This is a genomic window from Myxococcus guangdongensis, assembly GCF_024198255.1.
GTDB classification, from domain to species: Bacteria; Myxococcota; Myxococcia; order Myxococcales; family Myxococcaceae; genus Myxococcus; species Myxococcus guangdongensis.
In genome coordinates this window covers 56,064-171,406 of record NZ_JAJVKW010000010.1, presented here as the reverse complement: position 1 = coordinate 171,406, position 115,343 = coordinate 56,064, and the positions used below count along the sequence as shown (strand labels likewise).

Genomic DNA, 115,343 nt, shown 5'->3' with positions numbered 1-115,343 from the left:
AAGCCGTTGTCGAGCTTGTAGTACTCCACCGGCACCTGGAGCTTCGGCGCCTGGGCGGAGGCCTCCACCTTCGCCGGCTCGGGCGCAGGCGGCGGGGGCGTGGGCTGGGCTGCTTCACGTGAAGCCGCGCACCCGAGGAACGCGGCGGCGGTAACCGCTCCGAGGACTCTTCTCATCGACCCTCCCTGAAACCTGGCCGTACGTCGAAACGACGAGGCCACTACGAGCCCGCGCGGGACGCCATTGCCCCGACAGGTGAAACGATTCGTCACGCCACCAGGAAGGTGGTCTGACAGTAGGCACACTCCAGCTTGTCCCCTGGCAGCACGCTCATGGCGCCCACCGGCGCGTCACACGTGGGGCAGTTGCGAGCCACACCATGCGCCCGGACCAGGACGACCCGGTGCACGTACTCGCGCGTCGCCCAGAGGAAGACGAGGTCCGCCTCGTGCCGAGCGACGATGGTCGCGAGCAGCTCCCGCGCCTCGGGCTCCGACACCTTGAGCAGCTCGGCCACGTCGCTCGTGGGGATGCGTGACTGTGCACGGATGAGTCCAAACAGCAGCTCCCTGCGCCGCGCTTCGCGGAACGGCGCCATGCCCTTCTTCCACAAGAAGCGCCCCACCCCGATGAACACCCCCGCCAGCAACAGAATCAACACGCCATCCGAGGCCTTCTTCCCCTCGTCCGGCGAAAAAATCTTCACCACGCCCACCATCAACCCCAACAGCCCGAACACGATGAGCGGCGACCCCGCCACCACCCCCAGCACCCCCAAGAGCTTCTTCAGCCCACCCGCGGCGCCCTCGGGACGGGGGACCACCCGCGGTACGAAGGGCTTGGGGGCGGGGGCCGGCGGGACATCGGACTCGAGTGGAGCGGTCATGGCGTCTCGGAGCGCCGGAGGACCCGGCGCCCACATCCTAGAGGCCCCGCCGCCTCCCCTGGCGCACGGAAAATCCACGCCCACGCGGGCCGCTCGCCCAGGCGCTTTCCGCCACCTCCGCATTCAATGACAGACGTGCAACCGCGTTGCGCGTGGCGTCACGCGCCATGCGCTCGGCCCGCACAGACGGAAAGTATCAATCCGCCCCGGGGTCCACGCTCACCCCGTCATTTTTCCGGGCGGTTTCAGCCTCGGAGGGGTGACACATCCAGCAGCCCATGGTAACCCGAACCTCCACCTCGTTGGTGGTCAAAAGGCACGTCTGACCATCGACTCACCTCTCATCCCAGGGCCGCTTCCGTGGAGCCGCGCGGAGGGCCCTGTCATGCAAAGCGAGGAACCGCGTGAGCGCTTCATCCAACGCGGTGCGGTCTCTGTCCGTGGGACAGCGGTACCGTGCCTTCACCCACAGAAACCTGGACGAGTTGACGACCCGAGCGGGGCTCTCCGCGGAGGAGCGGCTGGCCGTCCAAGCGGTGGCCCAGGTGCTGCCCTTCCGGGTCAACAGCTACGTCGTCGAGGAACTCATCGATTGGTCGGCCGCGCCGGACGACCCCATCTACAAGCTGGTGTTCCCGCAGGCGGACATGCTGCCGGCCCAGGACGTGTCACGCCTGGTCGACCTGATGCGCGAGGGCACGGCCAGCCTGGAGCTGGCGGCGTACGTGCGTGAGGTGCGCGCGCGCCTCAATCCGCATCCCGCCGGGCAGATGGAGCTGAACGTGCCCCGGCAGGCGAACGAGGAGGCGATACCGGGGCTCCAGCACAAGTACCAGGAGACGGTGCTGTTCTTCCCCAAGCAGGGGCAGACGTGTCACGCCTACTGCACGTACTGCTTCCGCTGGGCGCAGTTCGTGGGGGACGCGGACTTGAAGTTCGCGTCGAAGGACATCGCGCCCATGGTGGACTACGTGCGCGAGCACGAGGAGGTCACCAACGTGCTCTTCACCGGGGGCGACCCCATGGTGATGGGCGAGGCGGTGCTGTCGCGCTACATCGAGCCGCTCCTGGACATCGAGCACCTGGAGGCCATCCGCATCGGCACCAAGTCGCTGGCGTACTGGCCGCAGCGCTTCGTGACGGACCCGGACGCGGACGACACGCTGCGCCTGTTCGAGAAGGTGGTGGCGTCCGGCAAGAGCCTGGCCTTCATGGCGCACTTCTCCCATCCCCGGGAGATGGAGTCGGACATCGTGCAGGAGGCGGTGCGCCGCATCCGCTCCACGGGCGCGGTCATCCGCACCCAGGCGCCGCTCATCCGCGGCATCAACGACGACGCGGCCACGTGGGAGCGCATGTGGCGCACGCACCTGCGCCACGGCATGGTGCCGTATTACATGTTCGTCGAGCGCGACACCGGGCCGCAGGACTACTTCGCCGTGCCGCTCGCGTCCGCGTACGACATCTTCCAGCAGGCGTACCGGCGAGTGTCGGGGCTGGCGCGCACGGTGCGCGGGCCCTCCATGTCCGCCACGCCAGGCAAGGTGTGCGTGGACGGCGTGCTCGAGCTGGGCGGCGAGAAGGTCTTCATGCTGCACTTCATCCAGGCGCGCGACGCCCAGCTCGTGGGCAAGCCCTTCTTCGCGCGCTACGACGAGCACGCCACGTGGCTGCACGACTTGAAGCCCGCGCTGGGCGCCTCGCGCTTCCCGTGGGAAGCGGACCTCTCCCTCGGAGAGGCGGCTAACCTCCCAGGATGAGGATGGCCATGCCCAGGATGAGCACGGCGATCATCCCGGACTTCAGCGCGAGGTTGGCCTCGCGGAAGAAGAGCGCCGACAGCACGAAGCCCACGATGAGGCTCGTCCTGCGCAGCACGGACAGGTGGGTCACCAAGGCCTGGGGCTCGGAGATGGCGACGAAGTAGATGAGCTCCGCCGCCACCCACGAGCCCCCCACCAGGGGGATGCCCCAGCTCCAGGTGAGCCCCAGGCCCCACGCGCCCCGTCGCCACATGTACGGGACGAAGACGAGCGCGGACAGCAGGCAGCGCTGGAACGCGGAGCTGGCTTGCAGCTCCAGCACCGGCAGCGCCAGACGCGCGACGAGGAACTTGTCGTAGACGGTGGTCGCCGCCGACAGCGCGGTGGCGGCGAGCATCCACCAGAAGGAGCGGCTCTTCGACAGCGAGAGCCCTTCCTTGCGGCCCACGATGGACAGCACGTAGTACGAGCAGACGGTGAGCATCAGCCCCAGGAACTGGAGGGGCGTGAGCAGCTCGCGGAACATCAGGAACCCGCCCGCGAGCGTCCACAGCGGGCCCGAGGCTCGCACCGCGCCGGCGATGGAGATGGGCAGCTCGCGCACCGCGTAGTACGCGAGGATCCACGAGGCCGTCATCGCCACGCCCTTGGGGAGCAGCCACGCCTGCTCGCGCCATGTGAGGCCGAAGGGGTCGATGGCGATGGGCAGCGCGCCTGGAATCAACGCCGGCACCCAGCACAGCGCGCCGAAGAGGGAGGACCACATGACGACGGGGATGACGCTGTTGCCCGTCATCGCCTTCTTCGTCCACACGTCATACAGGCCGAGCATCACGCCCGCGCCCAGGCCATACGCAATCCACATGGTGGGGCTCTCCGAGACAAGAGGGGGCCCGCCCGGTCGACGCAGAGCCCGGCTGGGCGCTCGTGTCGCCGGGTCGGATGCTGGCGAGTCCTTCCGGCCGCCAGCGAGATTCGTCAGCGCTGGAGCAAGCGGAAGACAGCGTGGGTTTCGAGCAGGTGCTTCGCGGACTTGGTGCCCGTGAGCACGTAGCCGCAGAAGCGCTGGGCCAGGATGTGCTGGAGCGACTCCCGCGCGCTCCGTGAGGGGTTCCTCCCCTCCTCCTGGACGAGCTGCCCCATGGCGAAGGGCCGGTTGACCAGGACCTGCAACCCGTGGCGCGAGGCCAGGTCGAACGCGGGCGCGAGCGTGGTGTTCAACACGTTGAACGGGAACTGGAGGAACGAGTAGATGCCCACGTCACACGCGGCCTCGGCCGCGGCCACATCGCTCACGCTGACGCCCACGTGACGCACCCCGAGCGCCCCCGCGGACTCGAGCACCCGCAACACGTCGGGCGAGCCCACGTTGGCCGCCGTCGCCTTGTGCACCTGGAGCAGGTCGATGCGCCCGAGCCGCCGCGCGCTCTCGTCCAGACTCCTCCGGAGCGCGTCGTACGAATGGTCCGTGAACGACGTCTGCGTCCCTGCGTCCCAGTGCTCCCCCAGCTTGGTGGCGACGAAGACGGAGCTCCGCTCGGCGCCGAGCCGCGACAGGAAGGCGCCGAAGCGCTGCTCGCTCGAGCCATACGCGGGCGCGGTGTCGTAGCAGCGCACGCCCAGCTCGAACGCGGTGTCGAGCAGGTGCTGTCCATCGGCCTCGGTCGGAGGCGGCTCGGAGCGATAGCCCCACGTGCGCCCGAGTGATAGCAACCCCAACCCCAACTCCACCGCGCTCATGACTTCACCTTCGGGTGATAGAAGGCCTGGGGCTTCACGTCCTCGGCGCGGAACACGCCGTTGCCCAGGATGACCTGCCCCACCTCGAGCACCAGTCCCCGCGCCGTCCCCGAGCCCTTGAGCACCGCGGCGCGCGCGTCCGAGTCCGCGTCACTGAAGGGTGCGCCCGCCGCCAGCCGGCAGCTGTCCACCGTGATGGCCCCGAGCAACTGCGTGCCCGAGCCGAGCGAGCACTCACCGAACACCGACGCCCCGCCGAGATAGCGGCCCCCATCGCCGATGGAGATGCGCGCGCCGGGACGATTGGCCTTGGCGGTGAAGCCCCCCTCGCCGAACTGGTTGCCATCGCCCACGAGGATGGCGCCCGTCTCCGCGGCCAGCAGCGTGCCGGTGTGCAACACATTGCGACTCCCCAACCGCAGCTCCGCCGTGGGCGCGCAGGTGAGCGTGACACACGGGTAGATGACGTTGCCCTCGCCCAGCGTCAGGTGCCGCGAGATGAGGACGGAGAACGGGTCGTAGATGACGTTGCCGGTGTCCGCGAGCGCGAGCACCTCCGTCACCGTCAACAACCCCGCCGAGCGCCGGGGCGCGTCCAGGGCCGCGAGCAGCTCAAGCCGCATGGTGGGCCTCCCGCGTGACGGCGGCGAGGCTGGCGTGGAGCACGTCACACGGCCGCTTCGCGATGAGCCCGTCCTCCAGTCGCTCGTAGAGCCGCGCCGTGAGCACGTCGGTGAGGAACGGCGCCTCGGTCATCTTCCCCGGCAGGATGCAGATGTGGCCCGGCACCGGCTCGTGGATGGCGATGTTGAGCGAGCGCGCGGACGTGGCATCCGGCGCGAAGTCCACCTTGGTGCACGCGACGTCGCTGTACGTGCCCGCGCTCCTCCAGCCCGGCACCAGGCGCCCCAGCGCGCGGTGGAGGTTGTCGGCGCGCTCGGGCACCACGAGATAGTCGGGGTTCGCGCACAGGAGCGCGTCCTCATTGAGCCCCACGACGCTGTAGTCCCCGTGGTGCATCATCGCCGCCTCGTGCGGGTCCACGTAGAACAGCCCGTGGCCGCCCAGCCGAGGCACCACCACCAGGTGGCTCTTCCAGTAGCGGATGGGCAGCTCCAGCTCGAAGAACTGGCGGAACAAGTCCCTCGCGCCGAAGCCCGTCGAGTAGACGAACAGCCGCGACTCCAGCTGGAGCGTCGAGCCGTCCGCGGTGACGACGGTGGCCTCCGAGCCGCGCACGTGCTCCAGTCGCGCGCCGGTGAGCACCTCGGCGCCGCCCTGCTGCGCGGAGGTGAGCAGCTTGCGGTACAGCATCCGCGTGTTGATGCTCACGTCCGCCACCTCGAACACCGCCGAGGCCCGCGCCAGGTCCGCCGACGGGAAGCGCGCGGAGGCCTGCGCCTTCGTCAGCGGCCGGTGGAACACCCCCGCCTCTTCCCAACGCGACACCAGCTCCTGGAGCCGGTCCGCGTCCCGCACCAGCACCAGCGGCGGACGGTCCGCGTCCTCCACCGCCTCCGGCGCGAACGCGCGAATCTGCTCGTGGCCGTAGATGCAGCGCCGCGCCACCTGCACCGCCGCCTGCCGGTCCTTCACCGAGCCCGCGTGGTAGCTGCCCCGGTGCAGCCAGCCCTCGTTGCGCGTGGACGGCCCGCTCGCCAACGTCGGCTGCTTCTCCAACAACAACAACCGCAGGCCGAGCCGCGCCAGCTTGTGGCTCGCCATCAATCCCGTCACCCCGCCCCCCACCAACACCACGTCATACCGCTGCAGGTCTCGCGTCACGGAAGGTCTCCTCAAAGGCACGCAGCCCCCGCCACACAGTGTTCATGACGGAGAGTTTTCAGAATCGTGACTTGCTCGATTAACTTGATTTGCCACTATTGACGGTTCGCGTCTGGATTCGGAAGGACGCGCCGGGTGCGGCGTCTGGCCCCATGTCAGACACCGTCCGGAGTCGGAGGCGCGAGGCGGCCTGGGGACGACGGGCCGTCACGCTCCGCGCGCCGGCGTCGCGGGCAATCGCCACCTGGTGGCCCTCTCGTATCGCCGTGGCGCACGCCCTCCGTCACGGGAGGGGCACACCCGCGTCCGTGGGAACGCCAAGCAACGGCGCTCGGAACTTCCGCGGCCAGCGCGGCGCGCACGCGGCGCTTGTCCACAAGTCCCCCACAAGCCCTGGCGGGAGCGCGCGCGTGGCCCACCGCGCGCGCCCGCGCGGACCGAAGCAAAACCACCGGATGCGTTCACCCTGAAATTCTTCAGGAGGCGTGAGCGCGTGCGAGGTCTGTTCAAGTGGGCTGGCTGTGCGGCGATGTTGGTGGCGTGTGGCGGTCCGGAGACGGACGAGGCCGGTGAGGACCTGGGTACGCGGTTGGCGAGCGTGACGCTCCCCGAGGGTCAATCCATCTCGTTCCACGAGGTGCCCGACTACGGCATCGTCACCGTGGTGAAGGGCCCGCGCGGCACGCCCATGCCGGACGCGGCGGCGTTCGACGGCATGCCCATCACGGAGGTCTACCGCAAGCTGTCCGGCGGGCAGGAGCCGCCCGCGAAGCTGGTGGAGGCCGCCAGCCGCGCGCCGTCCATGCTGCACCTGACGCCCACCCGAGAGGCCCTGGCGCCCGAGGGGCCCGCCCGGAGCTCCGCCGACGTGGGGCCCGGCGTCGTCAGTCAGCAGGCCCTGCCGGACACGGCGTGGTGGTCATCGAGCTTCTGCCAGGGGCTCAACCGGGAGTACGACGCCATCTGGTGCCCGACGAACGTGTACAGCTGGGCGCACTCCGGCTGGGGTCCGGTGCAGAAGTACTACCAGGCCTGCGCCACCACGGGTGAGGCCACCGGCACGCTGTGGCTGGAGCGCTGGGGCAGCGGCGCGTGGCAGCGCCTGCAGACGGCCAGCCTGCCCAAGTGGTGGTGGACGTGCACGTGGGCGGTGGGCGCGGCCCAGTACCGCTCCGGCATCGACGCCACCGCGAACGCGCTGTTCATGGAGCGCTACCGCTACGCCATCCCCAACATCGTCGCCAACCTGCCGGACTTCCCGAGCGACCGCAGCTACACGGGCTTCTCCGACAACCTCCAGGGCCTCACCCACGACGCCTACTACTGGTACCAGACGCGCAACGCGACCAACTTCTGGAAGGACGAGTCCACCGAGGGGCTCATCGCCTGGTGGCCGATGTCGGGGCTGAACAACAACCCCGGTGGCACCTACCGCATGCCCTCGCCCTGGTACAACGCGGGCTTCCGGCACTACGGCGACCTGGTGCACGTCAACGGCTACCTCTACATCGCCATGGACGGTCCGGGGCGCAGCGGCGCGGTGGGCGTGTTCAACACGAGCATGCAGTACATCGGCTACGCGTCCCTGCCGCAGTGGGAGGGTGGCGTGGCCTTCATCGCGCACAACCCGCGTGACGGCCTGTTCTACGCGGCGACGAACCACCCGGGCTACACGGTGCTGCGCGGCTATCAAATCACGCTGTCCGGCACGACGGTGTCCATCACGCACCAGCGCACGCTGTCCTTCTCGAGCAACATCCCCCAGGGCACGTGGATTCAGGGCGGCAAGATCTCCGCGCGCGGCAACCTCTACGTGAGCGTGGGCGGCGGAGGCCAGACGTCCGGCATCTACATGGTGGACGTCGTCAACGGCTACGTGCAGGGCTACTACTACGTCCCCTACGGCTCCACCGACGAGTTCGAGGGCCTGGACCTCTGGGATTTGGACGCCGACCCGCGCATGGGCGCGCGCGGCCAGATTCACATGCAGAAGATCAACATCGACCTGCCCGGCTTCGATGACGACTACTGGCTGGGCCACTACCGCGTGGACGACCCGAGCCGGCTGTAGGCTTTCAGGGGCCAAACCCTCCCAAGGGGGACACATTCATACCGTGGCACCGGAAACGCATCTCAGAACGACCCAACGCCAGAGTTCGTGACGTATCCGAGGGCCCTTTCCAAGGGCCCTCCATGAACCAACCCGGCCCCCAGAACTCCCATCGGTTGCGAGGATGGCTCACCGCCCTCCTCGCAACCCTGCTGACCACCCTCCCTCTTCCAGCCCTCGCGCAGTACCAGTGCTTTTCCCAGCCCGGCACGCCGGGCTGCTTCTTCGACTGTGGCCCGGGCGGAATCAACTACCCGAACGGCGCCATCCACATGTGCACCTGTGACGGCTCGTCCCAGTCACCTCCGCCCCAGTACGGCTCGAACATGGGGCCGTCCTGCTACAACATCGGCAACCACTGCGCGTCGTGGGAGACCTACCCCTCCTCGACGACCCATTGCAACCAGTGGGCGTGCACTCCGGGGCAGAGCTGCACCACTGGGAATGGGTGCCCCGGGAGCTGTTCCTACACACCGCCCGACTCGAGCGGTGGCTCGACCTCGGTGGCCTGCGTCCAGAGCCCATCCGCGCCCTTGTGTGGCAACCAGTGCTGCGCGGCCGATGAGACGTGCGTCAGCGGCACCTGCGTCCCTCTCACCTGCGGGACGACCTCCTACAATCCCGCCACCCAGTGCTGCGTCAACGAGACGGTCCGCCCCAAGTTCGTCATCACCAACCTGGCCGACTGCCCCAATCGCGCGCCCCGCCCAGGCTGGGACCCCAACGTCCCCAATCCCAATGATGCGTGTGGCTCGGAGACCTCCATGTTCCCTGTACCTGACTCGTACGTCAGCACCAAGGGGACCGCGAGCTTCGTGAGCCCTTGCCGTGCGCACGATGCCTGCTACGGCACCTGCAACAGCAACAAGGTCCTCTGCGACACGATGCTCACCACCAACATGCTCACGGTCTGCCGGAACACCTTCAACCCAGCGACAGCGAGCACCCAGCTCGGCCGTTGCATCAACATCGCCGCGACCTATGGCATCGCGCTCCTCACCCACAGCGCGGGCCGGAACGCCTACGACAGCGCGCAGAAGGAGGCCTGCATTTGCTGCCCCTGACTCAGGAGTCTCGCTCTGCCTCCCGCCGCGCCAAGGGTCCTCGCATGCACTTGAATCGCCACGCCCTTCTCGCTCCATTGCTGCTGGTCCTCATGGCTACCGGCTGCTCGGAGCGACCTCGGTCGACACCGTCCGCCTCCTCGACCACGGCGCCCCTCACGGGCAGCCTGACAGGCACCTGGGTCGGCACCATGAGCAAGACCGGAGAGACCCCCGCGTCGGTCCGCTACGAAATCACGGACAACAATGGACAGCTCTCCGGGAATGCCTTCGACCTGGAGCCTGGACGCAATCAGTACATCAAGACCGGCACCCTGACAGGCACCCGGACGGGCACCTCCGCCCAGTGGTCCACCACCGGTGGCGATGCCATCACGGGCACCCTCAGCGGAACCATCTTCACGGGCACCCTGGTCGTCACGGACAACACCTACGACCAGGCCCTCACGGCACAACTGAGCCTTCAGCTCTCATCCTGTGTCCCTGAGTCGGACGTGGCCTTCTGCTCACGGCTCGGCGCGGCCTGTGGCCAGTTCCTGGGGACGGACAACTGTGGCGTTCGGCGTGTGGTCGCCAGTTGTGGAACCTGTAGCGGTGGAGCGCTCGCGTGCAACCAGAACCAGTGTCCCCCGCCAGAGTGCGCGGGCACGACCTCTGGCACGTGTACCGCCGAGTCCGGCTGCGCTTGGGTGACCGGGTGCTGCGGTGGCATGTGCCTCGCGCCTGGCGAGACCTGCCCCATCACCTGTCCGCCGCCCGAGGGATGAGCCGCCCCGCATCCCACCCTCGCTCACAACCACACAGTCCTGACGACGTCATTGAAGTCGCCCGGAAATGACATGATTGGACAGACACTCCATGCGGGCCCCAGGCCCGTGCCGTCGGAGTGTCTGTCCATGCTGTCCCGCCAAGCAGCATCCACGCCGTCCCACAGGAGCCTGCAATGACTCTCCCCGGTCGAGCGCTGTTCCTCGCATGTGCCGCCGTCGCCACGCTGCTCACGGGCTGTTCCGGGCCCGACGAGGCCACCGCCAGCGGAGACACCGCGTCGGAGGCGACGTCCTCCGAGTCCGCCCTGGCCTCGTGCACCAGCACCACCCAGGCCACGTGCCGGCTGGAGGCCGGGTGCTCGTGGAACCCCGGCTGCTGCGGCGGCCTGTGCCTGCCCACCAGCCAGACCTGCCCCATCACCTGCCCGCCGCCCGAGTCCTGAGCCGCGCGCGCCGCGCCCAAAAAACAACCGCGCGGTCGACTGTCGCCTCGCAACTCCGAAGCAACAGCCGCCGCGCGGTAGAGGACTCGGAACGCCCCCCTTCCCGCTCAGGAGCCGCTGAGGCTCCTGGAGCGTCCCGAATCACAGGGCCCGACGGGCGAAGGCCACCCCGTCACGTCGGGCCTCCCGGGCACCTTCTGCGTGCCCGGGTCCTGCAAGCACGACGTGGGAGCTAGTTCACGCCGACGGCGGTCCAGCTCTCCTTCACCTTCGTCACCTCGGCCGAGTCCGCGCCGTACAGGTCCGTGGCCGCCTTGATGGTGGCCGTGCGCGCCTGGGCGAACGTGGTGCTGGGCGTCATGTAGTGGGCCAGGGCGCGGTAGTAGATCTTCAGGCCCTTATCCATCCCGATGCCGTCCTTGACCTCAATCTTGGACGTGCGGTTCGTGCCACCGTTGGCCAGCAGGTAGAACGCGTTGTTCGCGATGCCGCTGGAGCCGTGGACTTCCGTCTGCTTCGGGTAGTCCTTGTAGTTGTCGATGGAGTAATTGTCCTTCTTCGGGTCGTCCATGTACCGCAGGCCGTCCGTGTCATCGCCGTTGGTCGGCGTCCACGCCGTCTCGCCGATGGTCCAGTTGAACTTCACGGCCGGGTTCTGCGTGGACGCGTACCACTCCACGCCCGCGCCCATGATGTCGCTGAACGCCTCGTTCAGGCCGCCCGACTCGCCGCGGTAGATGAGGCCGGCGGTGCGCTCGGTGAGGCCGTGGGCGATTTCGTGGCCCGCGATGTCCAGCGCGGTGAGCGGACCGGAGTCCACGCCGTCGCCGTCGCCGTAGCTCATCTTCTCGCCGTCCCAGTACGCGTTGACGAAGTTCTCGCTGACGTGGACGTAGGAGACCAGCTTCTCACCCTTGCCGTCGATGGAGTCGCGGCCGAGGACGTTCTTCAGGAAGTCGTACGTCATCGCCGCGCCGTAGTGCGCGTCGACCGCGGCGCGGTTGCGCTCCGGGTCCGTGGCCTCGCCCCAGATGTTGTTGTCGTCCTTGATCTGCGTCTGGCCGCTGGCCTCTTCCTGGTTGCGCGCGTCGTACGTGGCCACGCCCTTGCCGCGGGTGCCGTCCTCGAGCGTGTACGTGCCGTCCGCCTGCTTCTTGGTCTCCAGCGCGACCTTGCCGCTGTAGATGGACGTGTCGTCCGCGGCGCCCGGCGCGGGCGGCTCGGTGGGCGGCTGCTGGGTCGTCTTGGGGGTGATGGACAGGCCCCACTTGACCAGCTTGCCCTTGTCGCCCGCGGCGTGGTCGCTCACCTTCAGCGTCCACTCGCCCTTGGCGGACTCGCCCGCGAAGGCGGTCAGGTCGAAGTCCTGCTTGATGTTGTCCGCGCTGCCGCCCGTGCGGTTGTGCACGTCGAACGTCTTGCCGGAGGGGCTGGTCAGCGTGACCTTCAGGTCACCCTTGTACGTGTGGGTGATGTCCAGGGACAGCTTGAGCTTGTCGACCGTGACGTCGTCGGCGACCGTCACCTTGGAGGTGACCGAGCCCTTGTCCTTGATCTGCGCGTTGGGCGACGTGGAGACCTTCACGTCCGCGGGGGCCGCGGCGGCGCCCTTCGTCCCGGCCGCGCCCTTGGTGGCGGCGGCGTCACCCGTGCCGTGCGTGGCGCAGGGGCAGTTCTTGAAGCCGTCGATGGTGTTGAACTTCTCGTAGACCTTCCCGCTGTTCGCGTCGATGAAGTAGTTCATCTTGCGCGGGTTCTCGGTGGCCGTGGTGTCGGCGACCTCGACGCGGTACGCGGAGCGGTACTGGCCCGACGGGTCCTTGTAGATGATGCGCTCGGAGTGCGGCTGGCGGTCCGGCGTGCCGTTGAACTCCTTCAGCGCGATGTCCAGCACCTGGGCGTTGGACAGCGCGGGCTTCTGCGTGCCGATGCCGGCCGGAATCTGGGTCTGGTCACCCGTGACGCTGTCGACCTTGCCGTCCTTGGCCAGGTGCGCGACGACCTGCTCACCGTAGACCTTCACGCCCTCGTGGCTGCGGTCCAGGCGCACGTGCGTCATGCCCAGCTCGTCCCGCTCCACGTTCTTGGGGACGAAGGAGGGGTACTGGATGCCGCCGCGCAGGCCCTGCGACGGGAGCTTGGTGCCCACGTCCAGGTGCTGCAGCGCGGTCTGGATGGCGCTCTGCGCCTCCTTGCTGTCCAGCGACAGGCGGCCGACGGGGGGAGGCAGCGGCTTGAGCGTGTTCTCCGCGCGGGCCAGGTCGGACGTCTTCGCGGCCGGGCCGAACCCGTCCTTGATGACGTTCGCGGCCGTCGGGGTCTTCGCGGCGCTCTTGGGCCGAGCCTCGGAGGAGATGGTGGGGAGAACCGACGGCTTCGAACCTTCAGTGCGGCGAATGCTCATGGGGGTCTCAGGACTCCATACGAGGTGGCTGAAGAGTTATCGCGAGAATGTATCAAGAAGTTGCGCTCATCTCGAAACGAAGGCCCGCGCGCTCCAGGACGCGCCCGTGCACGCGAGCCTTCTTGCTTTTCGAGAAGCCTCCCGAGGCCCGTTTCAGCTCACAGGAAGTTGAAGGGCGTGGAGACGGAGAGTGTGTGGATGAGCTGGTCCGTCTCGGCGGTGGGGCGGCGGGTGAAGACGTTGAGGTAGCCGACCTCCACGGAGGAGTGGTCCCCCAACTTCCAGCCCACGCCCACGAAGGCGCGGTTCATGTCGAAGCCCTGGCGGGGCCCGTTGTCCACGGAGTTGAGGTGGACGAAGGCCTCGTCCCAGACGATGAGCGACAGCCGGCCCTCGGCGGCCACCGGCAGCCCACCCCGCAGCATCACCCGGGCGCGGTGGGATACCGCCGTGGTGCCCGGAAGGAAGCGCTGCTCCAGGCGCGCGCGGACTGTCGTACGCACCTCGCCCAGCCTCGGAGTGAACAGGAATTGCTGGAACAGGCGGCTCTCGTTCTGGCGGAGCGCGGGGTCTCCATCCCAGACCCAGACGGGAATCCAGCCGTAGCCCAGCCACAGGGAGAGGTCCTGGGTGACGCGGGAGCCGCCCGCGGCGCGGAAGATGGCGCGGCCGTCGTCCTTGCCGAAGCGGGGCTGGGCCTCCAGGTAATACAGGAACGGCTCGGAGATCGGACCCTGGGCGCTGACGGTGTACCAGAACTGCGCCTCGGAGCTGATCGGCCGGGCGACGGCGGCGGGGGCAGCAGCCACGGAGCACAGCAGGAGGGCGAGGAGGCGGGGGAGGTGCGAACGCATGGTGTGTGTGCCTAGAGCATGAACAGCACCCGCTCAATCCATCCGTGCCAGCGAACGTGGCCCGGACAACGAAGGGCGGACGCGGGGGTGTCAGGTCTCTCAAAGAGGCCGGGGCTCGGGCGAAAGCAACTCCATGCGTGCGAGGACTGGACGCGCGCGGCGCATGGCTTGACCCGAGGGCGCGGGGGCGTGCGACGCTTCAGGTGCTCGCGTCGTCCCCTCACGCGCGTCTGGCCCGTCCCCCTCCTGGAGCATCCCCCTCTCATGGCCACGAGTGCTTTCGCATCCCTCATGAACGTCTCGCAGCTCTTGTTGGACAAGGGCTTCGAGCCCAGCAACGTCACACTCGCGCTCGGGCAGGTGGGCGCGGCGTTGGATGTGGACCGGGTCTACATCTTCGAGAACAGCACCGCGCCCGACGGGAGGCTGCTGGCCAGTCAGCGCTACGAGTGGACCGCGGCGAGCGCCTCCGCGCAGCAGGACAACCCCGACCTGCAGAACGTGCCCTACGACGCGGTGATGCCGTCGTGGGTGGAGCCCCTGTCCTCGGGGCGCGTGCTCAAGGGCGGGCCGCGCGACTTCCCTTCACCCGCGAGGGAGCTGTTGGAGCGACAGGACATCCGCTCGCTGCTCGTGTGTCCCATCGTGCTGTGCAGCGAGTGGTGGGGCTTCGTGGGCTTCGACGACTGTCGCACCGAGCGCACCTGGCCGGGCGAGGAGAGCCATGTGCTCCAGGCCCTGTCCAACGCGCTGGCGGGCTCGCTGCGCCACGCGCGCCTGCGCAACACGCTCAACAGCGTGCAGACGCAGCTGCGCACCATCATCGAGCGCCGCGGCACCACCCCCTCCTCCTGAAACCCCGTCGAAGGCCGCCGGCGGCGTGAGCAGCACCCCGGCGATGCGCCACGGGTAGGGGCCCTTCCGGGCCCTGCCCGGCATGGAGACACATCAGCAACTCCATGGCATCCACATCTCCGTTGAGGGGCGCCACCAGCAGGTTGAGGGGGACTGTCCCCCTCGTGAAGCGCCTCGTGCGGCACTCGAGGGACACCCTGCCCTCTTGAAGAGTCGTGCGACTGGGATGGTCCATCAATTGCTTCGCATCACCGGCGATGGTCGATTGCCACGCATTGCGCGGCCCTCTGCGACAATCCCTCTCACCCGGTGCGCCTGTGTGCCTTCGACCTCGAGAAGCGAGAAACCTCGCTGGGGATAAAAGTCCGGTGACTCAGGACGGATGTCTCTCGTGAGCCCCCTGTCGTGCCTGGACAACGAGGAGCGTGCAAAGTGAAGACTGGCCCGAAGCAAGGCGTATCCCGGTGGGCGGTGACGCTGGCGTGTCTCTCCGTGGTGGGTTGTGGCGATGGCGCCGAGGAGCCTCCCACTCCGCCCCTCCCCGAGGCGGCGGCGAGGCTCGCCCCGGAAGGTTGGGAGACCATCGCCCAGCAATATCAGAGCTTCACGCTGAGCCAGCCGGCCACGGTGCGGTTCGGCGTCGGGGACAAGTGGGTCACCCGCGAGCTGGCCGCGGGCAGCGTGTATTGCTTCTTCTACCCGGACCCGGCGCCCGGCATCTTCAAGACGTGTCAGCGCGCCACCCAACCTCCCGCGCCCACGTCGGGGCTCAGCCCCGCGTGCGCGAGCTTCTATCCGACGGGCTTCACCCTCTCCAGCACGCGCGCGGCCCAGCCCATCCCCACGCTGGCGAAACCCGCCAAGGGCGTGGCCGTCACCGAGCCCACCTTCAACACGTGCGTGGTCCGCGCCACGGACCACGCCGCGGATGGAGTCTCCACGTTCGCGCGCAACGACTACTCGCGCCGGCAGGCCTTCAACACGAACAACACGAAGCAGGTGGTGTACTCGTACGACAGCACCTGGCACCTGTACGACGCCAACACCCGCGCGCGGCTCCGTCAGCTCTCCGGCCCGGGCAGCGACGCAGAGCCCCAGTGGCACCCCACGAACCCGGACCTGCTCTACTACCTGCCCACCAACGGCGTGGGCATGCAGCTGCGCGAGGAGAACGTGACGACGGGGACCACCCGCGTGGTGGCGGACTTCGGCGCGCGGCTGCGAGCACGGTGGCCGACGGCGAACGCGGCGTGGACCCGCTCGGAGGGCTCGCCCTCCGCGGATGGACGCTACTGGTGCTTCATGGTCGACGACGCCAACTGGGGCACGCTGGGCGTGTTCAGCTGGGACCGTGACACCGACACCATCCTGGGCTGGTACAACACCCAGGGAGACCGCCCGGACCACGTGAGCATGTCCCCCAGCGGGAACCACTGCGTGGTGTCCGGCGACGGCCCGCGCGGCACCGTGGCCTTCTCGCGCGACTTCTCGAGCCAGCGCCAGCTGCTGCACAAGTCCGAGCACTCGGACCTGGCGCGCGATGCCAACGGCGACGACGTCTACGTGGCCGTGGACTACCGGTCGAGCACGGGCGAGGTGTTCATGTTGAACCTGCGCACGGGCGTGCGCACGGCGCTGTTCAGCACGTACGTGAGCGGCACGGCGACGGCGCTGCACATCTCCGGCAAGGCGTACGCCAGGCCCGGCTGGGTGCTCGTCAGCACCTACGCGGACTACGGCGGCGGCCTGCAGTGGCTGCACCGCAAGCTGATGGCCGTGCCGCTCCAGGCGAACCCGAACATCTACACGCTGGCGCACCACCGCACCGCGTCCAACGGCTACTGGACGGAGCCGCTCGCCAGCGTCAACCGTGACTTCACGCGCGTCGTGTGGAACTCCAACTGGGGCAGCGGCAGCGACACGGACGTGGACGCGTACACGGTCGAGATTCCCTCGAGCGCGCTGCCGTAGCACGGGGTGACGGGCCCGGCGGGGCTGTTCGCCGCCGGGTCCTCGTCACGGACTACCACTGGGCGGGGTCGGCGTCGGCGAAGGTGGTTCCGACGCCAATCTCGTCGAACCAGACGCTGCGGTTGGGCTGGCTGCCCTGCATGTAACCATCGTCGTGCCAGCCATTGGCGTACAGGCCGACGCGGAACTGGAAGAAGCGGTCGTCGGCGATGGTGGTGTTGAGGTTGTACTGCTCGAGCACCTTCACGCCGTCGAACCACAGCTTGTAGAAGCCCGTCCCGTCGCTCGCCCACTTCGCCTGGATGACAATCTTGTGCCACACCCCGGCCGACACCGTGGCCAGGTTGCCGAACGTCACCGTCTTCTGGTTGCAGATGGTGCCCTGCTTCACCCGCGTGAAGAGCTGGTTGCCGGAGAGCCACACCATGCTGGACGGCATGTAGTCGTCACAGCCGGTGTCGGAGAAGTCCGCGATGAACTGCGCGATGTTGTAGGACTGGGGCTGGAACTGCCAGTCCTGCTGCAGCCGGAAGGCGAAGCCGTAGAAGCCGGTGTCGCCCCGGCGGTACACGTTGGAGCGCATCACCTCCGAGTGGTACCGCCCGCCGTACGACGCGTCGTGAATCTGCGTCATCTTGAGCGCGGTGCCTCCTTCGTAGGTGACGTTCGTCACCTCGTTCACCGAGCCCTGGTGCTCCCGGCTCACCGCGTTCCACCCGGCCAGTGTCCCCGTGTTGCGGAACAGGGGTGCGGCGTGGGCGACCAGCGCGAACGACACCAGCGATGCACCTGCGATGACTCCCAGCGTTCTCGTCTTCATGGCTCTCGGAGGGTGAGGGGTGGGGCCTGCAAGGCCTGTGGACCTCATATCCAGAAATAACTGACTAAACAGACTTGACTGTCCGAGGCGTCGACTATCGAGCGAAGGGTGGTTACCGAGGACGGAGGGGCTGTGGGGCACTAAGGTGGTGGGCGATGAGTGACTCGGGCGGACAGGCGTCGGCGAAGCTGGTCATCGAGGTGAAGGACCTGCACAAGACCTTCGGGGACAACGCCGCGCTGAGGGGCGTGAACCTGGAGGTCCCCGAGGGCACCACGTGCGTGCTGATGGGGGTCTCTGGCTCCGGCAAGTCGGTGCTGATGAAGCACATCATGGGGCTGATGCGGCCGGACCGGGGCTTCGTGAAGGTGTACGGGGACGAGGTCGCGAAGATGGACGAGGCGACGCTGAACCAGATGCGTCGTCAGCAGGGGGTCCTCTTCCAGGCGAATGCCCTGTTCGACTCGCTGAACGTCTACGACAACGTGGCGTTCCCGCTGCGGGAGCGCACGAAGATGTCGGAGGACGAGATTCGCCAGACGGTGGACAAGACATTGGCGATGGTGGGGTTGTCGCATGCCACCACGCGGTTCCCGGGTGAGTTGTCGGGAGGCATGCAGAAGCGCGTGGGCTTCGCGCGCGCGGCCATCCTGCAGCCGAAGATCCTGCTCTACGACGACCCCACCGCCGGTCTGGACCCGCTGACGACGGCGTCGGTGAACGAAATCATCTTCACGGGCAAGCAGCAGTTGGGTGCCACGTCGGTGGTGATTACGCCAGACGTGGCCTCGGCGTTCGGCATGGCGGACCACCTGGCGCTGATGCACGAGGGGAAAATCGTCGAGTACGGGCCGCCGGACGCCTTCCGTGAATCCCAGCACCCCGCCGTGCAGGCGTTCCTCAAGAACTACCTGCGGCGACGCGCGCAGCGGGGGCGGACGACGTAGGGACGGGGTTCAGGCTTCGTCGTCGGGGAGGAGCTGGCGGAGGAGCTGGTCGTCGGGGCCGAGTGGGCGCCAACCCGCTGATGGGGGATGGGCGAGGAGCGCACTGCTGGCCCGCTCTACGCGCTCTTGATGGGTTTCCGGCGTGTAGCCGCTCCATCGGCCGAGGGCGATGACGACGTCCATCCGGGTTTCGTCGTCCATCACCGCCGGCCAGCCGTTAGCGAAATCGTCGGACAGCTCGCGAACGAGCACATCCCGAACAAGACGCGTGACCCGCCGGCGCTGTTCTGCCTCGGCGAGAAGCCCGCTGAATACCTGCACCGCGGCGACATCCTCTGCCCCCAGCTCGTCGGCGAGAGCATGCAGCGGGACGGCAGGGCGGGCTTCAGCAAAGGCGGAGAGCGAATCGTAACCCCGCTCTCAGACCCTCTCATACAAACGGGCCCGCACGTCACCCTCCCACGGATGCCGGGCGGTCATCGGCCCCTCCAAGAGGTGAAGCTCATTGGAATCTTATAGTCCTTCATTTGCTTGGTGACGACCTTGGGGACGGCATCCCGCGTCAACATCCGGCCAGCTCGCGCATCAGTAATCGGCTCCACTCACCGGGCCACGTGCGCCCCATGCGCCAGTCACCACCCCACAGATGGAAGGGAATGGGTGCGCCCAGGGTTGGGGAGACGACCACCACAGCGACAGCGCGACCAGCCAGCTTCGCGTCCTGTGCGTGGCCCGAGCGGTCACGGCGTGCAGTAGCGGACCGCGTCCAGGGAGCTGCCCTCCACCGTGGACGTCATGTAGAGCGCGCCCACCTGACGAGGCGCGAGCTTCTCCATCAGGACCCACTGGGCATGGGCATGCAGCGGCAGGAGGTCCGGAGTGGGAGAGCGATCCGCTGACGCATGCCCCTCGTCCTGAGTCCAGAGACGCCCTTCCCAGCCCAGAAAGGAATCACCACCAGGAGGTGGAGCCCCGTAGTCCTTGTGCTTGGAGAGCCACGCCAACCGCAGCACGCCTTCGTCCGCGAGCGCGCCGTACCAGGCGACCTGGGGCGTGGGCACTTCGCTCCAGGTCTCCCCCACGCCTCCACTGAAGAGGTTCTGGACGACCTGGACCTGGGTGACCCACGGCGGTCCGACTCTCGAGCGCATCAGCAACACCGGCGACTCCAGCGGTCCCCCACGCGTGGCCCCCAGCTCCACCAATCGGGGCGCCGCGCCGTAGGCAAGCTCGAAGGAGCGCTCGTCGCCCACCGGGTCCAGGTGGGTGTTGAAGCGGCGCAGCCGCACGGTATCGCCCCCCAGCGCGGGGGATTCATCGTTCACTGCCACCAGGACCTCTTCGTTGCGCAGCACGAGGACGTCACTGGGCCATGGCTGCTTTCTCTCGGGGCTCGTGAAGAGCACCTTCGGCGCGACGAGCACTTGTCCCCGGAGGTCCGTCACCGCTCCCATCACCTGAAACGGAGGTGTCTGCTCGGTCCCCGTGCGCCAGACCACCACCACCCGGTCTCCCTGGGGAGACGTCGCCATCCGAGGCGCTCGCCCATCTCCCTGCCAGTCGACGAGAGGGAACTCCAGCAGGTCACCCTCGGGCCCAGTCTTCGGCAAGCCCTGGGCATCCAACGGGACGAGATACGCGTGGAATGGGGGCCCGAGGCTCGGGCCATGCGTGGCGTAGACCAACGCGAGCCCGTCCTGAGTTCGCAGGAGCTTCGCCGCATAGCTCACTCCCACCGGCGCGTCCTTGCGCGTCCAGGGCATCGACACTGTCCCGGTTCCCTGCAGCACCAGGTCCGTGTTCAACCGCAGGATGCGAACCCCATTGCCGCTCATGGACACGAAGACGCCCTGGTCCGTCCGGAGGATGGAGAGGCCGTCCACATAAGGCATATCCAGGTTCGTGACGCGTGACGCGAACGACGGGTCCGTCACGCCGTCACAGTCGTTGTCGAGCCCATCACAGCGCGTCTCCGCGCTCTCGTAGTCCGCGCCATAGGAGAGCGCCGTGCACTCCGGCTCGTACGCTCCATCCACCATCGCGCGCCTGGCTCCCGCGCAGACGCCGTGCTGCTTCTCGCAGGCCAGCGGGTCCGTGCCTGCATCACCGGGCCCTGCGTCCTCCGGCGTTCCGCCATCCTCCCGAGCACCACCGTCCTCCACCACCGTGCCCGCGTCCCCCTTCCCCTCCGAGGAATCACACCCCGTCACCACCCACAACAGGACCAGGACGACCCGCCAATACCTTGCAGTCATTCCTCGAAGCCTTGCACGTCGATGCGCGTTGGGACCAGTCATGGTTGCGTCATGACCAGGAGCCCCGCGAACGCCTGACATGGCGTCCGCGGGGCTCGCGCTTCACGGCGTGCAGTAGCGGACTGCGTCCAGGACCTGCCCCTCTGCCGTGGTCGCCGTGTACATCGTCGCCATGCGGCGGGGCGCCACCTTCTCCATCAACACCCACATCGCATGCTCGTTCAGGGACATCAGCTCCAGTCCCGGCGTCCGCTCCACCGGTGCGACACCTGGGTCCTGCGTCCACAGCCGGCCCCAATAGAGCGGCGTGTTGTTCTCGCCTGGCGCATAGAACCTCGACAGCCAGGACAGTCGAAGCTCGCCCTCGTCGACGAACGCTCCGAACCAGGGGATATCGCCAGGGGTGTCCTCCAGCCAGGTCACCGGCTGGCCACCGTCGAACAGGTGGCCCGCCACGCGAATCCAGCGGAGGGACTCCGGCGCCTCTCGGCTTCGCCACACCAACACCGGAGAAGCAAGCGGAGCTCCCGCCGCCTCCCCCAGGTCGACCAACTGCGGGGCCGGCCACTCGGACGTCGTGAAGGCTCGCTCCTCACCCACTTGAGCCAACGCCGCGTCGAGTCGGCGAACCCGGACAGTGCCCTGCCCCGACCCCGACTCCTCCGTCAGCGCCACCAGGAGCTCACCATTGCGCAGCCACAACGCACTCTCCGGAGCGGGCGTCCATCCCGACGTGCTCTCGAAGAGCGCTTTGGGCGCCACGAGCACCTGCCCCTTCGAATCCACCACGGTGCCCATCACCTGGATGGGAGGAGTCAGGGGCCCACCCGTCGTCCAGAGCACCACCACCCGGTCCTCCGTGGTCGACGCAGCCACCACCGTACGCCCCTCATCCAGCGGCCGATCGAGCAACTGATGTTCCACCACCTCACCGTCCGGCCCTCTCTTCGGTGCCCCATTCTCATCGAGCGGGACGAGGTAGGCCTTGAGCGGACGCACCAGGAAGTTCGCGGTGGAGTAGAACAGCGCGAGCCCTTCCGAGGTCCGCAACAGCTTCGAGGAGCGCACGTACTGCCGAGCCGTTCCCGTGCGCACCCAGGCCATCGGCACGCTCGACGTCTCCTGAACCTTCAGGTCGTCGTCCAGCCGGAGGACACGCGCGGATTCAGCTCCGTCGAATACCGCCACCAACACCCCGGCCTCTGTCCTGAGGCTGGAGATCTGTCCCAACGCGTACCCACCAGGGAGTGCCGTGATGCGGGACTCAATCGACGGGTCCGTCACGCCGTCACAGTCGTTGTCGAGCCCGTCACAGCGTGTCTCCGAGCTCTCGTAGTCCGCGCCATAGGAGAGCGCCGTGCACTCCGGCTCGTACGCTCCATCCACCATCGCGCGCCTGGCTCCCGCGCAGACACCGTGCTGCTTCTCGCAGGCCAGCGGGTCCGTGCCTGCATCACCAGGCCCCGCGTCTCCCGGACCTCCGTCGACTGAAGTGCCACTGTCGTCCTCCACCACCACGCCCGCGTCACCCTTCCCGCCTGACGACTCGCACCCCGCCATCGCCAGACACGATAGGACCACCCCGGACCACCAGAACCGAGCATTCATTCCCCGAAGCCTCGCACGGCATCCTGTGCACGAGCCAATCATCGCTGCGGTACGACATCCAACCCACGCACCTGGAGGAATCGCAACCGGGCTGTTCGAGCTCCATCGTCTTGTACCGTCAGCCCGCTGGCGCTATCTCGGTGTGCTGTGAATTCCCACCGTGCCCCCATCAACTCAGCAGGCATTCTCGCCCTGCTGCTCACGACAGCCTGCGGCTCCGCCACCGTGGGTGGCGTCGGTAGTGGCCCGGCCACAGCGAAATGGGTGGGCCCGTCCGTTCCCCTCCCCGGAGGGAGGAATGGTGCAGACGGTCATCTACTACGGCCCGTGGCAATGCAACGCCACGTACATGGCCCAGTGCGAGAGCCGCTGTGCCATGGAGGGGCATGCGCTACTGGGCTGCATCTGGCTTGCCGACATCAAGGGAGACTGGACGGGCCGATTCCTCGGTCTCCCCGCCAAGGCAGGCACTCGCTACGCCGTGAAGCACTGCTGCTGCAGCTATCCTGAAGTGAGCAGCGCGGAGGAGCTGCGCAGGTTCTGGGACAATGCGCGCAGGACGTTCCGTCGCGGTTGGGCTGAGGAGTTCGGGGCATGGCCCCAGACAGGTGGCAGGAACTGGCCCGGCCACCACATCCACGACCTGCTGCACGGGGGCGCTCCCGTCGCGAGGTCCAACGTCCTGCCTGTTCCAGAGGACGTGCACAAGCTCCTCAATGACGCGTACCCTGCCTGCTACTCCAGAGACCCGCGGTGGCTCTCCATCGGCCCCGTGAAACCCTACGTGGACTGACGATGACGCTGGATGAACTCCTCGCCGAAATCTCTCGAGCCCATCACCCACACCCGCCAGCCACCCGCGAGGCGATTGCCGACTTCGAAGCACGCGTCGGATGGAAGCTCGACGACGAACTGCGCGCCTTCTATCTGCACAGCAACGGCGCCGAACTCTTCGAGCCCTTGCCCGAGGCGCGCTACAGCATCCTGTCCCTCGCGGAAATCCGCCGTGCACGCGTCGCGATTCGCGGAAGGGACGAGGACTCGGCCGGCCCTCCCAGCTGGTGGACACTCGTCGATGTCCAGGACGGCGACTACGCCCTCGTGGACATCGATTCCGCGCCCTCGCGCTACCCGCTCCTGGATGGCTGGCACGAGAGCTACCCACAGCGCTGTCGGCGGATTGCCTCCTCGTTCCGTGAGTTCCTGGAGCGCGCACTCACGGGAGGAGACCGCATCTACTGGCTCAACGAGTAGGGCCCGCGCCTCACGACCTCACTGCGTGCAGTAGCGGACCGCGTCCAGGAACAGCCCCTCGTCCGTGGACACCATGTACATCGCCGCCATGCGCCGGGGCGCCACCTTCTCCATCAACACCCACTGCGCCTCCGCCGTCAGCCGCATCGGCTCCAGCGCTGGCGTCCGCTCCACGGCCGCAACGCCCGGCTCCTGCGCCCACAGCCGCCCCCAGAACCGCGCCGCGCCGCCCTCTTCCTGGTCGTACACCTTCGACAACCAGGACAGCCGAACCACCCCGTCGCCACCGTACGCGCCGTACCACGGCACGAACCCCTCGGGCTCCTCCGTCCAGGTCGTAGGCATCCCTCCCTCGAACAGGCTGCCCGTCACCTGAATGCGATTGCGGAAGTCCGGCGCCTCCCGCCCCCGCAGCACCAACACCGGCGACACCAACGGCGCTCCCGCCGCCTCGCCCCGCTCCACCAACAACGGCATCGGTGACTCCGAGGCCGTGAACACCCGCTCCTCCCCCACCTGCTCCAACGACTCGTCGAGCCGGCGCACCCGCACCACCTCCTGCGCCACCCCCGACTGCGCCTCCCCCATCGCCACCAACACCTCGCCGTTGCGCAGCCACAGCACACTCGCTGGATACGGCGTCCCGCCCGACGCGCTCTCGAAAAGCACCTTCGGCGCCACGAGCACCTGCCCCCGCGCATCCGTCACCTTCCCCATCACCTGCCGCGGCGGCGCCTGCTCGGAACCCGCACGCCACAACACCACCACGCGCTCCCCCGTCGGCGACGCCGCCACGAACGACGCCGAGCTGTCGAGCTCCCGGTCCAACACCGGATACTCCACCAGCGCGCCCCCACCGTCCGTCCTCGGCGCACCCTCCCCATCCAGCGGAACCAGATACGCCCGGAGCGGCGGCAAAGCCCCCTCCGTCGTCGCGTAGTACAGCGCGGGCCCCTCCTGCGTGCGCACCAGCCTCGCGCTCCGCGGCAGCGCCGCCGCCCCTCCCGTGCGCGTCCACGGATACGGCACCCCCGAGCTCCCCTGGAGCACCAGGTTCGAATCCAATCGCAGGATGCGCGCCTCGCTCGCCGAATCCAGCACCGCCACCCACACCCCCGTCTCCGTCCGGAGGCTCGACACCAACCCACCGTGCACCGAGAAGCCCAGCGCCGCCACCCGAGACGTGCTCGACGGGTCCGTCACCCCATCACAGTCATTGTCCAACCCGTCACACCGCGTCTCCGCCCCCTCGTAGTCCGCGCCATAGGAGAGCGCCGTGCACACCGACTCGTACGCGCCATCCACCCTCGCGCGCTTCGCGCCCGCGCAGACCCCGTGCGTCTTCTCACACGGCGGCCCCGCCTCCACCACGCCCCCATCCGCGCCCGCGTCCACGGGCCCCGCGTCCGGCGCCCCCGCATCCGGCGTTCCCGCATCCGGCCCCTCGGAGACACCCGCGTCGTCGTCGACCACCGGCCCCGGCCCACCCTTCGACTCCGATGAACCACAGGCCGTCATCACACACATCAACAACAACCCCATCCCCACCTGAATACACTTGGCTTGCATGCGACCCAGGTTGCACGCGACCCACCTCGAAAGCCACGACAACCCGAGTCTCGCGAAACATTGTCTGCTCGGGATGCACCCCCACGACAATCCAACCACTGACACGGAAACACCGTGCACCCCGACTGCAGACATGAACTCCGACTGATACAAACACGAACGCCCGCGAGGGCACGTGGCTCCTCGCGGGCGTCCGAAGTGTCGACTTTTCAGCGATTGAGGCCGATGCGCGGACCCGAGCCCGGCGGCACGCAGGTGTAGGTCACCTCCTGGCCCGCCGTCTTCGCGTAGTTGCGCAGCGCCGCGTCCGACACGCTCGCCGTGGTGCCGTCATCCGGGATGAAGCCGTTGCCCGACGGGCTGAAGAGGAACCCCTTCACCCGCCCCCCCAACGCCACCTTCGCGATGAGGTCACACTCCGTCACGCCCGTGCCCAGAATCTTCGAGGCGAACGGCGTGCGCGCACGCTGCAGCAACAAATCGATGCGCGGCCCCACCGCCGACGCATTCGTGCTGCTCAGCGTCACCTGCTGCCCGACGATGGGCGCCAGGTCCGTGTCGAACGCGAGCAACAGCTGCTCCACGTCCCGCCGCGTGGCATCCGGGTTGTTCAGCGGGAAGCCCACGCCGAGGCTCGGGATGAACACGATGGCCGACAGGAAGCGCGCCACCGTGTCCACCGCGCCGTCGTGCACGAAGCCGAACCCGCGCACCTGGTCCCCCTGCCAGCCGCTGTCCGGCGCCAGGAAGAACGGCGTCGTCGGGTTCCCGAACATGCCGACCTTCTGGTACAGGTTGCGCAGGTGCGGAATCTTCACGATCTGCGGGATGTTCTCGAAGCTCGCCATGCCATCCGTGCCGTAGAAGCCCTGCGCCGGGCTCAGCCGGTGGCACCCCTCACACGTGAAGCCCAATCCCTCCCCGAACGGGATGCCGTCCGAGCGGCGTGAGCCCGCGTAGAAGTCCAACCCCCGCTGCTGCGCCGCCGTCAGCGAGTTGTCCAGGTTGCGCACCGGGTTGGGCGGCAGCTGCACCTGCAGCTGGAAGTCGGTGAAGCGCTGCATCTCCGTCTGCGTGGGCGCGGTGGAGCGGCCCAGGAGCCCCTCGAACGCGACGATGAAGTTCATGAACGACAGGTTGGGGTCCGTCCCCGACGTGCCGAAGAAGCCCGTGGAGCGGTCGCCACGCCAGTGCATCGGCCCCGACACCACCATGCCGCGCAACGTCTGCGTCGTCATGGGGCCCTTCATCGGGTGGAAGTCCTCCACGTTGCCCGAGCCGTTGATGTGCGGCTTGAGCAACTCCGCCGCGCCCAGCAGGCGCCCCGGAATCGGGTTCTTCGTCACGTCGTCATCCGGGTTGCCCAAGTCCCACGCCAGGTCATCCATGTCACCGAAGATGTGGCAGCTGGCGCACGACGCCTCGCCGTTCGCCGAGAACGTCGCCGCGTCGTAGAGGATGGGGCGGCCCTGCACCACGGCGGCGGGCTCCGGGTTGGGCAGCACCTGCTTGCCCAGCTCCGCGCGCGTGGCCAGGTCGATGACCTTCACCGCGTTGTCGAAGCGGGTCAGCACGTAGAGGCGACCTCGCGCCTCGTCCAGGATGAGGCCGCTGGGGCCGCCGCCGCTGATGGGGATGTAGGCCGCGCTGTTGAGCCGAGGGTTGAAGCTGTCCGCCTCCAAGGCCTGCGTGTCGAACACGCCCACCTTGCTGGAGCTGTACGCGGCCACGTACAGCGTGCGCCCGTCCGAGCTCACCGCCATGTCCACCGGCGTGGCCAGGCTGTGGTTCTTCGCCGTCCGGTCGAAGGCCGGGTCCGTGGCCAGCTTCGTGTAGTCCAGGTGCTTGTTGAGGTGACGGGGCAGCACGCTGCCGCCGAGGATGGCGGTGATGCGCGTCTCCGCCAGGTGGCCCTGCACCGTGGTGCCGCCGTAGTTGCCGGGGCCCTCGAAGCGCACGTGGTTGAAGGCCTCCGTGTTGGACACGTACACCGTGCCCGTCACCGGGTTGGTCACCATGTTGAACAGCGTGGTGCCCACCTGCGAGTACGCCGCCTTCTGCCCCAGCGAGTTCGCGTCCACCGCGAAGACGTCCTGGTCCGGCAGCCGGAAGCGCACCGCGTTGTTCCAGTTGCGCCCCAGCTCGTCCTGCCACCGGCTCGTCTGGTTGTTGTACTTCACGATGAGCGCCACCTCGGGCGCGCGGATGCCCTCGTGGTTGGTGCCCGGGCCGGGGCTTCCACCCGGATAGATGGAGCCGTTCACCAGACAGGGCAGATAGGGATTGAAGCCCTCACAGACGGTCTCCTCCAGGATGGAGGTCGTCTGGTTGCCCGACTTGAACACGGCCGCGTACACCGTCTGCTTGTCCGGGCTCACCGTCAGCGCGCGCGGGGTGTCTCCGAAGAAGTTGAGGATGCGCACGGGCGTGCCGCCCAGCGTGGCGCCCAGGTTGGCCGGGTCGAACACCCAGACGTCCGCGCGGCCCACACCCGGCGTGGTCAGCTTCGGGTCTCCGGCGCCCGGCACCGCCGCGATGGACGCGTGCGTGCGGTGCTGGCCTCGGTGCGCCGTGGTGATGAAGGCCCGGCCCCCCGTGCCCGCGAAGACGATGTCGCGCGGCTCGTCCCCCACCAGCAGCGTGCGAACCACGCGCGGCGTGCCCGTGAGCGACACCACGCTCACGCTGTCCGACAGGTGGTTGACCACCCAGACTTCATTGTCGTTGCGCGCGGCGACAGCCACGGGCTCCAGGCCCACCTGCACGCGCGATTGCAGCGTCAGGCCATTGGCGCCCACGGTAAAGATGGACAGGCTGTTGTCCGGCGTGTTCACCGCGAACAGCCGCGTGCGGTCCGGCGACAACGCCAGCGGGCGCACCTGACCGCTCTCGAAGGCGATGAACGACGGCGGCGCCGCGCGCGCGGGAGTGAAGCCCGGCGACATGACGGCGAGCAGCGCCGCCGCCGCCAGCAAGGACTTCTGGATACCTCTGAGTCTCGTGGGAGTCATGGGGATGCCAGACCTCTGGGGATGACAGGGGGACGACCACGGCGAGAGCCCATCCCACGCCGCGAACCGCGAGACCCCACGCACACGCCGGCCCCACGCGGCGGGGACCTACGCCGACGGCAATGGGCTGCAGGAATGTGAGCGGGGTGGAAAAGCGTGGAGCCCTTGAACGGCTACGCTCGGACCGGTCTACAGACAGACATGATGCAATGCGTTACCGAGAGGACACACTGATGCGGGATTGAGCATCCTCACCTCCGACATGGCAGGATTCCGAGGAAGCCAAGGTATCGCTGAGCGGCCCTGGACCGCTTGCCCCATTGCGCCAATTCCCTTGGCCGAAGGCGACAACATGAGCTCTCCGGCGACCCTGTTGACGAGCTGGGCCCTCGCGCTCCATCGCACGCTGGAGCTGCGTGGCCTGGACTCCCACGGGCTGTTCGTGAAGGCCGGGTTGAATCCGGGGCTCCTGGGTGACGCCAACGCGCGCTATCCGCAGGAGGGGCTGACGCGGCTGTGGCGGCTGGCGGTGGAGAGCTCGGGGGACCCGGCGATTGGGCTGGAGATGGCGCGGCAGGTGAGCCCGACGACGTTCCACGCGGTGGGCTACCGGCTCAACGCGTCCAGCACGCTGCGCGAGGCCTTCGAGCGGCTGGTGCACGCGGTGGCGCTGGTGTCGGACGCGCTGCGGCCGGCCTTCACGCGGGATGGGGACTGCTATCAGGTGCTGCTCTTCGACGGCGGCGACGGGCCGCACCTGTGCGAGGAGGAGACGGACGCGGTGGCGTACCTGCTCGTGCGCTTCTGCCGGGTCGTCTACACGCGGGAGCTGTCCCCGCGCGAGGTGCTGCTGCGCCGGCAGGCGCCCTCGGACTTGAGGCCGTACGAGAAGCTGTTCCGGTGCAAGGTGACCTTCGGGGCCAACGCGGACGTGCTGGTGTACGAGCGGGCGCCGTTCGAGGTGACGCTGCCGGGGGCGAACCCGGAGCTGGCGCGCATCAACGACGAGCTCATCACCCGGCACCTGGCGAGGCACGCGGGGCAGGACCTGGTGACGCGGGTGCGCGCGATGCTGCTGGAGCTGATGCCCCAGGGCGAGCCGTCGCAGGAGAAGGTGGCGGAGCGGCTGCACATGAGCTCGCGCAGCCTGCAGCGCAAGCTGGTGGACTCGGGCTCGGGCTTCCGCGAGCTGCTCGCGGAGACCCGCCGCACGCTGGCGCTGTCCTATCTCTCCGAGCCCGGGCGCTCGGTGAGCGAAATCGCGTACCTGCTCGGCTTCTCCGACGTGAGCACCTTCACCCGCGCCTTCCGTCGGTGGACGGGACAGCCGCCCAGCCGCTTCGGCGCGCGCTCGGGCTCGTGAGCGTCACGTCCGCGCCATCACTGGGAAGCGGTCCGGCCCCGTGGGCAAGGACAGCCCGCGCACGAACAGGTCCGCCTCCGCGTCCTCCTCGAGCACCCGCGCATCCGGCCACCAGCGCTCCGGCGTGAAGCCGAACTGGAGCTGCTTCACGGGCTCGGTCACCAGTCGGCCCAGGTACGGGCGCAGGTCGAACACCTCGGTCGCGAAGACGTCGTCGATGTGGAGCACGCCGTCCTCCACGCTCGCGAAGACCCACGCGTCCTCGCGCAGCTGGCGCAGCGGGCGCGCGAAGTTCGCCGCCGCGTACCAGCTCGCGATGCGCGCGTGGAGCCGCGCGCCGAAGCGCTCCGTCACCGGCGTGCCCGTGCTCGCGAGCGTCAGCAATCCCTGACGGATGGCGGGGTCGGCCAGCTCCAGCGTCGGCGCGGGGTCGGCCGACGGCGTCACCTCGTGGTCCACGCCGAACAGGCACTGCGCTCGCGGCGCGAAGCCGAAGCGTGGATAGAAATCGAGCACCGTCTTGTTCGCGAACAGAATCACGGGCGCGTCGCCGAGGGCCTCCATCGCCGCCTCCATCGCCACCCGCGCGAGGCCGTGTCCTCGGCGCTCGGGGACACAGCCCACCGCGCCCAGTTGGTAGCCGATGACGTCGCGCCCCTCCACGCGCAGGCACATGCGCATCACCGACGCGTTCGCCACCACGCGCCCGTCCTCGATGACGCCGAACGCGCGGTAGTCGTCGGTCCACTCGCCCCACTCGCGCCAGCGCTTGAAGTCCACGGTGCGGAAGACCCGGGGCACGTAGTCGCAGAAGGCGGATTGCAGCGCGGGAGCATGGTGGTCGATGACCACGACTCGGGAGTTCGACATGGCGGGCACCACAGCACGAACGCCCATGTGTCCGAAACTTCCCGTTCACGCGGCATCGCGTCCGGGTCGGGCGTGCGCGTCTCCCGCTCGAACGCGGCGCGCGGGTGACTCACGTGCAGTAGCCGACACGCGGACCTGGAGCGCGACCGGGGCGCGATTTCACCCGCGCGGATTCGCTGACAGGAGCGTGCGTGGCGCGAGCGGTGCACAGGGGCCGCCCGCGTCACCCCCTGTTTCCCCCACCTCACGCAAGGAGCCTGGCATGTGCACCGACTTCCTCGTCGTCGCCTCGGATAAGAGCGTGGTCAATGGACGCAGCATGGAGTTCGGCGTCGACCTCAACTCCAAGCTGCTCGTCAGGGCCCCTGGCTCGAAGTTCGCCTCGCCCTCGCCCTCGGGACTCACCAATGGCCTGGCGTGGAGCTCCAAGTACGGCTACGTGGGCCTCACCGGGAAGGGTGACCTGCCCATCATCGTCGATGGCCTGAACACGGAGGGGCTGTCCACCGGCTGCCTGTGGCTGCCGGACTCGCGCTACCCGAAGGTCACCGAGAACTCGAAGGCGCTGGCGCTGGCGTACTTCGCCGGCTGGGTGCTGGGGAACTTCGCCACCGTCGCGGAGGTGCGCGGGGCGCTCGAGAAGGGCGAGGCGCAGGTCTGGGAGGCGGACTGGCTGGCGCAGTACCTGCCGCTGCACTTCCCCATCCATGACGCCCAGGGCAACAGCCTGGTGGTGGAGTTCCTCGACGGCGTGATGCACCTGCACGACAACCCCGTCGCCGTGCTCACCAACGCGCCGCCCTTCCCGTTCCAGCTGAAGAACCTGCGCGAGTACGTGGGCCTGTCCCCGTGGGACGCGAAGAAGGTGGAGCTGGGCAGCGAGAGCTTCGCGCAGCCCGGCCACGGCAGCGGCCTGCGCGGGTTGCCCGGAGACCCGATGCCTCCGTCCCGCTTCGTGCGCGCCACGTACCTCAAGAACTTCGCGCGCCCCGTCGCCAACGCCTCCGAGGCCACCACCCTCGCCTTCCACCTCCTCAACACGGTGGACATCCCGCGAGGCACCGTGCGCGCACTCAACGAGAACACCCAGAAGGAAGAGGACGACTACACGCAGTGGACCGTGGTGAAGGACCTCACCCACAACGTCCTCAACGTGCGGTTCTACGAGGACCCGCTCATCTACTCGGTGGACCTCGAGTCGCTCGACTTCCAGGCCGCCAACGGGAAGACCTTCGCCGTGCCCTCGAGCCCCGGGTCCATCGACATCACGGACAAGCTGACGCGCTGAGGCGCTCCGTGGGACGGAGCGGGCCCCGCTTCACGTTCGAGGAAGCGGGGCCCGTCGTGTCGAAGTCGTGTCAGTGGATGCGCAGCGCCAGCTTGCCCAGGTGGTGCTTGCCCACGGCCTCGTGCGCGTTGCGGGCCTCGTCCAGGCGGAAGACCTGGGAGACCTCGACGTGGAAGGGGCCGGACTCGATGAGGCCGTTTAGCCGCGCGAGCACCTTGGAGTTGGCCTCGCCGTTGTAGCTGGAGACCTTGACGCCATCGTTGCCCTTGGGCGCGGGCTCGACGCCGTTGGGGAAGGCGATGTGGCCGCCGGACTTCACGCACGAGAGCGCCTGGTTCGTCTTGTCGCCGCCGGCGAGCACCAGGGCCGCGTCCAGGCCGTCCGGCGCGAACTCACGCGCGGCCTTCACCACGTCATCCGCGCGGCCGTCCACGACCTTGTCCGCGCCGAGCTTCTTCAAGAGCTCCACGCCGTCGGAGCCGGAGGCCACCGCGAGCACACGCGCGCCGAGCCGCTTCGCGAGTTGTACCGCGAGATGCCCCACGCCGCCGCTGGCGCCGTAGACGAGGAGCGTGGTGCCCTTGCCGACCTTCAGCGTGTCCTCCACGCCTTGCAGGGCGGTGATGCCATCCGCCGCCAGGACGCCCGCCTGCTCCGCGCTCAGGCCCTTGGGGATGGGCGCGGTGTCGTTGGCCTTCACCGCGGTGTATTCGGCGTAGAAGCCGCCCTTGTCGTTGAGGAAGCCGAAGGCGTAGACCTTGTCGCCGACCTTCAGGTTCTTCACGCCGTCGCCCACGGCGGCGACGGTGCCGCAGCCATCCGTGCCGAGGACGTGGGGGAAGGACGTCTTGCCCGGCTTGTAGCCCTCCATCTCGCCCGCGCGCTCGGAGGGGTCCCACTGGCCGATGCCCGCGGTCTCGACCTTGATGAGCACTTCACCGGGACCTACTTGGGGGACGGGGACGGTGCGCGTGTCGAGCACCTCGGGACCGCCGAAGCGGTCGATGGCGGCGGCCTTCATCTGGGAAGGAATGGAGGGGTTCATGGGGTGTCTCCGGAAGATGGGGTGTCTTCCGCAGGCTGGGCACGGCCACGGGGGATTGCAGAGCTGGCGACACGGCGACGGGCCAGGGCATGTCCACACGGCCGCCGACCGGGCACGAGAGGGGGCGGGCTGGCGTACAGTTCCCGGACACCCTGTCGTGAGGCTTGGAGGCCGGGAATGTCGTCACGGACGAAGCTGCGCTCGTGGTTGCTGGGGGGCGCCCTGTTGATGTCATCCACGGCTGGGAGCGCGGGCGCGCCGGCGGTGGCGATCGAGGGAGTCGAGCTTCGTGTGTTCGACCGCGCGAAGGGGGCCATCGTCGCGGTGGACGAGGCCTCGGACCCGTATGGGATGAACGTGGACGCGGTGCTCTTGGTGAAGGTGAAGGGCACGTACGAGGGCGACAAGCCGCTGCGGCTGAAGCTCACGGCGAGCGCCCCGAAGGAGGAGTCGGAGGCGGGTTCGCGCCGCGCGTGGAAGACGGCGCAGACGCGTGAGCTTCACGTGCTCGCGGAGGGCGGCGTCACGGTGGTCCCGTTCCTGATGACATACCAGTGCGCGGCCACCGTGAAGGTGGTGGCCACGCTGACGGGCCCCGGGGTGCAGGGGACTCGCACGCTGGACACCGCGTTCCCCTGCGCGGAGTGAGGAGTTGTCGACCTCACCACCCGAGCGCTTCGGGAGCGAGGGTGAACGGGAGTAGCAGCTCGGGAAGACGCTCATGCTGACGCTTCATCTCAATCCACACCGAGGGGTGCTGCCTCGTTCGGACCTGCCGTGCCAGCATGTCGAGGTGCTCCTGGGGCATTCCCTGTGACTTCGCCCGGAGGTAGCCGTTCAAGTGCGCCATATAATCCCAATAGGCGGCACGACGCGCATGCGGGAGCACCTCCCTCAGGTTCAATTGCAGGACATCAATCGTGTACTCCGCGCGGTGATACGCCTCCGTCTTCGGGGTTGCCCTGGGACGAAAGAAGAAGGTGTCGCGGAGGTCGAGCTCAAGGAAGTCCGTGGGCTCCTCGACACGAGGGTCGATGAACACGGGCCTGCCAGGAATGGGCGGCGTCACGGGCGCCAGCCGGGGCCGGGCCACTTTCGTCAACACGTTCGAGGCTTCGTCGAAGACAGCAAAGTGGTCATTCTTGCGCACGTTGCAGGAGCCGCACGCATAGAGATAGTTCATCCACGCGAAGGCGACCTCTGGGTAGAGCGTCTTGGGGCGGATGTGCTCCACCTCGTCCGCGACCGAGTCCTCGCAATAGGCGCAGCGCCGCGCGCCCGAGCACATCTGCGTCAGCGTCGACTTGACGTGGTCGAAGGTCGGATTGCCAATCTTGTTGAGCGAAGAGAAGCGCTTCTTCGCCAGCGCCACTCGCCCCGCGTAGTCAGGCAGGGCGTCGATGGACTGTTGATATCCCTCGAGCCCTTGGCGAGCGGCTTCTGGCAACTGCCCTTGCGGCAGACGAATCACTTGAGCAGGTCCTCCACGGCAGGAGAGGGAAGCGCGCTCGCGGCCGTCGGGGTCTGTGCCCTCAAGCGTTCCTGCTCCTGTCGCTCCTTGTCATTGAGCCCTTCGGAGAGTTCCTTCTGGTTGAGCATCGCCAGGCGCTCGAGCTGCGCGATGGCCTCGACCGAACGCGTGGGCACGTCTCCGAAGACCCCTGTCCCATAAGCATCCAGGACGTTGCCGTACAGCAACCTGTCCCTCGCGATGCCAGTGACCATTCCACCCGACTCCTCACTTCCGGGGCGGGGCAACCGGAAGATGCTGCCCACTGTCGCGGCCTGACAGATGAGCGGGCTGTGCGTGGTGACGATGAACTGGATGTGAGGAAAGTGCTTCCGGAACCAGTGCCCGACACGGCGCTGCCAGGTGGGGTGGAGGTGGACATCGATTTCGTCGATGAGGACGACCCCCGGCACCTGGACCGTCGTCGCATCACCCGAGGCAAAGAGGTGCTCCGCGCCATAGGTCTTCACGAGCTGGCGGATGAGCTCGAACGTCATGCTGAGGACGGAGCGATAGCCGTCACTCAGGTTCTCGACAGGAATCTCGCAGCCATTGCCGTCGACGAAGCGCACGCCATCCGAGCTGATGGAGTGGAGCCTGGCCTCGTGCGGGAGAAAGTCGGGCTGGTTGATGAACTGCTTGAGCGCCTCGAGCAGCTTGCCCTCCTTTCCTTTCCCATCCGTTTCCAGGTTCTTGAACTGGAGCAGCTTGAGCCACTCCAGACACTCCGTCAGCGCGACGGATTCACCGAACACCGAGAGATGCCGCGCGAGCTTGGGATTGGAGAAGAACAGTTTCTCCTGGTCCTTGTCTCCCCCCGTGAACCTTCGGAAGGGCCCATACGAGGCGCAGAACCAACCGTAGCCATCTCCCCAGATGTTCCGGTTAGGGTCGGTTGTGACAGCTTCCCCCGAGAGCTGAACCGCCCCCGCCTCAGCGCGCTGGAACCTCAATCGGGCCTGGAGGTCGACGTTCTTCGGTGCCCTTCCTCCTCCCGCGAAGTGGTCCCATTCCGATTCCCAATCCAGGGTCAGGTGAATCGAACCGGACTGGGTTCGCCATCGCAGCCACTCGTTCCAATCCTGACGCAAGGCAATAGCCTCGCTGGGGCCCACCATCGCAAGAGCCATCGCGCGAAGGACGGAGCTCTTGCCAGCACCGTTGTCCCCGATGATGACGTGCCATCCCGCGAGCGTCGGAGCCGATGACGGCGCCCACTCCAACGCATCGATGGAGCGAACGTTCTCGAGGGTCACTTTCTTCAGGTACATGGGGCGTAGCACGCCCGAAACCCTCAAGGGGGTCAACTGCTACGTCGCCACCCTGGAGGCGTTTCCTCCAGGGTCGGTTTTCCCGCCACTATCGAGACAACCTGACGGAGCGTGGCGTGTCAGACCGGGCCGGTAGCTTTCACGCATGCCGGACATCCGACTGCCCGCCGAAGCGAAGTTCAGGAGTGAGCTGGAAGCCCTCGCCGCCCACGACGACAAGCCTCGCCCTCCCGGGTGGGCCCTGTCGCCGCGCGCCGTGGAGGCCTACATCCTCGGGAGCCCCAAGCCCGTGGGCGGCGTCACCATCACGCCCAAGTACGTGGGCGACCGGGGCCTCATCCAGGTCTGCATCGCCACGCTCGCGTCCGACCGCGCGCTGATGCTCGTCGGCGAGCCCGGCACCGCGAAGAGCTGGCTGTCCGAACACCTCTCCGCCGCCATCAGCGGCACCTCCGCCCTCATCGTGCAGGGCACCGCCGGTACCAGCGAGGACCACCTCAAGTACTCGTGGAACTACGCCCTGCTGCTCGCGCAGGGCCCCACCCCCGAGGCCCTGGTCCCCTCCCCCGTCCTGCGCGCCATGCGCACCGGCAAGTTCGCCCGCTTCGAGGAGGTGACGCGCACCTCCCCCGAGATTCAGGACGCCCTCATCTCCCTCCTCTCCGAGAAGCAGGTCTCCATCCCGGAGCTCGGCGAAGTCGTCAGCGCCCAGCGCGGCTTCAACCTCATCGCCACCGCCAACACGCGCGACCGCGGCGTCAACGAGATGAGCGCCGCCCTCAAGCGCCGCTTCAACTTCGTCACCGTCCCCATCGTCGATGACCTGGAACAGGAAATCCAAATCGTCACCAGGCGCGAGGCCGAGCTGCGCAATGACTATCAGGTCGGCGTCCCGCCCACCGAGGAGCTGTCGCGCATGCTGCTCACGCTCTTCCAGGAACTGCGCGAGGGCGTGACGAAGGATGGCAAGACGAAGGTCCGCACGCCGGGCGCGGTGCTCTCCACCGCGGAGGCCATCAGCGTCTTGTTCAACAGCTCCATCCTCGCGCAGCAGTTCGGCGGCGGGAAGGTCACCGCGCAGGAGCTGGCCGCCTCGCTCGTGGGCGCGGTGGTGAAGGAGCAGGCCGACGACGTGAAGGCCCTGCGCGAATACATGGAGACCGTGGCCAAGGGCCGCCCCGGCGCGTGGAAGGAGCTGTACTCCGCCAGCAAGAAGCTCCTGAGGGGCTGATGGACCTGGACCTGCTCCTGGGCGCCCACCTGTTCCCGGTGCGCCACCACTCGCCTCGCACCACCGCCGTGCTCACGCGCTGGCTCGAGCACGTGAAGCCCGAGGTCATCCTCATCGAGGGCCCCTGTGACGCCTCGGAGCTGGTGGATGTGCTGTGTGACGCGGAGACGAAGCCGCCCATCGCCCTGCTCGGCTACCGCACCGACGACACCCCAGGGTCCGCGCTGTGGCCCTTCGCGGACTACTCGCCCGAGTACGCCGCCCTGCGCTGGGCGAAGGCCCATGGCGCCCACGCCCGCTTCATCGACATCCCCGTCGGCGTCAGCCTGGGCGTGGACCGTCACCTGGAGGCCGTGGCGCTCGAGGGCGAACCCTCCTCCGAGGCGGACGCCGAGGACTCCGCGTGCGCCCGCCTGGAGGAGCCGCTCACCGCGCGCTTCGCCCGCGAGCGCGGCTACCGTTCCTTCGAGGAGCTGTGGGAGGCGATGTTCGAGGCCCCCGACTGGACGCCCGAGGGCTTCCGGCCCGTGCTGCTCGCCTGGGCGGACGTGCTCAACGCGGGCCCTCGGCCGGACTACCACCGCTGGCGCGATGCCTTCATGGCGCGTCAGGTGTTGGAGGTCATCGCGAGCGGCGTGCCTCCGGAGCGCATCGCCGTGGTGGCGGGCGCGGCCCATGTGGCGGCGTTCCTGGCCCGGGACGTGGACCCGACGCTGGAGGCGAAGCTCCCGACCGCCGTGCCCTGCGCGGTGACGGTGATTCCGTACAGCTTCCCTCGACTGTCCGAGCAGCTCGGCTACGGCGCCGGCAACCGCGCGCCGCACTTCTACCAGAAGGCCCACGAGGCCCAGTGCGACTTCCGGCGCGCCACGCTGGAGGTGCTCATCGACTTCGCGGGACACCTGCGCATGCGTGGCTTCACCGCGTCGCTGTCCGACGTGCTGGAGGCGTACCGGCTCGCGGTGACGCTCGCGGACCTTCGCGAGAAGAGCGCACCTGGATTGGACGAGCTGCGCGAGGCCACCGTGGCCACGCTGTGCCGCGGGGATGCAACGCACGTCGACGACTTCCTGTGGAAGAGCGTCGTGGGGCACCAGGTGGGGCGGGTCGCGAGCCGCATCGGCCGCAACTCGCTGCAGGCGGAGTTCTGGCGCGAGGTCGAGTCACGCCGACTGCCGAGCACCGACAGCGCGGAGACCTTCACCCTGCGGTTGAACAACCCCGTGGAGGTGGGCTCCTCCGTCTTCCTGCACCGCCTGCGCGTGGTGGGCATTCCCTACGCGGGCCTCGCCGCCACTGGCCAGCAGAAGGCCACGGCGCAGGAGGCGGGAGGACAGGCCGCGCTGACGCGCGTGCGGGAGGCCTGGCAGGCGCAGTGGACGCCATCCACCGACGTGGCGCTGGTGGAGAAGATCGTCCTCGGGGACTCGCTCGAGGCGGTGACGACGCGCGTCCTCCAGGAGCAACTGAGCCTCGCCAAGTCCACGGGCACGGCGGCGGCGGTGCTGCTGGAGTCCGTCATCACCGGCTGTCCCCAGACGATGGCCTCGGCCCTGCGCGCCTGTGATGGCCATGCGGCCACCGACGCGGACCTGCCTTCGCTCGCCTCGGCCTCGCGGGCGCTGTCGGGGCTCGTGGCCTATGGCACCTCGCGAACCCATACGGCGCTGGGCGACGAGGCCGTGGCGGCGCTGTGCCAGAAGACCTTCGCTCGCGCGCTGCTGCGCGTGTCCGATTCGTGCGCCTGCGCCCAGGACGCCGTGCCCTCGATGATGGCGGCGCTGAGGACGTTGCACGAGGTGGCCCTCGCACAGCCGCTGGCGGACAAGGCCGGCTGGCTCGTCGAGGCGCGCGGGTTGATGTCGAGCACCGTCGTGCACCCGGCGACGTCGGGACTGGCCACGGGGCTGCTGTACCTGGCCGAGGAGCTGAGTGAGTCGGAGGTGGCTCGCGAGGTGGGGCTGCGGCTGTCGCTGGCGGTGGAGCCCGAGGCGGGCGCGTCGTGGCTGGAGGGCTTCCTGCGCGTCAACGCGCTGGTGCTGGTGAAGAACCGCGAGGTGGTGCGGGCCCTGGATGCATTCCTGTCGAGCGTGGACCCGGAGCGCTTCCGTCAGACCCTCCCGGTATTGAGGAGGGCACTGGGCGTGCTCGGTCCCACCGAGCGGCGATACCTCCTGGAGAACGTCGTCGCGGTGCGCCAGCTCGGAGACAAGGGCCGGGCCGTGAAGACGATTCTCGCGGAGAAGGACACCGAGAAGCTCAAGGACATGAGCGCCGAGTTGGGCAAGGCGCTCGCCGACCTGGATGACCTGCTATGAGCGTGGACCCCAAGGAGCTGGCACCGGAGGACCGCGAGGCGCTCTTGCGCTGGCGGCTCGCGCTGGGCCCCGCCGCGGAGAAGACGGGCAGCTGTCCGTCGCTGCACGCGCTGGGCGCCGGTGCGAGCGCGGTGGGCGTGGGCCAGACGGAGCTGGAGGCGCTGGATGACGCGCTGTCCTTCGTCTACGGCGAGAAGAGCGCGGGGTCCTCCGGCTCACGGCCGTACATCCCCGAGTGGCTCGGCGCGCTGCGCGGCTTCTTCCGCGACGACGTGATTGCCCTCGTCCAGAAGGACGCCATCGAGAAGAAGGGCCTCACCCAGCTGCTCTTCGAGCCGGAGACGCTGCCCTTCCTCGAGAAGAACGTGGAGCTGGTGACCACGCTGGTGAGCGCACGCGGCCTCATCCCCGAGGACGCCAAGTCCCTGGCGCGGCAAATCGTCCGCGAGGTGGTGGACGCGCTGCGCAAGAAGCTGGAGTCCACCGTGCGCACGGCGGTGTTCGGCGCGCTGAGGCGCGACAGGACGAGCCCGCTGCCGATTGCGCGCAACATCGACTGGAAGCGCACGATTCGTCAGAACCTGAAGGGCTGGGACGCGGAGCACCGCCGGCTGGTCCCCGAGCGCTTCTACTTCTGGCCCAACCAGCGCCGTCACCACGAGTGGGACGTGACGCTGGTGGTGGACCAGTCCGGCTCCATGGCGGAGAGCGTGGTGTACAGCTCGGTGATGGCGGCCATCTTCGCGTCGCTGGAGGTGCTGCGCACGCGGCTCATCCTGTTCGACACCGAGGTGGTCGACATGACGCCCGTGCTGTCGGACCCGGTGGAGGTGCTCTTCAGCGCGCAGCTGGGCGGCGGCACGGACATCAACCGGGCGGTGGCGTATGCGCAGACGCATTACGTGGAGCGCCCGGAGAAGACGCTCTTCATCCTCATCACGGACCTGTGCGAGGGCGGCGACGCCGAGGAGCTGGTGGCGCGGCTGCGGCAGCTGGTGGACTCGCGGGCGAAGGTGCTGTGCCTGCTGGCGCTGTCGGACGGAGGCAGGCCCTCGTACGACCCCGTCATGGCGGAGAAGCTCACCGCGATGGGCATCCCGTGCTTCGGGTGCACGCCTCGCAAGCTGGTGGACGTGGTGGAGCGGGTGATGCGGAACCAGGACCTGACGTCCCTGCTCGACGCCGACAAGGAGACTCGCCATGGATGAGGTGCGAAGGCTGGCCCCGGGCATGGGGGCCTTGACGGACATCATCCGCGACCGCGACGAGCTGTCGAAGGGCGCGCGCATCTTCGACGACAAGCAGCTCACGCACCTGTCGCGCTTCGAGAACCGGCTGTTCGCGGACGCGGCGGGCTCGGGGGCCTCGCCGTACAAGGTGTCCCTGGTGTTCGGCGATGGGCGCGAGGTGAAGGGGAAGTGTTCGTGCATGGCGGCGCGCTCGCGGCCCTTCTGCAAGCACGCGGCGGCGTTGCTCGTGGCGTGGTCGCGCGCGCCCGACGCCTTCGTCACCACCGACGCGGCGCCCGTGGGCGCGGGGGGGCCCGCGAAGAAGAGCGTGAAGAAGGGCAAGACGGACACCGCCGAGCTGATGAGGTCCGGCGTGGCGCAGGTGTCCACGCTGGTGCGTGAGCTGGGGATGTCCGGCGTGGCCGCGCTGTCCGAGGACCGGGCCGCGCAGGTGCGCACGTTGGGCGAGGCGCTGCGCGCGAACGGGCTGCGCAGGCTCGCGGCGCGCGCGGTGGAGGTGGCGGGGCTCCTGGAGCAGGCGGCGGCGCGCACGGGGACATTCGAGCCTCCCGTCTTCACGGACCTGATGGCGGACATGCTGCTCACCGCGCGCAAGGTGGAGAAGCACCTGGGCGGCGAGGTGCTGGAGGACCGCTACGTCGAGGAGCTCATCGGCAAGACGTGGACGAAGAAGGACCGCGCGCCCGTCGAGGGGCTGCGGTTGTTGGAGTACGCGTTCACCACCCGCACCACACCCGACAACTTCGTCATCCGGGAGAGCCGCTTCATCGACCTGGGCTCGGGTGCGCACTACGCGGAGAAGCAGATCCTCCCCGCGTTCCTCCGGAGCGTGGAGCCCAAGCGGAGCCACGCGGGCACGGTGCTGGAGGGCGCGAAGGGGGGCCGGTATCCCGGCTTCGCGCCGGTGCGGCTGGACTTGGAGGGCACGGAGAAGACGCGGGACCTGGGCGGCGCGGCGCTTCGCCGGCTGGTGGAGGTGGCGTTGCCGGACGTCGGCGCGGCGCTGGCGGCCTTCCAGGAGCATCGCAAGGACGTGTTCGCGCCAGAGCTGTTCCCGGTGGCGCTGCGGGTGCAGACGCTGCTGGCGAGCGGGCAGCGCTCGCAGCTCGTGGACTCCGGTGACCGGGGGCTGTTCCTCCCAGCGGACTCGCGACTCGACGAGCCCCTGTCCGCGGCGCTGGAGGGGGCCACGCTGAAGGTGGTGCTGGGCAACGTGGGGCTGGAGGCCGCGCTGCCCACGCTCTTCCCGCTCGCGGTGGTGGTGGAGACCTCCGAGGGCCTGGAGCTGCGCGGCCTGGGGCAACAGGAGCCGCACGAGGAGCCTCGGCGCGGTCGGAGGAGCGCGCGCGTCGAGGCGCCGGTGGCGGTGCCACGGGGAGGCTGGGCGGAGGCGGCGCGCGCGGCGGGCGCGTCCCGGGCGGCCATCGCGTTGGCGGAGGTGCGCGACGAGCTGGCGGAGCGGTTCTCGAACGGACTGCCCTCGGTGTCACCGCGCGCGGTGGAGCCCCTGGTGGCGCGGCTGCGGGAGCTGGGACTGGAGAAGCCCGGGGCGCTCCTGGAGGCGCTGGCGCAGCGGACGGACCCGGCGGAGCGGTTGGAGGACTTCATCAAGGTGTACCAGGTGCTGGGCATCGCCCTGGTGCGGCTGGCGGGCGCGGTGCAGGTGGAGGCGGGCGCGCTGGAGCCGGTGCCCACGCATCCGAGCATCCGCATCCGCAAGCCCGAGGCGCCGCTGCATCCGGGCGAGGCCCTGAGGAAGCGGGCTCGCGGGGAGCTGACGCGTTACGAGGCCGCGGCGCACGCCGCGCACTACTACGCGGGCCTGGGCACGGACGCGCTGCTGGAGTCGCTGTATCCCGCGTGGAGCGACGGCGCGGCGAGCACCTTCGTGGTGCGCGCGGTGGTGGCACGTCCTCGGGAGCAGGCGCTGGAGGTGGTGAAGCGCGCCCTGGCCGAGCATCACAGCCACCGGGTGCATCGCACGGCCGTCCAGGTGCTGGGGCAGCTGGGGAGGCCCGAGGCCCGGGTGCTGTTGGACGGGCTGTCGCGCAGGCGGCATGACAGCGGGCTCGGGCTCTATGTGCGCGAGGTGCTCGACGACGTGCAGGCGCGGGAGAGGGGGCCGGAGGCGGTGGCGCGCCTCGCTCGGGAGCGGCAGGAGCGGCTGCGGCCCTTCGCGCAGCGCGCTCTGACGGAGTCGAACCGCGAGGGACGACAGGCGGCGGTGGACCAGCTCGAGGGTCTGGGACTGACGCAGGCGTGGCCGGTGCTGCGACAGGTGTTCTACGGGGACGCGTCCCAGGACGTGCGACGTCGCGCGGCCATGGCGCTCGCGTGGCTGGGGGACACCGAGGTGCTGGACCGCTTCGTCCACGCCGTGGAGGAGCGCGACACGGACGACGAGGGGGCCAAGGCCGCCGTGTATGCCCTCGGGGTGCTCGGAGACGTGCGTGGGGCGGAGGCGCTGCTCTCCGCGTTCGTGGATGGCTGGAAGCCCAACGTGGTGTCCACCGCGCTGAAGACCTTCGGGCTGGCGATGCTCGAGCCCGCCGTGCGACTGGCGGAGACGCGGCCGGAGGCGATGGAGCGACAGGCGCTGCGCAACCTGTTCGAGAAGTTCCCGAAGGCGGCGCTGTCCCAGGCGCTGCTCGCCCGGGTGGAGCTCGCGCGCTCGCACCCCGAGCGGCTCGCCCGCTTCGGGACCTACCTCAAGCTCGCCGGTGAGAACACGCACGGCGCGGGGAAGGTGGTGGCGACGGCCCTGCTCGACATCCCCGAGGCCGCGATGGACAAGGACCTGTCGCGCACGGCGAAGAAGCTGCTCGGGCTGAAGGGGTGAGCCGGGCCCTCTCGCCGCGAGCGAATCGCGGCGAGGGGATGGTCCGCTCAGCCCAGTCCCACGCGGGGCGATGCGTGCGGACGCTCCAGTGACTCCAGGAAGGAGCCCAGCGCCGCGTTGACGAGCGCGGGCTCCTCCACCGTGGACGAGTGCCCGCCTCGCGCCAGTCGCGCCAGTCGGGAGCCGGGGATGAGCTGGTGGAGCCGCTCCGCCTTCGCCGGGACGGTGGCCACGTCCTCCTCGCCCACCACGATGAGCGTGGGCACGCGGATGCTCGGCACCTCGTGCGACACCGCGTTGCGACGAATCACCCCGTTGACCGCGCGCCAGATGTCCCGGCGGTTCTCCAACAGGCGCGCGCGCCACAGCGCCCGCTCCTCGGCGCGGTTCGGGTCCGACAGGAAGTTGCGCCCGAACATGATGCGCATCACCGGGTCCGCCACCGGACGCAGGCCGGCCAGCCGGGCGATGAGGTTGAGCAGCGTGTAGCGCGGCACGTTCGCCAGCGGCTCCGGGTCCGCCGACGTCTCCATCAGCGTCAACGAGCGCAACAGCTCCGGCCGCCGCGCCGCGATGCGCATCCCGATGAAGCCGCCCATCGACAGGCCGACGAAGTGACACGGCCCCACGTCGAGCTGCTCCAAGAGCCCCACCGCGTCCAGGTACAGCGTCTCCATGTCGATGGCGCTGACGTCGGGGACGGCGCTGCGGCCCTGCCCCCGGTGGTCATACGCGATGCACCGGTAGCGCCCTCGCAGCGCGTCCACCTGCGGGTCGAACAGCCGCGTGCTCCACAGGAGCCCATGGCTGAAGAGGATGGGCTCACCCGAGCCACCCGTATCCTCGTAATGCAACTCGGTTCCATTCACGGACAGCATCGGCATCGCGGTTCCCTCCCCACCTGCGGGCAGGATAGGCCAGCACCTGACGCGACACGGCAACAGTCTTGCCGCGGTGCGCCGGCTGTCGACTCGCGGACGCCTGGGGTGCGGGCGGGCGTCCCGGGGTTACCAGAGGCCCTGGGTCTGCAGCAGGGTGCCCAGCTGGCCGGGCGTGGCGGTGGTGGCGGTGAACAGGCGCTCGGCGGCGTCTGGGGACGGGTTCTCCCAGGACAAGAGGCCGGTGGCCTCGTCGCGGCGGCACAGCACCAGGCTCGAGCGCACCTGGTCCGCCGAGTCGAAGGACAGCAGGTCCATCAGGCCCGGGCTCTGGCTGGTGAAGAAGCTCTGCCGGCCCTTCAGGGGCTCCACGCTGGCCCGCACCAGCTGAGGGTGGAGCGAGTGGGCCACCTCGTCCGCGACCACGACCGCGCGCGCCCGGGCCAGGTAATGCTGGAGCGCCAGCAGCCGCTTCTGGCCGTGGCCCAGGTGGCGAGCGGAGACCCGCGTCCCCGCGGGGCCCAGGAAGTCCAGCTGCAGCCCGCCGAGCGTCAGCGACTCGTACTTGCCCTCGGGCGGCACCACCACCGGTACGAGCACGGCCTCCGCGGAGGTGAAGCCGAGCAGCCGCGCCGCGTCGCGCAGGAAGGGCACCGCGTCCGACGGGACGACGAAGCGCGGTGAGCCCCACTGCGCGGCCGCGAGCCGGCGCAGGCCATCCAGGAGCGCCTCGGACGCGAGCCCCGTGCCCGTGGCCAGCACGCCCTCCGCGCGCCGGGAGAGGCGCAGCTCCACCTGATAGAGCTGCTCGAAGTACGCGAGCCCCTCGTCGAAGCGGCTCAGCCCCGCGAGCGCGGACACCTCGCGCGCCATGGCGAGCAGCGGCTCCACGGTGGCCGAGCCCTCGCCGGTCTTCTCCACCCAGGCGATGCCTCCGGACATGAGCACCAGCCACAGGCGACCGGCGACCTCCGGCGCCAGGCGCTCCTGCACGACGAGCGACGCGTCGTCCTGGCGCGAGACGGTGACCTGGAGTCCCTCGCGGCGGATGACCAATGGCCAGGCCATGTCGCGCGGCGAGACGACGATGTCCATGAACAGGCCGGCGGCCACGGGGCCGCTCTGGGGGGGCACCGGCTCGTTGCGGACCCGCACGGTGATGTGGCCGGTGTCCGCGGCGAGCGCGTACTCCAGGTCGAACGGCTCCGCCGCGAGCGTGGTGAAGTCCGAGCTGGCCACGGCGGCGACCAGGTCCAGGAGCAGCGTCTTCCCCGTGCCGTTGCGTCCCAGCAGCACGTTGAAGGACGGGCTGAACGACAGCCGCGTGCCGGGCTTCACGGAGCGGAAACGGTGGACCTGCAGCCACTGGAGCTTGAGCATCGCCCCAGAGCCTCCCCTCGCGGTGCGCCAGGGTCAACCCTGCGCGGGACGAAACGCCCCCCGAGAGAAGCCAGACGTCGTCCCATGTGAAGACAAACCCAGCAGGCAGGCTGCAGGAGCAATCCACTGACAGCGCCTCTCCGCCAGCCCATCCACCGTCCGAGCCTCCGACCCAGAAGGGTGGCCAAGCCCCGCCATCCCTGGGAGCCCAGCTTGTCATGACAAGGCGCGAAGGGCAGGCTCAGGGCTCCGCCCGCCATGCGCCCCGCCCGTCCCGTCCTGCTCGTCCTCGTCTTCCTCGCGCTGCTTGGCACCGCCGCGGGAATCACCCTCGCGCTGCGCTCACCGGGCTCGCCGCCCCCGACTCCCGCGCCCGCGCCCGCGGCTCCGGTCCAGGCGAGCGCGCCTCTCCCCGTGGTGAAGGACGCGCATCCCGCGCGCGGTGTCTACGCGGGCTCGGAGTCCTGCGGCGAGTGCCACGAGGACGAGCACGCCGCGTGGGGAAAGGACTGGCACTCGCGCGCGCTGTCCCCCGGGACGCGCAAGTTCGTGGTGGGCGACTACGCGAAGCGCACGCACTTCAAGGGCGACTCCAGCGAGGCGTGGATGCGCCGCGACGGCGAGCGCCACTTCATGCGCACCAAGGGCTCGGACGGTCAGCTCGCCGAGTTCCCCGTGGAGTGGGTCATCGGCGGCAAGCGCATGCAGGACCCCGTCGCGGTGATGCCCGACGGCCGCTGGCAGGTGCTGCCCGTCTACTACCACGTCACCGGCAAGGGCGAGTGGGTGGACTACTCGGAGACCAAGCAGGGCGCGCTCACGCCCGAGCATCCATTCTTCTGGACCAACTTCCGTCGCAGCGCGCAGCACGCCTGTCTGGACTGTCACGTCACCGGACTCGACGCGCGCTATGACCGCGACCAACACACGTGGACCACGGCCTTCACCGACGCGGGCGTCGCGTGCGAGAGCTGCCACGGCCCGGGCGCGCGCCACGCGGACACGCAGGAGCCCAGGGACATCGTCCAACCGTCGAAGCTGTCCACCGAGCTGGGCTTCGCCGTCTGCGCGCAGTGCCACGGCCCGCGCCGTCCCCTCTTCCCCATCCTCGACACCACGCACCGCTACCAGCCCGGCCAGCGCTACGAGGACTTCTACCAGCCCATCGTCCTCTTCCTCGGCAACGAGCGCTCCGGCGACTACTTCACCGACGGCCGCCCCAGCACCTCCAGCTTCGAGTACCAGGCCCTCATCCAGTCCGCGTGTCACCTGAAGGGCGGCGCCACCTGCCTCACCTGTCACACCGCGCCCCACGAGCCCAACGCCCCCAACGAGCTCAACCTCCCCGACAAGTCCCAGACGAAGGCCTCCGTCGGCTCGGCCACCTGTCAGCAGTGCCACGCGGACCTCTTCGCCCAGGCCGCGCAGCACACCCGACACACCTCGCGCGACGCACAGGACTGCCTGGCCTGTCACATGCCGCCCGTCGTCTCCGGGGTGCTCGACAAGTTCGCGGACCACGCGCTGGACGTCCCCGCGCCCCAGAACACCACGCGCCACGGCATCCCCAACGCGTGCAACACCTGCCACACGAAACAGACACCGGAGGCCATGGCCCAGGCGATGACGCAGCTGTGGCCCGCCTCCGCGAAGCGACAGGAGCGACGCCTGCGGCTCGCGGACGCCTTCGACGACAAGACCGCCCAGACGGGCCGCGCCGCGCTGGAGGCCACGCTCGCGGATGCACAGGAGTCCCCATCCCTGCGCGGCGCGGCGGCGAAGCTGCTCGTGCGTCGCTACAAGCGCGAGGCCATCCCCGCCCTGCGCGCCGCGCTGAAGAGCACGCAGGACGGCCAGATGCGCACCGACGTCATCGAGGCACTGAGCCTCGTGAACGCACGCGAGGCCAGCGAGGACCTGGTCGCGCTGCTCCAGACGGAGTCCCTGTGGGTCCGTCAAGCCGCGGCGGTGACGCTCGCGAGCTTCGGTGACGCGCGCGGCCTGTCGGCCGTGGAGACACTGGCCTCGAAGCCCGAGACCTCCGGACTGGTGCAGCCACACCTGTTGCTCGCGCAGCTCGCGGTGCGCCGCAAGGACCTGACCACCGCGGCGCGAGAGTTCGAGAAGGCGCTGGACCTGCAGCCCTACAACCCCGACGCCCTCGTCCGTCTGGCCGATGTCTATGTCGTGCAGGGACAGGTGGAGCGCGGCCGCGAGCGCCTGGAGGAGGCGCTGCGCTTCGACCCGCAGAGCCGCGCGGTGAAGCAACGTCTGTCCATGCTCCAACAAGGACGCTGAGGCTCGGACCGCTCGCGGACGAAGCCTCGCGCCGCTCCATCCACTGTTGAGCAGGCACTCGCCGGTTCTGTCCGGCAGGAGGGGCCTCGCCCCACGGTACGTGGCCGGTATCAGGTGCCTCCCCTACCTCAGGGCACCCGATATGAACGCCCTGTTGCTCGTCCTCCTGCTTTCGCACCCTGGCTCCGAGCCGGGCGTGTTGCCCGCCCAGGCCCGGCCACGCCCCGCCGTGCGACAGCGGACGCGCGTGCCCCGGGTGCTGCCCGTCCAGGGCCCCGCGAAGCCACCACGACAGACCCCGCCCCAGGACCCGAGCACGTCCAGGCCCGGCCCCTCCAGTGACGACTCACCCCAGCCCCCTCAACCCGAGGTGTCGGACCCGCTGCTGACGCCGGTACCGCCCGCGCCCATCCAGATGAAGTCCTGGGACGAGGCGCTGGAGCTGGTGCGGCAGCGCTCCACGGACTTGAGGACGGCGCTGGCCCAGGTGGAGTCCGCCGCGGGACAGGCGCGCATCGCGCTGGCGGGGCTCTTGCCCACCATCACCGGCACCGTGGGCGTGCAGTACAACGTGCTGGACCCGGACGCGACGACGTTCATCGGCGGCGGCGCGGGGGGCGGCGTGGGCGGTGGCATCGGCGGCGGTGTCGGAGGCGGCACTGGCGACGGGAGCAGCATCCGGCCCACACAGCCGCCCGTCGTGGGCTTCCTCTCCGCGTCGATGCCGCTGTTCGACCTGCAGGCCATCGGCGCGCGCCGCGTCGCCCGCGAGGCCCAGCGCGCCGCGACGCTGTCCCTGGCGGAGACCCGGCGCCAGCTCAGCGGAGCACTGGCCCGCGCGCTGGTGCAGGTGGCCGCGCAGGAGCGGCTGGCCGAGGTCAACCGCGTCAACCTGCGCACCGCGCTGGAGCGGCTGGCCCTGGCGCAGCGCCGGTTGGACCTGGGCGCCGGCACGCGGCTGGACGTGGTGCGCGTGCAGCAGGACGCCGAGGCGGCGCGGGCCCTGGTCGTCACCGGGGACGAGAACCTCCGGCAGGCGCGCGAGGGGCTCGGCCTGGCGCTGGGGATGCCCCAGGCGGTGGGGCTGGCCAAGGGCGTGAGCGTGGAGGACCTGCTGCGAGGCGCGCGGAAGGACTGTCGTCAATTGGAGGGCGTGGACGGGCGCTCGGACCTGGCGGCGGCGCGCTCGCGGCACACCGTCGCCGAGCGGCAGGTCAGCGCGGTGAAGGCGCAGTACGCGCCGTCGCTCTCGCTGACGAGCACGACGATTGCGCTCACGGTGGAGGACGACGTGGTGAACGTCCCCATCTGGAACATCGGCGCCAGCCTGCTGCTGCCCTTCTGGGACGGCGGCGCGCGCGAGGGGCGGCTGAGGCAGTCCCGCGCGGAGGCGGAGGTGGCGCGCCAGCAGGTGGTGGAGCTGGAGCGCTCCGTCACGGTGGAGGTGGCGCGGGCGCGGCGCGGCGTGGAGGTCACCCAGGCGTCGCGGGACATCTCGTCGCAGGAGCAGCGGCTCGCCGAGGAGAACGACCGGCTCACCCGGCGCAGCTTCGAGGTGGGCACCGGCACCAGCCTGGAGCTCATCCAGACGGCCGCGGCGCTGCGGCAGGCGGAGCTGGCCCTGGTGGTGCGCGAGTTCGATTTGGAGCAGGCGCGCGTCGAGGCGTTCCTGGCGGAGGCGGCATGCGACTGGTGAGGACATGGGGCGCGGCGGGCGCGATGCTCCTGACGCTTTCGGGGTGCAAGGGCTCGGGGAAGGAGGACGGACCGCAGGGCGGACAGGCCGCCGCGGGCATGGTGATGCCCGTGCAGGTCCAGGCGCTCTCCCCCAACGAGGTGCAGGACGCCGCCGAGTACGTGGGCGCGCTCATCTCGCGCAGCAGCATCAGCGTGTATCCCCAGGTCGCCGGCTACGTGCAGGCGATACCCGTGCGGCCCGGCACACGCGTGCAGACGGGTGAGGTGCTGCTCGTCGTCGACCCTCGTCGTGAGCAGGCGGGGCTGCGCGCCACCCAGGCGCAGAAGGCCTCCGCGCTGGCCCAGCGCGAGTTCGCCCGGCGCACCCGGGAGCGCAGCGCGCAGCTCCTCAAGGAAGGGCTGCAGAGCCGCCAGGACTACGAGCAGGCGGTGGCGCAGGCGCAGCAGGCGGAGGCGAGCGCGCGGGCCATCGAGGCGCAGATCCAGTCGCAGCAGGTGCAGCTGGGCTTCTACGAGGTGAGCGCGCCCTTCGCGGGCGTGGTGGGCGACATCCCGGTGAAGGTGGGCGACTACGTCACGCCCCAGTCGCAGCTCACGTCATTGGACCAGAGCAAGGCGCTGGAGGTCTCCGTGCAGGTGCCGGTGGACCGGGCGCGCGTCGTCCAGGTGGGCAGGACGCCGGTGGAGGTGCTGGACGAGAAGGGGAACGTGCGGGTGTCCGCGCCCGTGTTCTTCGTGGCGCCCACGCCCAGCGCGGCGACGCAGCTGGTGGAGGTGAAGGCCGCCTTCGACAACACGGTGGGGCTGCGCGCCGGAGAGCTGGTGCGCGCCCGGCTGGTGTACCAGGCGCGCGAGGCGCTCACCGTGCCCACGGTGGCGGTGACGCAGATCAGCAGCCAGTCCTTCGTGTACGTGGTGGCGTCCGCCGATGGCGGCACCGTGGCGAAGCGCACACCGCTGGAGGTGGGCGAGGTGACGGGCAACGACTACGAGGTGACGGGGGGATTGGACGGGGGCACGCAGGTGGTGGTGAGCAGCCTGCAGCTGTTGAGGGACGGCCAGCCCATCAAGCCCATGCCCGCGAAGCCCGAAGGCCAGGGCGTCGGCGGCGCCTCCGACGCGGGGCAGTGAGGGCACGGCATGTTCACCGACTTCTTCATCCGCCGGCCCATCTTCGCCAGCGTGCTGTCCATCCTCATCACGCTCGTCGGGGCCATCACCATCCCCGGCCTGCCGATCGAGCAGTACCCGGACCTGTCGTTGCCCGAGGTCCAGGTGACGGCCAACTACATTGGCGCGTCCGCGGAGACGGTGGAGAGCGCCGTCACCACGGTGCTCGAGCGCCAGCTCAACGGCGTGCAGGGGATGCGCTACATCTCCTCCACCAGCAGCAACACCGGGCAGAGCAGCATCACCGTCACGTTCGACCAGGACCGCGACCTGGACATCGCCGCGGTGGACGTGCAGAACCGCGTCTCCACGGCGGCGCCGCAGCTGCCCGCGGCCGTCAACGCGCTGGGAATCACGGTCAACAAGGCGCAGACGCAGCTGCTCATGGCCTTCGGCCTGTTCGACGAACAGAACCGCTACGACACGGGCTTCCTGAGCAACTACGCGGACGTATACATCCGCGACGCGCTGCTGCGGGTGAAGGGCGTGGGCGACGTGCGCATCTTCGGCGAGCGGCGCTTCGCCATGCGTCTGTGGCTGGACCCGACGGAGCTGGCGCGGCGCAAGCTGGGCGCCTCCGACGTCGTCGCCGCCCTGAGCGCGCAGAACGTGCAGGTGGGCGCCGGACAGGTGGGCCAGGAGCCCGCGCCTCCGGGACAGAACTACCAGTTCACCCTGCGCGTACAGAGTCAGCTCGCCACCGCGGAGCAGTTCGGCGCCATCGTCGTGCAGCGGGGACAGGATGGCTCGCTGGTGCGGGTGCGGGACGTGGGCCGCGTGGAGCTGGGCGCGGAGAACTACGCGCAGCTGCTCCGCTTCAACGGCCGCGAGGCGGTGGGCCTGGGCATCTTCCAGCTGCCGGGCTCCAACGCGCTCGACGTGCGCGACGGCGTCATCCAGGAGCTCCAGCGACTCCAGCGCAGCTTCCCGCCGGGCATGGAGTACGAGACGGCGTTCGACACCACCGCGGCGGTGGAGGCGTCCATCGATGAGGTGCTCGTCACGCTGGGCGAGGCGGTGCTGCTCGTCGTGCTGGTCATCTTCATCTTCCTGCACGGCTGGAGGAGCGTGCTGGTGGTGGCCACCACGCTGCCGGTGTCGCTCATCGGCACGTTCATGTTCGTCAGCGCCTTCGGCTTCTCGCTCAACACGCTCACCCTGTTCGGCCTGACGCTGGCGACAGGCCTCGTCGTGGACGACGCCATCGTCGTCATCGAGAACGTGGAGCGGACGATGGAGGAGGGCTTCAGCCCGCGCGAGGCCACCGAGCGGGGCATGCGCCAGGTGGCCGGCGCCGTGGTGGCCATCGCCCTGGTGCTCTCCGCGGTGTTCGTCCCGGTGTCGTTCTTCCCCGGCACCACCGGCGCCATCTACCGCCAGTTCGCGCTCACCCTCGCCTTCTCCATCAGCCTCTCCGCCCTGGTGGCGCTCACGTTGTCGCCCGCGCTGTGCGCCCGGCTGCTGCGTCCGCAGGAGGGCCAGAAGTGGCTGTTCTTCCGCAAGTTCGACCAGGGCCTGGACCGCTTCCGCGACGGCTACGGGCGGCTGCTCCACAAGCTCATCGGTCCGTGGAAGTGGCCGGTCATCATCGTCTTCGCCCTGTGCCTGCTGGGCACCGCGTGGGTGTACCGCTCCACGCCCTCGGGCTTCATCCCGGACGAGGACCAGGGCTACCTCATCATCGCGGTGCAGGGTCCGGAGGGCACCTCGCTGGACTACACACGCCGGGTGCTGCTGCAGACGGAGGACATCATCCGCAAGCAGCCGGAGGTGACGGGCATCTTCACCGTCGGCGGCTTCTCGCTCCTGGGCACCGGCGCCAACTACGGCACCCTCTTCATCAACCTGCGCCCGTGGGACGAACGCAAGAAGCAAGACGAGAGCGTGGCGGGGCTCGTGGAGCGTCTGCGCGGGCCCCTGCTCGGCATCGGCGGGGCGCGCGTGCTGCCCTTCCAGCCGCCCGCCATCCGCGGCGTGGGCAGCGTGGGCGGCTTCGAGTTCGTGCTCGAGGACCAGCAGGGGGGCCGCTCGCTGTCGGACCTGGCGAGCACCACGCAGAAGCTGGTGGGCAAGGCCAACCAGGACTCCGTCCTGCGCGGCGTGTTCTCCTCCTTCACCGCCAACACGCCGCTGCTCGACATCCAGGTGGACCGCGAGAAGGCGCTGTCCCTGGGCGTGCCGCTGGACGCGTTGTTCGCCACGTTGCAGGTGTACCTGGGCAGCCAGTACGTCAACGACTTCACCTTCGCCAGTCGCGTGTACCGGGTGTACGTGCAGGCGGCCATGCCCTTCCGCAACGAGCCCAAGGACATCGGCGCGCTGTACGTCCGTTCGGCCACCGGCAACATGGTGCCGCTGGAGGCGCTGGTGCGCATCAACCCCATCACCAGCGCGCAGAACATCCAGCACTACAACCTGTACCGCGCCGCCGAAATCAACGGGCAGGCGGCGCCGGGCGCCAGCAGCGGTCAGTCGCTGGAGGCCATGGAGGCCGCGGCGCGCGACGTGCTGCCGGAGGGCTACGCCTTCGAGTGGACGGGCCTGTCCCTGGAGCAGAAGGAGGCGGGCGGGCGCGTGCTGCTCATCTTCGCGATGGGCATCGTCTTCGTGTTCCTGGTGCTCTCCGCGCAGTACGAGAGCTTCGCCCTGCCCTTCGTCATCCTGCTGGGCGTGCCGGTGGCCATGCTGGGGGCGCTCGCGTTCCAGAACGCGCGCGGCCTGCAGAACGACGTGTTCTGCCAGGTGGGGCTGGTCATGCTCGTGGGCCTCTCCAGCAAGAACGCCATCCTCATCGTCGAGTTCGCCGAGCAGCTGCGCCACGAGGGCAAGAGCGTGACGGAGTCCGCCATCGAGTCGGCGCGCACGCGCCTGCGCCCCATCCTGATGACGTCCTTCGCGTTCCTCATGGGCGTGGTGCCGCTGGTGCTCGCGTCCGGCGCGGGCGCGGCGGCGCGCAAGTCGCTGGGCACCACCGTGTTCGGCGGCATGTTGCTGTCCACGTTCGTCAACCTCATCTTCATCCCCGTGCTGTACGCGGTGGTGGAGTCCGCGCGCTCGCGGCTGCTCAAGCGGCACGAGCACGCACGGCCTCCGGGCGGAGGCACACCGCCGCCCTCCGAGCCGCCTCGACCGCAGCCGGCCTGACGTCCATGGCGGGGCTGATACGACCCAATATCCCACGCCGGAGGGTTCGCTATCCTCCGTCGATTCATGGCCCGCTCCATGCCCCTCGACGTCCAGCGTCGTCGGCTGTATGCGCTCAAGCGCGCTCCCGCGCTGCGCCACACCAGCAACACCCTCCTGCTGCAGCTGCTCGACCTGGCCTGGGATGTCGCCTGGGCTCCGGACACGGTGCTGTGCGAGGAGGGCCAGGAGGCCCACGGCTTCTTCCTGCTGCTGGAGGGAGAGCTGGAGGCGCACCGCGACGGTGAGCTCCTGTTGACGCTCGGCCCCGGCACGCCGCTGGGGTTCGAGGCGCTGATGGGCGGCCACTACTCCGTCACCGCGCGCGCGGCCACCGCCTGCAAGGGCCTGTTCTTCCCGAGGGACGCGGTGTGGGCGCTCGTCCACGCGCGCGCGGGCCTGCGCCAGGACCTCAAGCGCTTGTTGGCACACGCCGAGCCACCCCGGCAGCCCGACCCGCTCCCCCATGTCGAGGTCGTCACCTTCTCCAGCGAGGTGACGGGCGCGCCGCTGTCGCGGCTCATCGAGTGGGTGGCCAAGGTCATCACCCACGACTTCAAGGACCGGGTGCTGCTGGTGCGCACCGCGGAGCCGGGCGTGTGCGAGTCGTCCCCGGTGAAGGGCGCGGACGGCGTGCTGCGCGTCACGGTGCCCGCCCCCCAGCGCGGCGCCCCGGGACGGCTGGGCCTGGAGCGCCTGCGCGAGCTCGCCCGGGAGGGCGACCTGCACTACGTGTTCCTCGACGGGTGCCAGGTGACGGAGGGCGCTCCCCTGGTGGACAAGCACGTGGCCCTGGTGCCGCGCCACGAGCCCACGCGCGAGTTCCGCGCCGCGAAAGGTCGGGTGCTGCCCACCGTGCTCATCGACCCGTCGCGCCCATCCCGGAGCGCCGCGCTGGAGGGGCGGCCCCAGGACAGGCCCGGCGCGGGCACGCACGTGTTGCAGCCGTGTCGGCTGAGGCTGGACGTGGGGCGACTGGAGGGGCTGGAGGTGGACGCCCGGCCGCTCGAGGAGCTGCGGCTGGGCTGCGCGGAGCGGGACGCGCTGTCACGCTGGGCCCGGGCCATCACCCACCGGCGCGTGGGGCTGGCGCTCAGCGGCGGCGGCGTGTGGGGCTTCTACCACGTGCATATCTTGCGCTGGCTGGTGGAGCACCGCGTGCCGGTGGACTTCATCAGCAGCTCGAGCATGGGCTCGTTGGTGGGAGCGTACTTCTGTGGCACGGCGCTGGATGGACACAGTGGCCTGTCGGGCCTGCGACGCCTGGAGGAGCAGGCCATGAGCCGTCGGCTGTCGCTGGCGGCGATGGCGGCCGTCGTCACCACGTACTCGCTGGAGCACCTGGTGGCCGGGGATTTGGGCGACGTGGGGTTGGAGGAGCTGCCCATCCACTTCCTGCCCGTGGCCACGGACCTGACGCGCGGCGAGTGCATGGCGCTGGAGCGGGGACCGGTGGCGCGAGCGGTGCGCGCGAGCGGCTCGGCGCCCGGGCTGTGGGCGCCCACCCTGGTGCCTCCCGCACGCTATGTGGACGGGGCCTTCACCAGCATGGTGCCCGCGAACGTCCTGGTGAGCGCGGGCGCGGACCTCGTCTTCTCCAGCAACATCTTTCCCTTCGGCGTGCGCGAAACGGCGTGGATGCCGCAATCCCGCGCGGGCCGCTTCCTGGCGGGGCTCAATCCTGTCTCGAGGGCGCTGGACCTGGTCGCCAGCGGTGTGTTGCTGTTGCATCGCAGCGGCGACGCGGAGAGCTTGATGGCGGACGTGAGTTACGACATCCAGTCAGCGGACACTCCGCTGAGGACGGCGATGGAGTTCACCAAGGCGCGAGACATCCTGGAGCGTGCCGCCATGGACGAAGCCCTGGCGGAGAGACTCACCGAGCTCAAGGCGCACTGGGAGGAGATGCGCGCGCACTGCGGCCCGAACGGTCGGCACCGCGGAGGCCAGCAGGCGGCATGATTCCCGTGAGAATCCTGGGCACGGCGAGCCTGAGGCCGGGCCCGGCCGTGACGACGGCGGAGTTGTGCGCGCGCGTGGGGCGGGATGCGGACGAGGTGACGCGCAAGACGGGCATCCACACACGCCACTTCGCGCCGCCGGGCACGAAGGCCGCGGACGTGGCGGCGCAAGCGCTGCGCGGCGCGCTGGACGCGGCGGGGCTGGAGGCGCGCGCGCTCAAGCGCATCTTCTGCGTCAGCTCCATGGGCGGCGACGTCACCACGCCGGCCACGGCGAACCGGGTGGCCGCGGCGCTGGGGCTGGCGGGCAGCTGCGACGCCATGGACCTGAGCAACGCGTGCATGGGCTTCCTGAGCGCGTTCGACCTGGCGGCGCGCTCGGTGGCGACGGGGCTGGGGCCGGTGGGCATCGTCTCGGTGGAGCTGCTGTCGCGCACCACGACGCCGGAGGACCCACGGCCCTACCTGGTGCTGGGGGACGCGGCGGCGGCGGCGGTGCTGGGGACGGGGCGCCCGGACGAGGGCGTGCTGGGCGTGGCGCTGGGCAACGACGGCTCGCTGCCCACGGACGTGGTGCTGGAGAACCCGCACGCCACGGGCCGGCTGGAGCGGATGCGGTTCCTCACGCCCAGCAAGGAGATGACGCGGGTGGCGCTGGACGCGCTCGTGCGCGCGACCCGCGACGTGCTCGACGAAGCGAAGGTGGCCCTGCGCGACGTCGAGTGGGTGCTGACACACCAGCCCAACGGGCGGATGTTGGACGCGGTGCTGGACGCGATGGGCGTGGACGCCCGGCGCAGCGTGCGCGTGGTGGACACGCTGGGCAGCGTGGGCTCGGCGTCCCTGCCCACGTGTCTGGACGTGCTGTGGCGCACGAGGCGGGTGAGGCCCGGGGAGCGCGTGCTGCTGGTGGGCGTGGGCGCGGGCGTGGCGCACGGCGCGGTGCTGTACCAGGTGGGGGGATGAGACGCGCCGGGGGTCTGCCCCTCGCCACGTGGCTGGGCGTCTTCAAGCTCCTCCAGCGCTACCACCGCTACGAGGTGGTGAACCTGGCGCCGCTGCTTGCGCCCGGCGCGAAGCTCATCGTCGGCTACCACGGGCGGCCCCTGGCGGTGGACCTGTGCATGCTGACGGTGACGCTGCACGAGCACCTGGGCTACCTGCCGCACGGCGTGGCCCACGGCGCGTTCGACCGCATCCCCGGCATGCGCGCGGTGGCGGACGGGCTGGGCTTCGTCACCGGCGACGACGCGCGGCTGGCCCAGGCGGTGGCGCGGGGGGAGCATGTCCTCCTGCAACCGGGTGGCACACGCGAGGGGTGCCGCAGCTTCCGCCACCGCTACCGGGTGAGCTGGGGCGAGCGGCTGGGCTATCTGCGGTTGGCGGTGCGCTACCGGCTGCCGATTGTACCCGTGGGCGGCAGTGGCATGGATGACGCGTTCCTGGGGCTCAACGACGGCTATGCGCTGGGGCGGCGCGTGGGGATGCCGGCGCGGCTGCCCTTGTGGCTGGGGGTGGGGGCGACGGGGGTGTGGCCCTTGTCGCTGCCCTTCCCCGTGAAGATGACGCAGTGGGTGGGCGAGCCGCTCACGCGTCACCTGGCGCCGGGCTTCGACGCGGACGACCGCGCGTCGATGTTGGCGGTGCATGGGGAAGTGGCGGGCGCCGTGCAGGCGCTGTTGGACCGGGCACGCGGCCGGAGCCCCGCGCGGATGGCAGGGAAGGCAGCGGTGTGATGAAGGACTCGGAAGAGGAGCCGCCAGAGACAACGGGGCGACGCTGGGCGCTCATCCTGGGGGCCTCCTCGGGCACGGGCGCGGCGATTGCCCACGCGGTGGCGCGAAAGCCCGGGTTGGATGTCTTCGGGGTGCACCGCGGGCGCTACGCGGACAACGCGGCGCAGGTGGAGCGGCAGGTGCGGGAGGCGGGCCGGCGCGCGCGGCTGTGGCAGGCGGACGCGTCCACGCCCGAGGCGGCGGAGGCGGGCGTCCTGGCGCTGCGGGAGGAGGCGGGGCCGCGCTCGGTGAAGCTCTTCGTCCACTCGATTGCGGGCGCCTCGGTGGGGCGCTTCCTGTCCGAGGGTGAGGACCGGCTGCACACGCGGCGCATCCGCAGGACGTTCGACACGATGGCGCACTCGTTCGTGTACTGGACGCAGGCCCTGGTGGCCGCGGACATGCTGGCGCCGGGGGCGCGGCTGCTCGGCCTGCAGAACTCCCTGGACGAGACGCACCTGTCGAACACGGGGCTCATCAGCGCGTCGAAGGCGGCGCTGGAGATGTACGTGCGCTACCTGGCGCTGGAGCTGGGTGCGAAGGGCCACCGGGTGAACCTGCTCAAGTTCGGCACGGTGCTCACGCCCGCGCTCAAGCACGTGTACTCACCCGAGGCGCTGGCCCGGCTGGAGGAGGCCCACGCGCGGATGAACCCCGCGGGGCGCATGTGCACGGTGGAGGAGGTGGCGGACTTCGTCAGCGTGCTCGTGGGCGACGAGGCGGGCTGGTTCAACGGCGCCACCATCGACTACAGCGGCGGCATGACGCTGCGGCTGCTGGACCTGGTGCTCAACCCGTGATGGGCGCGGCGACGGGCTCGGGCATCCGGAAGCGCAGGCAGTAGAAGAACGGCGACACCTGCTCCTCGAGCACGTCCTGGGCGCGAGCGGGCAAGAGCTCCCGAGGGCAGTGTGCGTCGCGCGTGTAGAACGTGATGGCGCGGAAGGCAGCGCGCTGGAGGAGCGAGGGGCGTCGTGCCGCGTCCAGCTGCTCGTCCACCACCACCACCGGCGTGCCCGGCTTCGCCACGCGGGCGAGCTCCCGCAGGCCCGCGGCCGGGTCGCGGTAGTTGCCGATGCCGCCCACGCTCAGCACGCGGTCGAACAGGCCCTCGCGGAACGGCAGCGTGTGCCCATCCGCCATGAGCAGCCGGACGCCCGGGTAGCTGCCCTTGCGCAGGCGCTGCTGGCAGCGGCCCAGCATCCCCTCGCTCAGGTCCACGCCCCACACCTCCACCTCCTGGCCGGTGACGAGCTCGCGGCGGATGAGGGGCAGGTTCGCCCCCGCCCCCACGCCCACCTCCAGGATGCGCAGCGGCGTCCCATCCGCGTGCGGCGTGAGCGCGCCCAACTCCAACCGGCGGAGGTAGCCTGCGCGCATCTTCGACTCGGAGACGGACTGGAGCAGCGGCGTGAGCACCGTCGTCAGCGGGTCATGCAGCGCGGGCAGCCCGTCGTAGATGACGCGCATCAGCCGGTCCGTGCCGCGCACCGCGTCCTCGCGGTACAGGCGCGCAAGGCCCCGCTTCACCGGCCACGGCTCGCCGCAGCCGCCGCAGCGAAGCCAGCCCCACGTCAGGCGCCCTTCCTCCTCCTGGCCGTGGAACACCAGCGTCCCGCCGCAGTCCGGACACGTCACCAGCGGGACATCCCCTGCCTTCAAGCCACTAGACACCCGAGCCTCGTAGCACCTTCGCGCGCGCCACGTCGTCCCGCGTGCCCATCTGTTCGAAGCGCTCCAGTGCCCGTGTCAGGTGGGGCCCACGCGACGGGTCCTCCGAGGGCAGGTGTCGCGCCAGCTCCAGCCGCGCCCGGGCCTCCTCGTACGCGGTGCCCTTCGCCATGGCCAACGCCACACAGTCACGCCACGCCGCATGCGCGCGCGGCGCATCCCCGGACAGCCACGCCTCCGAGCCGCGCCACAGCTTCGCCGCGGGCTCCGCGAAGGAGAACACCCGGGCGAAGCCCTCCACCGCGCGGCACGCCTCGCGGGCGCTCTGCACCAGGGACGTGTCCTTGCCGCCGTCGCGCTCCCACAGCGTGAGCAGCACCTCCGCCACCGCGGTGACGCCGAAGTAGACGAAGTGCGCCACCGACTTGCCCGCGGTGAGCTTGGCGAGCGCCTTCTCCGCCGCCGCGCGCGCGCCCACCAGGTCGCCCTCGCGCAGCCGCACGAGCGCCAGCGTGCCGTCCAGGATGATGCGGTCCGTGAGCCCGCCCTGCGCCTCCGTCCACACCACCGTCAGCTCCAGCGCCGCGCGGGCCTTCAGGTGGTCACCCAGCCGCAGGTGGATGTGCGCCTGGTAGTGCAGCGCCCAGTGCTGCGTCTGGAGCGCCCCGCGACGACGCGCCGAGTTCTCCAGCCAGTCCATCAGCGGCAGGCCGCGCTGGAACTTGCCCTGGTAGCACCCCACCACGGTGTAGAGCGCGCGGCACTCCTCCGCCAGCCGCAAGTCTCCGACGGAGTCGACGATGCCCGTGGCGCGCTCCAGCCACGCCTCCACCTCCGCCCACCGCGCGATGTACGTCGCGTACACGGCGTTGCGGCACAGCACGTAGGCCAGGTCCGCGGGGCTGCCCACGCGCTCGGCGACCTCCCGCGCGCGGCCCACCCACGCCTCGGCCACCGGCCGCACCGGCACCGTGCCCGCCACCACCGCCATGTTGGTGTAGCCGCGCGCCAGCTCCGGGGACGCGCCCGCCGGCTCGCACAGGTTCAGCATGCGCAGGCCCGACCAGAGCACCGGCAGCGCCTCCTGTCCGTAGATGAACGCGTCGGTGAGCCGCATGAGCAGCCGCCCCGCCACGCGCCGCACCCGCCGCCGCTCCTCGGACTCCGCGCCCTGCGCGTCCGGCCGAGCGCTCTGCACGAGCCGCACCGCCATCTGCATCAGCGTGCCCACCGCCCAGCCCACGCGCGTCGTCGGCACCGGCCAGCCGAAGTGCCTGAGCGCCCGCTCCGCGTGGCCGCGGAACACCTCCAGCTCGCCCAGCTGGAAGCGCGCCTCGGCGAGCAGCGCCTCCAGGTGGCCCTGCCGCAGGGCGTCCTTCGAGGACACCCGCTCCAGCGCGCGCGCGAGGAACGGCAGCGCCTCCCGACAGGCGCCCACCCGCAGGGCCTCCTCGCCGGCCTTCTGCGCGTACTCCACCTCGCGCGCGAAGTCGCCCGCCTCGCCCCAGTGGTAGCAGAGCGCCGCGGTGCGCGCGGAGCCCTCGCCGTACGCCGCCTCCATCGCCTCCGCGACGCGGCGGTGCAAGAGGGGACGCTCCGCGGCGGCCAGTTCCTCCAGCACGCCCTCGCGCAGCTTGTCGTGCGCGAAGCGCCAGTGCCCGTCCGCCACGTCCAGCACCGCCGCCCCCGCGCAGTAGGACAGCCACCGCTCCACGTCCACGCCGGGCGCCGCGTGCTGCAGCAGCGTCACGTCCACCTGCCGCCCGACGATGGCCGCCACGCGCAGCAGGTCCCGCGAGCTGGCCGACACCTTCTCCAGCCGCCGGCGCACCAGCCGCCGCACGCCACCGGCGAAGACGCGCTCGGGCAGCGGCATGTCCCCCAGCCGGTCCAGCCCACCCGCCTCCTCCGCCAGCGCCCGCGCCACCTCGACGAGGAAGAACGGGTTGCCCTCCGTCTCGCGGCGGAGCAGCTCCACCAGGTGGGGGCGCGCGCCGGCCGGGCCAATCATCGACTCGCTGAGGACCGCGATTTCGCCCGCGTCCAGCCGGGGCAGCCGCAGCACGTCCAGCGCCTGCAGCTGCGTGGGCAGCCCCGGGGCTTCGTCATCGCGGAAGCTGCCCAACAGCAACAACGGCAACCCGGTGGCGCGCGCCGCCAGCCGGGACAACAGCAGCAGCGACTCACCGTGGGCCCAGTGCAGGTCCTCCAGGAGCACCACCGTGGGCTGCGTCAGCCGCGCGAAGATGTCCTCCACCACTTGCAGCAGGCGCGCCTGCGCCATCTCCGCGCCCAGGTCCGCCGGGTCCGGCACCGGCCGCCCCAGCACCGCCTCCAAATCAGGCACCAGCGGCTTGAGGACGCTCGCCTCGCGGTCATCCAGCGGCGTGAGGATGGACAGCCACCGCAACACCGGCCGCCACTCCTGGTACGGACTGCCGCCCGCCGCCACCGCCTGGCCGCGCAGCACCACCGCGCCGCGCACCAGCGCCAGGGGCCGCAGCTCGTCGAGCAGGCGCGACTTGCCCACCCCGCTCTCCCCGCCCACCAACAGCCCGCCCCCGCGCCCCATCAGCGCCGCGTCCAGCACGGACGACAGGAGCGACAGCTCGCGCGCGCGGCCCACGTAGCGCGCGGCCTGCAGGAAGCTCTCGCGCGTGGTGACGGACTCGGCGGGCAGCGGCCGGCGCGTCGCGGCGCACAGCGCGGCAATCACCTCGTCCGCGTTCCGGGGCCGCTTGCGCGCGTCCTTCGACACCATGCGCTCGAGCACCGCGTGCAGCTCGGCGGAGAAGCCCGCGGGCGCGGGCGGCGCCTTCCCGTCGAAGGGCAGCCGCCCGAAGATCATCTGGCACGCCATGGCGCCCACGCTGAAGAGGTCCGTCACCTCCGAGGGCGGCTGGTCCTCGAACAGCTCCGGCGCCAGGTAGCCTGGCGTGCCGCCCGGCTGCGCGCGGTGCACCTGCTCGCGCCCCACCGCGAGCCCGAAGTCGAGCACCTTCACCTGACCGCGCGCCACCAGCACGTTGGCGGGCTTCAGGTCCCGGTGGATGATGCCCCGGCGGTGCAGGTACGCCAGCGCCTGGAGCGTCTGCACCAGCAGGTCCACCTGCACGTCGAGCGGCTGGTGGGTGCCGGCCTTCACCAGGTGCCGCGCGTCCTCCAGCAGGTCCATGGCCAGGTACGGGCGGTTCTCGGCGTCGAAGCCGTAGTCCAGCACGCTGATGACATGGGGGTGGCGCACCGACGCGAGCGTCTGGAACTCGTGCGCCAGCGACAGCGCCAGCTCGTGGCGCGCCGCCGAGGACGGGGTGTTCTCCCCCGGCGGCAGCCGCACCAGGTCCTCCACCGTCTTGTGCAGCCGCTTGATGGCGACCGGGCCGGTCAGCAAGTCCTGCGCGCGCCACACCGTGCCCGCGCCGCCCCGCCCCAGGAACTCCATGATGCGGTAGCGGCCGCCCACGACCTCACCCTCGCCGGACAGGCGCGCGGGTTCCTCGGAACGAGGCTGTGGCGCATCGAGTGGGATGGAACGCATGTGCGGGGGGCCGCCCGCCGGTGATGATAACGAAGTTTCAGGGAATCCGGGGGGTTGGTTTCCTTACAGTGATACACGGGTTGTTACACACCCGGCACCCTCGGACTTCCCATTGCCCCTTGGGACAGGAGCCCCACCCGTGAGGGGGGCTTGTGCTCAGCCCCCCATGAGGCTGGCCAGGCTGCGGCCACCCTGGACGGCGCCGAAGATGAGGGCGCTGAAGTAGACGATGGTGCCCACCGTCATGCCGTGGCCCAGGAGGATGGCGTAGCCGTCTCGCTGCAGGATGCCGATGGCGAAGAACAGCGCGGCCAGCGCGGGCAGGGTGTTGCTGAAGGGCACGAAGCCGAAGGGCATCATCAGCAACACACCCGCGACGAAGAGCATGAACCCGTTGAAACGGTTGGTGCTGGCGCCGTGGGTGAGCGCGAGCAGGCGCGGCTTGCTCAGCCGGTCCACCTTGGTGAACACGTCCGCGCCCTTCTCCAGCGCGGGCTGCAGCGACGCGCGCGACAGCATCTTGTCCTGCAGCTTGCGCGGCAGCCAGGGCACCCGGTTGAGCGTCACGCCGATGCCGATGAGCACGATGAGCGCGCCGAACACGGTGGAGACGCCCGGGATGGACACGGGCAGCAGGAAGGGGAAGGTCAGGATGCAGCAGAAGAGCAGGAGGCCCTGCTCGCCGCATGCCTGCATCAGCTCGCGCACCGTGAGCGACTCGGGCAGTCGCGCCGCCAGGGCGCGCAGCGTGGTGGAGAGCTGGACCTGGGTGTCGGAGAACTGGGCGGAGGACGAAGAGGGCGTCGTGGACATGGACGTCGCTCCCCTATCACGCTCCGGCGGGGGACGCTCAGCCCCAGGCGATGTCGTACACCGCTTCCTCGCCCTGCCGACGGCTGACCTGGACGGAGGGGTGGCGAGCGCCGCTGGCCTCCAGGCCCGCCAGGAACAGGCCCACGTAGAAGCCCGCCACCACCACGGGGCGGCAGGTGAGCGCGTAGCGGCCAGGCCCCCGGAGCTCGAGCGTGGCCTCCAGGTAGTTGGTGCCGGTGCGCAGGTTGCGCGTCATGCGCGCGAGCATGCGTTCGGGGCCCAACAGGCGCACGGTGGTGAGCAGCGGGCCGCCGATGAGCGTGCCGCGGAAGCCCTCCACGAAGCGGCGGCCCACGACGGCGGCGCCCTCCTCCAGTGGGAGCTGGGGGGCGAGCGTGTCGGCGGCGACCTTGAGCGCGCCCAGCCAGACCTCCAGGGGGTAGGCGGGGGCCAGCTTGCCCTGGGTGTTGATGCCCACCTGCTTGAGCCGGCCGACGCAGCGCTCGTCGAGCTGGTCTCCCAGCGCGCGGATGAGTCCTTCGAAGCTCTGGGGGAAGACGAGCGGCTCGCGGGTGTCCAAGGCGGGCGGCATGCTAGCCAGCCGACAGCGCGCACCGCATCCGACAGGTTGCCGAGGTCCTGGGTGGGTCGAGACTTCCTCCGGTGAACATTTGTCTCGTCCCCCGGGGTGAAGCGCGGGCCGCGAGTGCCTAGCTGGCAGGGGCATGCGGTGGTGGATGGCGTGCCTGGTGGTGGCGGCGGTGTCCGTGACGGGGTGTCCCGTCGCGTGCACGAAGGAGCGGCCGCGCGTGTTCCAGCTCAAGGGCGAGGTGGGCTCGCGCGGGCCGGACTTCGCGGTGGCGCTCTACCAGACGGTGGGCGTGCGCATGGCGCCGGGCAACCAGCTGACGTGGACGAACAACGGGGACGTGTTCGACGTCATGGTGGAGGAGCTTCGCCGGGCGAAGGTCTCCATGAACCTGGTGATGTTCATCTGGCGGCCGGGGCGGGCCTCGGACCGGCTGGTGGAGGTGATGACCGAGCGCGCCCGCGCGGGGGTGGCGTGTCGGGTGCTGGTGGACCCGTTCGGCAGCGCGGGGTTCGAGGCGGAGGTGAAGCCGAAGCTGGAGGCGGCGGGGTGTCGGGCGCACCTGTTCCGCCCGCTGCCCGCGGACGAGACCCTGGCGCGCAACCACCGCAAGGTGCTGGTGGTCGACGGGCGGGTGGGCGTCACGGGGGGCCTGGCCATCCAGGACGAGTGGCTGGGACACGGCTTGAGCCCGCGGGAGTATCGCGACACGAACGCGCGCGTGACGGGCCCGGTGGTGGAGCAGATGCAGCAGGCGTTCGCGGAGAACTGGCAGGAGACGACGGGGGAGCTGTTGCCGGGGGAGGACTTCCCCACGCTGTCGCTGCCGGTGCCGGGGCTCGACGGCGCGGGCGAGGGCTGGGCGGCGTTCGTGGGGAGCACGGCGAACCCGGAGGTGACGCGGGCGGAGCGGCTGACGCAGCTGCTGGTGCGCGCGGCGACGAAGCGGCTGTGGATTGCCCAGTCGTACTTCACGCCGAACGGGCCGTTGTCGGAGCTGCTCCAGGAGCGGGCCCGGGCGGGGGTGGACGTGCGGGTGCTGGCGCCGGGGGACATCAACGACCAGAAGTTCATCACGGTGGCGCAGCGGGCCACGTACGACGCGCTGTGGAAGGCGGGCGTGCGCGTCTGGGAATACCAGCCGTCGATGATGCACGCGAAGACGATGCTGGTGGATGACCGGCTGGTGTTGGTGGGGTCCATCAACTACGACCCGCTGTCGTTCAACATCCTGGAGGAGGGCTCGTTGGTGCTGGAGGATGTGGACGCGGCGAAGCAGATGGAGGCGTTCTTCCTGGAGGACCTTTCACACGCGCGTGAGGTGGGGGCCACGGGGCAGGTGTCTCGCTGAGCACGGAGGAGCACCGGGGGACTGGGCAGGACCGGGCGGGTGTGCTGAAGAGCGGGCCTCTTCCCCTCTTCGCCTGTCGGAGTCCGCGCGCCATGACCGAGCCCTCCCGTCTTCTCTTCGTCGCTGGAGCCACGGGGGCCACGGGGCGCAACGTGGTGAAGCAGGCGCTGGAGCGCGACGTGCCGTTGATTGCGCACGTGCGGCCCAAGAGCGCGGAGACGGAGCCGGCGCGGAGCTGGCCGCGCAAGGCGTTGGTGGAGCTGGTGCGCGGGGACGAGCTGGCCGAGGCGATGAAGGGGAGCACGACGGTGCTCCAGCTCATCGGGACGATGCGCAAGCGCTTCGGGTCCGGGGACACGTACGAGACGAGCGACATCGGGACGACGCGGCACCTGGTGGAGGCGGCCAAGCGCGTGGGCGTGGACCACCTCGTGTTGTTGAGCTCGGTGGGCGCGGGGCGGCCGGTGGGCGCCTATCTGAAGGCGAAGGCCGAGGCCGAGCGGCTGGTGCGCGAGAGCGGCATTCCGTGGACGGTGGTGCGTCCGCCCGCGTTCGAGGGCGAGTACCACCACCCGCCCGCGATCCTGCGCGCGCTGGCGAAGCTGCCGCTGCTCGGCGGGCTGCGTCCCATCCATCTGGACCAGCTGGCCGCCGTGCTGCTGCGCGTGGCGGAGCGGCGAGCACCGCTGGGCGCGGTGCTCGAGGGTGACAGCCTGTGGAGCGAGGTGGCGGCGGCCGGGAAGTGAGCCCCGGTGGAGCAAAGGAGGCTCGCCCCGTGGAGCGAGCCTCCTGGCCACGCGGACAGGTCCGCTAATCAGGAGGGAATGGACGTTCCCGCGAGCGGTGCGGGGAGCCGCAGGCCATCCTCGAAGAAGGAGACATCGGGCAATTGCGAGCGCACCTCGGGCAACGAGGTGTGCCCGCCCTCGGGCACATCCGCGACCTCCAGCAGCGTGCCCTTCCCGTCGTACTCGAAGACGAACTTCAAGGTCTCGGCGGAGGCCCAGTAGTACTTCGAGATCTTGGACACCCTCCGGTCCGCGCTCGCCGACACCTCCATGCACTCGCGAAGGGAGGCATCACGCAGGATGGTGATGACCTCGCTCAACTCCCCCGACGCCGAGAACATGTGGACCGACTTCCAGGAGAAGCCCTTCGACTGGGGGAGCTGCCGGTGCGTCACGAACGGGACGCTCCCGTACTGAGGCACATGCGCCTTCTTGATGGCGTCATCCTGCGCGACCTCGAAGTAGTCGACGCGCCGGACTTTTCCGTTCTCATACTGCTCGACCTTCTGGAGCTGCTCCGCCGGGCCATACAGCGCCCGGGAGTACCTGCGAGCCTGACGAGCCTTCTCCGCGGGGACCTCGTTCTGAGGATCCACCAGGAACCCCTCGTAGTACTTCTCACGAATGTTCGCGCTCATGTGCGAAGTGGTCCTCAGAAGGAGATGCTCGGATAGAGGGACATCCTACTGGACTCCCTCATGATGGAGAAATCCAACCCTGGCAGGCCCATGGGTCCCAGGATGTCCTCGCGCAGATCATTCGCCATGGTGCGCGGCTGGGTGCCGAACGGATCGGCGTAGTTACGCGTCGTCCCCGGCCGCGCGAAGTTGTACGTGGGGATGAAGCCCTTGGCGACACGCGCATCGAACTCACGCAATTGCCGATGAGCGCTCTTCGAGGTGGGGTCCTTGAAGTTCGCCTCCATCGCGTCTCGCGCCCGCTGCGCATAAGCGTTGAAGTCCGCGTCCGAGACGAAGAGCGCCACGTCCACGTCCTTCGCGTCCGGCGTCCGGAGCGACGAGCCCTGGATGACCATCTCCCCCTGTGGCAGCCCGTAGGTCTGGCTCAGGCCCTGGAGGTTCTGCTGGAACTGCGCCAGCTGCGCGGGGCTGTCGAAGTGGTACGGGAAGCCACGCTCCTCCACCATCTTCCAGTTCGCCATCTGCTGCGTCAGCTGCTCCGCCGTCAGCGGCTTCTTCTCGCGCGAGCCCACATGGACCATGTCGGCGATCTGCTCTTCATTGAGGCCCAGCTCCCGGCCCCGGGTGACGATGCCCTGGAGCTCCTCGTTGCTGTAGCGCATCTTGAACAGGTCGGGCTCGGCGGCCATGCGCTCGGTCGCGAGCTGTCGCACCCGGTCCACGCTCGCCGCGTCGCTCGGGTTGACCGGACGCGTGTCCTCCATGGCCACGTAGCCACGTCCGTTGGCGAGCGAGTCCACCTGCGACGCGTGCGTCGCGAGCTGGCTCTCCACGCTGGAGATGAGCTGCTCCAGGCTCTTGAGCTGGTCGGCCGTCGCGGGCGTGTTCTGGCCCGTCACCCCCGAGGCCGCGTTGGTGAGGCTCGCCTGCGTGGCCTCCAGGTTCTGCAGGATGCCGTTGAGCTTCTGCACCTCCAGCCGCGACTCGAAGCCCTGGCTGCCGTAGCCCGGCATGCCGGTGATGGCCTGCTTCACCTTGTCGATGAGCTGGCGCACCTTGCCCGCCGCGCCCTCGTAGCGCTGGAGGACGCGCGCCGTCTCCATGTGCGCCTGGATGTCCTCCTTCGTCGCGTCCGGGCCCGCCTCGATGTGCACCTTGCCGTTGTCGTAGCGGACCTGCGTCGTGCGGCCGTTGAGCTCGGGGTTGCGCACCACGGGCACCGGCGGACGACCCGTGTTGTCCGTGCCCACCTCGGGCTGCGTGGGGCGCGTGTTCTGCGGACCGTTCGTGCGCGGCACCGGGATGAGCTGTCCCGTCGCGGGATTCACGCGGTACTCCGTGGGCCGGTTCTCCACGCGGTTCTGCGGAGGACGGCCGGCCTGCTCCGGGTTCGTGGTGGTCCCCGGACGCGTGTCCGTGCCCGTCGTCGTCCCGGGACGCGAGTCCGTCCCCGTCGTGGTCCCCGGCTTCGAGTCCGTCCCCGTCGTCGTGGTCCCCGGCTTCGAGTCCGTGCCCGTCGTCGTGCCCGGCTTGTTCGAGCCGTTGGTGCCGTTGCTCCCGTTGGTGCCGTTGCTCCCGTTGGTGCCGTTGCTCCCGTTGGTGCCGTTGCTCCCGTTGGTGCCGTTCGACCCATCGGAGCCGTTGGTGCCACTGCGCCGACGACCACCGCCCAGGCTCACCGTGGTGCCGCCGCCGCCGCTGCCGCCCTCGGCCGTGACGTCGCGGTGGCGCGCGTTGACCTCGAAGTCCACGATGCCCAGCTTCGCGCCCACGCCCAGCTCACGGTCCTTGAAGGAGCCCGTGGTCATCTGCGCGTCGACGTTCACCCCCTCGAACGCGTTGTCGAAGTTGCCGTTGACCAGGTTCTTGGTGATGGTCTGCACCTCCTCGCCGCTCAGCCCGCTGACCTCGGCGGTGAAGAAGCGGCCCTCGGGCCCCGCATCCACCGAGCCCTCGATGGAGATGCTCGTCTCCGCCGGGCCCGCGAATGCCGCCGTCGCCGGGCTCGCGATGAACGCCAGCATGTCCTTCGCGTCCACCTTGCTCGCATCCAGCGGAATCGACGTCTCCATGCTCACGGAGCCCGTCACTTCGCCGCCGATGTTGATGCCCGCCTTGCCCTTCAGGCCGCCCGCGATGCTCGCCGCGCCGGAGCCCTCGATTTCAATCGAGCGCACCAGGTTCGTCGGCTTGCCCTTGTCGAACTCCACCCGGTAGCTCGTCGTCGCGCCGATGCTCGCCGACAGCTCCGCGTTCGCGGGACCGAACTTGCCGCCCAGACCCGCCTCCGCCTCGGCGCCGATGTTCACCTCCATCGCCGACAGGTGGTCGAGCATGAACTTGTGGTCTTCACCGCCCGACGCGAGCGCCGCGGGGCCCTTGCCCAGGATGACCGCCGCCTTCGCCGCTTCCTCCGGCGTGTCGAACTTCATCTCCACGCGGCCACCAGCGGACACCGACGCCGAGCCCACCAGGCCCACGCCGACATCGCCCGTCACCTCCGCGGACAGCTGGTACTTCCCATCCGCCGTCTTCTCGACCTCGACCTCGCCGTCGATGCCAGCCTTGAGGCCGACCTTCACGTCGAGGTTGCCGCTCAGCGTAATGGTATCGCCCGGGCTGTTGAGCTTCTTGATTTCGTCCGCCACCGCGCCCTCGATGGGGGCGGTGATCTGGTCGATGGCCATGTCGATGGGCTTGAGGACGACGTCCTTCGCGAAGCCCAGCGCATCCTTGGCGAAGTCTCCGGCCATCCCGGCAAGGTCCCCGAGTCCCTCGGTGACGAAGTCCTTCGCGTCCTCGTACCAGGGGAGCTGACGCTCCTTGTCCAGCTCCTTCGGCTCCTGGTCCTTCTTCACCTGGCCGTTGGCGTCCACGTCGAAGCCGACGTGGTCGTACTTCCAGCGGTTGTCACCCGCCTCCTGAAGGCTCTTCACCTCCGTCGGCTGGTGCTTCATCTGCAACTGCCCGTTCGCGTCCACCGTGCCCGAGGCCTGCGAGACCGTCTGTGTGCGATTGGCGTGGCCCTCGTCGAAGCGCGAGCCGTCCGGGTCATACCCTGTCACGGTCGTCTTGCTGGTGACGTTGCCCGGCGTCTTCTGCGACACGGCCGGCAGCGAGTCCGTCAGCACCGCGTCCTTCGGGCCGCGCGACACCTCTTGCTGGTTGCGCACCACCTGCACGCCGTTGCCGTTCTTGTCGGACGCCAAGGGCTGCGTGGCCACCGACTCGGTCTTCTGCGTGGAGACCGCCGGCTCACCCTTGGCGTTGTACTTCGTCTCCTCCGTCACCGTGAGGCTCGACTCCCCCGGCTTCAGCGACGTCGGCGCGTTGTTCGTCTTGTGGTGGTCCTCGCCCTTCGACGCGTCGTTCAGCGCCTTGTTCTGGGCCGACTCGAAGCCGTTCACCGCGTCGGCGTTGAAGCCCGGAGTCTTGATCTCCGTCTTCTTCACCTGCTTGGTCGGGATGCCCCACTCGTTGTAGTCCGTCTGCGTCGTCTGCGTCGCGGGACCCTTCGGTGTCCCGGGGCGGCTCGCCAGCGACGCCGGCGGCTTCTCCATCCGGATTTCCTCGGTCCTCGACTGGAGCTTCGGCGGCGACTTCGTCACGTCGTACTTCGTCGTCGACGATGTCGTCGTCTCGCCCGTCTCCGGGTGCTGCTGCGTCTGGCTCTTCTTCGACTCCAGCCCCGTCGTCTTCCCCTGCGCGTCCGACGTCTTCGTCCACGTCGTCTCGCCGGTGACCCCTTCCTTCCCCTTCTCCTTCGCCGTCATCGTGGACGTGTAGCTCCCGTCCTTCTTCACCGTGACGGTGTTCCCGCTCTTCGCATCCGACAGCGTCGTGTCGCCTGTCAGCGCGTTCTTCTTCACGTCATACGTCGCGCCTGACGACGGGTCCTTGTACTTCTCCCCGTCCTTCAGCTTCGCCGCGTCCTGCAAATCCTTCGCGTCCAGCGCGTCCAGCGCCTCCGGTGGCTTCTCCCCCTCCACCGGCTTCACCGCGTTTTCCGGCGGCGGCGCCGTCGTCCCCAGCAGCTTCTCCAGCTCCCCCTTGCGCGCAGTCCCGTCGAACGCCGACACCAGCTCGTTCTTCTTCGGCTTGACGCTCTCGATGTCCTTCTGGCTGTACGGCTGCGGCTTCTTCTCCTTCACCGCCTCCGTGTTCGCCTTCCCCATCGCCTCCTCGGCCTTCTTCGCCGACAAGGCCACCTGCTCCTCCGCCGCCTGCAGCTTCTTCCCCGCCTCCGCCGCCTTCGCGTCCGCGGCCGTCTTCGCCTTCTCCGCGGCAGCCGCGTCCGCCTGCGTCTTCTTCGCCTCCTCCGGCTTCTGGCCCGGCTTCTCCGCCGCCTTCTTCGCCGCGTCCGCCGCCTTCTTCGCCTCCGCCTGTTGCTTGCGCGCGGCCTCCGCTGCCTTGCGCGCCGCCTCCGCCGCCTTGCGCGCCGCCTCCGCCGCCTTGCGCGCCGCCTCTGCTGCCCTACGGGCTTCTTCCGCCGCTCTGCGCGCCGCCTCTGCCGCTCTGCGTTGTGCCTCGGCCGCCGCGGCCGCGCTCGAAGACCCTGCTCCACCCGTAGGTGCCAGACTCATGGCGCTCCCCTTTTTCTTCTGAATCGACACCTGATTATCGGAAGAAGGGAAAAAACGTTCCCTCTCCGGATGCGAGGCGTTTCGATCATTGCCGGGCGATGACTATCAGGCTTCAGAGTCAGACGTCCCACACGCCTGCCCCTCGGGCTGACAGCCTTCCATCAAGGACTTACAGCAACACGCCACGGTGACCGGCGGTGCAAACCGCCAGCCCGCAAGGGATTGCATGGGCCCCGCATCTACAAACACCCTCCAAGAACAGCCACACCGGAACCGTGGGAGCCCCATCCACAATCATTGCCAACAAGGCCAGAACGAGCGAACGAACGTGTGCTCCTGAACGAATGAACGGCCGCTCAGCGCCTCAAGGCGACAGGCCGGCGACGCTGTAGTGCACGGGCGCCCACGCGAAGCCCTTTCCGTCCGCGAGCACGCGGCCGATGCCAGGGAACGAGATGTGGGGCGCGGCGACGAGGTAGCCCTTCGCGGCGGCATCCGACATGGCCTTCCGGCGTTGACGCGCGGCGGCGGTCGAGTCGAGGTCGAAGCGAATCGTCACCCCGGGCGAGGGGAACTGCACGTCCTGCGCGTGGATGAGGTCGCCCCAGAAGCGCAGCTGCCGCCCCTGGCTCTCCACGACGTAGAAGGCATGGCCGGGCGTGTGCCCCGGCGTGGCGAGCGTGCGGATGCCGGGGAACAGCTCGGTGTCTCCGCTGAAGCGCTTCACGCGGCCCGCGGCGAGGTAGGGCGCGAACGCGGCGGCGGCCTCCTGGAAGCCGTGGTGGTGTTCCTTGGCGACGTGGTTCGCATGGGAGGCATCGAGCCAGAAGTCCGCCTCGCGCTGCTCCACGTGGACGGTGGCGTTGGGGAAGGACGGCTTGCCGTCGAGGGTGAGGCCACAGGAGTGGTCTCCATGGATGTGCGTGAGCAGCACGGCGTCGATGTCCTCGGGCTGGTAGCCCGCGGCGCGCAGGCTCGACAGCAGGCGTCCACCCATGGTGGGGCCGAAGAGCGTGCCCGAGCCGGTGTCCACCAGCACCAGGTGCTCGCCGGTGTGCACGAGGAAGGCATTGATGGAGGCCTCGACGCGGCCCGGGTCGATGCCCAGCCGGCCGAGCCGGGCCTTCACCTCCGCGGGGGTGATGTTCGTCAGCAGCGTGTCGGCGGGGAGGGTCACCGTGCCGTCGGACAGCGCGGTGATTTCGAAGTCGCCGAGCATCATCCGGTAGTAGCCAGGCGATGAAGTCCTGACCTGCGGCGGCGGCGCGGCCAGGGTGACGACGGGCGTGACGAGCAGCAGGCTGGCGACGAATCGCCGTGAGGCGGACAAGGCCATGGGGAGCGCTCCGTGAGAGGGATTGCCGCGCGGATGCGGCTTGCATCGACAGCGCGCGGATGATGCGCTCCACGCCCTCATCACTCCAATCGATTGAGGCGATATTGAGCATCAGGGAGCGCGATTTACGCCACGTGGACCTGAACCTGCTGGTCACCTTCCTGGTGCTGCTGCGCGAGCGGAGCGTCTCGCAGGCGGCGCGGCGGTTGTACCTGGGACAGCCGGCGGTGAGCGGCGCGCTGGCGCGGCTGCGCGAGTTGTTCGAGGACGCGCTGTTCATCCGCACGCCCAAGGGGATGGAGCCCACGGCGAAGGCGCTGGAGTTGGAGCGCAGGCTCGCGCCGGCGCTCGAGCGCATCCAGGAGACGATGTTCGAGCCCCCCACGTTCGAGCCGGCGGACACCGACCGGACCTTCGTGCTGGGGATGCCGGACTGGGTGGAGCTGTGGCTCGGCCCCGCGCTCTTCGCGAGCGTGCGTGAGGCCGCGCCCCGCGCGCGCCTGGCCATCAAGCCCACGGACCCGTTCGAGAGCACGGCGATGCTCGAGCGCAACGAGATGGACGCGAGCATCCTCCAGACGCAGGAGACCCCGCCCCCGGCGTGGCTGCGGCGCAGGCCCCTGCGGACCCTGGGCATGCGCTGCATCTACCCTCGCGAGCTGAAGCGCGGCTCCAAGGGGCTCACCCTGGCCGAGTACACCCGCCATGCCCACCTGATGGTGAGCTATCGGGGCGTGTTCGAGAGCACCATCGACACGTGGCTCACGTCCCAGGGGCTGCGGCGGACGGTGGCCTACTCCACGACGCGCTTCGGCACCCTGCCGGCCCTCCTGCGCTCGACGCGCGCCATCGCCACGGTGCCGGAGATGCTCGCGGAGCAGTGGCGCGAGGAGCAGGGGTTGCAGGTCAGCGCCGTGCCCGTGCCGCTGCCGGAGTTCTCCGTGTCGGCGCTGTGGCTGGCGACGAAGGACAGCGATCCGGGGCTGCAGTGGCTGCTCGGGCTGGCGGCCCAGGCGGTGGCGAGGACCTCCGCGAGCGCAGCCAAGGGCCACCGGTGAACAGTGGCAGGGGTCACTCAGTGGCGGATAACACCGCCGCGTGGGTGGGGACGCGGTAGCCTGGAGGGGCTCTCATTCCTCTCGCGAGACACGCCATGCTCCGCATCCTCGCCTCCGCCCTCCTCGTCCTGTCCCTCACCGCCTGCTCGGACGACCCCGACCCCACCCCCACGCCGGATGCCGGCTCGGATGCGGGGACACCCGATGGCTCGGACTCCGGAACCGACGCGGGGACGGACGCGGGCTCGGGGGACGGCGGCCCCACGCCCCAGCCGGACGCGGGCCCGGGGACGTCCGGAGGCTCCGGGAAGCTGCCCTGTGAGCGCACCGGCTCGGTGACGAGCAACAACCAGACGTATCCGTACTGCGTCGCGCAGGTGGCGGGCGCGGAGCTGAAGATTGTCGAGCCTCGGGTGGGCATCGTCCCCTCGCCGGTGCACCTGGCCATCTACCTGCACGGTGACGGAGCCCGGGCGCACACGGGCGACACCGCGCCCCGCCTCCAGGCGCCGTGGGCCTACGAGAACGACACGCTCTACGTCTCCGTGCTCGCGCCGAACAAGTGCGCGTGGTGGACCAAGCCCTCGGTGACCAACTGCGCCGTGGAGGGGACGGAGGCCGACCGCGACCTCGCGGGCGACAACGCGGCCACGCTGGTGGAGGTGCTCGACACCCTGCGCAAGGGCTGGAACATCATCAACGAGCCCATCCTCTTCGGCGGCTCCTCGGGGGGCTCGGTGTTCCTCACGGCGAGCTTCCTGCCGAAGCACGGCAACCGCTACCGGGGCGTGTATGCGTTGGGCTGCGGCGGCGAGGCGCCCTGGGGCGGCAAGCTGGACTGGGACAGCACGCGCCCCGAGCTGCGGGGGCCGACGCGACTGGTCTATGCCTACGGTGACAAGGACGAGTACCTCACCGACATCCAGGCCAGCCTCACCGCGTTCCGTGGCTACGCCTTCCCGCTGGAGGAGAAGGTCGTCGCGGGTGCGGCCCACTGCGCCTTCGACCACATCGGCGGCGTGAAGGACATCTGGGCGGCGGAGCTCGAGGGAAGGTAGCCGGGCGTCGCGCGGGAACGCGCTTGCGTAGGGATTGAACGCGCGAGACCTCCGGAGGCGTGTCGCTTCAAGACGCGCCTCCAGTCCGCTTCGTGTGGCACCCAGGTTGCACTGGCGAGCCCCCCACGATGCGCGTCGACACCAGCTGCGACACCGCGAACTTCATCCTCGACGGCGACAAGTTCTTCCTCGAGCTGCACCGGCACATCCGCCGCGCGGAGCTGGACGGCAAGGGCGCCACCATCCGCTTGGCGTACTGGAAGGCGGACCCGGCGCTGACGCTGCCCGCGGTGGATGGCGCGCAGCAGCGCACGCTCGCGCAGGCGCTCTCCTCGGCCGCGAAGGCGGGGGTGAAGGTCCAGGTCATCCTGTGGAACGGCTGGAAGTCCGAGTGCTTCGTGCCGCATCACCACTTCTGGCGCGAGGACTGGACGGCGTGGCTGGACAAGTGGAAGCACCTGCTCAAGGAGTGGAAGTTCCCCGACGGGAGCCTGGAGTTCAAATACCACTCCTACGCGGGCACCACGCTGCACCCCTTCACCAGCCTCCACATCAAGATTGCCCTGTTCAAGACGTCCGGGAGCGAGGACCTGCTCCTGGGCGGGATGAACCTGGGCGAGGACTACAAATCCGCCACGACGCACGACGCGGCCAATCACTGGCATGACGCGGCCGTGCACCTGAAGGGAGACATCCACCGCGTCGTGGGGAACTACTGGTCGGAGCTGTGGGCGGGGAAGATGCCTCCCGCGGCGCCCATCACTCCGGACCGCAGCGGCGGCGGCAAGGCCGTGACGTTCGTGACCACGGACATCCAGGGCAAGAAAGCCGAGCGGGACATCCGCAAGGAGCTGGTGGGCCACATCCAGATGGCGCGCGCGTTCGTCTACATGGAGAACCAGGCGCTGACGGACCCAGGCATCATCGACGCGCTGGTCGCGGCGGCCGCGCGCGGGGTGCGCATCATCCTGATGGTCCCGCACCCGAAGGAGACGGTGCTCGGGGACTACAGCGGATATGCGTACGTGATGAACTTCGCCTTCCGCGCCATCGCGATGGCGGGGATGACGAGCTTCACCTCGAAGAGCGCCGGCAAGGTGAAGGCCAGCGACATCAAGGACTGCAGCCTGCGCTACGAGGGGTGGCTGCTGAGCGGCCGCTCGCTGCTGCTGCCGCCGTCACCCCAGGTCCAGAAGATGGGCTGCCTGGAGAACGACACGTACATCACGGAGTTGGAGAAGCGGCTGCACGCGGGTGACGACTCGCTGATGCAGTCGTGGAAGCACCCCAACCTGCCGTTCCGTCCGGCGTCGCAGTTCATGAACCGCGGCTTCCACTGGAAGCTGAAGACGGCCTGGCTGGGGACGTGGGAGTACCTGGAGAACATCACGGCCATCGAGTCCGATTCGTTCAGCATGTACTCACCGCTGCTCAACGGCGCGAAGGGCAAGTCGCCGTACGTCCACTCGAAGGTGGCCATCGTCGACGACAAGCTGGCCTTCATCGGAAGCAGCAACTGGACCTACCGCAGCATGCAGTTCGACGCCGAGGTGAGCGCCGTCATCCAGGACGGGGCCTTCGTCAAGGCGATGCGGGAGGAGCTCTTCGAGCACTGGGGGATGCCCAAGAACGTCAGCCAGTGGCGCGCGGCGGCGGAGCAGAACGTGGGCAAGCAGGACGGCAAGGTGAACATCGTCCCGCTCACCCTGGCGGACCTGCAGGTCAGCTACACCAGCCTCACCGCGTGGGGCTCCTGGGCGGCGGGGAACATGATTTGAGCGGTGGGGCGTGGCCCGCGCTCGAGAGCGGAGGACCTGACAGCCCTCGGCCCCCCGTCGGGCCCGCTCCGCCACGCCGTTGTCCACCACGTCGACCTGGGAGGACGACTGGATGGACAGCAGGTGGATGAGGCCCCAGGCGAACAGGGCCAGCGCGGCGAAGCCGACGAGCCCCGCGTAGACGACCCGGAGACCCGCGCGGCGGACCATGCTCAGGTGGGTGCCCAGCCCCATGGCCGCCATGGCCATGACCATGAGGAAGACGCTGGCGGTGGACAGCCATGCCCGGGCCGAGGCGGGCACCACGCCCACCGTGCCCAGCACGCCCACGGCGAGGAAGCCGATGACGAACCAGGGGATGGGCGGCTCCTTCAGCGAGTAGCGCACCTTCCCGCCCACGCCGGAGAGCAGCCCCAGCACCACGAGCGCCGGCGCCAGCAGCACCACGCGGGTGAGCTTGACCAGCGTGCCCAGGTCCCCCGCGTCGGTGCCCCACGTGAAGGCCGCGGCCATCACCTGCGCCACCTCGTGCAGCGTGGCCCCGGAGAGGATGGCGAGCTGCGCATCGCTCAACCCCAACAGCGGCCCCACGAAGACGTAGAAGAGCACGCCCACGGTGCCCAGGATTCCGCACAGGCCCACCGCCAGCGTGGTGTCCTCCTCCTCCGCGCGCGTGACGGAGCTGGCGGCCACCACCGCGCTGGCACCGCAGATGGACGTCCCCAGCGCCAGGAGCGTGCCCAGCTTCTCCGGCACGCCGAAGCGCCGGGTGAGCCAGCGGATGCCGAGGATGCCGCCGACGATGACCGCCACGGACAGCAGCAGCACGCGCGGGCCCACCTTCGCCACCAGCCCGAAGTCGAGCCGCGCCCCCATCAGCACGATGCCCAGCCGCAGCACCGTGCGCGCCGAGTAGCGCGTGCCCTCCATCCACACGGGCGCGAGCCCCAGCGACGTCCGCAGCGAGATGCCCAGCAGCAGGGCCACCGTGAGCGGCCCCACCACCTGCAGGCCGGGCAACAGCGCCAGCCCATGGCTGAGGCCCGCCAGCGCGGCGGCGAGCCCCAGGCCCGGCAGACGTCGACGCCACACGGCTTGGGGGTCGGGGACGACGGTCGAGGAGGAAGCGGCGGCAGGTGCGGTCATCTCGGAGGCTCGATACCCGGGGGCATGACGTTGACGGTTTCTGGCGCGGGGTCTACCGCGAGACCTGCTGGGTGCGGAGCACGGCGGGCAGGTCCTCGCCCACCGCGCGGCCCTCCAGTGTGTCGCTCAGTCGAGGCGCACGGGCGAGGAAGCGGCGCACCGCCTCATGCGCGTCCAGGTCGAGCACGCGGGGCTCCAGCGCGCCGGGGATTCGACACAGCATGTCCGGTGCGTCGCCGTCCCGCTCGCAGGCCGTCACGGAGTAGAGGCGCGAGTCCACCACCGGCTCGCCCGCGACCTCGAGCGCGAGGAGGCGCTGTCCCTTGGGTGCGTCCGCGCGGAAGCGCAGCGTCATCCCCGAGGGGCGCGGCAGCCATCCGCCGAAGCGGTGCTCGGGGTTCTTCGCGAAGACGTTCTCCAGTTCCTGCTCCCAGAAGGCGCGGAGCTGACGGCCGCTCACCTTGCCTGTCTTCAACTTGTTGGTGACGGGGAAGAGGTTCCACAGGTCCGCCTCGCGCACGGGTTCGGAGAGCAGCGGCGTGCCGAAGCGGAAGCCATTGGACAGGCCAATCTCCGTCCCACCCGCGGCGCGGATGGCGTCGGCCAACATGTTGTCCAACGGGTTCTCCACCACCGCGTAGCGCGCGAGCGTCACGTCCGTGTGGCCCACCTGCGCGGAGAGCGCTTGGTCGTGCGCGGTGAGCGCGGCCTCCACGTGCCGCGCCATCTCGGGATCCTCGGGGAAGCGCGACGCGGTGAGTTCGACGAGCTCCCAGCGGCGGTCCACCACCCGCCCCTCCTCGAGCCACAGGTCCAGCCGGCCGAGGAAGGAGCCGAACGCGCCGGGCTCCACCACCCACGAGCCCGATTGCTCGATGGGGACATAGGTGCGCTCGTGCGTGTCGCTGGACAGATGGACATCCACGCGCTGGAGCACCGGGCGCGGCCTGCTCCAGGACCAGGCTCCACCAGCGGGATCCCGACCTCGACGGCTCACGCCGCCGCCGAGGACCCGCGTCCCCAACCTCGGCCGGAGCCACACCCCAGCCAGCGCGCCGCACCTCGGCGGCCTGTGCGCCAGCCCACAGGCACTGGAGGTGAGCACCAGCGCCGTCGCCGGCGACAGCGCAGATGCGAACCTCCACCCGGCCAAGGCTCAGGGGCCCTGGAAACGGCCCACCTTGACGGTGGGAAACATCACTTCGCGCGGCCGTGATGCGTCAAGGCCGCTCGCGGTGAGACGTCCGCGACTCTCACGAGCAGCGGTAGCGGTACAATCCGCCCCATACGCGCATGGGGACCCCGCTTCGACCGCTCGGGGATTTGCGAACGAGAAGGACCCTACCAGCCCCCTCTGACATGGCCCTGGGGGTCGGGTCGCACGGGCCCAGGTCGGTACGGCGAGCAGCCCGGCCTCCATCGCAGCCCGACACCGACGCCGCCATTCAAAGACACATTCAAATATCGAGCAGGATTTCCTGACACCAGGAACACGGCGACCGGTGCCGCACGGCCCGTCGGCGGACGAGTTTTCACGGGTTTCGAGAGGGAAAACCGAAACCCAGACACATCAATCAATGTCAGACCCGCGAGATATAAACCATTTCCAGCGGCTCCACTCCGGACGCCGTCTCAACGGGACATCATTCATCCACATGAAAAGCTCATTGTTTTCACTCGGTCTCCTTGTCGGACTGACGGGGGCCGGCTGCGCGGGCCTCGAGGAAGGCGAGACGATGGAGACCTCCGTCGCGGAGGACTCCGCCTCCCAGGTCATCCAGGGACTGAACACGCAGGTCACGGGGACGAGCCCTGTGACGTTCGTCACCGCGTCGGGCAACGTGACGACACCCTACAACCAGTCCGCGACGCCCGTGGTGGCCTACACGCGGGACTCGACGACGGGGGCGTTCACGGCGTACCCCGGCTCGGGCGCCGCGGATGGCAGCATCTCCGTGCCCAACGTCCCGTCCGGCCGCATCTACCTGAAGGTGGGCACGCGCTACCTGGTGAGCACGGGGCGCACGTTCGACCTGGGCTCCACCGAGTGGGGCCGTGATGGCTCGTTCGCCTCGCTGTCGACCCCCGTGACGGTGTCCGCGTCCGGCCTGTCTCCCTGGCAGTCGGGGGACTACATGGACATGTATTCATTGAACCCGGGGGCGTTCGGCTACCTCTACGGCAACGAGCCGGGGTTCCCCCTGGCGGGCGCGACGTCGTTCTCCGCGCTGAACTTCGATTACGCCAACATGCTCAACCCCATGCTGCTCGACAGCAGCCTCGGGGATGTGTTCTCGCTGGCCCAGATGCGGCTGCAGTCGAGCCCCCATGGCGTGCCCTACCGCTCGATGCACAAGGTGCTCAGCGCGAACCTGACGCAGACGGAGGGCCAGTCTGCCAGCGTCAGTGGGACGTTCACCCAGCCCGCGGCGACGGGCACGTTCTCGGTGGACTGGAGGCGTTCGGCGTTCGATGCCCTGCGCGCCCAGGTGAACCCGAGCGCGGTGAGCACGTACAACGAAATCTGGATGTCCGCGCGGCCGGCCGCGGTGGGTCAGGCGCTCGCGTCCATCAGCGGGCCGCCGGTCCTGGTGAAGCTCAATCCTGACGCGCTGAAGACGGACATCGTCACGGGGAACATGGCCTACAACAACCCGCTGCCGGCGACGTGGCAGAAGGTGGCCTTCGCCACCGCGGGCTTCACGAAGACCTACGCGCTGGGGACGGCGACGCCCGTCACGATGAGCGTGGAGATTCGCGTGGACCAGGATGCGAGCGCGTTCGCCTCCGCCCCGGTGGAGCCCCTCGTCGGTCCGGTGCAGGCGCCGCTCGTCAATACCCGTGGCGCGTTCCAGAACCTCACGGGCGTGGGGACGGACGCCTCGCTGCGCTGGTCGAAGCCGGCGATTGGCACGGCCACGAACTATGTGGTGAACATCTACCGGCTGAGCACGAGCAACGGCGCCACCATCGCCTCGCGCGTGACGTCGCTGCACACCGACTTGCAGAGCGTGTACCTGCCGCCGGGCGTGCTCCTGTCGGGACAGACGTACTTCGCGGAGATTCAGAGCTGGTACCAGCCCGGCTCTGACCTCGCGACGAGCCCGTTCAAGCGCGCGCTGCCCCGCGCCCGCGCCAGCGTGCTCACGGGGACGTTCAGCCCGTAATCACCTGGAGTCGTTGAAGGCTTGGGGAGGGAGGGGTTTGTGCGCCCTTCCTCCCTGGAGTCGGCGTGGTTTCGCGCCCGTCAGCCCTGCGGTCCGCTGAAGCGCCGTGAGCGACGCGTACAGACTTCGAGGCGGCGCACTGGAGCGGTTCGAGCGCGTCGTCCTGCCGCGCTCAGTTCCGCCCGTAGATGCGGCGTCGCTGGAAGCGGAAGAACCCTGCGGCCTCCTCACGAGCGAGCGTCGATGCCTCATGGCCGAAGTACTGCTCTCGCAAGGAGCCCAGCTCGGCGCCCAGGGAGTCCGCCTGCCCGAGCCGTGAGAGCAACGCCTCCCGTGCCTTCATGTACGCGTGCCCTTTCTCCCAGCGGGCGTCCCGGTACACGTCCTCCGCGGCTTTGCGTGCAATCTGCTCCTCGGAGTAGCCCATGCGCCGCCGGATATCCGCGAGAGCGACCCGCCGTTCCTCGACCGGCATCCCGACGAGGTGGGCCTGCACAGGTTCGAGCCGCAGGAACAGCTCCGTCGCCTGCGACCGCACCAACTGCGCCTCCGTCTTCCGAGGATCCACACCGGCGATGGTCGACAGCCGGTCGAGGAACACCGCCTGTTGCGCCTCGAGCGGGAGCGTCGGGTCCACGTCGAGGAGCTCGCGCCGCTTCGCCTCCTCCTCCTGGCTGAGGGCCTGCGCCTCCTGCATCCAGCGCGCGGACACCTCGGCGGTCGGGTCCTTCTGCGTCGGTCCGGAGTCCTGCCTGGCGGGTGGCCGAGGCGATTCTCCTGGGGGCGACACCGGAGCAGGCACGGGCCGCGACACATCGGCCTGTGCGACCGGCGCGTCCCCGCCTCGGAAGAGGGAGAACGCGCCAGCCGACAGGAGGGTGCCGGCCGCGAGAAGGACGATGATGTTCCCGCGCCGACCGAGCATCAGAGCCGCGGCTCCAGCTTGGACCAGATGAGGTTGGCGATCTTGTTCGAGCCCGAGGTCGTCGGGTGGACGCCGTCGGCCTTGATGTCGGCGTTGGTGATGGCCGAGCGGGGGTCGACGAAGTCGCAGTCGACGGCGGCGTTCGCGCACGCGTTTCCGAGGATGAGGTCTCCGTAGTCGACGGCCTGGTCGAGGTCGCTGGCGTTGAGGAGCCCGAACTTGGTGCGGTAGTAGCCGAGGTAGACGACGTCGGTGACGCCGCTGGTCGACATGTCGTTCAGCAGGTCCGCGACCTCGACGTAGATGTCGTCGATGTAGTCCTTGCAGCTCTGCGACAGGCGGCCGAACTCATACCACTGCGTCTTGCAGTTGTACGGGTCGGCGAGCGCGATGGTGGGGATGAGGATGTCGTTGCCGCCGCCATCCATCACCACGATGTGGCTGTTCGGATTGGCGGACTCCGCGAGGTCGAACTGCCCGCGGATGGAGGGGGTGATGACGCCACCCTCGATCTCCGCGCCGGAGGTCGTGTAGTTGCGGAACGTCCCACCCGCCTTGGCGTGGAGCGCGGTCTGAATCTCCCCCGAGAGCGCGAAGATGGAGTCGCCCAGGAACACGACGTCGTTGTTGTCCGCACTGGGGATCCACGGGGCGCTCATGAGCTGACCGAGGCCACAGCCGACCAGCAGCATGGGCGTCGTGACGACGAGGGCTCGCGCCCACCGGGGCAGCCGCGCGCGACCAGAGACTTGGAACGCCTTCATATGGTTCCTTCCCGCCAGCAGGGCTCACCCGCCGACGTGCCGTTGGAGATACATCCGTGATTGTTCCGTCCTCCGGATTTTCCGGAAGACGTCCAATTCGCGCACAGGATTGATTCGAAAGTCAAAGCTCAAAAATGCCAACAAGCCGCGAGGACGGTCCGGCGATAAATTTCCAGAACCAGTGGGCCGGGCCCGTTCGCACCGCGAAACATGCGTCTGTGTGACAGGGCTGCGAGTGGAGCCACGGGGCCGAGGTCCAACGCCTGGTGGCATCACGGCAGGCGGCGGTTCGGCCAGACGGGTCAAGTGTGGACCTTGAGTGGTGCTCAACGCCTTCCGGCATCACGGCGAGCGGCGGGAGGCCAAGTTGGACGAGCCCATCAAGAAGACCACTCTGTGCTCAACGCCTTCCGGCATCACGGCGACCGGCGGGAATGAATTGCACGAGCGTCGAGACGCGTACACGGCGTGCTCAACGCCTTCCGGCATCACGGCGCGCGGCGGGACGCCAACCTCGTGAAGCCCTCGGCCCCCAGGAACGTGTGCTCAACGCCTTCCGGCATCACGGCGAGCGGCGGCGCCGTACGACGCGCTCGCCATTGAGGTGGACGTCCTCAAGTGCTCAACGCCTTCCGGCATCACGGCGAGCGGCGGCGCCGGGACGGCACTCCAGGCCGGGTCCACGTCGCTACCGTGCTCAACGCCTTCCGGCATCACGGCGAGCGGCGGCAGCTCACCAGCCCGTACGTCTGGCTGGAGGTGACTGCGTGATCAACGCCTTCCGGCATCACGGCGAGCGGCGGCCGCCGAGTGCTCGCTGGCCAACGCCGCGCAGGGGAAGTGGTGCGCAACGCCTTCCGGCATCACGGCGAGCGGCGGATACCGAACTCGTGCGCCACGCCGGCAGCGTGCTCCGGTGCTCAACGCCTTCCGGCATCACGGCGAGCGGCGGACGTACCAGTTGAACCACCATCTGCCCGCCAACCTGTGCTCAACGCCTTCCGGCATCACGGCGAGCGGCGGTGGCGGATGCACGCAACGCGGCGCTGGAGGAAACTGCCTGGTGCTCAACGCCTTCCGGCATCACGGCGAGCGGCGGGGAGCGGTGTCATCACGCAGGACTGCCCCGAGTGCGACCTGTGCTCAACGCCTTCCGGCATCACGGCGAGCGGCGGACTGCTGCCCCAGTGGCACGTCACCGTGGTGGCGCGGTGCTCAACGCCTTCCGGCATCACGGCGAGCGGCGGCGGAAGTGTCAATGCGTGGTTGGCGAAGAAGGGGCCTTAGTGCTCAACGCCTTCCGGCATCACGGCGAGCGGCTGTTCGATCTTTTCAGCCTGTGCCCTGAGCTTCTTGTAGTGCTCAACGCCTTCCGGCATCACGGCGAGCGGCGGGCGGCATGGTGTCCGCGAGGCGCCCGATGAAGTCCTGGTGCTCAACGCCTTCCGGCATCACGGCGAGCTGCGGGCCCAGGGCCGTCAGGTTCTCAGTGCCCCATCGGGCGGTGCTCAACGCCTTCCGGCATCACGGCGAGCGGCGGTGGTGAAGCGGACGGCCATCTCCCACCACCGCCCGTGCTCAACGCCTTCCGGCATCACGGCGAGCAGCGGACAGGAGCCGGTGTTTCGTGCAACGTAGTCTCACCCGTGCTCAACGCCTTCCGGCATCACGGCGGGCGGCGGGGGACCTGAACCGCAGACACCGAAACGCCCGCGAACGCTAGGGGTCAACGCCTTCCGGCATCCGCCTTCCGGCATCACGGCGAGCGGCGGCACCGAGACGGTGACGATGACGAACGGGGCGAAGATCTAGTGCTCAACGCCTTCCGGCATCACGGCGAGCGGCGGGGCGAACTGCTGGTTCGGCTGCTGCCCGTTGGTGAGGTGCTCAACGCCTTCTGGCATCACGGCGAGCGGCGGTTCACCTCCACGCCGATCTCGTTCAGCGACGTCAGGTGCTCAACGCCTTCCGGCATCACGGCGAGCGGCGGCCCCTGGGTGACGAGGCGGTGTCCGAGTTGCGGAACTAGTGCTCAACGCCTTCCGGCATCACGGCGAGCGGCGGGGCACGGGAGGCGCACTCACTGGACAGCCTTGGGAGTGCTCAACGCCTTCCGGCATCACGGCGAGCGGCGGTCAAGTTGCGTGTCACGCTGGGACTGGAGGTGCCAGTGCTCAACGCCTTCCGGCATCACGGCGAGCGGCGGCTTCGACCTTTGCAACATCACCTCCGCCATGTCGTGCTCAACGCCTTCCGGCATCACGGCGAGCGGCGGCATCGGGCTGGCCATCCTCGCAAAGGAAGCGGTGCCGGTGTGCTCAACGCCTTCCGGCATCACGGCGAGCGGCGGTCCAGAGTGATGAAGAGATGATGGCGCAGCTCAAGAGGTGCTCAACGCCTTCCGGCATCACGGCGAGCGGCGGCGCGCAGGCGTCGCCCGGCTCGATTTCCCAGATGCTCACGTGCTCAACGCCTTCCGGCATCACGGCGAGCGGCGGTGTGCATAGGCGTGCCCAGCTTCATCCTGCCCCGGTGCTCAACGCCTTCCGGCATCACGGCGAGCGGCGGTCCGTGCGACCATCGTTTTGTCCCAGGGGTTGGGGTGCTCAACGCCTTCCGGCATCACGGCGAGCGGCGGGACCCCGGACGCCCGGTGTCCAGCTACGGGGACGTTTAGTGCTCAACGCCTTCCGGCATCACGGCGAGCGGCGGCCTTCGGGCGATGCCGGCGCAGTCCGGGCCGGTCCACAGTGCTCAACGCCTTCCGGCATCACGGCGAGCGGCGGACAGCCACGCCACGGGAGGCTGTCGAAGGTGGCGGGTGCTCAACGCCTTCCGGCATCACGGCGAGCGGCGGTGCAGAAGACCGCGGAGGCGCAGCTCGTCAACAAGGTGTGCTCAACGCCTTCCGGCATCACGGCGAGCGGCGGCCCAGCAGTAGTTGTTTCCTCTTCTCATCCGGAGCACATGTGCTCAACGCCTTCCGGCATCACGGCGAGCGGCGGGCGGAACTGGTTGTCGACGGTCTGCTGCTGCGCACTGTGCTCAACGCCTTCCGGCATCACGGCGAGCGGCGGAGTGATGAGCCCCGGCAGAGGCGTCTATGACCTCGCCAAGTGCTCAACGCCTTCCGGAATCACTGCGAGCGGCGGTGTACGGCGCCGCGCTGTTGACGGCGGTGGTGGCGCAGGTGCTCAACACCTTCCGGCATCACGGCGAGCGGCGGAGATGCAGCAGAGCATCGCGCTCAAGACGGAGAAGTGCTCAACGCCTTCCGGCATCACGGCGAGCGGCGGCAGGGAGGCAGCACATGACTTTCGAAGAGCGCGCGAATCGTGCTCAACGCCTTCCGGCATCACGGCGAGCGGCGGAGTATTTCCACCTACGCATTTGTCACCTCACATCCAGTGTGCTCAACGCCTTCCGGCATCACGGCGAGCGGCGGCACGCAGCACCTTGTGCACGCCGAACAGCTCCGAGAAGTGCTCAACGCCTTCCGGCATCACGGCGAGCGGCGGGGCCCTCACCGAGCGCTGCCTCAGAACCGGGCGGCCGTGCTCAACGCCTTCCGGCATCACGGCGAGCGGCGGGCGCCATGGGCGGGAAGCCGCTGTGCACCAAGGTCCCGTGCTCAACGCCTTCCGGCATCACGGCGAGCGGCGGTGCTCCCAGCATCGAGGATGCCGATACCTACTTGGGCAAGTGCTCAACGCCTTCCGGCATCACGGCGAGCGGCGGACGCCGCCTTCCTCGGGCAGCTCGAGAGCAAGACGCGTGCTCAACGCCTTCCGGCATCACGGCGAGCGGCGGAAGATGGTGATTGTTGGACCCAACGCGGGGCGCACGTGCTCAACGCCTTCCGGCATCACGGCGAGCGGCGGCGGGCTGGCCTCTGCATCGCTCGACGATCTCCCCGAGTGCTCAACGCCTTCCGGCATCACGGCGAGCGGCGGATCCCGGCCCTCCTTCGGGGTGAACCCGGCCTCGCGGTGCTCAACGCCTTCCGGCATCACGGCGAGCGGCGGGCCTTCGAGGAGTCGACCAGGCCGCCCACCAGAAGTGCTCAACGCCTTCCGGCATCACGGCGAGCGGCGGGACCACTGGTGACGTCCTGGTAGCGAGGGGAAGACGGTGCTCAACGCCTTCCGGCATCACGGCGAGCGGCGGCTGGCGGCATGCAGGCCGTTCGGGTCACTCGCGAAGTGCTCAACGCCTTCCGGCATCACGGCGAGCGGCGGCGTCCCCGACGAGTGGGAACACGGCGTCGCCGTAATCGGTGCTCAACGCCTTCCGGCATCACGGCGAGCGGCGGATCCGGCCCATGCAACACCAACCCCGAGGTACGTATGTGCTCAACGCCTTCCGGCATCACGGCGAGCGGCGGGCCTGGAGCGCGCTCCCGAGTCCGTGCCTGTCTCGTGCTCAACGCCTTCCGGCATCACGGCGAGCGGCGGTCGCCGTCGATGTAGAGCCAGTCGTTGTTCAGCGGGTGCTCAACGCCTTCCGGCATCACGGCGAGCGGCGGCTGAGGAGGCGCGGCAGGTGCTGCGCGAGGCCGGGTGCTCAACGCCTTCCGGCATCACGGCGAGCGGCGGGGTGAAGAGCCGGGGCCCTCCCCTCCCCATGAAGGTCGTGCTCAACGCCTTCCGGCATCACGGCGAGCGGCGGATCTTCGTCCCGTGGTTCTGGCAGCCGGAGTACTCGTGCTCAACGCCTTCCGGCATCACGGCGAGCGGCGGGGGAGGGGGCTGCGTCGGGCGGGTGGAACGGTGCTCAACGCCTTCCGGCATCACGGCGAGCGGCGGGAGGGCGACGGAGAGGTTCATCTGTTCGACCTCCAGACCCACGTACTCAACGCCTTCCGGCATCACGGCGAGCGGCGGCGACGGGGCCGCGCTCCGCGAGCTCGCGGCCAACGGCCCGTGCTCAACGCCTTCCGGCATCACGGCGAGCGGCGGCTGGGCCCCAGCTCACGCTTCGTTCAACCGCGTCGTGTGCTCAACGCATTCCGGCATCACGGCGAGCGGCGGTCGCCGTCGATGTAGAGCCAGTCGTTGTTCAGCGGGTGCTCAACGCCTTCCGGCATCACGGCGAGCGGCGGCGTCGACCATGGGGCGTGAGCACTGGGCGGAAATCGTGTGCTCAACGCATTCCGGCATCACGGCGAGCGCCACGGGCTGCCAAGAGGTCATGGCTGCGCTCCGGTGCTCAACGCCTTCCGGCATCACGGCGAGCGGCGGCGGGTTGTACTGCGTGCAGGGCGGCACGCCGCAGGTCTAGTGCTCAACGCCTTCCGGCATCACGGCGAGCGGCGGAGCCGCCCTCGAATCGCCAACGATTCCGCCATCTTGTCCCCCCTGTTTTCAAGCCCCCCCTCCCTCCGCGAGCTCCACCACGCCAACCGCGCATCCCACATCCACCAACCCATTGAAACTCCTCACGAATTCCCCATTCAAGCACCTATTCACCTGTCAAAGAGCCCCAACCCCGCGCCAGGACTCGGGTTTTCGCCCGAAGGCCACTCCTGGCCCTCCGCCACGCGGAGGTGCTTGAAAGTCCAACTCCAGACAACGCACTCCCCATCCAACAGCTCGTACCCCGCACCGCACACTGCCAAAGATAGCCACGGGGCGAGCTCGACTCGCGCCCCTGAAATCCATTCACCCAGTGCCCGCCGTACCAGGCCGCCTCCCGCCTCCCAGCCACTCACCCAGCTCCGCTGTCACCACGAGAACCGCCAACGCACTCCCATGTAGCGTCGACCACTCCGGATTCGCCCTCCAGGCCCCGAAGCATCTTCAAGAGCACTCGCAACCAATGCATCGAGGAGCGTCACGCCGCATTCGTGACGCCCCCCGAAGTCCTCCCATCAGGCGCCGTCCACAAGAAGCCTGAGCAACTCCTCGCGACGCTCCTGGAGCTTGGGGCTCCGCACCAACACGCGAAGCGCCTGGGCGCACTCCATCCGCGCCTCGCGCGACAGGGGCATCAACTTCGGTCGCCACTGCGCATCGAAGTCCTCGAGCACCTTACGCTGCTCCGTCTTCGCCGCCCGCTGCTCCTCCCCCCACGCCTTGAACGCGTCCCGCTCCGGTGACGGCCGAGACACCGCGCGCGGTGGATTGATCACCACGCTCCCCTCAGGCTCCAGCCGCCCGTATCCCGCGGCCGTCTTGCCCCCCACGCCCCAATCACGCAGCGCCTCGCACAACCGGTCCGCGGCCCAGCGCAACAAGCGGAGCGTCTCGTCGTCCGCCCCCGGGGCCACGCTCAGCGCCACGAGGAAACGTCCACCAGGGCGCACCGACAGGAACGCCACCGGGTTCGGCGACTCGTAGTCGTTGGGCCACGACTCCGCCTTCCCGTACCAGCCCCGCTGGTGCACCGTGAGCACATCGCGCGCCAGCATCCGCGGCCCAGCGCCCTCCTTGCCCCGGCTCGACACCCACGGCGCGTCGTGGAAGAGGACCTGCCCCACGCTCGCCTTCTGGCCGAGCCGCTCATCCCCAGGCACACCGAACAGTCGACGACACGCCTCCGCCACCTCGGCAGGCTCGAAGCTCGCGCGCAGGTAGGCCGCGAGCACTCCCTTGAGCGAGGAGCCCGGAATCACCGGCACGCCCCAGGTGTGATGCAGCGTCAACCCCACCCCCGTCGGCGAGGCATTCCCGTGCCCCGCCAGGAGCCGCCCCGTCGCCCGCATCTCCACGGAGGCCGTGTGCCACTGGGTCAGCGCGCCGCGCCAACGGCGGTACGCTACCCCGTAGTGCTCCGGCTCCCGCGCCCCGTCCATCCAGCTCAACCACCCCCGCCAGGGTGAGCTGTTCTCGTCCTTCGACTCGTCGTCCTTCTGCGGCGCGTAGCGCTCATGGGCCAGCCCCGCATGACTCGGGCCCATCTCCTCGAAACGGGGGAGCGCGGCCAGGACCTTACGCACGGGGAGCCTCCTTGAACGTGGCCTGGACCGCGCGACGGAACCACACCACCAGCCGCAGCGTCTCGCGCGTGGCCAGCATGTACTCCTCCAGCCCCAGCTTCCGCACGGCTCCCGGCAGCGTCTCCCCCGTCAGCGGCGCGGACAGCCCCGGCAGCCGTGCCTTGCCGAGCACCTTCGCCAGGTCCTCGAGCAGCAACATCGCGGCGTTCGGCTCCTTCGGGTCCCGCTCCCGCTCCAGGAACGTGAGCGCCGCGGCCAGCCCATCCCGCAGCACCGACGCCCCCAGGCCATGCACGCGCGGCTTGTAGTCGGGCCGGAGGTCTGCGGGGACCGCCGTCACGCGGGCATACGCATCCGTCGCCCGTTGCTGCTCTCGCGTCACGCCGCTCATCGCCGGGCCTCCGCGTCGCCCGTCGTCCACGACAACAGCCGGCACCACCCGCGTCCCACCGTCGCCTTGCCACCCAACTGGAGCATCGTCCCCTGCCCGCCGAGCGCCGCGTCCAGCACCGCGCTCGCCGCCATCGCCTGCTTCGGGCTCCAGGACGCAGACGCCGCCATCACCCCCATCAGCAGCGTCTCTGCCGGCAGGCTCTCCTCCGTCCAGAGCTGCCCCTTCGCGGCCGTGCCCGTGTCCGGGTCGATGCTCACGCGGGTGTCCACCTGCATCGCCGTCTCCCACAGGAAGCTCATGGTCTCGTCATCCACGAGCACCAGGCGCCGCGCGAGCAGCTCCCGCTCATCACCGGGCAGCGCGCGCTGGAGCGCCTCCGCCCAGGCCCCGAGCACCGCGTCGTCCTCGGCGTCCACCTCCAGGTCCAGGTCCTCGAGGTAGACACGCGCCCCGCCCGCCTGCTCGTGAAGACAGACACAGGACTTCAACGAGGCCACCCGCGCGCGGTGCTTCTTCAGCGAGGGGACCGGAGGAGGCGCCTCACCGCCCCCCTGTCGTCCACCCCAGTCCCGACGCGCCAGCGTCAGCAGCAACGGCGACGTCACCAGCGCGAACGTCCCCACGAAGCTGCGCACCGGCAGCGCGAGCAGCCGCGCATCCCCCACCACCAGCGCCCCCGCGTACTCGCTGGGCTCGTCACCCTCGGGCCCGTTCTTCGCGCGCCGGGGGCCGAAGACCGCGTCGGTCCGGACGGTGTCGCTCGCGCTCGCGTCACGCAGCACGCCCTTGAGCGACGAGCCGGGGATGATGGGGATGCCCGTGGAGCGCATCCGCATCAGCGGCAGGTCGATGACTCCCACGCTCTGCCCCGTGCCGACGTGCAGGGGGGACAGGGCTTGCAGCAGATAGGCTCGGCTTTCCATGTTCACGCTCCACACTCCGGGGGCAGTTCCCAGACGCCGGGCAACACCTGCCCGAGCGCCTCGTCGCGGCCGCCGCCCCACGAGGCCAGCCACAACGCGCGCAGCTCCACGGTGGTGAACCGACCACCACCGACCTTCTCGAAGAAATAGACAGACCCCGCCGGCACCCACCGCCGCGCCGCCCGGGGCTGGCGCTTCACCATGTCCCACGCGGACACGTCCTGCGCCCGAGGCACCAGCGCCGCGCGCAACACCACCCGCCCCTCCACGCCAGGCAACGTGCCCACGTACTCGGGCTCGCCACCTTCCGCGCACGCGAAGCCATCCGGCAGCCACCCACGCTCGAAGCTCGCGGGCGTCGCCAGCACCAGCTTCAAGCCCATCGAGGGCTCCGGCTGGAAGTCCTCGGGGCAGGCGAACAGGTCGACTGTCGAGCGATCCACCTCCGTCAATCGCCTGCGGCCTCCCAGCCCCAGCACGCCCGAGGGGAAGCCCGTCACCGCCTCGCCCTCGGGCTGCCTGCAGCGCACACCCAGCGCCCACTCCACCGCGACTCGCGCCGCCGCGCCCTCGCGCTTCTCCAGGCGCAGCAACTCCACGACCTGGCGCGAGTGAAGCATCGTGTCCTCCGCGGTCTGCTTGTCGGGCGCGATGGCCACGTGCGCGTCGGTGCGATGGCCGGGCCCCGGAGTCGCCGGCGCCGCGATGTCCTTGCGCATCAGCCACGCGACCATGTCCGCCTCGGACCAGAACGCCGGCGCATCTCCCGAGGGCTTGCCCATCCGCCTCTCGTGGTCCGGCCGGGGATGCCACAGCGCCTCCCTCGCCCGGTCCTCATCGGGGCCGAGCGAGGTGATGACGCCCTCCGAATCGGGCCACCAGGGACGCAGTCGCTCGACCCGCGCGGGCTCGCCGTCCTTGCCCGCCACCACCACCGCGTCCGCGGGCGCGGGCCACATCCGGTGGCTCGGGGTGAAGGACGTCTCTCCCAGGTCGCGCCGCAAGGCGACGAACCCCGTCAGCGCGAGGCTCGCGGAGCGCCGCTCCCACGCCTCGGGCGTCAGCCGGACGCCCGGCTGATTCGACATGAGGTCCTGTCCCCACGCGGCGCGCAGCGCGCCTCGGACCGTCGTCGGCAGCGGCCACGGATGCGAATACCCGCGCCCCACCTCACTCGTGTACCAGCCGCGGCCATCCTTCACGGACAGCCCGTCACGCGGCAGCAACGCGAAGCACTCCTCACTCATGCGCCACCTCCTTTTTGAGCTCCAGGCCGCGACGCGAACGCTCGAGCGTCCCCGCCACCAACATCCGGTCCACCCACGAGAGCAGCTCCGCGTGGACCTTCTCGACACACTCCGGCGGCTCCTCCGCGAGAGCAGCCAGCCCCACGTCCGTCAGGGACAGGGCCTTGTCCTTCCGTTCACGGGCCTCGGAGCCACGAGCCCGCCCCTCGGCGCGAGCCAGGATTCGCGACACCTCGGCCACCAGCACTCCCGCCTGTTCCTCCGACGCCGTCTCCGCGGGGAAGCGGCGCACCATCGTCTCCACCTCGTGCACCTTGCCCAGGGGCAGCCGGTCTCCGCCCAGCAGCGCCATGTCCTGGGACAGCCGGGTCAGCGGCTCCGCGGCGGCGCCCTTCGGAGTCCAGCTCGCGGTCCACAGCCGCTCGCGCCCCGCATGCTTCGCCACGAGGACCGCGAGCGCGTCGCGCCCCGCGTCCTTCGCGGCCTTCTCCGCTCGACGCCCCAGGGACAGGAGCTGCCCCAGGCTCTCCATCACGTGACCGATGCCCAGCCCCACCGACAACGTGGGCACAGCTTCTCCGCTGACAGGGGCCAGGTGCTTCGAGAAGGCGGCCGCCAGCGCCCGGGCACACTCGAGCGCGTCCGCCGGACACACGAAGGCCAGGACATCATCGCCCCCCGCATAGACGAGCATCCCGCGGTAGCGCGACTGGACGATGTCTCGTGCCTCCTCCGTGAAGCTCGCGAGCGCGTGGGAGACACGTCGGTGCGCCTCGATGCCTCCGTGCTCCGCCAGTCCTCGGAGCAGTTCGCCCATCCGGTCCCCATCGGCGACGAGACACGCCACGTAGGGGTACGGCGCCACAGGCATGGCATCGAGCAACGGCCGGATGTGCTTGTCCGCGAACCGCTCGGCCTCCTGCTTCGCCTCCTTGGGGTCTTCACTCCACTCCGCGAAGTACGGGCGCCAGCGTTCGGACAGCAGGAGCTGGCCGTCGAACGGGAACGCGTTCACCCACGCCAGGTCCGTCCGGTGCACCGACGTGAACCCGCGATGGTCGGCGCACGCGCCACGCAGCGCGGAGAGCTCCGGGCCTGCGTCCTTACTCTTGCTCGCCGTATCCAGCCACGCCGCCAGCCCGATGCTCGGCACCGGCACGAACTGGTCCGGCTCGCCCCCCGCGCGCTTGAGCAGCCCCAGCGCGTCCAGCTCCTCGCGCTCGCCGATGCGCAGCCGCTTCCACTCGCCACTCCGCGGACGCTCACGCTTCAGCACCGACGCGCGTCCACCGTCGAGGCTCGACTTGTGTGTGCCCGCCGGGGGCGCCTGGGTCCAGGCCCTGAACTCGCGCAGCCCCCGGCGAGCCTCCAGCGCGGCCTCGGCCTCCTCGAGGGCCACCGGGTACTCGCCGTCCCCCATCGGCGCCCAGGCCGCGTGGAACTCCAGGAAGGTGTCGAGCTGCTCGTCCGCCCACGCGTCCGCGCCGTCCGTGAGCAGCGGCCCGCAGGTCGCTCGCACGCGCTTCCACTGTGCGCGGAGCGTGGCCCGAGCCGCCTCACGCGCCGCGCGGGCCACTTCGGCCGCGTCACCCTTCACCACTGCGAGGACCTTGTTGGGGAAGCCCTTCACGGACTCGGCGTCTGCCAGTGCCTGGTCGGTCTTCGTGACACGCCCCGAGGGCTTCGGCACCGCCGCGTCGAGCTGCTCCGGATGCGGAAAGATGAGCTCAGCGCCCGCGTCCCGGAGCGCGCACGCCATGGCGCGGCTCAAGGAGGAGAGCAGATAGCTGCCGAACCACAGGTCGCGCGTGCGTCGGGCCTGGGCGATGAAGCCCTGCACCGGGCCGATCTTGAGCACGAGCACATAGGATTGAGTCGTCATCGGCTTACGCCTCCCGAGCCTTCTTCGTGTCACGCAGCCAGCTGAAGAACGCCTCGCGCAGCGACGTCGCCTCGCGCAGCGGCGTGAAGAGGGGTTGGTCGTCCTTCGCCCGCAGCACGTCGAAGTCCGCGCGTGTCGCTTCGAGGGGACGGTTGGACTGCACCAGGAGGACCTTGCCGCCCCCGGGGTAGCCGCGTTCGAGCCACAGCGCGATGGGCTCGAAGCGCCCGTTGGCCAGCGGCATCGCCTTGACGATGAGCGGCGAGGCCAGGCGGTCCTTCGGCTCGCGCTCCCGGTCTCGAACCCACTGGAGCTGCATGTGCTTGGGCTCGGGGGGAATGTGGTCGTCTTTGGAGCCCCGCTTCTCCTGTTGGAAATGGATGACGATGGGCAGTCCGAAGCCCGCGCGCGGCCACGCGGGTGTCCTCGAGTACGCCGGGCGCGGCGCATGCACCTCGGGATAGGAGCGAGCGTGGTGGCGAATCTTGTCCGCCTCCGGCCAGTTGGAGCGGCCATCGCGATTGTCTCCCGTGGGACTCGGGTTGCGAGCACGCGCGCCCTCGATACCCGCGGTGCCCTGGCGGAACGCGCGCAGCCAGCCCAGCGCCTCCAGCCATGCCTTGGTGCCATCGACCGTGGACTCGTCCCGAGGCCCCCGCAGGAGCCACGCGCCGCGCAGCAGAGGCAGGTCGCGCGGAGCCCCCGCGAGCTCAGGCTGGAAGAGGGGCACATCGCCGAAGAGTCGGCGCAGCTCGATGCGAGTGGCGTTCTTCGGCAGCCATTGCCGACACTGCGCCTCGGTGGCGAACGTCACCGTGCCGCAGCCACGACGGGGCCGTGAGCCATACCCACCGAAGAGCACCCACGCGCGAAGGGCGTGACGGACCTCGTCGGACAGCGCGCCCTCCGGAGCGCTGACCTCCAGCGTGAAGCACAGACCCGGCTTCCAACGTGGCGCGGGCTTCCCATCCTTCGGGGCGCGGGCAGGCCAGAGCGCATAGGACGGCTCCTCGCGCAGCGAGATGTTCAGCGAGTCCTGCGCCGAGACGGTGACGGCACGCACGCACAGGTCCACCTGCGAGCGACAGGGCTTCTCTTCGCCCAGCGTCATCCCGCCCCACAGCGCGCGCTCACGCCGGGCCAGTTCGAGCCGCTGGTGCTCGCCGTAGGCATGGCCATACAGCGCGCGCCACCAGAAGCGCAGGTGTCCGCGCAGCGTGGGCACGCGGATGATGTCCACCTCGGAGAGCTGACGCGGGACAGGCGCGCCCCCGAGGATGGGCGTGACGGTCTTCAGGTCCACGGTGAAGGTCTCTCGCCGAGGGCCCGTGGGCAGTCTGCGCCTGGGGCGCGGGTCCTTGGATGGCTCGGGCAGGTTCAAAGAATCTGGGCACACCTCGACTCCTCCTCGACCCGCCAGGGCGGGACGGTGATGGGGGTGAAGACATGGGGCGACCTCGCCCACGGGAAGGGGCGCACGGCGCGCAGCCGGACTCCGGTCCGCCATGGACGGCGGAGCGCTCCCGGAGGTGGTGGATGAAGCGGCGGATGGAGCGGCGGTGCACATGTCCACCGAGGAAGACGCCAACGCCGCGCGCCCCCCTCGCGGCTCCGTGCGTTTTTCTTCAGGGGGTCAAGGCACGGCGCCGGCCCCATCGAGAGGCCACGAAACGGGACCCTACCTGATGGATGTCAGACCAGGATGCTACCTCTCAGGTTCAACATGAAACCCATCTTCGACCTGGTGCTCCGTGGGCTCGTCCAGCGCCATCCGGCGCAGCTGTTGTTCCTGCTCTTCGGAGAGGAAGCACCACGCTTCGTCCGCGCCGCGGACAGCAGCCTCCCTCAATCCGAACGACGCGCGGACGCGGTGCTCGTCGTCGAGTCGGACTCGGAGCGCTTCGCGGTGGAGCTCGAGCTCCAGGCACAAGCGGATTCGGACTTCGCACGGCGCCTCCTCGACTACACCGTGCGCGTCCACCTGCGCGAGAACCTCCCGGTGTTGCCCGTGGTCATCCTCGTGGTCCCCGAGGCCGAAGGTATCCGCCCTCCCTACGTCATCCGCTGTCGAGGGCGACCGCAGCTCACCTTGGATTTCGTGGTGGTCCGGTTGTGGGAGGTGGACTTCTCGCAGCCTGCACTCCAGGCCGCCACGCCGCTGTTGCCTCTCTCTGTGTTGGACGCCCGAGCAGGCCCCGAGCGAGCGACCTGGGCGGAGACACGTATCCGACAGGCCACCGACCTTTCTCCGCGGGAGCAGATGGACTTGCTCGTCGTCCTGGGTACCCTGACGTCACGCCGCTTCGGGAGTGCGCAACTCACCTCATCGTTGAGGAACATCATGATGGACTCGCCTTTCTGGGATGAACAGCGCGCGCTGGAGCGCGCCCGGGACCGGGCTCGGACGCTCATCAACTTCGCGCGCGTCCGGGAGCTGACGTTGCCCCCGGATTCACAGGAGCGACTGGCGGCACTGGGCGAAGCCACGCTGGACCAGCTCATCACCCTCGCCTTCGCCCACCCGGACGCGGCGCTGCGTACCCTGCGCGACGCGACGGGTTCCAACACCACGGCGGGCACACCCTCCCGACCATGACGCCCGGGTGACTCTCGTCACACGGTCCGCGCTCCACGCCCGGGCCCAATTTACCCATCACAATCCCTACGCCGGGCTCGCCAACTCCCGCGGCCCGCCCTGCCAGTTCCCCGCGCCGACGCGCAGGCGCGTGGGCAGGAACAGGCCGCACCCCATGTGCCGCCGTCCGCCCATCCCCTGCTCCTGCAAGGTCACGGACGCGCACGCAGACAGGTTGCTCAGCGTCAGCCCATACCCAATCACCTTCTTCCCCGCGATGCGCACCACGCGCCGTCGCCCCACGTGCACGGTGGCCTCGCACTCCAGCGCCGTCAGGGTCCGCTGCACCGCGCTCCGGAAGCTCGCGTCATCCACCGCGTTCTTGAACGTCACCAGCCGCGAGGACAGGGACACCGGTGCCTCCAGCGGAAACACCCGTGGCGCCCCCAGCGTCACCTCACCCCCGCCCACTTCAATCGCCGAGCCCCCCAAGGGCATCCACACCGGCAACGCCTCCGTCGGGCACCGCACCCGCAGCGTCCCATGCCCCACCAGCAGGCTCTTCCCGCTCGCCCGAGTCCCCCGCAGGTTGAAGATGCCGACGTCCTTGCGCTCATGCAGCCCCGGCAGCCGGTGGGACAGCGCCGAGAACAACGCATACCCATGGTCCAACGGAACCCCACCGCCTCGCGCGGGGTAGACGAGGTCAATCACTGACATGTTCATCCTCGATGGCCCCACCACGGCGGGACCAGCCTGCGGGGAAGTCCTCGTCCGACAACCTGGACGAAGGGGCACTCAGGTGATGGCACCCACCCACGCATGGAACGCCGGAACGACGCCACGGGCCATACCTCTCGAGAGGTAGCCCAGGCACATCCAATGCTCGGAAAGCAGGGGTCATCACGCAGCTCCACCCAGGAAGACGTCAACGCCACGTCGTCCCCTCGCGTCCCCTCGCTTTTTTCGCCGGCCCCCGCTCAGCGCCCTCGCCGCTTCGAGGCCCGCGCCATCCCCTTCGCGCGCGGCTTCGGCGCCGCGTCCTCGCCTACCTCGTGCAGCGCGATGCGCCGCGCGACCGCCGCCGCCGCGCGGACCTGCGGCGCCAGCACCTCCCCGGGCCCCTCCTGCCCGCCCCAGGATGACGGCGTCCCCAACTGCCGCAGTACAGCCCCCTCCACCTCCGGCGCGTTGAACGAGAAACTCAGCGCGGGCAGCGGCGCGCGCGGCTGGTCATAGTCCGCCGAGGTCAGCTTCCCCAACCTCACCCCTGGCACTTCGGGGACGACACCCGGCGCCTCCGACTTCACCCGCTTCTTCGTCGAAGGCGAAGCCGGACGCCGCGCGCCCGCCTTCCCGCTCCCGCGCGTGGCCCGCAGGGCGCCCAACACCTGCTCCTTCGTCCTGCCGCGCAGCTCGAACAGGAGGAACGGGTCGCGGTCCAGCGCCTCGCCGAGCACGTAGTGCGTGGCGGCCACGTGCTTGCACGGGTCTCCCCAGTCCGGGCAGGAGCAACTCGTCACCAGGTCCTCGCGCCGCTGCGGGAACAGGCTCACGCCCGCCGCGCGGAACACGGCGTCGATGTCCTGGGGCATCGAACCTGCCAGCAGCTCCGCGCTGTACTGCGCCTTGCCGCCCATCCCGGCGATGGACTTGCTCCACACATCCTCGTCGAACTGTCCCAGCTTCAGCGAGATGACATAGGGCCGGGGCCGCGAGCCCGTCACCCTCGCGGTGACCTCTCCCCCGCGGATGACCAGGTCATGCGTCCGCCCGGCCCGCGCGTACGTGCGCCCTCGGGCCAGTCGCTTCGAGTCCCCCGCCAGCACGCGCTCGAGCGCCTCCAACCAGCGCTGGCCCCACCACGTGACGCCGGCCTTCTTCATCTTGATGCCGTGCTCGGGAGGCGGCCGCTTCGGCGCGGACGTCCAACCCCAGTCGTCCCAGCGGCTCATGACGCCACCTCCTTCCGGCGCGGCGCGCGTCGTCGAGGTGCGTTCGGCCCGGGCGCCTCGTGCTCCTCCACCTCATCCGCGACGGCGCCCGAGGACAGCGAGAACAGCTCGCGCAGCGCCGCCGTGTCCAGCTCGGTCACCCAGTGCTCACCCGTGCCCACGACGCGCTCGGCGAGCCTCCGCTTCTGCTCGAGCAGCGTGTCAATCTTCTCCTCGACGGTGCCCGCGCACACCAGCTTGTGGACCTGCACCGCGCGCGTCTGGCCGATGCGGTATGCGCGGTCCGTGGCCTGGTCCTCGACGGCGGGATTCCACCAACGGTCGTAATGGAAGACATGGCTCGCCGCCGTCAGGTTGAGGCCCGTGCCTCCGGCCTTGACGGACAGCACGAAGACGCGCGGGCCGTGGGGCTCTTCCTGGAAGCGCCGCACCAGCGCATCGCGCGCCTTGCGCGACGTGCCACCGTGCAGGAACAGCACCTCCTGCCCCAGTTGGTCCGACAGGTGCGCCACCAGTCGGTCCCCCATCTCCCGGAACTGGGTGAAGACGAGCGCCTTGTCCCCCGCGGACAGGGCCTCCTCGAGCATCTCCGTCACGCGCGCCAGCTTCCCCGAGCGCCCAGGCAAGGGCCCCGACTCGCCGAGGTACTGCGCGGGGTGGTTCGCTATCTGCTTGGTGAACAGCAGCAGCGCGAGCACGCGGCCCCGGCGCTCGATGCCGTCGGAGTCTTCGATGCGGCGCAGCTCCTCGTCCACCACGGCCTTGTAGAGCGAGGCCTGCTCTCGCGTGAGCGTGCAGACGACCTTCATCTCGTTCTTCACGGGCAGGTCCGCGATGATGTTCGGGTCGCTCTTGAGGCGGCGCAGGACGAACGGGCCGGTGATGCGGCGCAGGCGCTGCGCGGCCTCCTGGCTGCCATAGCGCTCGATGGGCAGCGCCAGCTCGCGCCGGAAGGTCTCCAGCGGCCCCAGCAGGCCAGGGTTGGCGAACTCGAGGATGGACCACAGCTCCGCGAGACGGTTCTCCACCGGAGTCCCCGTGAGGGCGAAGCGCTCGCTGGCACGCAGCGCCCGGGCCGCGCGCGCCGTGGCCGAGGCGGCGTTCTTGATGTTCTGCGCCTCGTCGAGCACCACCGTGGCCCAGTCCACGCGCGCGAGCAGTTCGGCGTCGCGGCGCAGGAGGCCGTAGGAGGTGAGCACGAGCGAGCCCGGGCCGCGCGGGAGGTCCTTCACCGCGCGGGCGCGCTCGGCGCCGTAGTGGGGCGTCAGGCGCAGCGAAGGGGCGAAGCGAGCGACCTCGCGCTCCCAGTTGCCCACCACGGAGGTGGGCGCCACCAGCAGCGTGGGGCGCGCCTCGCGCGGAGCCCGCTCGAGCCGCCGCAGCAGGAACGCCAGCACCTGCACCGTCTTGCCCAGGCCCATGTCATCGGCCAGGCACGCGCCGAGCCCGAGCGACGCCAGGGTGTCCAGCCAGTGCAGTCCACGCGCCTGATAGGGCCGCAGCGTGGCACGCAGCGCATCGGGAGCGGACTGCGCGGTGGTGCCACCCGAGCGCAGCCGGCCCAGGCGATCTTCGAGTGCACCGGTGGCGAGGACGGTGACGGGGAGCTGTCCGTGTCGCGTCTCTCCGAGCAGGGCCACGCGGACGGCCTCGCTCGCGGACAGGTGGCCGGGCCCCTCGGCCAGGTGGCGTTGGATGGCGTCGAGCTCGTGGGGATCCACCGCGACCCACGCGCCGCGGAAGCGCACGAGCGGGGCCTTGCGTTGGGCGAGCAGCGTGAGCTCGCGCGCGGAGAGCGGCGTGTCGCCCAGGACGGCGTCCCAGTCCACGCGAAGGAGCGAGTCGAGCCCCAGGCCCGAGGTGCCCTCGACGACGCCGGCGGCCTGGACGCTCGCGCCCACGCGCATGCGCAGACGCAGGCGGCGCCGGCCCGAGGAGGTGAGCTCACCGGGAACGATGACGCCGAAGCCCGCGTCGGCGAGCAACCGCGCGCCCTCGGAGAGGAACGTCCACGCGGTGTCGGGTTCGAGCAGGAGGGCCTGGGGGCGAGGGCTCTCGAGCACCAGGCCGATGGGGGCGAAGAGCCGGGAGGCGCGGCCGAGCGCCTCGAGCAGCGACTCCTGCGGGTCACGGAAGGCGCGGCCGAGCTTCTCCAGGTGGCGTCCGCGGGTCTCCCAGACGTCGGCGGCGGACACGAGCAGGCTCGGGTCATCCGGAGCTTGGAGGTGGAAGCTCAGCACGAAGGGCTCGCGGTCCGCCGTCGGAGGCTCGAGCCGGAAGCAGGCGCGCAGCCGGTCCCTCGCACCGAGCGCGGGCTCGCTCCAGCGCGTCAGCTCGTCGACGACGGAGCGCTCGGCGAAGCCCTCGGGGGCGAAGTCGCGGCGAGGCCCGGAGAGCGCCGCGCGCCAGCGCTCGTCCCACGAGGCCGGGCGACGCGAGGTGGCGCGAGGAGGCAGCGAGGGCCCACCGCCGCGCGCGGCGCGAACGAAGGCATCCACGGTGGCGTCGAGGAAGGCGCGCAGCAGGGCCTCCGGGGCCCAGACGGAGGGAGTGGGGCTGGAGTCGACGGGCACGGCGTGCGCGGCGGCGGGCATGCTCCGGGCGAGGGCGACGACGCGGCTGGAGTCCTCTGCGGCGGAGAGGGCTGCGGCCCAGCGCGCCTCGATGCGCTCGTTCCTGCGCAGGAGGGTGGGTACCACGCGCTCCCGTGCGATGAGCTCCAGCGCGAGCTTGCTGGCGAGCGTCCAGAGCGCGAGGGAGCCGGGGAACGTGTCGACCTCGGAGGCGGGCACCACGGCGAGTCGCTCGACGGTGGCGGCGAGCGGCAACACGCGCCCCTCGCACTCACGCGGCCCGTCGGGCGTGACGAGGACGGCGGAGGAGGTGTCGCCCGTGCCGCGCAGGTCGGAGAGCACGCGAGGGAGCGGCTCGGGTCCCCACAGGAACAGCGTCTCTGCGTCGGGAAGGAAGACGAGGGGCATCGGCTGGAATGTAAGCCCGAGTCCTCGGGGCACCAGGACCATGAAACGGGAGCAGGGACCTTGGTCATCGGTCTGCCCCCTGCGTCCAGACCGCGGGGTGGTGACTGGAGACATCAGGGACTGGACAGGAGACATCGGCCGGCGTGCGCCGGGGCGAGGTCCCGCTCTTCACAAGTACCCGTGCTTCCTGAAACCCCAGGAGGGCCCCAGCTGGCGTGGAAGTTGCCTTGGCGCCATGCAAGTCACCCTCGACGACAGGAGTCTCCTCGTGAAAGGCATCAAGCTCGGCGGTTTCAAGAACCCCTTCAGCACCAAGGGCCCATCGGACACTGGGAGCGGCGCGAGCAAGCCGAGCGCCCCGCCGCCCGTCGAGACGAAGCCCGCGCCTGGCAAGACGAGCACCGTGAAGGACGGGTTCGACGCGCAGGGCAGCAAGCCCTCGTCGAGCAAGGTGAACACCCCGCCCACGAAGCAGCCGGGCAAGGACGTCACCTCCTCGTTCGGCGCCAATCCGACGGGCCACGCGGGGCAGAACGTCCTGAACTCCTACAACATGTTCCCGGGCGGCGCGCCGCAGGGCGTGGCGCTGCCCACCGCGCAGAAGCCCTTCGTCAACGCCAATGACTCGTTGGTGTCGCTCAACGCCCACAAGTACCAGAACAACACGAACCTGTCGGTCTCGCCCGCGGGAAGCCCGGGCGTCCCGGCGCACTACATGCACTACCTCTCGACGGGCGAGGGCAAGTTCGCGGGCATCCAGGGGGTGCCGCTGCATCCGCGTCCCGGCGAGCCGAACATGGTGGTGACGGGCGCGCTCAACGGCTGCGCCGTGCATGCGCTGCACGACACGAAGAACAACAACCTGTCCTTCCTCCACCACGCGGACTATTCGAAGAACGGCAAGGCGGAGCTGGACGGCTTCCTGTCGCAGCACCCGCATCTCAAGCCCGCGGGGAGCTACACGCCCAGCGACTACTCGCACCCCACCGGCAAGCACAACCTCCCGACGGGCTCCACGCCCTTCATCCACTACACCCAGGGCCCCTTGGGCCAGCCGGGCCAGTGGATGATTTCGGGGCAGCTCAACACGTACAAGAACGGTGGCACGCCGGGAGGCCGCCCCGAGCTGATGCTCCCCACGGACATCCCGGGTGGAGCGCTCCAGTCGGTCCCGGTGACGCTGCCCTGAGGCCGTGAGATCCACGCCGCTGAGCGAGGGTTCAGCGGCGTGGATTGCGCGTCGTCGCCTCAAACCTCGTCGAAGCGTCCCCCCAGGATGCCGTTCGCCTCGAGGGCGTCCTTCACCTCTTCGTCGACGATGAGCGGTACCCGCCAACCCCACAATCGAAACATCTTCTCGGCGCCGACCTTCGACTTGTCGATTCGCAACCCGATGACGGAGCCATACTCTCCAAGCCGGTCCTCATAGTCCTCCGCCGTGCGAAGCTGGACCTCTTCGGAGGCTTCGTCGTCGATGCAGCGGAGCTGTCTGGCCACGTTGAGCAGGAACCAGGTCTCGCTCGTCCCCTCGACCTCCACGGGGAAGAGTTGAACATCGTCGGACGCGAGCGAGCGAAAGACGGACGCGACTCGCTCGGAGACAATCGGCACGAGGCCTGCTCCCGCGAACTCGATATCGAGCGCGGCTCCGGGCGTGCGCACCAGCACGCGCAGTCTCTCGGAGAGTTCGACGGGAACACCGTCCGAGAACCGCCAGACGTCTTCAACGTCCCCACCGTCGAGACGAACCGGGTCCCCGAGATACCAGCGTCCCTTGACGTACTCGTCCGAGCTCAAATCGAAGAACCGTCGCTCCACGACTCACTCCTCGGCGCCCTTCACGATGAGCTTCCGTAGCTTGGACCCTTCCCTTACGAGATCCCGCGCAATCCGAGCAAGCTAAGGACGTCGCGTGAAGGTGCTCAACGCCTTCCGGCATCACGGCGAGCGATGGAACGAAACGACCTCGAGAGGCTCCACGCACGGCACCACCTCACCCCGTCTGCACCGTGAGCACGGGCACATACCGTCCATCCAGCGCAAGCTCATGCACCACCACGGGCCCGACGGAGTTGAGCCGCTGTCCCAGAAACAGCGCGCACGTAGAGGGCACGTAGAGCAACAGGTGCATCGTCCGCACCCAGTATCGGCTCCGCGCGCGGCGGATGAGCTCCCGCGCCTGCACGGCGAACGCCACCGCGTCCCCCGCAGAGCGCACCGCCCCGTCCCCCGTCCCCTCCTCGGGCTCCAGCACCAGCACCGCGCGGTGGGCTCCCGGGTGCTCGGCCTCGAAGCGCTCCCGCTCCGCCCCCGCGTCCCCTGTAAGCTGGAACACCACGAGCAACGCCTGCCCCTCTGGCGCCCCCTCGCGCTCCACGACGCGCAACCTCCGCTCCGAGGCCCCCACGTCCGAGCGCCACAGAAACGTCTCGCCCCGCGTGAATTGCTCGGCGCGGAGGCGGAAGCCCGCAGCCTCCGAAAACTGCGAGCCTACCGCCAGCGACACGCTCAGCGGCACCTTCCCCCGGACATCCACCAGCGCCCCCTCCACCCTCTCCATCAGCCTCTTCCGAGCCGCCCGAAGCTCCGGCCACAGCCGCCCACTCCACACCGCCTCTTCCGGATGACGCCGCGTGTCCCGGTCGAAACACCCTGTCCAATCCAGCTCCTCTGTCGGCGGAGGACCCTCCCACCTCCGCCGCGCCCACCCATGCACCCACAGACTCACCGTGGGCTCCTCCTCCCGCGGCGCGAACAACTCCCGAGCCCGCAGGAACGCCACCAGCGACTCGCGCGTCACCCGCTTCGCTTCCCCTGAGCGCTCCACCCATTCACGCATCCCATCGAGCACGATGGCCCTCGGGCTCACGCCCTGCCGCAACCCGAGCCCGTCCATGCGCCAGTCAACCTGCTCCTCCAGGTCCCGGATGCCCGCAAACCCCAAACGCAAGCGCAGATCTCGCAGGAACAGCGCCAGTTCCTCCGACGTCGTCTCGCACCGCGAAGCCCACCGCGAGCCCCCCTCTCCAAACGCGCCAGGCCGAGACTCCGAGAAGAACTCCGGCGCCAACGAGTGGTCCCGTCCCACCAGGTAGCGCCCGAGCCGCTCCTCCGCCCCCCAGTTGCTCACGAGCCACACCTCCACGGGCCCTCGAGCACGCAGCGCACGCCAGCTCCTGAAGAGCTTGTGCAGCAGCGGGCGTCCCTTCCCGCGCTGCGCCTCTGTGAGCGAATCCAGCGAGTACACCGTGCTGTGGTCCACGTGCCACTTCACCTGCACGAAGCGGCTCGCCACACCCGAGCCCTCTCGGGCGTGCAGCGTCACGTCGTCCGCGGAGCCCGCCTCGGGATGCTCCAGGTAGCCGTGCTCGAAGGGACACTCCGCGTCGAGCAGCCGGAGCAACTCGTGCCAGGCGTACAGGTACTGATACCGGTCTCCCTCGAGCCGGGATGCGCTCTGCTCTCCCATGGCGGGCCGCGCTCCCTCAGCGGGACTGAATCAGCTCGCGGTGGCGGTTGAAGAACTCCTCGAAGAGCCGCTTCATGTCCTCCTGGGCGTCCTCGCGCGACTTCTCGTCCCAGCGACTGAGTGCCTCGAGCACGCGCTTCACCCAGTGGCCATCCCTGTCTCTGACCAGCTTGCGCTGGAAGTAGATGCCCGTGATGAGTTCCTCCCCTGGGTCCACGTCGAGCAGCCCCAGCCGCTGTTGCGCGTACGTCTCGAACAGGTCTGGAGACATCTTCAGGCCGGCGATCTCCACCGTCGCGCGCTCCAGCTTCGGCGCGGGGCCGCCCTCGTCGACCAGCACCAGCGCGTTCAGCCGACACACCTGGAACAGCCAGATGAGGTAGCGGCGAAGGCGGCGCTCAGAGAGGGTGCGCACGGGCTTCTCCGGCTCGAAGACGCGCAGGCTCTCCATCGCGTTCCACACGATGGACTCCATCGTGCGCGTCTCGCCGTCATCCTCCACCGTACGGGCCTGCTTCGACTTGCGCCAGGCCAGCATGGCCTCGACCGCGATGGCGTCCGCGTCGAAGTCCGCCGCCTCCAGCACGAAGCCCGTGCGCCCGCTCCCGCTGAACGTGTACGAGGTCAGCCCGCCCTGGTTCACGTGGAAGACCTCGTGGACCATGAACAGACGGATGCACTCCTTCCAGTCCTCGGTGCCCACGCGCTCCCGCAGCGCCTTGAGCCCCAGCAGCATCCCCACCTCGAAGCCCCATTTTCCGCCGACATGGCGATAGAGCTGGATGGGCGTCATCGACGGCACATCCTCGACGACGCTCCGCAGGAACTTCTTCCCATCCAGCGCATCCACCAGCCACTGCTGCGCGGACTCGGACATCCAGGCCACCAGTTCCTGGTGGACCTTGCGCACCTCAGCGAGCACCTTCGTCGCATCGGAGAGCTGCTCAGGAGTGAGCTTCGCGGTCAAGGGCGCGGCGCGTCCGGCCTTCATCTCCTGAACGGGGATGTACTGCCTGCTGCCACCATCGTAGTGGTGGAGCCACAGCGGGAGCTGCGTGTTCACGTTCACCGCCGTGCCCAACGCGGCGGCGAAGCTCGCGGAGCAGCCCATGGCCAGCAGCACCGACGTCGCGCCGCCCAGCCGCTCGTGCAAATCCCCGAGCACTCCTCGAAGCTGCTCGACCGCGCGCGACACCTCCGAAGGGCTCTGGATGGACGCCGGCCCAGGCCCGCGCACAGGGCGCACGCGGACCTCGGCCAGGAGGTTCGCGCCATGCTTCTTGCGGAACGCCTCCAGCGCCTGGTCGCCGATGGCGTGGGTCACCTCCACGACGAGCGCCACCACACCCGAGCCGCCCTGCTTCGCCTTCGGCAGGCCCTCCACCACGAGGAAGTCCTCAGGCGCGGCGGCCAGCGTCCGGTCGAAGCCGAGCGACCACTCGTTACTCTCGGACTGCTGGTACACCCGGAGGCGACGTCGGGGCAGGCACGAAGCAAGGTGGAGCATCAGCTCCAGTGGAGCGAAGCCGAAGATGTGCACCGGCAGGTGGTCCAGCCCCAGCTCCTTCTCCTTGCTGATGAGCGCGCTCGCGAACTGTTCGTTCTCGAGGAAGGCCCCCGCCCACTCCTCGCCCCTCAGCGAGCGCACACGGAACTCCTTGTCATCCGGATGGAGCACCGCACAGGCCACGTCGCGATAGCCGTCCAGGCCTTCGCGCGTCAGCGTCTGTCGCGCCGCGTCCTCGATGACGGGCCGGTCGTGCTCATACCGGAGGATGAGCGCCTGGGTCCTGGGGGTGATGGACAGCTCCACGTTCGACATGTGCGCACCTCGGTTGACGTCGTCCGCCGAGGAAGACGTCAACGCGAAGGTGAACCCTCGCGCGGGCGCTCACTTTTCTCGCGAGGGTTCAGGGCGCCCGCTTGCGATAGACGGGCCCGAAGAGCTTCGAGAGGCGCTGGTGCGCCAGGTCCGGGTTCGACGTGCGCTCCTGAAAGGCAAGGAGCACCTCACGGATGGCGTTCTGGAACAGATTCCGAGCAGCCTCGCGGTGCCCCAGCGCCATCCGCTCATCGACCGCGACGCCCAGCTTCGCCGGGTCACGGCAGGTCTGCATGACGCGCTCCGACAGGTGCTGGAACAGGACCTCGAGACGCTCCAGATACGAGCCCTCAGGAGGTGATTGGAACGCCGAGTAACACATCGCCTCCAGATGGAACGAGCGCAGCGGACTGTTGTCCCGAGCGCGGTTCCACTGCTTCACCAGCTTGATGAGCGGATTGAGTCGCCCTTGCGCGAGCCGGTCCGCCTGGGCGCAGACCTCCTGATGTGCCTTCGGGTCCGTCCGAATCCAGGCGCCCGTATCCCGCTGGGGAATCAGGTAGCCCCCTTGCTCATGCGCGAAGGCCGGCACGATGTCGACGCTGATTCCCGAGGAGAAGTCGATGCGCAGGGAGTGCCGCTGGAGGACGGGCAGCGCCCGGTCAGACCACTCCGCCTTGAACACCTGCCGCACCTCCCGCAGCAGGTCATCCGGGGTCCGAGACCCACGAGGCGGCCGGGCGACGACGAACACATCCACGTCGTGCAGCGGACGCAGCGCCGTCCCCCGGCTGTAGGAGCCCGAAAGAAACTCCTCTACCGAGAACAACCGCCTGCGCAGCACCTCGCGCACCACGCCGTGCTGCCGCTTCACGTTTTTATCCTCGTCGGCAGTCAGCTCCAGTTCCTCGACGAGCTGCTGCATCGCCTGCTCCACCGTCCACATGTCGCACCTCTCCGATTCCAGGACACCCAGGAGGAGAGACGCCAGGACCCGCCACCATCCCTCGCGGGTCAGGCCTCAAGGTTCTCCAGAGCCAGGAGGACGTCCCGCATGGAAGGGCGCCTGCTGGCGACCTTCGCGAGCATCGCCCCGACCAGTGTCCGGAGTGATTCAGAGGCCAGGCCCTCCAATCGGTCCAAGGGAGGGGGCCGGACCATGTGGTTGAAGCTCAAGCCAGGGAGCGCCCCCGAGCCGAACGGTGGTTCCCCTACCAACAGATGGAAGGCGAGTGCCCCCAACGAATAGACGTCGACTTTCGCATCCACCCCTTTGGGGGTGCCCCACTGTTCTGGAGCCATGTACTCGCCCGTCCCGAACAAGGCGCCCCGAGCCGTGGACACAGGGAGCGGCGGATGAGGCGCACCTTCCTCTGGGACAAGCCTGGCCAATCCCAGGTCTGCGAGCCGCACCTCCAACGCCCCTGGCAGCGCGTTGGCGAGCAATACGTTCTCCGGCTTCAGGTCACGATGGATGACGCCACGCCCATGAAGGAAACAGAAGACGTTCGCGAGCTGTCGGAGCACCTGGAGCCCATCGCCCAACGAGAGTCGACCTCCTTGTTGTCGAAGCAGCGCGTGGAGGCTCGTGGGAAGCCACTCCAAGACCAGGAACGGAAGCCCTTCATCCGTGAGCACCCCGAATGCGAGCGCCTTGACCAGATAGAAGTGCTGGAGTTCGAGGAGCGTCTGGGCCTCGTTGTGGAAGCGGGCCACCAGTTCCTGCTGGAGGCTCGCGCTCGCGCTCGGAACCTTCACCGCGGCATGGGCGCCACTCTGGAGATGGCGCGCCAGATAGACATTGCTCGCTCCTCCCACATCCGCGAGGCGGACAATGACGTAGTCGCCTGCCCGTGAACCAGGCGCCAGCATCAAGACGTCCTGGCCGGGTCCAGTGCACGCAATCGCTCCATCGAGTGGAGGATGCCTCGGAGTTCGCGCCCGCAGACAGGATGCTGCATCACGAATGCGTCGACCTCCACCCGCTCTCCAGCTTCCAGAAGCCGCAGATACCTGGAGATGGCGGCATCCACCTCGTTGAACATCGCTGCGGCCTCGGTGGAGTGCGGGTCCTTTGAATCCGGCTCATCGGTCATGAAGCGCCACAGCGCCTGACCACCACGCGCCACGAGTCCCTCCACGGAGCGGACAGTCCTGCCCATGAGTTCGGCGACATCCTTCCTGGGCTGGTTCTCCAGGTAACACAGCGTCAGGGCTCGCTGTTGGTCCGGCTCATGCTCCGCCAACTGTTGCAGGCCCATGAGCAGGCGCCGCCACTCCTCCTGGACAGCCGTCACGTGGCTCGGGGTGGCACCTGGCGCCTTGACGCTCAGCGCATCCTCCGAGTCCAAGGGAATCGTCTCCAACACGTCACGCTGTTTCCGCCTGCTGTGTCGATACGTCCCGACCGCCTCATTCGCCACGATGCGGCGGAGCCAGGCCCACCACTCCTTCTCCGTGGAGCCCTTGAAGCTCTCGAGATGCTGGAAGGCCTTCAACAAGGAGTCCTGAGTGAGATCCGAGGGGCGCGCTCCCGCTTTCTCGACCTGAGAACGCTGTGACTTGGTCCACTGCTCCACCTGCTGCAGGCAGCGACGCCCCAGCTCGTCACGCACCGACGAATCGCCATCACGAACACGAATCAACAGCGCCTCGAAAGACCACTCCGACAAAGAAGGCTTGGCCATGCGCATCCCCCACGTCACGGTTTGAAACTCTCGCACGCCAGGGCCTTGAAGCGCACGTCCTCCGGGTCGCGCGCGACGAACTCATGAACCAGCGCACATCCCTCATTTCGCAATGCCTTCGCCTGGTCAGCGTCTTCTCGCCGAAGCGCCAACGCCTCGGCCCCGCGCAGGGCCTCCAGGAGCGCCAGGGCAAATCGCTTGCTCGTGGGCTCGCCCCTGACCAGTTCGCGCCCTGAAGTCACCGCAGCCGCATAACCCACCCCTGCATCCACCCCGCGCCCCTCCGCCACCGCCAACCTCGCGCTCCAGAGTCGAACCCATCCCAGCATCCACTTGCGGTGCTGGTCTCCACCGTGGGCGTTCACCTCCTCGGTCATGAGTCTCATCGCCTCGTCCAATCGAGGTCGTGCGTCCGCGAGGCGCCCCGCCCGTCGCATCACCTCCGCCTGATACGCCAGGCCCTGCGCGTACAGGGCCGCGCCGTAATCCGGGTCCTGCGTGGAGAACAGCGGAACGGCGCGTTCGAGCCAACGCAGGGCCTCGCCCGCGCGTCCCTCGGCAAGCTCCAGGTCCGCCAGCTCGCTGAGGCCCACCGCGGAGTCCCGGTCTCCAGAGACCGAGCGAGGCTCAGCAGCGCGCTGAGCTTCGAAATACTCGACGGATTGAAGGAAGAGGGCTCGCGCTTCGGACAGTCGCCCTGCCGCCAGGTCGACCTTGCCCTGCTTCGAGTGATTGAAGGCCCACTGCATGCGGTAACCCTCGTCTCCAAAACCAAGCGCCTCACCTTGGGTCAGGAGGCTCCTGGCGTGGCGGAGGTGCTCGCCCGCGACATGGAGCGTGTCATTGAGGAAGCTCAGGTCGGCCATCCGGTGGGCCAGACTGATGCGCTGCCAGAGGACCTCTCGCCGCTCCTGCTCCTCCGCGGAGAAGCCCTCCAGCGAGGCTGACAAGCCGCGCAACAACGCCCGCCGGACCTCGAGCGTGTTCGCAATCCAGCTCAGCTCCCAGTCCGCATCGGAGACGATGCCTTCCGCGGAGTTCATGATGCGATGGAGGTTCTGGTCGGCGCGCTCCCGCTGCTCCCACGCCTGCACCGTTACTCCGAGCATCACGACCACGGCCAACAAAGCCGTGGCCACCCCTGCGCGGCGGGTCCACACCCCACGCCACTCCAGCCAGGTCGCGGCCCGCAGGAACGCGTTCGCGCGAGGACTCAGCCGGCGCACACCCCGCCCGGAGGTGCTCACGCCCTTCTGGTAATGCGCAAGCATCGTCCCCTGCGGAAGCCCTTCATTCGGCCACTTCGCTTCTTCCCAGCTCCGCGCGGCGACCTCGACGTCCGCGCTCACCTCCAGGTCCTTCCGCTCCTCCTCCAGCCACGCGACGAGCGGGCGGACCCGCTGCAACAGCGTCTCGTGCACCAGGTCCACGCGCTGTGACTCGACCTCGGGGCCTCCGGACAGGAGCACCAGCCGAGGTCCGGGCTCGCCACCCGCCACTCCGGACAGCCCACTGAGGCGAAGCAGCACCTCTTCGGTGCGAGCATCCCCGCCAGCCTCCACCAACACCTCGCTTCTGGGGCGAGGCCGCCGCGTGTCCTGCACGCCACGTCCCACCTGGACCAGGGACAGCAGGATCCACTTCGCACGTTCCCGACCCTGCTCGCCCAGGCTCGCCAGCAACTGCTCCGCCTGCTGGGACAGCGCGCCGCCCACGCCTCCCATCCGGTCGTAGTGCTCGTGCGTCAGGGGCGCACCACCGCTCAAGGTCCACAGTGAGCGCAGCGCATGCCCGAGCAACGGCAGCCCGCCGCCCTCTCCCTTCGCGTCGCGCACCATCCGCTCCGCCAATCCTTCACTGAGCTGCATCCCCGCCTGACGCGCCATCCCATCGACGACCTCCTTCAGGGCCGCTTCGTCCATCGGCAAGAGCGGGAAGCGCATCGCTTCTTGAAGCTGGTGGGGAAGCCTCGGCAACTGCTCCAGCCGGTGCAGGAAGTCGCTGCGCAAGCACGTCAGCAGCCGCAGCCGCCCTTCCTGGGACAAGGCCGTGACCAGCAGCCCATCCAGCACTGACTGCTCGGCACTCCCCGAGGTGAAGAGTTCCTCCAAGGGTTCCACGACCAGCAGCATCAGGCTGTCTTCAGGGACGTTCGTCTGGACGAAGGCTCGCAGGCCCTCGGGCCCGCGTCGCAGCCCTCGCTCCACCGCGTCGACCTCCTGCGCTGGGAAGGCCGTCACGAGCGCCTTCGCGAGGCTCCGCACCGGCTCATACGACGGCCTCGCCACGACGACCACCCAGCGCGGCAGCCCTGGCGGAGATGGCTCACGAAGCCTCGGCAGCACGCCCGCATGGAGCAGCGAGGACTTGCCCACGCCACTCGGCCCCTCCAGCGAGACCCAGCGCCGCCCTCCCGAGCGTGCTTCGTCCAGGTACTCGAGGACCCTGCGCGTCTCTGCACCGCGCCCGAAGAACAGCTCCGCCTGCGCCTCATTGAAGGCCGCCAACCCCGGCACGGGACAGACGTCCTGCTCCTGCGCCCAGGGACGAAGCAGCATGTCCCGACACCGCGCCATCGTCGGGCGCTCCTCGGGCGACTTCGCGAGCATCGACGCCACGAAGGTGGCAAGCGCTCCCGGAATCGTCGGCACGAGCTGCCCCAGGGCGGGCGGCGGCGTGTTCACGTGCGCGGAGATGACCTCAACCATCTCCTTCGACTCGAAGGGCTTCTGCCCCGCCAGCAGTTCGAACAGCATCACCCCCAGGGAGTAGACGTCCGCGGAGACCTTCGCCGATGAGGCGCTCCTGAGCTGCTCCGGTGCCGTGTAGTGATAGGTCCCGATGAGCACGTTCTCATGCGTATGGACCAGGGTCGCGGCGACTCCGTCATCACGGTACGGAGGCAGCTTGGCGATACCGAAGTCCAGCAGCTTGACCCGATAGCCCAGGGCCGCGCTCGCGTCGGTGCAGAGGAACACGTTCTCCGGCTTCAGGTCCCGGTGGACGATGCCCTTCGCGTGGATCTCCGCCATCACTCGCGCGACATGGGCGCACAGGGCCAAGGCGGTCTCACGCGGCACGCGTCCCGAGTGCCCGTCCATCCACTTCCGCAGGTTCTGGCCCTCGAGCAACTCCATGACCAGGAACACCTGGTCCGCCTGCTTCTCGCAATGAAAGGCTCGCACCACATCCGGGAGGTTGAGCTTTACCAGCGCGCGCCCCTCCTGGAGGAAGCGCGCGACGACCTGCGGCTCCCGCGACGCCTCCTTGGACAGCAGCTTCAACGCCACCATTTGCCCGGTGTTTTCGTTGACGGCCTCGAACACCTCGCCCATGCCTCCGGAGCCACACCGCCTCAGCAACCGGAACGGGCCAACCTGGGACGACGGAGCACTGAGCATGGGATGCGAAAGGATTTACTCCGCCAGGCCCCACGCGAGAAATCCCCACACGGGGGCGGGTCTCTCCCACCCCGTCCTCCCTACTCCTTCACCGCCCCTGCGGTGAGCCCAGACACAATCCTCCGCTGGAACAGCACCGTCAGAACCACCAGGGGCAGCGTCGCAACCACGGAGGCCGCGGCAATCTCTCCCCACGGCTCACGGTACTCGCTGGCGAACAGGCTGATGGCCACGGGCACCGTGCGCTTCTCCGGCGTCGTCAGGAACGTCAGCGCGAACAGGAACTCGTTCCACGCGAAGATGAACACCAATATCGCCGTCGTCGCGAGCCCCGGCGCCGCCAAGGGCAACAGCACCCTCCGGAACGCCTGGAACGGCGTGCACCCGTCCACCCTCGCCGCCCGATACAACTCATCCGGCAACTGCTTGAAGAACGACGTCAGCACCCACAGGGTCAACGGCATCGCGAACGTCGCATAGGGCAACGCCAGTCCCACCAGACTGTCCCTCAGCCCCACCGCGCGCAGGATGAGATACAGCGGGCTCACCGTCGCGATCGGCGGGAACATGCTCACCGCCAACGCCGCGCTCAACAACAACCCCTTCCCTCGGAACTCCAGCTTCGCCAACGCGAACGCCGCCGCCGAGCCCACCACCAGGCAGAACCCCGTCGTCAGCGCGGCCACCACCAGCGAGTTCACCACCACCCGCAGGAACGGCCGCCCCCACAGCACGCTCGCGTAGCTGTCCCACGTCAGGTGCGACGGCCACGGCCGGGTCAGCTCTCCGTCCGGCCACAGGCTCGTCAGCACCTGCCAGAAGAACGGCCCCAGGAAGAACGTCAGGAACGCCACCACCGCGAGCGCCGTCCCCAACCCCACGCGCTGTCTCATCGCGCCCGCTCCTCACGCCCCAACAGCCGCAGCCACACCGCCGCCAGCACCACCACGCACAGGAACGTCGCCACCGACAACGTGCTCCCGTACCCGAAGTCCCCCGAGCGCATCAGCGTCTTGTACGCGTAGATGCTCAACGTCTCCGTCGTGTTCGCCGGCCCCCCCTCCGTCAGCACATAGATGGCGTCGAACACCCGGAACGCATCCAACGAGCGGAACAACACCGCCAACAGCAGCGCCGGCTTGAGCAGCGGCAGCGTTATCGACCGGAAGATTCGCCACGGTGACGCCCCATCCACCCGCGCCGCCTTGTACAAGTCCTCCGGAATCCCTTGCAGCCCGGCCAACACCAACAGCGCCACGAAGGGCGTCGTCTTCCACACGTCCACCAGTATCGCCGCGTGCAGCGCGTACCCCGGCGCCCCCAGCCAGTTGATGTCCCGCCCGAGCAGCAAGCGGTTGATGAGCCCGTAGTCCGGATTGAACATCCACGCCCACAGCCTCGCGCTCACCACGGTGGGAATCGCCCACGGCACCAGCACCGAGGCTCGCAACAAGCCCCGCCCCGGGAACGACTTCTGGAGCAACAGCGCCAGCGGCACCGCGAGCAGCAGCTCCACCGTCACCGCCACCGCCGTGAAGTACGCCGTGTTCCCCAACGCGGCCCAGAACCGCGCGTCCCCCAGCAGGTACGCGTAGTTCCCCAACCCCACGAACCTCCGCTCGCCGAACACCAGGATGAAGCGGTGCAGGCTCAGCCACACCGCCGCGAGAATCGGGTACAGCGCCACGCCCGCCAGCACCACCACCGCCGGCGCCACCAGCCAGTACGCCTGCCTCCGCTCCCGCTCCAGGGAGCCACGCACCGGCCCGCTCATCGCCCCTCCCCCATCAGGTGGTCCACCTGCTTCTGCGCGCGCCCCAAGGCCTCCTCGGGCGTGCGAATCCCCGCCACCGCCGCGGAGAACTCGCTCTGCAACACATCCGAAATCAGGTTGTAGTACGGCGTCACCGGCCGGGGCCGCGCGCGCTCCACCATCTCGCGCAGGCTCGCGATGAATGGTGAGCCCTGTTTCAGCCTCGCATCGTCATACACCGCCGCTCTCGGCGGGTTGCGCGCGTAGTGCACCGCCAGCACCAGGTTCGCCTCCGGCGACGTCAGGTGCGCGATGAGCTTCTCCGCGAGCTTCTTTCGCTCCGGTGACACGCTCGCGTTCACCGCGAGCTGATACCCGCCCAGCGTTCCAAACCCAGGCTCCCCACTCACCGTGGGCAGGGGCGCCATGCCCACCTTCCCGCGAATGGGCGAGTCCTCCTTCTGCGCCTCGCTCCACGCATACGGCCAGTTGCGCATGAACACCGCGCGCCCCTCCTGGAACACGCGCCGCGCCTCCTCCTCGCCGAACCCCATCACCGTCTCCGGAGACACCCCGCGCGTCAGCAACCCGCGCAGATACCCGAGCGCCTCGCGCCCCGCCTCCGTGTCCAACAACACGCGCCCGTCCTCCCCCAACGCCTGCCCACCGTGCCC

General features: G+C 69.4%; 81 protein-coding genes, 2 pseudogenes and 1 CRISPR repeat array (2 of these 84 cut by a window edge). Of the genes and pseudogenes, 33 read left to right on the top strand and 50 right to left on the bottom strand.

Annotated features, from left to right (window positions below; translation table 11 throughout):
* Positions 1-176, bottom strand: partial view of a M16 family metallopeptidase gene (locus LXT21_RS28375; RefSeq protein WP_254041323.1) — the beginning only. It extends 1,255 nt beyond the left edge of the window; 176 of the gene's 1,431 nt are visible here — the first part of the coding sequence; it begins with the start codon at positions 174-176; the stop codon falls past the left edge of the window.
* 92 nt (positions 177-268) lie between these two features.
* The gene (locus LXT21_RS28370; RefSeq protein ID WP_254041322.1) at positions 269-886 is read right to left on the bottom strand and encodes a hypothetical protein; all 618 of its coding nucleotides are present in this window, start codon (positions 884-886) and stop codon (positions 269-271) included.
* Between the two features lie 404 nt (positions 887-1,290).
* Here LXT21_RS28370 and LXT21_RS28365 point away from each other — a divergent pair, with 404 nt between their 5' ends.
* Complete coding sequence (locus LXT21_RS28365; protein WP_254041321.1) at positions 1,291-2,646, top strand: KamA family radical SAM protein; 1,356 nt, start codon at positions 1,291-1,293, stop codon at positions 2,644-2,646.
* Here LXT21_RS28365 and LXT21_RS28360 read toward each other — a convergent pair.
* The 4 genes from LXT21_RS28360 to LXT21_RS28345 all read right to left on the bottom strand — a co-directional run bounded on the left by LXT21_RS28360 (position 2,630) and on the right by LXT21_RS28345 (position 6,174).
* The gene (locus LXT21_RS28360; protein WP_254041320.1) at positions 2,630-3,514 is read right to left on the bottom strand and encodes a DMT family transporter; all 885 of its coding nucleotides are present in this window, start codon (positions 3,512-3,514) and stop codon (positions 2,630-2,632) included. The two genes, LXT21_RS28365 and LXT21_RS28360, sit on opposite strands and share 17 nt — an antisense overlap.
* A gap of 113 nt (positions 3,515-3,627) precedes the next feature.
* Positions 3,628-4,389: an aldo/keto reductase gene (locus LXT21_RS28355; RefSeq protein ID WP_254041319.1), complete on the bottom strand. Its 762-nt coding sequence runs from the start codon at positions 4,387-4,389 to the stop codon at positions 3,628-3,630.
* On the bottom strand, positions 4,386-5,012 hold the full coding sequence (locus LXT21_RS28350; RefSeq protein WP_254041318.1) for a hypothetical protein: 627 nt from the start codon (positions 5,010-5,012) through the stop codon (positions 4,386-4,388). Before LXT21_RS28350 ends, LXT21_RS28355 begins: the two co-directional genes overlap by 4 nt.
* Positions 5,002-6,174, bottom strand: coding sequence for an NAD(P)/FAD-dependent oxidoreductase (locus LXT21_RS28345; RefSeq protein ID WP_254041317.1), 1,173 nt, complete (start codon positions 6,172-6,174; stop codon positions 5,002-5,004). Before LXT21_RS28345 ends, LXT21_RS28350 begins: the two co-directional genes overlap by 11 nt.
* Before the next feature lie 493 nt (positions 6,175-6,667).
* Between LXT21_RS28345 and LXT21_RS28340 the strand changes: the two genes are divergently transcribed.
* The 4 genes from LXT21_RS28340 (at position 6,668) to LXT21_RS28325 (ending at position 10,561) form a co-directional block, all read left to right on the top strand.
* Complete coding sequence (locus LXT21_RS28340; RefSeq protein ID WP_254041316.1) at positions 6,668-8,245, top strand: hypothetical protein; 1,578 nt, start codon at positions 6,668-6,670, stop codon at positions 8,243-8,245.
* Between the two features lie 122 nt (positions 8,246-8,367).
* A complete protein-coding gene (locus LXT21_RS28335; RefSeq protein WP_254041315.1) occupies positions 8,368-9,348 on the top strand; it encodes a hypothetical protein in 981 nt (326 codons plus the stop codon).
* 191 nt (positions 9,349-9,539) lie between these two features.
* Complete coding sequence (locus LXT21_RS28330) at positions 9,540-10,115, top strand: hypothetical protein (protein WP_254041314.1); 576 nt, start codon at positions 9,540-9,542, stop codon at positions 10,113-10,115.
* Positions 10,116-10,291: 176 nt separating this feature from the next.
* Complete coding sequence (locus tag LXT21_RS28325) at positions 10,292-10,561, top strand: hypothetical protein (protein ID WP_254041313.1); 270 nt, start codon at positions 10,292-10,294, stop codon at positions 10,559-10,561.
* A gap of 232 nt (positions 10,562-10,793) precedes the next feature.
* On the opposite strand, the gene LXT21_RS28320 is transcribed toward LXT21_RS28325, so the two are convergent.
* Complete coding sequence (locus LXT21_RS28320) at positions 10,794-12,965, bottom strand: M4 family metallopeptidase (RefSeq protein WP_254041312.1); 2,172 nt, start codon at positions 12,963-12,965, stop codon at positions 10,794-10,796.
* A 158-nt stretch (positions 12,966-13,123) separates the two neighbouring features.
* Positions 13,124-13,819 (bottom strand): DUF2490 domain-containing protein, encoded by a 696-nt coding sequence (locus LXT21_RS28315; RefSeq protein WP_254041311.1) that lies wholly within the window; start codon positions 13,817-13,819, stop codon positions 13,124-13,126.
* Positions 13,820-14,083: 264 nt separating this feature from the next.
* On the opposite strand from LXT21_RS28315, the gene LXT21_RS28310 reads away from it, so the two are divergent.
* Positions 14,084-14,674: a GAF domain-containing protein gene (locus LXT21_RS28310; RefSeq protein WP_254041310.1), complete on the top strand. Its 591-nt coding sequence runs from the start codon at positions 14,084-14,086 to the stop codon at positions 14,672-14,674.
* 432 nt (positions 14,675-15,106) lie between these two features.
* Positions 15,107-16,645, top strand: coding sequence for a hypothetical protein (locus LXT21_RS28305; protein WP_254041309.1), 1,539 nt, complete (start codon positions 15,107-15,109; stop codon positions 16,643-16,645).
* A gap of 52 nt (positions 16,646-16,697) precedes the next feature.
* Here the strand turns inward: LXT21_RS28305 and LXT21_RS28300 are convergent, their stop codons facing one another.
* Complete coding sequence (locus LXT21_RS28300) at positions 16,698-17,465, bottom strand: polysaccharide lyase (protein WP_254041308.1); 768 nt, start codon at positions 17,463-17,465, stop codon at positions 16,698-16,700.
* A gap of 155 nt (positions 17,466-17,620) precedes the next feature.
* On the opposite strand from LXT21_RS28300, the gene LXT21_RS28295 reads away from it, so the two are divergent.
* On the top strand, positions 17,621-18,412 hold the full coding sequence (locus LXT21_RS28295; RefSeq protein ID WP_254041307.1) for an ABC transporter ATP-binding protein: 792 nt from the start codon (positions 17,621-17,623) through the stop codon (positions 18,410-18,412).
* 9 nt (positions 18,413-18,421) lie between these two features.
* On the opposite strand, the pseudogene LXT21_RS28290 reads toward LXT21_RS28295, so the two are convergent.
* From LXT21_RS28290 to LXT21_RS28280, 3 genes and pseudogenes are all read right to left on the bottom strand, one after another.
* Positions 18,422-18,892: pseudogene (locus tag LXT21_RS28290) on the bottom strand (NUDIX hydrolase).
* A 260-nt stretch (positions 18,893-19,152) separates the two neighbouring features.
* Positions 19,153-20,667, bottom strand: coding sequence for a putative metal-binding motif-containing protein (locus LXT21_RS28285; RefSeq protein WP_254041306.1), 1,515 nt, complete (start codon positions 20,665-20,667; stop codon positions 19,153-19,155).
* A gap of 102 nt (positions 20,668-20,769) precedes the next feature.
* Positions 20,770-22,275, bottom strand: a complete 1,506-nt coding sequence (locus LXT21_RS28280; protein ID WP_254041305.1) for a putative metal-binding motif-containing protein — start codon at positions 22,273-22,275, stop codon at positions 20,770-20,772.
* A gap of 298 nt (positions 22,276-22,573) precedes the next feature.
* Here LXT21_RS28280 and LXT21_RS28275 point away from each other — a divergent pair, with 298 nt between their 5' ends.
* Both LXT21_RS28275 and LXT21_RS28270 read left to right on the top strand, forming a co-directional pair.
* Positions 22,574-23,068 (top strand): hypothetical protein, encoded by a 495-nt coding sequence (locus LXT21_RS28275; RefSeq protein ID WP_254041304.1) that lies wholly within the window; start codon positions 22,574-22,576, stop codon positions 23,066-23,068.
* 2 nt (positions 23,069-23,070) lie between these two features.
* Positions 23,071-23,529 (top strand): SMI1/KNR4 family protein, encoded by a 459-nt coding sequence (locus LXT21_RS28270; protein ID WP_254041303.1) that lies wholly within the window; start codon positions 23,071-23,073, stop codon positions 23,527-23,529.
* An 18-nt stretch (positions 23,530-23,547) separates the two neighbouring features.
* Here LXT21_RS28270 and LXT21_RS28265 read toward each other — a convergent pair whose 3' ends face one another.
* The gene (locus LXT21_RS28265; RefSeq protein ID WP_254041302.1) at positions 23,548-25,098 is read right to left on the bottom strand and encodes a putative metal-binding motif-containing protein; all 1,551 of its coding nucleotides are present in this window, start codon (positions 25,096-25,098) and stop codon (positions 23,548-23,550) included.
* 209 nt (positions 25,099-25,307) lie between these two features.
* Positions 25,308-28,109 carry a YncE family protein gene (locus LXT21_RS28260; RefSeq protein ID WP_254041301.1) on the bottom strand — a complete coding sequence of 934 codons (2,802 nt, stop codon included), beginning with the start codon at positions 28,107-28,109 and terminating at the stop codon, positions 25,308-25,310.
* A gap of 352 nt (positions 28,110-28,461) precedes the next feature.
* Here LXT21_RS28260 and LXT21_RS28255 point away from each other — a divergent pair, with 352 nt between their 5' ends.
* Positions 28,462-29,472 carry an AraC family transcriptional regulator gene (locus LXT21_RS28255; RefSeq protein WP_254041300.1) on the top strand — a complete coding sequence of 337 codons (1,011 nt, stop codon included), beginning with the start codon at positions 28,462-28,464 and terminating at the stop codon, positions 29,470-29,472.
* Between the two features lie 3 nt (positions 29,473-29,475).
* Here the strand turns inward: LXT21_RS28255 and LXT21_RS28250 are convergent, their stop codons facing one another.
* The gene (locus LXT21_RS28250; RefSeq protein WP_254041299.1) at positions 29,476-30,342 is read right to left on the bottom strand and encodes a GNAT family N-acetyltransferase; all 867 of its coding nucleotides are present in this window, start codon (positions 30,340-30,342) and stop codon (positions 29,476-29,478) included.
* A 262-nt stretch (positions 30,343-30,604) separates the two neighbouring features.
* On the opposite strand from LXT21_RS28250, the gene LXT21_RS28245 reads away from it, so the two are divergent.
* On the top strand, positions 30,605-31,630 hold the full coding sequence (locus tag LXT21_RS28245) for a linear amide C-N hydrolase (protein WP_254041298.1): 1,026 nt from the start codon (positions 30,605-30,607) through the stop codon (positions 31,628-31,630).
* 70 nt (positions 31,631-31,700) lie between these two features.
* Here LXT21_RS28245 and LXT21_RS28240 read toward each other — a convergent pair whose 3' ends face one another.
* Complete coding sequence (locus tag LXT21_RS28240) at positions 31,701-32,675, bottom strand: NADP-dependent oxidoreductase (protein WP_254041297.1); 975 nt, start codon at positions 32,673-32,675, stop codon at positions 31,701-31,703.
* 177 nt (positions 32,676-32,852) lie between these two features.
* On the opposite strand from LXT21_RS28240, the gene LXT21_RS28235 reads away from it, so the two are divergent.
* Positions 32,853-33,323 carry a hypothetical protein gene (locus LXT21_RS28235; RefSeq protein WP_254041296.1) on the top strand — a complete coding sequence of 157 codons (471 nt, stop codon included), beginning with the start codon at positions 32,853-32,855 and terminating at the stop codon, positions 33,321-33,323.
* Between the two features lie 13 nt (positions 33,324-33,336).
* On the opposite strand, the gene LXT21_RS28230 is transcribed toward LXT21_RS28235, so the two are convergent.
* The gene (locus LXT21_RS28230) at positions 33,337-34,146 is read right to left on the bottom strand and encodes an HNH endonuclease family protein (RefSeq protein WP_254041295.1); all 810 of its coding nucleotides are present in this window, start codon (positions 34,144-34,146) and stop codon (positions 33,337-33,339) included.
* Positions 34,143-34,940 (bottom strand): AAA family ATPase, encoded by a 798-nt coding sequence (locus tag LXT21_RS28225; RefSeq protein WP_254041294.1) that lies wholly within the window; start codon positions 34,938-34,940, stop codon positions 34,143-34,145. Before LXT21_RS28225 ends, LXT21_RS28230 begins: the two co-directional genes overlap by 4 nt.
* A 661-nt stretch (positions 34,941-35,601) precedes the next feature.
* On the opposite strand from LXT21_RS28225, the gene LXT21_RS28220 reads away from it, so the two are divergent.
* From LXT21_RS28220 to LXT21_RS28205, 4 genes are read left to right on the top strand one after another with little or no spacing between them, the layout of a single operon-like run.
* Positions 35,602-36,687, top strand: a complete 1,086-nt coding sequence (locus tag LXT21_RS28220) for an ATP-binding protein (protein WP_074959152.1) — start codon at positions 35,602-35,604, stop codon at positions 36,685-36,687.
* Entirely contained in the window at positions 36,687-39,005 is a 2,319-nt protein-coding gene (locus LXT21_RS28215; protein ID WP_254041293.1) for a DUF5682 family protein, read from the top strand. Before LXT21_RS28220 ends, LXT21_RS28215 begins: the two co-directional genes overlap by 1 nt.
* Positions 39,002-40,213 (top strand): VWA domain-containing protein, encoded by a 1,212-nt coding sequence (locus tag LXT21_RS28210; protein WP_254041292.1) that lies wholly within the window; start codon positions 39,002-39,004, stop codon positions 40,211-40,213. The genes LXT21_RS28215 and LXT21_RS28210 overlap by 4 nt, the downstream gene beginning before the upstream one ends.
* Complete coding sequence (locus tag LXT21_RS28205) at positions 40,206-43,094, top strand: HEAT repeat domain-containing protein (protein ID WP_254041291.1); 2,889 nt, start codon at positions 40,206-40,208, stop codon at positions 43,092-43,094. Before LXT21_RS28210 ends, LXT21_RS28205 begins: the two co-directional genes overlap by 8 nt.
* 47 nt (positions 43,095-43,141) lie before the next feature.
* Here LXT21_RS28205 and LXT21_RS28200 read toward each other — a convergent pair whose 3' ends face one another.
* Positions 43,142-43,978, bottom strand: coding sequence for an alpha/beta fold hydrolase (locus LXT21_RS28200; RefSeq protein ID WP_254041290.1), 837 nt, complete (start codon positions 43,976-43,978; stop codon positions 43,142-43,144).
* Between the two features lie 123 nt (positions 43,979-44,101).
* Complete coding sequence (locus tag LXT21_RS28195; RefSeq protein ID WP_254041289.1) at positions 44,102-45,352, bottom strand: AAA family ATPase; 1,251 nt, start codon at positions 45,350-45,352, stop codon at positions 44,102-44,104.
* A gap of 258 nt (positions 45,353-45,610) precedes the next feature.
* Between LXT21_RS28195 and LXT21_RS28190 the strand changes: the two genes are divergently transcribed.
* The 8 genes from LXT21_RS28190 to LXT21_RS28155 all read left to right on the top strand — a co-directional run bounded on the left by LXT21_RS28190 (position 45,611) and on the right by LXT21_RS28155 (position 58,237).
* Entirely contained in the window at positions 45,611-47,650 is a 2,040-nt protein-coding gene (locus LXT21_RS28190) for a HEAT repeat domain-containing protein (protein WP_254041288.1), read from the top strand.
* A gap of 142 nt (positions 47,651-47,792) precedes the next feature.
* Complete coding sequence (locus LXT21_RS28185; RefSeq protein ID WP_254041287.1) at positions 47,793-49,346, top strand: TolC family protein; 1,554 nt, start codon at positions 47,793-47,795, stop codon at positions 49,344-49,346.
* A complete protein-coding gene (locus LXT21_RS28180) occupies positions 49,334-50,479 on the top strand; it encodes an efflux RND transporter periplasmic adaptor subunit (protein WP_254041286.1) in 1,146 nt (381 codons plus the stop codon). Before LXT21_RS28185 ends, LXT21_RS28180 begins: the two co-directional genes overlap by 13 nt.
* A gap of 9 nt (positions 50,480-50,488) precedes the next feature.
* A complete protein-coding gene (locus LXT21_RS28175; RefSeq protein ID WP_254041285.1) occupies positions 50,489-53,662 on the top strand; it encodes an efflux RND transporter permease subunit in 3,174 nt (1,057 codons plus the stop codon).
* 78 nt (positions 53,663-53,740) lie between these two features.
* Positions 53,741-55,663, top strand: coding sequence for a patatin-like phospholipase family protein (locus LXT21_RS28170; RefSeq protein WP_254041284.1), 1,923 nt, complete (start codon positions 53,741-53,743; stop codon positions 55,661-55,663).
* Positions 55,660-56,628 carry a 3-oxoacyl-ACP synthase III family protein gene (locus LXT21_RS28165; RefSeq protein WP_254041283.1) on the top strand — a complete coding sequence of 323 codons (969 nt, stop codon included), beginning with the start codon at positions 55,660-55,662 and terminating at the stop codon, positions 56,626-56,628. The genes LXT21_RS28170 and LXT21_RS28165 overlap by 4 nt, the downstream gene beginning before the upstream one ends.
* Positions 56,625-57,398, top strand: a complete 774-nt coding sequence (locus LXT21_RS28160) for a lysophospholipid acyltransferase family protein (RefSeq protein WP_254041282.1) — start codon at positions 56,625-56,627, stop codon at positions 57,396-57,398. Before LXT21_RS28165 ends, LXT21_RS28160 begins: the two co-directional genes overlap by 4 nt.
* A complete protein-coding gene (locus LXT21_RS28155) occupies positions 57,398-58,237 on the top strand; it encodes an SDR family NAD(P)-dependent oxidoreductase (protein WP_254041281.1) in 840 nt (279 codons plus the stop codon). Before LXT21_RS28160 ends, LXT21_RS28155 begins: the two co-directional genes overlap by 1 nt.
* Here LXT21_RS28155 and LXT21_RS28150 read toward each other — a convergent pair.
* The 4 genes from LXT21_RS28150 to LXT21_RS28135 form a co-directional block, all read right to left on the bottom strand.
* Positions 58,227-59,111, bottom strand: a complete 885-nt coding sequence (locus LXT21_RS28150) for a methyltransferase domain-containing protein (RefSeq protein WP_254041280.1) — start codon at positions 59,109-59,111, stop codon at positions 58,227-58,229. The two genes, LXT21_RS28155 and LXT21_RS28150, sit on opposite strands and share 11 nt — an antisense overlap.
* Positions 59,104-62,646 (bottom strand): serine/threonine-protein kinase, encoded by a 3,543-nt coding sequence (locus LXT21_RS28145; protein WP_254041279.1) that lies wholly within the window; start codon positions 62,644-62,646, stop codon positions 59,104-59,106. Before LXT21_RS28145 ends, LXT21_RS28150 begins: the two co-directional genes overlap by 8 nt.
* A gap of 156 nt (positions 62,647-62,802) precedes the next feature.
* Positions 62,803-63,459: an exopolysaccharide biosynthesis protein gene (locus LXT21_RS28140; protein ID WP_254041278.1), complete on the bottom strand. Its 657-nt coding sequence runs from the start codon at positions 63,457-63,459 to the stop codon at positions 62,803-62,805.
* Between the two features lie 37 nt (positions 63,460-63,496).
* On the bottom strand, positions 63,497-64,051 hold the full coding sequence (locus LXT21_RS28135; RefSeq protein WP_254041277.1) for a DUF2378 family protein: 555 nt from the start codon (positions 64,049-64,051) through the stop codon (positions 63,497-63,499).
* A gap of 133 nt (positions 64,052-64,184) precedes the next feature.
* On the opposite strand from LXT21_RS28135, the gene LXT21_RS28130 reads away from it, so the two are divergent.
* Together LXT21_RS28130 and LXT21_RS28125 are read left to right on the top strand one after the other, a co-directional pair.
* A complete protein-coding gene (locus LXT21_RS28130) occupies positions 64,185-65,399 on the top strand; it encodes a phospholipase D-like domain-containing protein (protein WP_254041276.1) in 1,215 nt (404 codons plus the stop codon).
* 92 nt (positions 65,400-65,491) lie between these two features.
* Positions 65,492-66,145 (top strand): SDR family oxidoreductase, encoded by a 654-nt coding sequence (locus LXT21_RS28125; RefSeq protein WP_254041275.1) that lies wholly within the window; start codon positions 65,492-65,494, stop codon positions 66,143-66,145.
* Between the two features lie 68 nt (positions 66,146-66,213).
* Here LXT21_RS28125 and LXT21_RS28120 read toward each other — a convergent pair whose 3' ends face one another.
* From LXT21_RS28120 to LXT21_RS28110, 3 genes are all read right to left on the bottom strand, one after another.
* The gene (locus LXT21_RS28120) at positions 66,214-66,825 is read right to left on the bottom strand and encodes a hypothetical protein (RefSeq protein ID WP_254041274.1); all 612 of its coding nucleotides are present in this window, start codon (positions 66,823-66,825) and stop codon (positions 66,214-66,216) included.
* Between the two features lie 14 nt (positions 66,826-66,839).
* Positions 66,840-71,411: a hypothetical protein gene (locus LXT21_RS28115; protein WP_254041273.1), complete on the bottom strand. Its 4,572-nt coding sequence runs from the start codon at positions 71,409-71,411 to the stop codon at positions 66,840-66,842.
* 364 nt (positions 71,412-71,775) lie between these two features.
* The gene (locus LXT21_RS28110) at positions 71,776-72,747 is read right to left on the bottom strand and encodes an MBL fold metallo-hydrolase (protein WP_254041272.1); all 972 of its coding nucleotides are present in this window, start codon (positions 72,745-72,747) and stop codon (positions 71,776-71,778) included.
* 104 nt (positions 72,748-72,851) lie between these two features.
* Between LXT21_RS28110 and LXT21_RS28105 the strand changes: the two genes are divergently transcribed.
* The 3 genes from LXT21_RS28105 (at position 72,852) to LXT21_RS28095 (ending at position 76,641) form a co-directional block, all read left to right on the top strand.
* Positions 72,852-73,805, top strand: coding sequence for a LysR family transcriptional regulator (locus LXT21_RS28105; RefSeq protein WP_254041271.1), 954 nt, complete (start codon positions 72,852-72,854; stop codon positions 73,803-73,805).
* A gap of 95 nt (positions 73,806-73,900) precedes the next feature.
* Complete coding sequence (locus LXT21_RS28100) at positions 73,901-74,863, top strand: hypothetical protein (RefSeq protein ID WP_254041270.1); 963 nt, start codon at positions 73,901-73,903, stop codon at positions 74,861-74,863.
* A gap of 128 nt (positions 74,864-74,991) precedes the next feature.
* Positions 74,992-76,641 carry a phospholipase D-like domain-containing protein gene (locus LXT21_RS28095; protein WP_254041269.1) on the top strand — a complete coding sequence of 550 codons (1,650 nt, stop codon included), beginning with the start codon at positions 74,992-74,994 and terminating at the stop codon, positions 76,639-76,641.
* A 189-nt stretch (positions 76,642-76,830) separates the two neighbouring features.
* On the opposite strand, the pseudogene LXT21_RS28090 reads toward LXT21_RS28095, so the two are convergent.
* Positions 76,831-77,787 (bottom strand): annotated as a pseudogene (locus LXT21_RS28090) (YeiH family protein); the annotation flags it as partial.
* 52 nt (positions 77,788-77,839) lie between these two features.
* Positions 77,840-78,724, bottom strand: coding sequence for a bifunctional metallophosphatase/5'-nucleotidase (locus LXT21_RS28085; protein ID WP_254041268.1), 885 nt, complete (start codon positions 78,722-78,724; stop codon positions 77,840-77,842).
* Between the two features lie 718 nt (positions 78,725-79,442).
* Between LXT21_RS28085 and LXT21_RS28080 the strand changes: the two genes are divergently transcribed.
* Positions 79,443-80,954, top strand: coding sequence for an ABC transporter substrate-binding protein (locus tag LXT21_RS28080; protein WP_254041267.1), 1,512 nt, complete (start codon positions 79,443-79,445; stop codon positions 80,952-80,954).
* Between the two features lie 172 nt (positions 80,955-81,126).
* Here the strand turns inward: LXT21_RS28080 and LXT21_RS28075 are convergent, their stop codons facing one another.
* From LXT21_RS28075 to LXT21_RS28040, 8 genes are all read right to left on the bottom strand, one after another.
* Positions 81,127-81,879, bottom strand: a complete 753-nt coding sequence (locus LXT21_RS28075; RefSeq protein WP_254041266.1) for a hypothetical protein — start codon at positions 81,877-81,879, stop codon at positions 81,127-81,129.
* Entirely contained in the window at positions 81,879-82,643 is a 765-nt protein-coding gene (locus LXT21_RS28070; RefSeq protein WP_254041265.1) for an SGNH/GDSL hydrolase family protein, read from the bottom strand. Before LXT21_RS28070 ends, LXT21_RS28075 begins: the two co-directional genes overlap by 1 nt.
* A 322-nt stretch (positions 82,644-82,965) precedes the next feature.
* Positions 82,966-87,958: direct repeats of the CRISPR family, unit length 36 nt; unit sequence GTGCTCAACGCCTTCCGGCATCACGGCGAGCGGCGG.
* 554 nt (positions 87,959-88,512) lie between these two features.
* On the bottom strand, positions 88,513-89,580 hold the full coding sequence (cmr6, locus tag LXT21_RS28065; protein ID WP_254041264.1) for a type III-B CRISPR module RAMP protein Cmr6: 1,068 nt from the start codon (positions 89,578-89,580) through the stop codon (positions 88,513-88,515).
* Positions 89,573-89,971: a type III-B CRISPR module-associated protein Cmr5 gene (locus LXT21_RS28060; protein WP_254041263.1), complete on the bottom strand. Its 399-nt coding sequence runs from the start codon at positions 89,969-89,971 to the stop codon at positions 89,573-89,575. Before LXT21_RS28060 ends, cmr6 begins: the two co-directional genes overlap by 8 nt.
* A complete protein-coding gene (cmr4, locus tag LXT21_RS28055; protein ID WP_254041262.1) occupies positions 89,968-90,897 on the bottom strand; it encodes a type III-B CRISPR module RAMP protein Cmr4 in 930 nt (309 codons plus the stop codon). The genes LXT21_RS28060 and cmr4 overlap by 4 nt, the downstream gene beginning before the upstream one ends.
* Before the next feature lie 2 nt (positions 90,898-90,899).
* Positions 90,900-92,144 (bottom strand): type III-B CRISPR module-associated protein Cmr3, encoded by a 1,245-nt coding sequence (locus LXT21_RS28050; protein ID WP_254041261.1) that lies wholly within the window; start codon positions 92,142-92,144, stop codon positions 90,900-90,902.
* A complete protein-coding gene (gene cas10 / locus LXT21_RS28045; protein WP_254041260.1) occupies positions 92,137-94,026 on the bottom strand; it encodes a type III-B CRISPR-associated protein Cas10/Cmr2 in 1,890 nt (629 codons plus the stop codon). The genes LXT21_RS28050 and cas10 overlap by 8 nt, the downstream gene beginning before the upstream one ends.
* A gap of 4 nt (positions 94,027-94,030) precedes the next feature.
* Entirely contained in the window at positions 94,031-95,422 is a 1,392-nt protein-coding gene (locus tag LXT21_RS28040; RefSeq protein ID WP_254041259.1) for an RAMP superfamily CRISPR-associated protein, read from the bottom strand.
* 327 nt (positions 95,423-95,749) lie between these two features.
* Between LXT21_RS28040 and LXT21_RS28035 the strand changes: the two genes are divergently transcribed.
* Positions 95,750-96,622, top strand: a complete 873-nt coding sequence (locus LXT21_RS28035) for an RpnC/YadD family protein (RefSeq protein WP_254041258.1) — start codon at positions 95,750-95,752, stop codon at positions 96,620-96,622.
* A 66-nt stretch (positions 96,623-96,688) separates the two neighbouring features.
* Here LXT21_RS28035 and cas6 read toward each other — a convergent pair whose 3' ends face one another.
* From cas6 to LXT21_RS28020, 3 genes are all read right to left on the bottom strand, one after another.
* Positions 96,689-97,321, bottom strand: a complete 633-nt coding sequence (cas6, locus tag LXT21_RS28030; protein WP_254041257.1) for a type I-MYXAN CRISPR-associated protein Cas6/Cmx6 — start codon at positions 97,319-97,321, stop codon at positions 96,689-96,691.
* Positions 97,322-97,581: 260 nt separating this feature from the next.
* Entirely contained in the window at positions 97,582-98,556 is a 975-nt protein-coding gene (locus tag LXT21_RS28025) for an SWIM zinc finger family protein (RefSeq protein ID WP_254041256.1), read from the bottom strand.
* A complete protein-coding gene (locus tag LXT21_RS28020; RefSeq protein WP_254041255.1) occupies positions 98,553-101,537 on the bottom strand; it encodes a DEAD/DEAH box helicase in 2,985 nt (994 codons plus the stop codon). Before LXT21_RS28020 ends, LXT21_RS28025 begins: the two co-directional genes overlap by 4 nt.
* Positions 101,538-101,805: 268 nt before the next feature.
* On the opposite strand from LXT21_RS28020, the gene LXT21_RS28015 reads away from it, so the two are divergent.
* Entirely contained in the window at positions 101,806-102,726 is a 921-nt protein-coding gene (locus LXT21_RS28015) for a hypothetical protein (protein ID WP_254041254.1), read from the top strand.
* 59 nt (positions 102,727-102,785) lie between these two features.
* Here LXT21_RS28015 and LXT21_RS28010 read toward each other — a convergent pair whose 3' ends face one another.
* The 10 genes from LXT21_RS28010 to LXT21_RS27965 form a co-directional block, all read right to left on the bottom strand.
* Positions 102,786-103,355 (bottom strand): imm11 family protein, encoded by a 570-nt coding sequence (locus LXT21_RS28010; RefSeq protein WP_254041253.1) that lies wholly within the window; start codon positions 103,353-103,355, stop codon positions 102,786-102,788.
* 175 nt (positions 103,356-103,530) lie between these two features.
* Positions 103,531-105,006 (bottom strand): SAVED domain-containing protein, encoded by a 1,476-nt coding sequence (locus tag LXT21_RS28005; RefSeq protein ID WP_254041252.1) that lies wholly within the window; start codon positions 105,004-105,006, stop codon positions 103,531-103,533.
* A gap of 16 nt (positions 105,007-105,022) precedes the next feature.
* On the bottom strand, positions 105,023-106,828 hold the full coding sequence (locus tag LXT21_RS28000; RefSeq protein ID WP_254041251.1) for an SAVED domain-containing protein: 1,806 nt from the start codon (positions 106,826-106,828) through the stop codon (positions 105,023-105,025).
* A gap of 88 nt (positions 106,829-106,916) precedes the next feature.
* Positions 106,917-107,774 carry a nucleotidyltransferase domain-containing protein gene (locus LXT21_RS27995; protein WP_254041250.1) on the bottom strand — a complete coding sequence of 286 codons (858 nt, stop codon included), beginning with the start codon at positions 107,772-107,774 and terminating at the stop codon, positions 106,917-106,919.
* A 68-nt stretch (positions 107,775-107,842) separates the two neighbouring features.
* Entirely contained in the window at positions 107,843-108,700 is an 858-nt protein-coding gene (locus tag LXT21_RS45685) for a serine/threonine-protein kinase (protein WP_407667064.1), read from the bottom strand.
* Positions 108,700-109,515, bottom strand: a complete 816-nt coding sequence (locus LXT21_RS27985; RefSeq protein ID WP_254041248.1) for a sigma-70 family RNA polymerase sigma factor — start codon at positions 109,513-109,515, stop codon at positions 108,700-108,702. The genes LXT21_RS45685 and LXT21_RS27985 overlap by 1 nt, the downstream gene beginning before the upstream one ends.
* Before the next feature lie 14 nt (positions 109,516-109,529).
* Positions 109,530-112,916 (bottom strand): serine/threonine-protein kinase, encoded by a 3,387-nt coding sequence (locus LXT21_RS27980; RefSeq protein ID WP_256572058.1) that lies wholly within the window; start codon positions 112,914-112,916, stop codon positions 109,530-109,532.
* Positions 112,917-112,996: 80 nt separating this feature from the next.
* A complete protein-coding gene (locus tag LXT21_RS27975) occupies positions 112,997-113,809 on the bottom strand; it encodes a carbohydrate ABC transporter permease (protein WP_254041246.1) in 813 nt (270 codons plus the stop codon).
* Complete coding sequence (locus tag LXT21_RS27970) at positions 113,806-114,690, bottom strand: carbohydrate ABC transporter permease (protein WP_254041245.1); 885 nt, start codon at positions 114,688-114,690, stop codon at positions 113,806-113,808. The genes LXT21_RS27975 and LXT21_RS27970 overlap by 4 nt, the downstream gene beginning before the upstream one ends.
* Positions 114,687-115,343: the 3' portion of an ABC transporter substrate-binding protein gene (locus LXT21_RS27965; RefSeq protein ID WP_254041244.1), read on the bottom strand. It continues 612 nt past the right edge of the window; only the last 657 of its 1,269 coding nucleotides appear in the window; the start codon falls outside the window, past its right edge; the stop codon is at positions 114,687-114,689. The genes LXT21_RS27970 and LXT21_RS27965 overlap by 4 nt, the downstream gene beginning before the upstream one ends.

Coding starts and splice junctions, on each gene's coding strand:
- LXT21_RS28155 (WP_254041281.1), top strand. CDS start 57,398: ATGAAGGACTCGGAAGAGGAGCCGCCAGAGACAACGGGGCGACGCTGG.
- LXT21_RS28280 (WP_254041305.1), bottom strand. CDS start 22,275: ATGAATGCTCGGTTCTGGTGGTCCGGGGTGGTCCTATCGTGTCTGGCG.
- LXT21_RS28190 (WP_254041288.1), top strand. CDS start 45,611: ATGCGCCCCGCCCGTCCCGTCCTGCTCGTCCTCGTCTTCCTCGCGCTG.
- LXT21_RS28215 (WP_254041293.1), top strand. CDS start 36,687: ATGGACCTGGACCTGCTCCTGGGCGCCCACCTGTTCCCGGTGCGCCAC.
- LXT21_RS28125 (WP_254041275.1), top strand. CDS start 65,492: ATGACCGAGCCCTCCCGTCTTCTCTTCGTCGCTGGAGCCACGGGGGCC.
- LXT21_RS28235 (WP_254041296.1), top strand. CDS start 32,853: ATGTCGTCACGGACGAAGCTGCGCTCGTGGTTGCTGGGGGGCGCCCTG.
- LXT21_RS28130 (WP_254041276.1), top strand. CDS start 64,185: ATGCGGTGGTGGATGGCGTGCCTGGTGGTGGCGGCGGTGTCCGTGACG.
- LXT21_RS28145 (WP_254041279.1), bottom strand. CDS start 62,646: ATGCGTTCCATCCCACTCGATGCGCCACAGCCTCGTTCCGAGGAACCC.
- LXT21_RS28360 (WP_254041320.1), bottom strand. CDS start 3,514: ATGTGGATTGCGTATGGCCTGGGCGCGGGCGTGATGCTCGGCCTGTAT.
- LXT21_RS27980 (WP_256572058.1), bottom strand. CDS start 112,916: ATGCTCAGTGCTCCGTCGTCCCAGGTTGGCCCGTTCCGGTTGCTGAGG.
- LXT21_RS27975 (WP_254041246.1), bottom strand. CDS start 113,809: ATGAGACAGCGCGTGGGGTTGGGGACGGCGCTCGCGGTGGTGGCGTTC.
- LXT21_RS28320 (WP_254041312.1), bottom strand. CDS start 12,965: ATGAGCATTCGCCGCACTGAAGGTTCGAAGCCGTCGGTTCTCCCCACC.
- LXT21_RS28300 (WP_254041308.1), bottom strand. CDS start 17,465: ATGAAGACGAGAACGCTGGGAGTCATCGCAGGTGCATCGCTGGTGTCG.
- LXT21_RS28310 (WP_254041310.1), top strand. CDS start 14,084: ATGGCCACGAGTGCTTTCGCATCCCTCATGAACGTCTCGCAGCTCTTG.
- LXT21_RS28025 (WP_254041256.1), bottom strand. CDS start 98,556: ATGAGCCGCTGGGACGACTGGGGTTGGACGTCCGCGCCGAAGCGGCCG.
- LXT21_RS28370 (WP_254041322.1), bottom strand. CDS start 886: ATGACCGCTCCACTCGAGTCCGATGTCCCGCCGGCCCCCGCCCCCAAG.
- LXT21_RS28165 (WP_254041283.1), top strand. CDS start 55,660: ATGATTCCCGTGAGAATCCTGGGCACGGCGAGCCTGAGGCCGGGCCCG.
- LXT21_RS28170 (WP_254041284.1), top strand. CDS start 53,741: ATGCCCCTCGACGTCCAGCGTCGTCGGCTGTATGCGCTCAAGCGCGCT.
- LXT21_RS28275 (WP_254041304.1), top strand. CDS start 22,574: ATGGTGCAGACGGTCATCTACTACGGCCCGTGGCAATGCAACGCCACG.
- LXT21_RS28180 (WP_254041286.1), top strand. CDS start 49,334: ATGCGACTGGTGAGGACATGGGGCGCGGCGGGCGCGATGCTCCTGACG.
- LXT21_RS28200 (WP_254041290.1), bottom strand. CDS start 43,978: ATGCCGATGCTGTCCGTGAATGGAACCGAGTTGCATTACGAGGATACG.
- LXT21_RS28260 (WP_254041301.1), bottom strand. CDS start 28,109: ATGACTCCCACGAGACTCAGAGGTATCCAGAAGTCCTTGCTGGCGGCG.
- LXT21_RS28220 (WP_074959152.1), top strand. CDS start 35,602: ATGCCGGACATCCGACTGCCCGCCGAAGCGAAGTTCAGGAGTGAGCTG.
- LXT21_RS28095 (WP_254041269.1), top strand. CDS start 74,992: ATGCGCGTCGACACCAGCTGCGACACCGCGAACTTCATCCTCGACGGC.
- LXT21_RS28355 (WP_254041319.1), bottom strand. CDS start 4,389: ATGAGCGCGGTGGAGTTGGGGTTGGGGTTGCTATCACTCGGGCGCACG.
- LXT21_RS28115 (WP_254041273.1), bottom strand. CDS start 71,411: ATGAGTCTGGCACCTACGGGTGGAGCAGGGTCTTCGAGCGCGGCCGCG.
- LXT21_RS28245 (WP_254041298.1), top strand. CDS start 30,605: ATGTGCACCGACTTCCTCGTCGTCGCCTCGGATAAGAGCGTGGTCAAT.
- LXT21_RS28250 (WP_254041299.1), bottom strand. CDS start 30,342: ATGTCGAACTCCCGAGTCGTGGTCATCGACCACCATGCTCCCGCGCTG.
- LXT21_RS28080 (WP_254041267.1), top strand. CDS start 79,443: ATGAAAAGCTCATTGTTTTCACTCGGTCTCCTTGTCGGACTGACGGGG.
- LXT21_RS28140 (WP_254041278.1), bottom strand. CDS start 63,459: ATGTCCACGACGCCCTCTTCGTCCTCCGCCCAGTTCTCCGACACCCAG.
- LXT21_RS28160 (WP_254041282.1), top strand. CDS start 56,625: ATGAGACGCGCCGGGGGTCTGCCCCTCGCCACGTGGCTGGGCGTCTTC.
- LXT21_RS28205 (WP_254041291.1), top strand. CDS start 40,206: ATGGATGAGGTGCGAAGGCTGGCCCCGGGCATGGGGGCCTTGACGGAC.
- LXT21_RS28110 (WP_254041272.1), bottom strand. CDS start 72,747: ATGGCCTTGTCCGCCTCACGGCGATTCGTCGCCAGCCTGCTGCTCGTC.
- LXT21_RS28255 (WP_254041300.1), top strand. CDS start 28,462: ATGAGCTCTCCGGCGACCCTGTTGACGAGCTGGGCCCTCGCGCTCCAT.
- LXT21_RS28060 (WP_254041263.1), bottom strand. CDS start 89,971: ATGAGCGGCGTGACGCGAGAGCAGCAACGGGCGACGGATGCGTATGCC.
- LXT21_RS28035 (WP_254041258.1), top strand. CDS start 95,750: ATGAAACCCATCTTCGACCTGGTGCTCCGTGGGCTCGTCCAGCGCCAT.
- LXT21_RS45685 (WP_407667064.1), bottom strand. CDS start 108,700: ATGCTGGCGCCTGGTTCACGGGCAGGCGACTACGTCATTGTCCGCCTC.
- cas10 (WP_254041260.1), bottom strand. CDS start 94,026: ATGACGACTCAATCCTATGTGCTCGTGCTCAAGATCGGCCCGGTGCAG.
- LXT21_RS28120 (WP_254041274.1), bottom strand. CDS start 66,825: ATGAGCGCGAACATTCGTGAGAAGTACTACGAGGGGTTCCTGGTGGAT.
- LXT21_RS28000 (WP_254041251.1), bottom strand. CDS start 106,828: ATGTCGAACGTGGAGCTGTCCATCACCCCCAGGACCCAGGCGCTCATC.
- LXT21_RS28005 (WP_254041252.1), bottom strand. CDS start 105,006: ATGGGAGAGCAGAGCGCATCCCGGCTCGAGGGAGACCGGTATCAGTAC.
- LXT21_RS28240 (WP_254041297.1), bottom strand. CDS start 32,675: ATGAACCCCTCCATTCCTTCCCAGATGAAGGCCGCCGCCATCGACCGC.
- LXT21_RS28100 (WP_254041270.1), top strand. CDS start 73,901: ATGCTCCGCATCCTCGCCTCCGCCCTCCTCGTCCTGTCCCTCACCGCC.
- LXT21_RS27995 (WP_254041250.1), bottom strand. CDS start 107,774: ATGTGGACGGTGGAGCAGGCGATGCAGCAGCTCGTCGAGGAACTGGAG.
- LXT21_RS28295 (WP_254041307.1), top strand. CDS start 17,621: ATGAGTGACTCGGGCGGACAGGCGTCGGCGAAGCTGGTCATCGAGGTG.
- LXT21_RS28285 (WP_254041306.1), bottom strand. CDS start 20,667: ATGACTGCAAGGTATTGGCGGGTCGTCCTGGTCCTGTTGTGGGTGGTG.
- LXT21_RS28350 (WP_254041318.1), bottom strand. CDS start 5,012: ATGCGGCTTGAGCTGCTCGCGGCCCTGGACGCGCCCCGGCGCTCGGCG.
- cmr4 (WP_254041262.1), bottom strand. CDS start 90,897: ATGGAAAGCCGAGCCTATCTGCTGCAAGCCCTGTCCCCCCTGCACGTC.
- LXT21_RS28195 (WP_254041289.1), bottom strand. CDS start 45,352: ATGCTCAAGCTCCAGTGGCTGCAGGTCCACCGTTTCCGCTCCGTGAAG.
- LXT21_RS28330 (WP_254041314.1), top strand. CDS start 9,540: ATGAGCAAGACCGGAGAGACCCCCGCGTCGGTCCGCTACGAAATCACG.
- LXT21_RS28325 (WP_254041313.1), top strand. CDS start 10,292: ATGACTCTCCCCGGTCGAGCGCTGTTCCTCGCATGTGCCGCCGTCGCC.
- LXT21_RS28175 (WP_254041285.1), top strand. CDS start 50,489: ATGTTCACCGACTTCTTCATCCGCCGGCCCATCTTCGCCAGCGTGCTG.
- LXT21_RS28050 (WP_254041261.1), bottom strand. CDS start 92,144: ATGAGTGAGGAGTGCTTCGCGTTGCTGCCGCGTGACGGGCTGTCCGTG.
- LXT21_RS27970 (WP_254041245.1), bottom strand. CDS start 114,690: ATGAGCGGGCCGGTGCGTGGCTCCCTGGAGCGGGAGCGGAGGCAGGCG.
- LXT21_RS28075 (WP_254041266.1), bottom strand. CDS start 81,879: ATGCTCGGTCGGCGCGGGAACATCATCGTCCTTCTCGCGGCCGGCACC.
- LXT21_RS28265 (WP_254041302.1), bottom strand. CDS start 25,098: ATGCAAGCCAAGTGTATTCAGGTGGGGATGGGGTTGTTGTTGATGTGT.
- LXT21_RS27985 (WP_254041248.1), bottom strand. CDS start 109,515: ATGGCCAAGCCTTCTTTGTCGGAGTGGTCTTTCGAGGCGCTGTTGATT.
- LXT21_RS28315 (WP_254041311.1), bottom strand. CDS start 13,819: ATGCGTTCGCACCTCCCCCGCCTCCTCGCCCTCCTGCTGTGCTCCGTG.
- LXT21_RS28335 (WP_254041315.1), top strand. CDS start 8,368: ATGAACCAACCCGGCCCCCAGAACTCCCATCGGTTGCGAGGATGGCTC.
- LXT21_RS28185 (WP_254041287.1), top strand. CDS start 47,793: ATGAACGCCCTGTTGCTCGTCCTCCTGCTTTCGCACCCTGGCTCCGAG.
- LXT21_RS28135 (WP_254041277.1), bottom strand. CDS start 64,051: ATGCCGCCCGCCTTGGACACCCGCGAGCCGCTCGTCTTCCCCCAGAGC.
- cas6 (WP_254041257.1), bottom strand. CDS start 97,321: ATGTCAGTGATTGACCTCGTCTACCCCGCGCGAGGCGGTGGGGTTCCG.
- LXT21_RS28210 (WP_254041292.1), top strand. CDS start 39,002: ATGAGCGTGGACCCCAAGGAGCTGGCACCGGAGGACCGCGAGGCGCTC.
- LXT21_RS28020 (WP_254041255.1), bottom strand. CDS start 101,537: ATGCCCCTCGTCTTCCTTCCCGACGCAGAGACGCTGTTCCTGTGGGGA.
- LXT21_RS28270 (WP_254041303.1), top strand. CDS start 23,071: ATGACGCTGGATGAACTCCTCGCCGAAATCTCTCGAGCCCATCACCCA.
- LXT21_RS28070 (WP_254041265.1), bottom strand. CDS start 82,643: ATGAAGGCGTTCCAAGTCTCTGGTCGCGCGCGGCTGCCCCGGTGGGCG.